The sequence below is a fragment of the Massilia jejuensis genome, assembly GCF_042656795.1.
Classification (GTDB): domain Bacteria; phylum Pseudomonadota; class Gammaproteobacteria; order Burkholderiales; family Burkholderiaceae_D; genus Telluria; species Telluria jejuensis.
This window is the reverse complement of the sequence record NZ_JBHSMS010000059.1, coordinates 1-81,687: the sequence shown is the minus strand read 5'-3', so window position 1 is coordinate 81,687 and position 81,687 is coordinate 1. Positions and strand designations below refer to the sequence as shown.

Sequence of the window (81,687 nt, the reverse complement as noted above, 5' to 3'; positions counted from 1 at the left end):
CAGCGCGGCACCGGCCGCGATTACCTGGCTTACGCCCATTGACTGCCTCCGATAGCCGCTCGGCAAAGCCGTAGCGCAAGTGGAAAATTGTCCAGCGGCTACGTTACCTCGGTGTCGCCAAAGCGAAATTGATGGCAGTCAATACGTTTCCCTGAGCCATGTCTACAGTTTTCCTGACTGCAGTTTTATCGAACCGCTTTGATAGGTGGACCTGACATGCCGAAAAACCTGAAACGACATGGGCCAGCGCACGCCGGAAGTGCCGGCCCGATCATGCTTGGCCGTCGTTCGTCGCGGAGGCCGGCGGACGATGTTATCGATGTCGCCCCGGCGCTGGACTGCAGCCGGGTGACGACCCTTTTCGGCCGACCGTATCCGGTCCAGTTCCGCAACCAGGGCGCGATCGACGCTTGGACGAGAGCGCTCGGGAGCACCGAGGTCTGGCGCCGCTGGCAAGATCCGGGCACGCTCTGCTGGAGCATCAGGCAGGAGCTATCGTGGCAGTTGGGGCACATGCATCCCATGTCTCTTGTGCCGAAGGAGGAGACCGAGAAAGTAGCAGCGAATCGCCGTATGCTCGCAATCGAAGTCAGCACGAACCTGAAATACCACTTGAATAAGGGGACGGTGATCGAGCCACGCCAGCGCTGGAAACACTGCTGACGAATTCGGACGTGGACCTCAGCCTGCCAATGAGCATCGTGGCGCCACCTTATCGAGCCCAGTATCTGCGCTTCGGCGAACCCCCTGTGCCAATATATCTTGAGACACCTACCCGATTAATTTAGAGTACAGCGGTAGGTTCCCAACATGCACAACCGAAAGCATCAAATTAGCAATCCTGTTGAACCCAGCAGTCCAGCCACGCCAGCGACCCGTCCCGATCCCGAGGTCGTTCCGACCGCCAAGCGGCGCACCTTTTCCAACGCCGAGAAGCTGCGCATTCTTGCCGCTGCCGACGCCTGCCAAGCCCGCGCCCACTGCGCGACCTTCTTCACCTGGTACAACCGGCAGCACCGCCATTCCGGCATCGGGATGACGACCCCGGAAAGCGTCCATACCGGCCGTGCCGCCGAGATCCGCAAGCTGCGCCAGGCAACGCTCGAAAGCGCCTACAAACGCACGCCGGGCCGCTTCAAGCACCGCGTACCGCGACAGGCCAAGCTGCCGACAGCAGCGTGGATCAATCCACCAGCCACAGAGAAAAAAGCAGTCTGAACAAGAGAGTTAGACTCTCATAATTCCACGAGGTGTTTCAAATTCATTGACACGTTCCGGAGTCTACTGCTTCTGTCGACTCGGCTGTGAACCTACATAGTGCCTACATGAAGTTCATAAAAGCAAAAAGCCCAACCAAAAGGTTGGGCTAAGTGCTTGATTTTACTGGTGCCGGCTGCCGGTTTCGAACTGGCCACCTGATGATTACAAATCAACTGCTCTACCAAATGAGCTAAGCCGGCGTAATCTGTACGGCAAGAATTATAACGCTATTTAATCCTGGTCAACGTCGGGCGACCGCCTTTTTTAGGCGGCTCATCGTCGCCGTCGGGCGAATGCGACACCGCCGGCGCCTGCGTCTCACCGGCCCGATCCGGCACGGCCGACAGGGTCGGGGCGCTTGCCGCCGGCTCTTCTGCCGTCGTGGGCAGCGCGGCTGCGGTGGTGCTGACGTCGAACGCCATGCCCTGGCCGTTTTCGTTGGCGTAGATCGCCAGCACGTTCTGCACCGGCACGTAAATCTCGCGCGAGACGCCGGCAAAACGGGCGCGGAAGTGGATCGCGTCGTTATCCATCTTGAGGCCCGACGTCGCGCCATAGGCAATGTTCAGGATGATCTCGCCCTTTTTGACGTATTCCATCGGCACTGTCGTAGCTGCATCGACCTTGACCGCGAGATAGGGCGTGAAACCGCTGTCGGTGCACCATTCGTAGAGGGCGCGCAGCAAATAGGGCTTGGTGGAGATGTCAGGCATGTGCAGATGAGTTAAACAGTAGTCCTTCAAGGGGCGGCGATCGGATACGCCACCGCAGCCACATGCATTGCCGCGGCGCGCTGGCCGGCGCACGCGCGTGGCAGATACGAACGCATGTAGCAGCTTACTGCGGTTTGTCAAACGACGTCGCAACACTGGCAAGTGAAACGGCAAACCGCAGGCAACAGGCGGGTGCGGGTGCCGCGCACGGCCGCACCCGCTGCCGGACGCGCTTTAGCGGCGCATCACCTTTTCCGACGGCGTCAGCGCTTCGATGTAGGCCGGGCGCGAGAAGATGCGCTCGGCGTACTTCATCAGCGGCGCCGCAGTCTTCGACAGTTCGATGCCGTAGTGGTCCAGGCGCCACAGCAGCGGCGCGATTGCCACGTCGAGCATCGAGAATTCGTCGCCGAGCATGTACTTGTTCTTCAGGAAGAGCGGAGCCAGCGTCGTCAGGCGATCGCGGATTTCAGCGCGTGCCTTGTCATGGGCCTTTTCGTTCGTCTTGTTGCGGTCGCTTTCCAGCACGTGCACGTGGACGAACAATTCTTTTTCAAAATTGAACAGCATCAGGCGGGCACGGGCGCGCATGAGCGGGTCGGCCGGCATCAGCTGCGGATGCGGGAAGCGCTCGTCGATATACTCGTTGATGATGTTCGATTCGTACAGGATCAGTTCGCGCTCGACCAGGATCGGGACCTGGCCGTAGGGATTCATCGTCGAGATGTCTTCCGGCTTGTTGAACAGGTCGACGTCGCGCACTTCGAAATCCATGCCCTTTTCGAACAGGACGAGGCGGCAGCGCTGCGAGAACGGGCACGTGGTGCCGGAGTAGAGAACCATCATGGTTGGCGTTCCTTAAGAAACAAAGGGGTGAAGCGCCGAGCGACTCACCCCGAAAAAATAATTGCCCGTATTATAGCCAAGCGGGCAATGAAAACGAATTACTTCAGATCTTTCCAGTAAGAGGCATTCAAGCGCCAAGCCAGGAAAGCGAATATTGACAGGAAAATCAACACGATAGCACCGAGTTTCTTGCGGGTTCCTTGCGCTGGCTCAGCCATCCAACTGAGATAGGCAACCAGGTCGGCCGTCGCGGTGTCGAAGTCCGCCGACGACATCGTGCCCGGTGCCACCTGCTCCCAACCGGCGAAGGCATGGATCTTCTTGCTGGCGTCGTGCGGATCGGCCTGCTCCACCATTTTCGGGATACGGACGCCCTGCATCTGCCACATCACATGCGGCATCGCCACGTTCGGCATGACCATGTTGTTCCAGCCGGTCGGACGGGTATCGTCCTTGTAGAAGGTGCGCAGATAGGTGTACAGGTAGTCGGCGCCACTGCCCGCCGACGACGACTTCGCGCGCGCGATGACCGACAGGTCCGGCGGCGCGGCGCCGAACCATGCCTTGGCGTCGTCCGCGCGCATCGACGTCTTCATCAGTTCGCCCACTTTGTCGGCCGAGAACAACAGGTTGTTCTTGATCTGCTCGTCGGAGAGGCCCAGATCGCGCAGGCGATTGTAGCGCATGGACGAGGCCGAATGGCAGTTGAGGCAATGGTTGACGAACAGCTTGGCGCCGTTTTGCAGCGAAGCCATGTCGCTGCGTTCCGGTGCGCGGTCGAGCGGAAAACCGCCTTCGCTGGCGAATACCAGTCCCGGCACCAGGGCCAGGACCGCAATCAGTTTCTTCGTGAAGTTCATGTTTGTCCTTGAGCTTGAGCCTGTGATCAATGCGGATGGAAGGTCACGCGCGTCGGCACCGGCTTGAACCGGCCGGCGGCGCTCCACCACGGCATCAGGAGGAAGAAGCTGAAGTACAACAGCGTGCACACCTGCGAAATGATCGTGTAGGCCGGCGTCGGCAGCTGGGTGCCGAGGTAGCCGAGGGCGATGAACGACAGGCCGAACAGCATGTAGACCCATTTGTGCCAGTCCGGACGGTAACGGATCGAACGCACCGGCGAGTGATCCAGCCAAGGCAGCAGGCCGATGATCACGACCGAGGAGCCGAACAGCACCACGCCCCAGAATTTCGCTTCCAGCACCTGCGGCAGCATGCCGATGATCAGGATCAGGGCAATGACGGCGACCGCCGCCTTGGCCTTGAACGACAGGCGCGATTTCATCCAGATGAACACGACATACAGGGCGATGGCGCCCATCAGCACGTACATGAAGTCGGCCGTGGTGGCGCGCAGCACCGAGTAGAAGGGCGTGAAGTACCAGGTCGGGGCGATGTGCGCCGGCGTCTTCATCGAATCGGCCGGGATGAAGTTGTTGTACTCGAGGAAATAGCCGCCCATTTCCGGCGCGAAGAAGACGACTGCCGAGAAAATCAGCAAGAACATCGAGACGCCGAACAAGTCTTTCGTCGAGTAGTACGGATGCGACGGAATCGCGTCGAGCGGGTGGCCGTCAGGGCCGATGTGGTCCTTGATTTCGATGCCGTCCGGGTTGTTCGAGCCGACTTCGTGGAGCGCGATCAGGTGCGCCGCGACCAAGCCGAGCAGCACCAGCGGCAGGGCGATCACGTGGAAGGCGAAGAAGCGGTTCAGGGTCGCGTCCGAGACCACGTAGTCGCCGCGGATCCACAGCGACAGGTCCGGGCCGATCACGGGAATCGCGCCGAACAGGTTGACGATCACCTGCGCGCCCCAGTACGACATCTGGCCCCATGGCAGCAGGTAGCCGAAGAACGCTTCGGCCATCAGGCACAGGAAGATGGCGAAACCGAAGACCCAGATCAATTCGCGCGGCTTGCGGTAGGAACCGTAGAGCAGGCCACGGGTCATATGCAGGTAGACGACGATGAAGAAGGCCGAGGCGCCGGTCGAGTGCATGTAGCGCACCAGCCAGCCCCACGGCACTTCACGCATGATGTATTCGACCGAGCCGAAGGCAAGATTCGCGTCCGGTTTGTAATGCATCGTCAGGAAGATGCCGGTAACGATCTGCAGCACCAGGATCAGCATCGCCAGCGAGCCGAACAGGTACCAGATATTGAAGTTTTTCGGGGCGTAGTACTTGCCCCATTGGTCGTTCCAGAGTTTCGACAGCGGGAAGCGGTCGTCGACCCAGGCCAGCGCCTTCTGGCCGGCCGGCGCGTCGGCCGGCAATTTCGTTTCCTTGAATGCGGCGCCCATGTTATGCCTCGCCTTTCTCGTCTTTGCCGATCACGATCTTGTTGTCGGACAGGTACATGTACGGCGGGATGTCCATGTTCGTTGGTGCCGGCTTGTTCTTGAACACACGGCCGGCCAGGTCGAAGGTCGAGCCATGGCAGGGGCACATGAAGCCGCCCTGCCAGTCATCCGGCAAGTTCGGCTGCGCGCCCGGCGACAGGCGCGAAGAGGGCGAGCACCCCAGGTGCGAGCAAATGCCGACGGTAACGAGCACTTCCTTGTGCTCGGGGCGCGCGCGGAATTCGTTCTTCGCGTACTCCGGCATGTCGAGCTGGAAGATTTTTTCGGACTTGGGGTCGGCAACGAGCGCGTCGTTCTTCGGCAGGCTGGCGAGCATTTCCGGCGTGCGGCGCAGGATCCATACCGGCTTGCCACGCCACTCCACCACTTTCATCTCTCCCGGCTTGACGTCCGAGATGTCCACTTCGACCGGAGCGCCGGCAGCCTTGGCCCGCTCGGACGGTTGGAAGGTACTGACCAGTGCACCTGCAGTGGCCACACCGACGACGCCGCCCGCTGCGCATGTCGCAACGAGCAAACCGCGCCGGCCTGAATCGACCTGCTTTTCATTACTCATACCCAACCCCACTCCGTGAAATTACGAATCTTGAGAATCAATTAAGAGCTTGCAGCAACACAAAATTATATGTGAATGGCAATCTTTATTGGAGAAAAAAATAGCGCGTGTGTATCGGTGGTAGCATGCGCGTCCCGCAAGGCGGCCGGTTTGGCCTGCCTGACGGGGCGTAGCGTGTCCATCGGCGGGCGAGGCCGGCGGGGTTCGCGGCATGCGATCGCGCCTCCCGGCCAGGCCAGTCTTGCCCTCCCGACCCGGAAAGCATGATGTGCGCCGACGAAAAGCGCTTGCGGTATCATCATCCTGGTTAATTCGATAACCCGAGGAGTGCACGATGTCGATGATGTATGAGTTCAGGCAATTTGCTCTGCGCGGCAATGTCGTCGACCTTGCGGTCGGGGTGATCATTGGCGGCGCATTCGGGCGCATTGTCGACTCACTGGTGCAAGACGTCATCATGCCGCCAATCGGCAAAATCTTCGGCGGCCTCGATTTCGCAAACTACTATATACCCTTGAATAACCAGGCGACAGGCCTGGCACTGGCCGAGGCAAAAAAAGCGGGCGCCGTCATTGCCTATGGCAATTTTCTGACGATCTTGCTGAATTTTATTATCCTTGCATTCATCATTTTCCAGATGGTGCGCCTGATGAACCGCCTGCGCGAGCGCGTCGTGCCGGCCCAGGCAGCGGCGGCGCCGGCTACCCCGGAAGACGTCCTGCTGCTGCGTGAAATCCGCGACGCCCTGCGCCACACACCGCCAAACTGAGCCGTGAAAGACGACCTCGTCACCCTCCGTCCGGCATCGCCGTTTCGCCGCCTGTGGCTGCTGTTTGCCCAGGTGGTGACGGTTGCGCTCGCCTTGTATTTCGTGGTGGCGGCACTGCGCCCGGACTGGCTGGGACGCCCGCCCGTGCAGGTGCCCGTCGGTCCCGGCGCGCGCGCGGTGCCGGTGCTGCAGGCGCCGCCCGGTCCGCCCACGGCGAGCTACCGCGAAGCTGCCGGACGCGCCATGCCGGCCGTGGTCAACATCCTCACCAGCAAGACTTCGCGCGAAGCGCATCCGATCCTGAAAGACCCGTTCTTCCGCCGTTTCTTCGGCGACCGCCTGCCGCCCGAAGAGCAGATGTCGAGCCTGGGGTCGGGCGTCATCGTCAGCGGCGAAGGCTATATCATCACCAACTTCCACGTTGTCGAAGGCGCCGACCGGATCGAGGTGGGCCTGGCCGATGGCAGAAAAGTCGCCGCGCGCATCGTCGGCACCGATCCGGAAACAGACCTCGCCGTGCTGCGCATCGGCGAACGCAACCTGCCGGTGATGGTACTGGGCCAGCCGGACAATGCGCGCGTGGGCGACGTCGTGCTGGCGATCGGCAACCCGTTCGGCGTCGGCCAAACCGTCACCATGGGCATCATTTCAGCGCTGGGACGGAATAACCTGCACATCAACCTCTACGAGAATTTCATCCAGACCGATGCCGCCATCAACTTCGGCAACTCGGGCGGGGCGCTGGTCGACATCCAAGGCAATTTGTTGGGAATCAATTCAGCGATCTATTCGCAGACCGGCGGTTCGATCGGCATCGGCTTTGCCATTCCCGTCTCGACCGCGCGCACGGTGCTCGAATCGATCATCAAGCATGGGCAGGTGGTGCGCGGCTGGATCGGCATCGAATCGCAAGAGATCACGCCGGAACTGGCCGACAGCTTCGGCCTCGGGCGCCAGAGCGGCGCCATCATTGCGGGCGTCGTGCGCAACGGCCCGGCCGACCGCGCCGGCGTGCGCCCGGGCGACATCCTGCTCGCTGTCGAAGGCCAGAACGTCAAGAATACCGGCGAGATGCTGAACCTGATCGCCCAACTGGCGCCCGGCACCAAGGCGCGCTTGAAGCTGTTGCGCCAGAACCGCGAGTCGAGCGTCGATGTGACCGTCGGCAAGCGGCCACGCCCTTCCCCGTAACCCCTCCCTGGACTTTCCATGCACCTGCGTGACTTGACGCAATTTCTTAGCGAGCTAAGCGAAAACAATACCCGTCCCTGGTTCATCATGAACAAACCGCGCTACGACATCCTGCGCGAAGAGTTCCTGGCCGTAGTGACCGAACTGATCCGGGAGCTGAGCAAGTTCGACCGCCTGGTCGCCGGCGTCGACCCGAAGAAGGCGATGTTCCGCATCAACCGCGATATCCGCTTTTCGAACGACAAGACCCCGTATAAAACACGCTTTTCGGCCGGCATCACGCCCAACAACAAGCGCCGTCCGAGCGAAGGCGGCGGCTCGACCTATTATTTCCAGATCGACGGCAAGGGCACGCTCGGCATCGGCGCCGGCGAATACCTGCCGCCAACGGCGCGCCTGAAAGCCATCCGCGAACACGTGGTCAACGATGCGACAGGTTTCGCAAAAATGTTAAAGAATAAACACTTACGCGCGACCTATGGCGACCTGCTGGACGAAGACAAGCTGCAGCGTCCGCCAAAAGGCTTCGATCCGGGACACCCGCATATCGAGCACATCAAGCTAAAAAGCTTTTTCGTGTGGACGGAACTGCCGCTCAAGGCAAACGATCCGGATGCGCTGGTGCCGCGGCTGGCGCGCGGATTCGAGGATGCCTTTGCGCTGGTCACTTGGCTGCGCGGGGTGCCGCACACGCATGAAGACATTGAATAAGGAGGCGACATGGCCTTGCAACACGCAGCATCGGGCGAACGGATCGCCTTGCGACGCGACGAAGACGACATTGCCAATTTCACGTCGATCGCGCTGGCGAAGACCGAGCACATGGAACTGATCCGGCTGATCGTCCCCAAGGACAAGCCAATGCCGGAACACCGGGTCGAAGGGGAGGTAACGCTGCTGTGCCTGGAGGGCGAAGTCGTCGTCGATGCCCATGGCCGCAGCGTCGTGCTGCGTCCGAACGAGATGCTGTTCCTGGCCGGCGGCGAGCCGCACGGGATCCGCGCCAACGACGATGGCGTGGTCCTGATGACGATCCTGCTGGGGCCGGTGCGCAGCGGAGGGCCGACGAATGCGGCGCGCGGTCAAGCCGCTTAAAGGGAAAAGGGTGGGCACGGCGTGCCCGCCGCTCACCGTCAAGCCAATTCGTTGCGCGGATCGCGCGCCAGCAACTGTTTCGCCATCTCGGCTGCGTCATAGCCGTCGAACAGCACCGCCGCGACCGCATTCGTGATCGGCATGTCGACGCCGAGCCGGGCCGCCAGGTCGCGCACCGCTTTCGAGCACGGCACGCCCTCGGCCACGTGGCCCAGTTCGGCGACGATGGTCTCCAGCGGTTTGCCTTGCGCCAGCGCCAGGCCCACGCGCCGGTTGCGCGACAGGTCTCCGGTGCAGGTGAGGATCAAATCGCCCATTCCCGTCAGCCCCATGAAGGTACTGGCCTGGCCGCCCAGCGCGAGCCCGAGACGGGTGATCTCGGCCAGGCCGCGCGTGATCAGGGCGGCACGTGCGTTCAGACCCAGTCCCAGGCCGTCGGCGGTACCGGTGGCGATCGCCAGCACGTTTTTCACGGCGCCGCCGACCTCCACGCCGATCACGTCGTCGCAGGCATAGACGCGCAGGTTGCCGCCGTGCACCGTGGCCACGACGCTGTCGCGCAAGGCCTTCGACGTGGACGCCACCGCCAGCGCGCAGGGCAGGCCGCGCGCAACTTCCTGCGCGAACGACGGGCCGGACAAGACCGCGGCCGGTATCGCATCGCCCAGCACTTCGCGCACCACCTGGTGCGGCAACAAGCCGGTGCCGTATTCGAACCCCTTGCAGAGCCAGACGACGTTCGGGATGTTGGTTCTCCCCTTGAGCTGCTCGAGCAAGGGGCGCAAGCCGGCGACCGGACAGGCCGCGATCAACAGCGGCGCCTCGTCTGCGCCGGCATGCTCGACATGGGCCAGGGCTTGCTCGAAATCGGCGCTCACGCGCAGGCTGTCGGGCAGGGGCTGGCCGGGCAGGTAAGTGGTGTTCTCGCGCGCGGCGGCGGTCGCGGCCATCTGCGCGGGATTGCGGCCCCAGAGCAGCACGTCGTGGCGGGCGGCGAGGGCGATGGCGACCGCCGTACCCCAGGCGCCGGCGCCGAGGACCGTAATCTTGTTCATTGTCTTGGTTTCTTGCATGTTGGATTCAGATGCCCCAAATCTCGGCAGCACGCACGAAGCCGGCAATGCCGTCCTGGTGGCGCACCCGTACCCACTCGCCCGCTTGCGGATCGCTCAGCTCGAGCAGCACGCCCTTGTCGGCCGTCATGAGGATGGCGGCATGGTCGTCGGGCGCGGCGCGCACCCTGGCCGAGAGCGCCTTGACGACGACATTGCGGCGTGCCGACAGGCCTTTCGATTCGGTCCAGGCCAGTTCGCCATCGGCGTCGCGCACCTTGACCCAGTCGCCGTAGCGGGCAACGATCTCGACCGGCATGCCGCGCGGCGCCACATAGCGCTTGGCGCCTTTGACCGAGGGCGCGTCGTACAGCACCACCGAGGGTGCGCCGACGGAGCGGAAATCGGCCGCGCCGGCGCTCGTCCATGCCAGCATCAGCAGCACGGTGGCGAAAAATCGGGAATTGGTCATGGCAGGGCCTCGGGCTGAAGTACGAGTACTTAGTCAAACCAGACGCCAATATGGCAGGAAGGGCATCCGCGCCGCGCGTTTCAAGATCAACAAGGCGCGGCAAGAATGCCCAGCACGACTCGCGCCAACCGGCATCGTGCCGACTGGCTGAGCTAAGGGTGGATTTAGTTTGACGGCGCGGCGGCGGCTTCGGTCATCGCCTGGCGACGCTGCTGGTAGAACACTTCGAAGTTGATCTCGGCCAGGTGCACTGGCGGGAAGCCGGCACGGGTGATCACGTCGGCGATGTTCGCGCGCAGGTAAGGGTAGACGATGTTCGGGCAACCGATGCCCAGCAATGGGTCCATCTGGTCGGCAGGAATGTTGCGCGCCTCGAAGATGCCGCCCTGCTTGCCTTCGACCAGGAAAGCAACCTTGTCCTTGACCTTGGCGGTCACGGTGATCGTCACGGTCGACTCGTAGATACCATCGGCGATCGCTTCAGCGCCAACATCCAGCGAGACCTCGATGGTCGGGGCTTCTTGCTCGAGGAAGATGGCTGGGGAGTTTGGTTGTTCCAGCGACATGTCTTTCAGGTAGACGCGTTGGATTTGGAAGACTGGTTGCAGGTTTTCGTCAGACATGGAACGCTTTCGTTGTGAAGTAAAAAGGGACGGCCAGGCGCCGCCCCCGATGGGCTTGGAGTCAAACGCAACGGCAATTGTATCAAAATCAATTTGGATGCAATAGCTCCGGCGAGGGGGACTCCGAAAGACCCGCCTCCCGCCCCGCGTGGCCTGCCAATGCGTGGTTTATTCGCCCTGGAGCAGGCGATCGAGGCGGCCCGCCTGGTCGAGTGCGTACAAGTCGTCGAAGCCGCCGACATGGGTTTCGCCCACATAGATTTGCGGCACCGTGCGGCGGCCGGTCTTTTGCATCATGATCTGGCGCTGTTCCGGGTCCAGGTCGACCCGGATGCGTTCGATGTCGGTGATGCCCTTGCCTTCGAGGAGGCGTTCGGCGCGCACGCAATAGGGGCAGCTGGCGGTGTGGTAGAGGACGACGTGAGCGGTCATAATGTTTCCTTCGTATCTAGATTTACTTGGTTACCGGCAAACCGGCAGCCGTCCAGGCGGTCATGCCGCCTTCCAGGCTGAGTGCATCCTCGAAGCCGGCCGCCTTGAGCTGGCGCACCGCCTTGTCGGCGCGGGCGCCGGTCTGGCAGACGATGACGAGGGTGCGGCCTTTCGACTTTTCCAGTTCGCCGATGCGATTGCGCAAGTCTGCCAGCGGAATGTTTTTCGCGTCGCGCATGTGCCCAGCGGCAAATTCGTCGGCGCTGCGCACGTCGAGCACGGTGGTCTTGCCGCGGTTGATGAGCTGGGTCACTTGCAGCGGGGAGGCGCGGCGGCCCTTGGGCGCCAGGGCTGGCCACAGCAGTGCGCCACCGGAAACGACGGCAATGGCGACGATGAAGATATTATCGAGGATGAATTTCACAAGGCTTCCAATGGTTGAACGCAATCCGCGCATTATAAAATAGAAGCCGGACTGAAATATTTTTGGGACCTGGGCAGCGTCGCGAGTCACCCTTTTGCAATTTTTTGATAGAAGAGCTTATGTACAAAATCGTATTCATGCGCCACGGCGAATCCACCTGGAACCTGGCCAACCGTTTTACCGGCTGGGTCGACGTCGACCTGACGGACAAGGGCATCGACGAAGCCAGGAACGCCGGCCGCGCGTTGCGCGACGCCGGTTTCGCCTTCGACCTGGCCTATACCTCGGTCCTGAAACGCGCGATCCGCACGCTCTGGCTGGCGCTCGATGAAATGGACCAGATGTACCTGCCGATCAAGAACGACTGGCGCTTGAACGAGCGCCACTACGGCGCCCTGCAAGGCCTGGACAAGGGAGAGACGGCCGCCAAGTACGGCGACGAGCAGGTGCTGGTCTGGCGCCGCAGCTACGACACGCCGCCGCCGGCCCTCGACGAACACGACCCGCGTGCCTCCTTCAGCGACCCGCGCTACGCCGGCTTGCCGAAGACGAGCATTCCGCTGACCGAATGCCTGAAGGACACCGTCGCGCGCGTGATGCCGGCCTGGGACGACGAGATCGCACCGGCCATTCGCGCCGGCAAGCAAATCCTGATTTCGGCCCACGGCAACAGCCTGCGCGCCCTGATCAAGATGCTCGACAACATCAGTGACGCCGACATCGTCGGCTTGAACATCCCCAACGGCCAGCCGCTGGTCTACGAGCTCGACGAAAACCTGAAGCCGATCCGCCACTACTACCTGGGCGACCAGGACGCGATCGCCGCGGCGGTGGCGGCCGTGGCGAACCAAGGGAAGGCAAAGTAAGTCTTGCGTTTTCCTATCGAGAAGTCGGCCGCCGGCATCTTGCTGTGCGGCTTGCTGGCCCTGTCGGTGGCAGGGTCGGCCGTGGCCGCCAAGCCAACCGAACGCAGCCGTCAAAAAGCGGCTGCCGAAGCCCAGCGCGCCGGTATCCAGCAAAAGCTCACGGCGCTGAAAAAAGAAATCAGCCGCACCGAGAGCGAAAAAGAGGACGTGGCCGACACCCTGGCCGAGTCGGAAGAAAAAATTTCGGACGCCAACCGTGCCCTGCGCGACCTGTCCCAGGAAACCCTGGAAACCAATGTGCGCCTGCAAGACCTGGCGACCGAGCAGGAGCGCCTGGCACAAACAATTGTTAGTCAAAAGAAACAATTGTCTGCCCTCTTGCGCGAGCACTATGTGGCCGGCAATGAAGACCGCATCAAACTGCTGCTGTCAGGCGATAACCCGAACCGGATCAACCGCGATTTGCAGATGATGGCCTATGTATCGCAGGCCCAGGCGAAACTGCTGGCCTCGCTGAATGCGAACCTGGCGCAAGTCGAGGACAACCGCGAGAAGGTCGAGAACGCCAAGGTCGAGCTCGAGGAAATCGCCCAGGAGCAGCGCGACCAGAAAAGCGTGCTCGAAAAAGAAAAGGCAAGGCGCGCCGCCTTGCTCGGCGAACTGTCGAGCAAGCTGGTGGTCCAACGCAAGCAGGCCGACAGCCTGCAGCGCGACGAGCAGCGCATGAGCGGCCTGGTCGATCAATTGACGCGCCTGATCCGCGAACAAGCCGAGGCCGAACGCAAGCGCCAGGAAGCGCTGGCCGCCGCCCGTGCCAAGGCCAGGCTCGAGGCCGAAGCGGCCGCGAAAGCGCGGGCACTGGCGCGCGCCGAGGCCAAGGCCGAGCGCGACCGGTTGGCGCGCGAAGCGGCCAAGGCCGGCAAGCCGGCGCCCAAACCGCTGCCGCCGGAACCGGAAGAACCGAAGGTGGCCGAGCAGGCCCAGCCGGTCGAGCGCACGCCCGACATTTCGCTGGCGCCCGCGGCCCCGGCCGGCGCGTTTGCCGCCATGAAGGGCCGCCTCGCTGCGCCGATCAGCGGCAGCATCGCGGCGCGTTTCGGCGCCAAGCGCGGCGGCGACGGTCCGAGCTGGAAAGGCATGTTCATCAAGGCGCCGGAAGGCACCGAAGTACGCTCGGTGGCCGTGGGCCGCGTGGTGCACTCGGGCTGGATGCGCGGCTTCGGCAACCTGATCATCATCGACCACGGGGGCAGCTACCTGTCGATCTATGCCAACAACCAGACCCTGCTGAAACGCCTGGGCGACGCGGTGCGGGCGGGCGAGCCGATTGCGAGCGCGGGCAACACCGGCGGTAACGAAGAATCGGGGCTATACTTTGAACTCAGGCATCTGGGTAAAGCCTTCGATCCGGCAAGCTGGGTCAAATTCTAGGGGCAGCGATGAGCAACACAGTGAAAAGCATGGGGCTGGTCGGTCTCGGCATGGTGGCCGGCGTGGCGCTGACGGTGCAGGTCTCGGCCTGGGCCCAGAAAGGTGAAGCGAGCCCGCTGCCGCTGGACGAACTGCGCCAGCTGGCCGATGTCTTCGGCCTGATCAAGAGCGATTACGTGGTGCCGGTCGAGGACAAGAAACTCTTGTCCGATGCCATCGGCGGCATGGTCGCCGCGCTCGACCCGCATTCGGTCTACCTCGACCAGAAGTCCTACCGCGAGATGCGCGAAAGCGTGCAAGGTAAATTCGTCGGCGTCGGCATCGAAGTGGCCGCCGAAGACGGCTACGTGAAAATCGTTTCCCCGATCGAGGATTCGCCGGCCTACCGTGCCGGCATCAAGGCCGGCGATCTCATCACCCGCATCGACAACGTGCCGGTCAAGGGCTTGTCGATCGACGAAGCCATCAAGAAAATGCGTGGCAAGCCCGGCAGCAAGGTGACGCTGACGATTGCCCGCCGTGGCGAAGACCGTCCCTGGGTGGTGCCGGTCACGCGCGAGGAAATCCGCGTGCTGAGCGTGAAGGCCAAGATGGTCGAACCCGGTTACGCCTGGGTGCGTATCAGCCAGTTCCAGGAAGCCACGCTCGACGAGCTCGCCACCAAGACGGCGGCCCTGTACGCCGAGAACCCGAACATCAAGGGCCTGGTGCTCGACCTGCGCAACGATCCGGGCGGTTTGCTGCCGGGCGCGATCGGCGTCTCGAGCGCCTTCCTGCCGAAGGAAGAATTGATCGTCTCGACCAAGGGACAGTTGCCCAGTTCGAACCAGCTCTTCTATGGCCGCCGTGAATTCTATGCGCCGCGCGGCGCCGATCCGCTGGCGACATTGCCGGCCGCCCTGAAAACCGTGCCGATGGTGGTGCTGGTCAATGGCGGCTCGGCCTCGGCATCGGAAATCGTCGCCGGTGCCTTGCAGGATTACAAGCGCGCCATCGTGATGGGCAGCCAGACTTTTGGCAAGGGCTCGGTGCAGACGCTGCGCCCGCTGTCGGCCGATACGGCCATCAAACTGACCACGGCGCGCTACTACACGCCCAAGGGCCGGCCGATCCAGGCCACCGGCATCGTGCCCGACGTAAAAGTCGAGGAAACGGCCGAAGGCGACGGCTTGAATGCCTTGCGCGTGCGCGAAGTCGACCTGCAGCGCCACCTGGCCGGAGAAAACGAAAAACCGGCCACGCCCGCCAAGGAAGCCCGCGACAGCGCCGAACAGAAGCAGCGCGCGCTGGCCCTGCTGAAAAACCGCAAACCGCTCGAACTGGGCGGCAAGGACGATTTCCAGTTGGCCCAGGCCTTGAACCATTTCAAGGGCTTGCCGGTGAAAGCCGCCAGTGCCGAAGCGGCCGACGCGACGCCGCCTGCGCCGAAGGAATTGCCGGGGAGCGAAATCAAACCACCGGAGCTGAAGGGCTCGAAGAAATAACCGGCACAGTGGGCGGCTTTAGCCGGGTACACGCTTGCCCGTGACCCGATGCCGTCCGCGCCCGCGACCACCACGTGAACGACACCCAGCTGCTGCGCTACTCGCGCCACATCCTGCTCGACGAGATCGGCATCGAAGGCCAGGCCCGCCTGCTGGCGGCGCATGCGCTCGTCATCGGCGCCGGCGGCCTCGGTTCGCCGGCGGCGATGTACCTGGCGGCCAGCGGCGTCGGCCACATCACGCTGGTCGACGACGACGCCGTCGACCTGACCAACCTGCAGCGCCAGGTCATGCACACGACCGAACGCATCGGCTTGCCGAAGGTCGAGTCCGGCCGCCGGGCTTTATCCGCGATCAACCCGGATGTCACGGTCAGCGCCCTGTGCGAACGCGCCGACGCAGGGCGCCTGCGCGAGCTGGTGCGCGGCGCCTCGGTCGTGCTCGATTGCAGCGACAATTTCGCTACCCGCCATGCCCTCAACCGCGCCTGCGTGGCGGCCCGCGTGCCGCTGGTGGCGGGCGCGGCGATCCGTTTTGACGGGCAACTGTCGGTGTTCGACATGCGCCATGCCGACTGTCCCTGCTATGCCTGCATCTTTCCCGAGGACAGTGGTTTCGAGGATGTCGCATGCAGCACGATGGGGGTCTTCGCGCCCCTGGTCGGCATCGTCGGCGCGGTCCAGGCGGCCGAGGCCTTGAAACTCATCCTTCAGCTCGGCACGCCGCTGGCCGGGCGTCTCTTGATGCTCGACGGGCGCGCCATGGCCTGGACCGAGTTCAAGGCGGCGCGCAATCCGGCGTGTCCTGTTTGCCGGGAAAGGCTCGCGCACGCCTGAAACTGCAGCAGGATTTGCTCTGCAATACAATGGCGCACCGCCGCGGGTAGTCGCTGCCGCCATTCGGCCTTATACTAAGGAGAGCGCCACGCGCGCTTGTTCCGATCCACCTTTCCAAGATTGACTATGCAGATCGTTTCGCACCGTGCAATTGGCCGGCGTCTCGCACGCGGCTTCACCCTCGTTGAAATCATGGTTGTCGTGGTCATCATCGGCATCCTGGGCGCGCTCGTCGTGCCGAAATTGCTGGGTCGTACAGGCGAGTCGCGCGTGGTCGCGGCCAGGACCGACATCGCCACCCTGATGCAAGCGTTGAAACTGTACAAGCTGGATAACCAGCGCTACCCGACCACCGAACAAGGCCTGGCGGCGCTGACGACGAAACCGACCTCGGGCCCGTCGGCCAATGGCTGGAAGGATGGCGGCTATGTCGAGAAGCTGCCCAAGGATCCTTGGGGCAATTCCTACCAATACCTGTCGCCCGGACTGCATGGCGAAGTCGACATCTTCTCGTTCGGCGCCGACGGCCAGGCTGGCGGCGAGGGCGAAGACGCCGACGTCGGCTCCTGGCAGGGATAAGATCGCATGGCTGGCGCCGCGCCGCCGCGCAGGGCCGACGGCTTCACGCTCGTGGAGATCCTGGTCGTGATGGTCATCATCGGCATCACGCTCGGCATGGCCTCGCTCAATGCCATCCCGAGCCCGCGCCAGGACCTCGAGAACGAGGCGAAACGCCTGACCCTGCTGCTGCAGCTGGCGCGCGACGAAGCCATCGTGCGCAACCGCCAGGTCGCCTTCGAAGCCACGCCCGAGCGCTACCGCTTCATGGTGCGCAACGACACCGGCTGGAATCCCGTCACCCAGGACGATTTGTTGCGCGAGCGGCCGTTCAAGAACGCGCCCGTGCGCCTGTTGCTCGACCCGCCCGCGGCCGGCATCGGCGGCGGCGAGACCATGCGCGTGACCTTCGGCCGCGAACCGGTCGACAAGCCCTTCGTGCTGACCCTGGCCAGCGGCGACAACAGCGTCGCCATCCGCGCCGACGGCGTCGGCCATTTCACGGTCGTCGAACCGGGAGCGCCGCAGTGAGCCGTCCACGTCCATCCTCCGGCTTCACCCTGCTCGAAGTGCTCGTGGCGCTCGTCATCGTCGGCACCGCGCTGGCTGCCGGCCTGCGCGCCGTCGGCAGCCTGGCCTCGAACGGGGCCGGCCTGCGCGCGGCCATGATGGCGACCTGGTCGGCCGAGAACCGCCTCGTGCAGATTCGCCTGAACCGCGAATTTCCCGAAGTCGGCAAGCGCAGCTATGCCTGCGGCCAGGCCGACCTGCGCCTGATGTGCCAGGAGGAAGTCCTGGTCAGCCCGAATCCCCAGCTGCGCCGCGTGGAAGTGTCGGTCTTCGACATGGACAATCCGGAACGGCGCATCCTGAAACTGATCCAACTCGTCCTGAGGCCGACCTGATGAAGCGCGCACGCGGGTTCACGCTGGTCGAACTGCTGGTGGCGATCGGCATCCTCGCCATGGTGGCCGTGCTCGGCTGGCGCGGCCTGGATGGCATCGTGCGCGCCCGGGTGGCGTTGACCGAGCAAATGGAAATGACGCGCGGCATGCAGCTCGCCTTTGCCCAGATGCAAAGCGACTGCGAGCATGCGGCCGATGCCACGCTGCTCGGAAGCCGTCCTTTCCTGCTGCAGGCCGACAACCGCCTGACCCTGGTGCGCACCGTGTTCAATGAAAACGAACCGGCGCGCCTGCAAGTGATCGCCTACCGCCTGGTCAATGGCCAGCTGATGCGGCGCGAATCGAACACGACCCGCGACCTGGTCGAGCTCGATGCGCTGTGGCAGGCCTCGATCAGCGATATCGATCCGACCCCGCCGGTGATCCTGCAGGGCGGCGTGCAGTCGATGGGTGTGCTCGTCTGGCAAAACAATGGCTGGCAACAGCAGCCGGTCGCCACCGTCCAGGGCGGCGTGCCCAGCGCCATCACCGGGCTGCAGGTGGTGCTGGCGGTGCGCAACTTCCCGCAGCCGCTTACGAAGTCGTTCCTGTTGGGGAGCATCTGATGCCGCTTCCACGCCACCTCGGCCGGTCCCGGCGGCGCCAGCGCGGCGTGGCCGTCATTACCGCCTTGCTGCTGACCACGCTGGCGATTTCGATCGTCGCCAGCCTGTTCTGGCAGCAGCAGGTGCAAGTGCGCTCGATGGAAAACCAGCGCTTGCACTTGCAGACGCGCTGGATCCTGCGCGGCGCGCTCGACTGGTCGACCCTGGTGCTGCGCCAGGACGCCTACACCAACCAGTACACGGCGCTGACCCAGGTCTGGGCCACGCCGCTGGCCGAAACCCGGCTCGACCAGTACATCGAGCGCGAGCGGGTCGAAGGCGAAGTGTTCGATGCCAGTCTTTCCGGCAACATCGTGGACGCCACCTCGCGTTACAATCTGCGCAATCTGGTCTTGAACAACCGCATCAACAAGGCGCATCTCGAGATTTTCCAGCGCCTGCTGAGCAATTTGCAGATCAACCCATCCCTGGCGCAAACGGCGGCCAACCTGGTTGCCGGCAGCGAACCGCTGATCCGGCCGGCCGGCGCGGTCGACCCGATCACGGGCCAGGATGTGGGCGGCCAGCAGAGCGATCCGAGCGACGGTGGCAACCCGGATGCGGGCGCGGCCGCGGATGGCGCCGGTGCGGCTGGCGACGGCGACGGCGCGGGCGGCGGCGCGCTCGACGCGGTCCCGACGCAGGCAGTCTCGCGCGCGGGCCTGGGCACGCCGATGAAATTCCTCGACGTGGAGGATTTGCTGGCGGTGCGCGGCATGACGCCGGAAATACTGGAAAAGCTGCGTCCGTATGTCATCGTGTTGCCCGTGCCCACGCCGGTCAACGTGAACACGGCGCCAGCCGAAGTACTGGCGGCGGTGATTCCGAAGTTTTCGCTGTCCGAGGCGAATGCCTTGCTGGCGCGCCGCCGCAACGTGCCGTGGGACGCGCTCGCCAAGTTCGAAAGCGAGATTGCCGGCCGCACTCCGGTGCCCGGGTCGTTGGACGTGAAAAGCAATTGGTTCCTCGTCAACAGCCGGATCCGACTGGACCGCGCGGCATTGAATGCGCAGTCGCTGATCCAGCGTACCGGCCAGATCGGTACCGGCGTCAAGGTCGTGTGGGTTCGTCAAAATTAAAAGAAAGCGAGACGGTTTGACTACACTTTATATCCGGCATCCGGCGCGCGCAGAGGGCGAAGGCGCGCCCTGCCGTTTTGCCGTCGTCGGTGACGGCGGCACCATCGAGCAGCAGGGCGAAAGCGTGCTGCGCAGCCTGACCGATGTCGTTGCCGCCAGCCGCCGCGTCGTGCTGCTGCTGGCCGGCACCGACGTCAACCTGCTGTCGCTGGCGATGCCGCCGCTGACCGGCGCGCGCCTGCGCGCCGCGCTGCCTGGCCTGGTCGAAGAACATATCCTGGGCGACCCCAACGATTGCGTGCTGGTGGCCGGCCCGCCCGCGGGCGACGGCACGCGGCCGGTGGCCGTGGTGGCGCGCGACTGGCTCGAGCCGCTGGTACGCACGCTGCTGGCCCAGGGCGCGCGCGCCGTTTCCGCCCTGCCGGGGCAGCTATGCCTGCCGCTCCAGCCGGGCGGCGTCGGCGCGGCCCTGAACGGCGGCGAACTGCTGCTGCGCCAGAGCCAATACAGCGGCCTCGGCCTGGCGCTCGACGCCAATCCGGCCAGCGCCCTGCAGACGGCGCGCGCACTCGCCGGCGACGCCCCATTGACCCTGTATGTGCCGCGCGAGCAACTCGGCGAATTCGGCGTGCTGCTGGCCGAGGCCGGCCCAGGCACGACCCTCGAAGCCGACGACTGGGCGCACTGGATCGCGGGCGCGAAGAGCAGCAGCTTCGACCTGGTGCCGGGCCTGGGCGCGGCCGGCGCCCGCCAGACCGACTGGCGCCGCTGGCGCGTGCCGATCGCGCTCGCCTTCCTGGGCGTGGTGGTGAACCTGGCCGGCATCAATATCGAATGGCTGCGCCTGCGCGGGGAGGCCGAGGCCGTGCGCAAGCAGATGGCGCAAACCTTCCAGTCGGTGTATCCGAACCAGCCGATGGTGGACCCGGTGGCACAGATGCGCCAGGGCATCGCGCGCGCCCAGTCCGGCAGCGGCCAGATCGGCGCCGACGAATTCATCTATCTTGCCGGCGCCCTGGGCGACGCAAGCCGGGAATTGCCGCGTCCGCCAGGAATTAGCTCAATCGAATACAAGGAACGCGCACTGCGGGTGCGGGTCAAACCTGAAACGGTCGACCCCGCCACAGTGCGCCAGCTGCAGGCGGCGCTATCGGCGCGCAGCCTGACGCTGGAAGCGGCCGCAGCCGATAACTGGGTGGTGCGCAGCACGGGAGCGAAGCCATGAGTCTGGTCAACATCTACGGCCGGGCGCGCGAACGCGCCACCGGGTACTGGATCGCACGCAGCGAGCAGGAGCGCCGCTACCTGGCCGCCGGTTTCGGCGTCGTCTTTCTGGCGCTGGCGTACACCGGCCTGGTCGAGCCCGCAGTCGAGGGCCGTGCGCGGTTGCAGCGCTCGCTTCCTGAGCTGCGTCAACAGGCGGCCCAGCTCGCCAGCATGGCCGACCAGGCGCGCGCGCTGGCCGGCCAGGCGCCGGTGCCGGTGACGCCGATGACGCGCGAGACGCTGCTGGCGAGCTTGAGCGCGCGCGGCATCACGCCCGGTTCGCTCACGCTGACCGGCGAATTCGCGCGCTTGCAGGTGACCGGGGTGTCGTTCGCCAACCTGGTCTCCTGGCTCGACGCCCAGCGCCGCGAGAACCGGATCGCCGTCCAGGAAGGCAGTTTTACCGCGCAAGATCCACTCGGGCAAGTCGACGCCAACCTGACGCTACGCCAGGACAACGGGACCGGCGCCCGATGAGGCGCGGCCTCGGGTTGCTGGTCGTGCTCGCCCTGGCGATCGCGCTGACGGTGGGCGTCTTCCTGCCGGCCAGCTGGCTCGGCACGATGGTGGAACGCCAGACCGGCGGCCGTTTGACTCTCGGGGATGCGCAAGGTACGCTCTGGCACGGCTCAGCCTTTGTGGGCGGGGCGCCGGGCGAGGGTGGTGCGGTCACGCCGTTGTTGCCAGGGCGCTTTAACTGGCGCCTGTCGCCACTGATCCTGTTCGGGCGCGTCGACATGGCCCTGGAAAACCCGCAGGCGCTGGTGCAGCCGGTGCGAATCAGCGGCAACTGGTCGCAGTGGCAAGTGAGCGAAGGACAATTGCTGTTGCCGGCCGAAGGCCTGGCCGGGCTGGGTGCACCGCTCAACACGCTGGTGCCCTCGGGCGTGATCCGGCTGTCATGGAACCGGCTCGACCTGGCGCGCCAGCCCGGCAGCGTGGCGGTGACCGGACGCACGACCCTGTCGATGAACGACATGGGCTCGCGCATGGCGCCGATCAAGCCGCTGGGCAGCTACGAGATGGTGATGGACTGGCGCGGCCAGCAAGCCGACCTGGTGCTGCGCACGGTGCGCGGCGCCTTGCTATTGTCGGGCAATGGAACGTTGCAGAATGGACGCCTGCGTTTTTCGGGTCAGGCGTCGGCCGCCGATGGCTATGAAGAGACTTTGGGAAATATGCTCAATCTCCTTGGCCAGCGCCGCATGGTGAACGGTAAAAACATAATCGCATTAGAGTTCAGATAATGAAAACAACTTCCCGCAGCACCCCCGCATTCCCGACCTTGCGCCCGGTCTTGCGTCGCCTTGCGGCCGGCGTCATGCTGTCCTGCGCGGTGGCCGCGGCCTTGCCGCCGGTCCCGGCCTTTGCCCAGGAAAATTCCGCCGCCCTCAGTTTCGTCAACGCCGACATCGAATCGGTGATCAAGGCCGTCGGCCACTACACGGGCATGACTTTCGTCGTCGACCCGCGCGTGAAAGGCACGCTGACCCTGGTGTCGGAAAAGTCGCTCACCAAGAGCCAGGCCTTCGGCTTGCTCACGTCGGCCCTGCGCCTGCAGGGCTTTGCCGTCGTCACCACCGGCGAAGGCTATGCCAAGGTGGTGCCGGAAGCGGAAGCGAAACTGCAATCCTCGCCGACCTATGTCGGCAAGCGCGGCACGCGCGTGCAGGGCGACCAGATCGCGACCCAGATTTTCCACCTGTCCTACGAATCGGCGGCCAACCTGACGGCCGTGCTGCGCCCGCTCATTTCGCCCAACAATTCGATCATGGCCAATCCGGGCAACAACAGCCTGGTCATCACCGACTACGCCGACAATTTGCGCCGCCTGTCGCGCATCATCGCCGCGCTCGACGCCCCGGTGGCGGCCGACCTCGACGTGGTGCCGATCCGCAACGGCATCGCCAGCGACATCGCGACCCTGGTCCAGCGCCTGATGGAGCCGGCCGCCGGCGGCGACTCCGGCCGCGTTACCATCCTCGCCGATGCGCGCACCAATTCGGTCGTCGTGCGGGCGCCCTCGCAGGCGCGCGCCAACCTGGCGAAATCGCTGATCGCCAAGCTCGACCAGGCAACGACGGAGAAGGGCAACATCCACGTCGTCTACCTGAAAAACGCCGACGCCAGCAAGGTCGCGCAAACGCTGCGCGCGGTCGTGTCGCAGGATGCGGCGGCGCTGTCCGTGCAGCAGCAGGGCACATCCGGCGGCACGATCCAGGCCGGCGCCCAGGGCGGCGCGGGTGGCGGCCTGGGCGGTCAGCAAGGCCAGCAAGGCGGCATGGGTGGCGGCGCCGCGGGCGGCACCTTCGGCCAGCAGGGCCAGGCGGGCGCCGGCGGCGCCGGCGGCAGCCAGGGGTCCGGCTTCATCCAGGCCGATGCCTCGACCAACAGCCTGATCATCACCGCGCCGGACGCGATCTACCGCAACCTGCGCGGCGTCATCGACCAGCTCGACGTGCGCCGTGCCCAGGTCTATATCGAAGCCCTGGTGGTGGAAATGAATTCGCAAAAGGCGTCCGAATTCGGCGTGCAATGGCTTGGTTTGTCGGGCACCGACGCCAGCAAGTACCGCATCGGCGGCATCCAGTCGTTCAATTCGAATGCCAGCAACAACCTCATCAATCTTGCCGCCGCCGCCCGTAGCGGTCTCGCCGGGGAGAGCTCGCTTCCTTCGCTGCCGGGCCTGACCCTGGGCATCTTCAAGCAGATCAACGGCGAGCTCGGCTTGGGCGCGGTGGCCAGTGCGCTTGAAAACGAAGGCGCCGCCAACATCTTGTCGACACCGAACATGATCACGCTCGATAACGAGCTGGCAACGATCAAGGTGGGCCAGAATATTCCGATCATCACCGGTTCGTTCACGACGGGCAGCAGCGGGGCGAACAATCCCTTCCAGACCGTCGACCGCAAGGACATCGGCCTGCTGATGAAGGTGCGTCCGCAAATTTCCGAAGGCGGCGTGATCAAGCTGTCGATCTACCACGAGAACTCGGGCATCGATAATTCGGTGATCCGTGCCGAGGGCATCGTGACCACGGTGCGCGCCATCGAAAGCAATGTGCTGGCCGACGATGGCCAGATCATCGTGCTGGGCGGCCTGATTTCCGACAACGAAGACCACGGCGAAGAAAAAGTGCGCGGCCTGGGCGACATCCCGGTGCTGGGCAACCTGTTCAAGTACCGCAACCGTACCCGCAACAAGACCAACCTGATGGTCTTCCTGCGCCCGGTGGTGGTGCGCAGCAAGGAGCAGAACAACAGCATTTCGCTCGACCGCTACGAATACATGCGTGCGCTCGGCGCCGAGACCCGTTCGCAAGACGATACGATCCTGATGCGCAACCTGGGTTCTCCGGCCTTGCCGCCGCTGACCAACGGCCAGCCGCCGATCGGCGGCACGATGGCGACGATGCCGCCGCCGGCGCCGATCACCGCCCGTCCGGGCGCGGCCACCGGCGCCGGCACCACCCAGCCGCGCGCGCCGCAATCGACCCAGCCCAGCCAGGCGCCCGTGCCTGAGTTCCGGCCGGTGACGCCGCCGAACCGGAAGTGATCCGATCATGACCAACCTGTTGCCTTACGCCTTCGCCCGCGACCACGGGGTGCTGGCGCGCACCGGCGACGATGCTGGGCAGGTCGCCGGGCAGAGCGTCGAAGTGCTGGTCTCCAGCGCGACGCCGCCGGCCGCCATCGCCGAGGTGTCGCGCCGTTTCGGCCGGATCGCGCTGCGCCGCCTCGAGCGCGGCGAGCTCGACGACGCCATCGCCGCCGCCTACGCCTCGGCCGGCGGCGACGCCAACCAGGTCGCCGACGAATTCGATGCCGACCTCGACCTCACGCGCCTGTTGCAGGACGTGCCGGCAATCGAAGACTTGCTCGAATCGTCCGACGACGCGCCCGTGATCCGCATGATCAACGCGCTGCTCACGCAATCGCTGCGCGAAGGCGCCTCCGACATTCACATCGAACCTTTCGAGCAAACGTCGGTCGTACGTTTTCGCATCGATGGCACCCTGCGTGACATCGTGCGTCCAAGGAAGGGTATCCACGCCTCGCTCATTTCGCGTATCAAGATCATGTCGCAGCTCGACATCGCCGAAAAACGCCTGCCGCAGGATGGCCGCATCACGCTGCGCATCGGCGGCAAGCCGGTCGACGTGCGCGTCTCGACCTTGCCGACCGGCCATGGCGAGCGCGCCGTGCTGCGCCTGCTCGACAAGGAAGCGGGACGGCTCGACCTGTCGCACCTGGGCATGAGCGCGGACCTGCTGCCGCAGTTCGACAAACTCATCAACCAGCCGCACGGCATCGTGCTCGTCACCGGCCCGACCGGTTCCGGCAAGACGACGACCCTGTACGCCGCCTTGTCGCGCCTGAACGCCTCGACCACCAACATCATGACGGTGGAAGACCCGATCGAGTACGACCTGAACGGCGTCGGCCAGACCCAGGTCAACGCGCGCATCGACATGACGTTTGCAAAAGCCCTGCGCGCGATCCTGCGCCAGGACCCGGACGTGATCATGATCGGCGAGATCCGCGACCTGGAAACGGCGCAAATTGCCGTGCAAGCCTCGCTCACCGGCCACCTGGTGCTGGCGACCCTGCACACCAACGATGCCGCCGCCGCCGTCACCCGCCTGTTGGACATGGGGATCGAGCCCTTCCTGCTGTCGTCCTCGCTGCTGGGCGTCATGGCGCAGCGCCTGGTGCGCAAGCTCTGCCCGCAATGCAAGAAGAGCGATGGCGTGCACTGGCATGCCGTCGGCTGCGAGCGCTGCGGCCACACCGGCTACCACGGCCGCGTCGGCGTCTACGAATTGCTCGAGACGACCGAGGCGATCCGCGCCCAGATCCACAACCAGGCCTCGGAAGCGGACATCCGCGCGGCGGCGCAGGCGAGCGGCATGCGCACCATGCGCGAAGACGGCGAACGCTGGCTGCATGAAGGCATTACCACGCAGGCCGAGTTGCTGCGCGTGACCAAGGACTGACGATGCCGGCATTCCGTTACGAAGCCGTCGATGCGGGCGGCGCCACGAAAAAAGGCGTGGTCAATGCCGACAGTCCGCGCGCGGCGCGCTCCGACCTGCGCGTGCAGGGATTGACGCCGCTGAACGTGGAAGCGATCACGGCCCAGGTCGACGCCGCCGGCGTGACGCGTTCGCGCGGCTTCGGCGAGCGCCTGTCGCAAGTCGAACTGGCGCTGTTTACGCGCCAGCTGGCCAGCCTGCTCGAAGCCGGGCTGCCGCTCGAACAGGCGTTCACGGCCCTGCTGGAACAGGCCGAAAAGCCCTACCTGCGCGACCTGATCGCCTCGATCCGTTCGGAAGTCATCGGCGGCATCGCCTTTTCCGACGCGCTGTCGCATCACCCGCGCGATTTCGATCCGATCTTCCGCGGCCTGGTCTCGTCGGGTGAACAGATCGGCCAACTGGCGCGCGTGCTCTCGCGCCTGGCCGACTATATCGAGCGCCGCAACGCGCTGGTGCAAAAGGTGCGCCTGGCATTCACCTATCCGGCCATCGTCACCGTGGTCGCGTTCGCCATCGTGATTTTCCTGCTCACCTATGTGGTGCCGCAGATCGTCTCGGTGTTCGCCAATACCAAGCAAAAGCTGCCTTTACTGACGGTCATGATGCTGGGCGTGTCGAATTTCATGCGCGACTGGGGCATCGTGATGGGCATCGCGCTCGTGGCGGCCTGGTTCGCCTGGCGCCGGGCGCTGCTGAACCCGGCCCTGAAACTGCGCTGGCATACCTGGCTGCTGACCGCGCCCGTGTACGGCAAATTCGAGCGTAGCCTGAACACGGCGCGTTTCGCCAGCACGCTGGCCATTACCACCGGCTCGGGCGTGCCGATCCTGCGCGCGCTCGACACCAGCCGCGACACCTTGTCGAACGTCGCCATGCGCGACCTGGTCGAACAGGCAACGGCCAGCGTGCGCGAGGGCGTCAGCCTGGCACGTGCGCTATCGGTGCAAAAACATTTTCCACCGATGCTGGTGCACATGATCCGCGCCGGAGAAATTACCGGTGAATTACCGGCGATGCTGGAGCGGGCGGCCAATTCGCAGCAGGCCGACCTCGAACGCCGCACGCTGACCATTGCCGGCCTGCTCGAACCGGTGCTGATCCTGGCGATGGGCCTGGTGGTGCTCCTGATCGTGCTGGCGGTCTTGATGCCGATCATTGAAATCAACCAGCTGGTGCGCTAACAAGGAATCCGATGAAGCGTCTGCCTCTCCTTTTCACCCTGCTTGCCCTGGTCTTCCTGGCAGTTTCCGCCACCTATTGGGGGATGCAGCTGTACAAGCCGCAGCAACGGCCGATCGCCGCGGCGGCGCCGGCCAGCCTGCCCGAGCCTGCGCCCGATGCCGCCGCCACGCTTTTCGGCGGGCAGCCGGTGGCGAACGTCGCCACCAACTACCAGCTGACCGGCATCATCGCCGCCGGACGCGACAGTGCCGCCATCATCGTGGCCGACGGCCAGCCGCCCAAAGCGCTGAAAGTGGGGCGCGAACTGGCACCGGGCGTGCGCATCAGCGAAGTGCATCCGCGCTACGTCATGCTCTCCGAAGGCGGCGTCGTGAAACGCATCGACCTGGCGGTCGACACCAAGCCCGCCATCGCCCTGTCCGGCAGCCCCGTGCCGCCGATGGCCTCGCCGCAGCCGGCCAGCCCGGCCGTCGCGCCGGCCGGCGCCATGCCGGCGGGCGAACCGCAGACGGCGCCCGGCGCCGTGCAAAACCCGCCGCCGCCGGGCGAAGTCAACCCGGTCGTGCCGCAAGGGCAGGAACCGCCGCAGGAAGGTCCGCCGGCCGACGTCGCGCCGCCGCCGAACCAAGTGCAAATGCCGCCCCCGACCCGCTCGATGGGCAGCCCCGTCAGCGGCGACGCGCCGCCCGTGCGCTGAACCGAAGCGCCCGCGCGGCCGGTCTCGCCCCGGCTCAGCGCCGCAAGGCCGTGAATGCCTTGAACTCCCACGAGCGCAATCCCACCAGCAAGGTCATTCCCTCCCGCTCGTCCGCCGGCAGGCGCCGGTCCTTGCGGTGCAGCCGCGTCAACTCGCCCGCCAACTGGTGAATCTTGTGCGCCAGCTCGGCCGCGCTGCCCGGCGACAGCCGTGCCGGCAAGCACATCAGCGTCTCGCCGGGGCCGTCGAAACGGCCCGCAAAATAATCGGGTACGATCTGTTCGCGGAAATAATGCTGCACCGGACCGTCCGGCAACCAGTGGAAGGCGTTCGAGACCCGCAGCGTGTAGCGGTTCAGCGGCCTTAGGTCGATGATGCCCAGCCGGTCGAGTTCGGCCAGGCAGCCAACGCATTCGGCCGGGGTCAGCCGGTAGGTGTCGACGATCTGTTCCATGCTCCAGTAGCCGAGGCAGCAGATGGCCACCAGCAGCAGGCGCGGCTTGGCGACGAGCGAGGTTTCCTGGGGCAAGGTCAAGGCGTCGGGCCGCGGCCGCGCGTCGGCCGCCTGGCGCAGTACATCCTCCAGCGCAATCCCGGCCGCCTGGCAAATTTGCGCCAGGCGCGACAGCGGCATGTCCTTCTGGCCGAACATGCGCTTGACGCTCGACTCGCTCATGTCGATGCGCTCGGCCAGGGTTTTATAGGTGAGATTGGCCGCGCGCAGCTCGGCACGCAGCACGTCGACGATCAGCTCGGGAGAACTCATGGCATTCCTGTACTCGGCAATGGGCGGCAGTCAATGTACAGGCGAATGGTCGAGTGGGCAAGAAACCGGGCGCGGCAGGCCTGCGGCTGTCGAGGCGTCGCGTCAGGATCGGGCCGATCCGCCTTGCATCGCGACTTGACGAAACCGCACTCGGGATCGAAACACATCCATTAAATTCATCAGGTTGGGTCCTGGCGGCCCGATGCGCCCCGGGCGCCGCTGCGCGGGCCGGGCGCACCCATCACCCGCAGCGTCGAATGGAGATCGTCATGTCAACTAACGCTTTTCGTACACCCGAAATGATTGCCACGGCAGAGGCCAGACAGGACGAAGTCCCGTTCGCGGAGGCGCGGCAATCGGCGCTGCGGCCGCTGCCGGGCGCGGACGCGCTCCAGCCCGCGCCGGCCGGGGCCGGCATTACCTATCGCCATGACTGGGGCCTGCGCCGCGGCCAATGGATGCTCCAGCTGGACTGGGCCGAAGTCGATCCGCGCTCGCAGGTGTTCGTCGCGGTCGGCGAGGGCGCCGCGGGCGGGCCGGATGCCGGCAAGCTGGTCGGGGCGGCGCGCTGCACGGTGCATAGCGTGGCCCCGCGCGCCGGGGGCGTCGACATCTGGGTAAATATCGAATGGGACTCGGCTATTTCGCTGTACGCCGATTACCTGGTGATGAACCCTGCCGGCGTGACGGGGCGCAAGGTGCAGGTCACGGTGCAGCGCCACGACACCGTTCCCTTGAGCGACGCCGACGCCGACCGCATTCTGGGCGACATGGGCGCCACGCTCCAGAGCGCGGATTCGGCCTCGGACATCGCGACCCGGGTCCAGTTCGTGCGCAACGGACCGGTCCAGGTATTGCCGCCCACCGTGCCCAGGACGATCCAGACCGAGGCCGACCTGGTCGCCCTGCTCGATGCGGGCAGCGGCATCAAGCTCGTCCAGGCGATCCGCTGGTGCGGCGGTCCCGGCGGATCGATCATCGGCTGCGCCCCGCTCGGCAGCCCATCGGTCAACGTGGCGGCCGTGCGCTTCACGCCCGACCAGGAAGGCATACTCTGGGTGCACGAATATGGCCACAACGCCGGCCTGGGCCACCGCACCGACGACAGGCGCGCCATCATGTATCCCAGCATCGCCAGCGATCACAACGTCGTCAACGCCGCCGAGTCCGAGCGTTTCCTGGCCGGCCCGGCCGCCGTCAGCGGCGCCGTGCCGCCGTCGAGCTGCTCGCCGGGCGTGGCGGTCCCGCCGCCCCAGGATGTGCGCGCATTCGTTTCCCAGCACTGGATCCAGGGCGTGCCCTACCAGGCGGCATCGCACTATACCGAGGAAGACGCCAAGCAGCTGCTGGCATGGCTGGTCGACGAGCCGGAGCAGCACGAAGAGTTCCTGCCCGAGATCGTGACCACGCTCTGCTTCATCGGCAGCGAAGTGGCGGTCGCGCCGCTGATCGAGTTCATGCACACGGTGCGTGCCAGCCAGGCAAGGTTCAATGCGAAGAACGCGGTCCTGATCCACCTGGGCGACCTGGTCAACAAGTCGGGCAGCCAGGCCGCCCTGGCCTTCCTCGTGAAGGTCGCGACCGACATGGAAACGGCGCGCACGCTGGCGGTGCCGCGCGCGGCGATCGCGGCGGCCGAAGCGGCGGTCGCAGGCGTCGCCGCGCCCACCACCGAGGCGCTGGCGGCCGAATTGGCCGTCTCCGCGACCTTCGGCCTGGCGCTGGCGGGCCGGCCGGACGCGGAACAGACCATCCTGCAGCTGCAGGGCGGTGCCAGTGCCTTCAGCGCCGTCAATGCGGCGGCGGCGGAGGCGGCCAAGCTGTCGCAGACGGTGCGCGCCATGGGACAGGAAGCGTATTACCGGATGCGGTGCGAAGGCGGACATCGCCCGTGACGCGTCGATGCCTGCGCCCGGGCGTGCGGGCGGGGCAGGCCGATCGCGATGATCGACTTGCCCCACGGCCGGCAAGCCGGCAGGCGGGTTGCCGGCTGGTCAGTCGTCTTCGGTTGCCAGCGGCGCCTTTTTCAGCTGCTGCTTGGCCGCCTGGCGTTCGGTCGACAGCGGCTTGGCATGGGCGCCGGCCGCGCGCGCCTTGGCCAGGGCCGCGACCGGGTTGCGCGGTTTGGCCGATTGCTGCACCGGTTGAACCCGCAACATCATCTTTTGCCGCGTCGCGAGTGCCTTGTTCGCCATGTTCCTCTCTCCTCTAAATCCTAGAGCACGTAGCGCGACAGGTCTTCGTTGGCCGACAGCAGGTCGAGCCGCTCGTTGACATAGGCCGCGTCGATCGCGATCTGTTTATCCTGCGTGTCGCTGGCATGGAACGAGATTTCCTCGAGCAGCTTTTCCATGACCGTGTACAGGCGCCGCGCGCCGATGTTCTCGGTGCGTTCGTTGACGGCAAAGGCGATCTCGGCCAGGCGGTGGATGCCGTCCTCGGAGAAGCTCAATTGCACGCCCTCGGTGCCGAGCAGCGCTTCGTATTGCGTCGTCAGGCAGGCGTCGGTGCTGGTAAGAATGCGCTTGAAATCGTCGATCGAGAGCGATTCGAGTTCGACCCGGATCGGGAAGCGCCCTTGCAGCTCGGGAATCAGATCCGACGGTTTGGCCAGGTGGAACGCGCCCGAGGCGATGAACAGGATGTGGTCGGTCTTGATCATGCCGTACTTGGTATTGACCGTCGTGCCTTCGACCAGCGGCAGCAGGTCGCGCTGCACGCCGGCGCGCGAGACGTCGGCGCCACCGTGTTCGGAGCGCGTGGCGATCTTGTCGATCTCGTCGAGAAAGACAATGCCGTTGTTCTCGACATTGTGGATCGCCTTCTGCTTCATCTCGTCTTCGTTGATCAGGCGCGCCGCTTCTTCCTCGGCCAGCACCTTCATCGCGTCCTTGATCTTCATCTTGCGCGCCTTCTTGCGCGCCGCGCCGACGCCGGCGAACATCGACTTGATCTGTTCCGTCATTTCTTCCATGCCGGGCGGGGCCATGATTTCCATTTGCGGCGCCGCGTCGGCCACCTCGATCTCGACCTCGCGGTCGTCGAGCGCACCCTCGCGCAAGCGCTTGCGGAACGTCTGGCGCGTGCTGTCGCCTTCCTTCGCCTCGGCCGCGGCGCTGACGTTGAAACCGAAGTCGCGCGCCGGCGGCACCAGGATGTCGATGATGCGGTCTTCGGCCGCGTCTTCGGCGCGCTGGCGCACCTTCTTCATTTCGCTGGCGCGGGTCTGCTTGATGCCGATGTCGATCAGGTCGCGGATGATGGTGTCGACGTCGCGGCCGACATACCCCACCTCGGTGAATTTCGTCGCTTCGATCTTGATGAAGGGCGCGTCGGCGAGCTTGGCCAGGCGGCGCGCGATCTCGGTCTTGCCGACGCCGGTCGGGCCGATCATGAGGATGTTCTTCGGGGTGATCTCGTGGCGCAGCGGTTCCACCACTTGCTGGCGACGCCAGCGGTTGCGCAGGGCGATGGCGACGGCCTTCTTGGCCTTGCCCTGGCCGACGACGTGCTTGTCCAGTTCCGAAACGATTTCGAGGGGGGTCATGTTCATGGTGTGCGCGCCGGTCAGTCCAGCGTTTCGATGGTGTGGGACAGGTTGGTGTAGATGCACAGCTCGCCGGCAATGGTCAGCGCCTTTTTCACGACGTCGGCGGGCGGCAGCTCGGTATTTTCCTGCAAGGCCTTGGCGGCCGACTGGGCATAGATGCCGCCGGAACCGATGGCGCCGATGCCGTCTTCGGGCTCGAGCACGTCGCCGTTGCCGGTGATGATCAGGGTCGTCTCGCGGTCGGCGACCAGCAGCATGGCTTCGAGCTGGCGCAGCATGCGGTCGGTGCGCCAGTCCTTGGCCAGTTCGACCGAGGAGCGCAGCAGGTTGCCCTGGTGCTTTTCCAGTTTCGCCTCGAAGCGGTCGAGCAGCGTAAACGCGTCGGCGGTGGCGCCGGCGAAGCCGCACAGGACCTTGCCTTGATAGAGCTTGCGCACCTTGCGCGCCGAGCCTTTCATGACGACGTTGCCCAGCGTAACCTGGCCGTCGCCACCAAGGGCGACCTGGGCGCCGCGGCGTACGCTCACAATGGTGGTGCCGTGAAATTGTTCCATATCTACCTCATGATTAACTCGCCCTCCGCAAGTGGGGGTGTTGCACAAAATTGCAAGATAATTTGAGGCAGGTAACGCGGCAGTTCGTCAGTAGGTGTAGGCGTAGAGCCGCGCGCAGTCGCCATAGTTCAGCAGGCGCAGCAGCGCTGCCACCAGATGGTTCAGCTCGCGCAACTCGATGCGGCGCCCATCGAGAGCCAGCCGGCGCAGGCAGGCGTGCAGGTCGGTGGCGGCGGCGAAATCGATGCGCACCAGCCGCGTGCAGTCGAGCACGACCGGTCCGGCCGGGTCGATGGCGGCATACGTTTCGATCGCCGCGAGCAGCTCCCTGACCTCGCCGCCGACGACGGCCGGCAGCATGAAGCGCTGGCCGGCCGCCATCCCGGCCTTGCCCGCCGTGCGGGCGCTGCCTGCCTCGGGCAAGGCTTCGAAGGAGGGCGGCGAGACCTCGAAAGTGACGCAGTAATCCATCGCCGTTTCCTCGAAATCCTTTTCGCGGTCGAGCAGTTGCAGCAGTTCGAGCAGCAGCAGCCAGGGCGCTGGCCCGCTTTCCCGCTCGCCGATCGCGAGCATCGGCCGCAGCACCGCCAGCAAGGTGTCGGCGCCGGCCAGCACGATGCCGCGGCGCGATGCGCGCAATGCCTGCAGGGCGGCCAGCAGGGCGGCGCAGCCATCGGGCGTCGCGCCGGTGATGCCGGCGAAATCGAGCCGCAGCGGCGAACCGGTGCGCGACGACAGCCCCTCCAGGCGGCCGGCAAGGTCCGGATCGAGCATGCCCGCCAGGTGCGCAACCGGTGCCACGCCGGCGCCGGGCGGCGCCGCGCCGGCCAGCGGCCGGCGGTCGGCATAGGCCGGCGGCGAGGTTTCGAAATGGCTCGCGTAGTCGATCGCGATACTGTCGAAATCCTGTTCGCGTCCTTCGGCCTGCACCAGGTCGAACAGCATCCACCAGGGTTGGCGTTCGCTGCGTCCCAGGTCGCGCAGGCTGTCGCGCAGCATCTGCTCGGCCAGCGCAGCCTGGCCGTTGGCGTACAGGATCGCGCTTTCCTCGACCACGGGCGCGGCGGCCGGCGCGGCGGCGGCGTCGGGCTGTTCGATCAGGCTGAGGATTTCGGTCTCGCCGGGGGGGGCGGCGATGGCGGCGGCGGCAGCCGGCGCGCGCCGCGTGCTGCCCCAGCGCGCCTCGGCATCGTCGAAAAAGCCGGTCGTCATCGCCAGTTCGATGGCGTCGATCTTGGCAGCGGTGGCGCGCGCGATGTCGCGCTGGCGATCGCGGTCGCGCTCGGCGTCAGGCGCGACGCGGGCCGGCGCCTCGGCGCGTGCGGGCATTGCCGGCGTCGCGGCCGGTTCCGGTTTTTTCTTTAAGAAGGAAAATATGCCCACGTCATCCATTCGATCAAGAGGCGCAGCGGGGTGCGCAGCGCTCATCCATGACGGTAGCATGGACGCGTCCGCGGCATCCTGCGCGCACGTACGTCCGCGCGAAGCCCGCCCCGGCACCGGCTAGTGTATCTCATGGGAAAGTTTTTGATCGCGCGCACGCGCAGGATCCAGGCGTAAAAACGAGAAAGCATGCGGCGGGCGCATGCTTTTCTGGGGGAAAGCGGACTGGAATCAGTCGCCGTACAGCTTTTGCTTCAGCTCACGGCGCTGCTGGGCTTCCAGCGACAGCGTGGCCGTGGGACGGGCGATCAGGCGCGGGATGCCGATCGGCTCGCCCGTTTCTTCGCACCAGCCATAGTCGCCGCTATCGATCGAGGCCAGCGACTGCTGCACTTTCTTGAGCAGCTTGCGCTCGCGGTCGCGGGTACGCAATTCGAGGGCGTGCTCTTCCTCGATGGTAGCGCGGTCGGCCGGATCTGGAACCAGCACGGTCTCACGCAGGTGCTCGGTGGTCTCGCCGGCGTTTTTCAGCAGTTCTTTCTCGAGCTGCTGCAGGCGGTCCCTGAAAAACGCGAGCTGGGCCGGGTTCATGTAGTCCTCTTCGCCCATCGCCCGAATTTCATCTTCCGTCAAGAGTCGGTTTTCGGACTGAGCGGCATTCGGTTTCGTTGTTTTAGTCATGACTTCACTTACCTTCGATACGACAGAGGTTTTCATTTTATCAGCTAGCTCAGCCGTAGCACCCTGAACTCAAGGGTGCGCGCCCTTGCTGCTGCCATGACGGCCCGTACGCCGTCTTCGCTGCCCGCGAGAGCAACGGTCCAACATCGGTACGCCTCGTCTCTTCTTGGGAAGCGACCCGTACCGCTAAACCGGGATAGTTTATACCAAACACTGTTTTAATCCGCGGATAAATACGTCTTTTGGTAAATTTTTACCAATAAAGACCATTTTGCTGCCACGGGCCTCGTCCGGCCCCCACTTGGCGCCCAGGTCGCTTCCCATGATTTGATGCACGCCCTGGAAGACGACCTTGCGCTCGGCGCCGGCCATCGACAGCACGCCCTTGTAGCGCAACATGCTCGGTCCGAAGACTTGCACCATGCTGCCGAGGAACTGGTCGAGCCGTTCCGGATCGAAAGGGCGCTCGCTCTTGAAGACGAAAGCGGCGATATCGTCGCTGTGATGGGGGTGGTGGTGGTCGTGCGCACAGGCCTCGGTATGCACGTGGCCGGGCTCGTCGTGGTCGTGCTCCTCGGCGCGCAGGAAATCCGGATCGAGTTCCAGCTTGTCGTTCAAGTTGAACCCGCGCAGGTCGAGCACCTCGGCGATCGGCGCGCGGCCGAAGTCGGAAGTCGAGATCGGCGCGCGCGGGTTGATGCGCTTCAAACGCATCGTCAGCGTCTCGCGCGCATCGGCATCGACCAGGTCCAATTTTGACAGCAAGATCTTGTCGGCAAAACCAACCTGGCGCCGGGCTTCCTCGTGGCGGTCGAGCTGCTCCATCGCGTGGCGTGCGTCGACAACGGTCACGACCGCGTCGAGCATGTAGTGGGCGCCCACTTCCTCGTCGACGAAGAACGTTTGCGCCACCGGCCCCGGATTGGCCAGGCCCGTCGTTTCGATGACGACGCGCTCGAAACTGATCTCGCCGGCTTCCCGTTTTTGCGCCAGGTCCGTCAGCGCGACGACCAGGTCGCCGCGGATGGTGCAGCAGATGCAGCCATTGTTCATCTCGACGATCTGTTCGCCGCTGTCCTGGACCAGGATGGCGTTGTCGATGTTTTCTTCGCCAAACTCGTTTTCGATGACGGCAATGCGCAGGCCATGCTCCTCGCGCAGGATGCGGTTGAGGAGGGTGGTCTTGCCGGCGCCAAGGAAGCCGGTGAGGATGGTGGTCGGGATCGGTGACATGTTGTTCGCGGTTCGGGCGGCTGAAAAGGCGTGGGGGAGCCGAAGATTATGCCGTAATTTGCAATTTGCCACCATCAACCACGCCGCTCTTTGCGCCAGCTCAGGCGAACCTTTGTCTACTTCGCTTTCGCTCGCGGATGAGCTCGGTCATACACGGCGGCAAGATGCTGGAAGTCGAGGGCGGTGTAGACCTGGGTCGAGGTAATGCTGGCGTGGCCCAGCAACTCTTGCACGGCACGCAAGTCGCCCGAGGATTGCAGCAAGTGCGAGGCGAACGAGTGGCGCAGCACATGCGGGTGCACATGCACCGGGGAGCCGGCCTGGATCGCATGGGTTTTCAGCCGTTGCTGGACTACGCGCGGCGTGACGCGCGTGCCCCGGCTCGACAGGAACAGGGCGGCGCTGCCGTCGGCGGCGGGCGGGCGCACCGCCAGCCAGGCGGCCAGGGCCGCGCGCGCGGGGCCGCCGACCGGCACCCGCCGCATCTTGCCGCCCTTGCCGGTGACCACGACTTCGGCGGCCGGCGCATCGTACCAGCCGAGCGAGGCGGCGCCATCGGCTTTCGTGTACGCCAGGTCGAGTCCAGTCAATTCCGACACCCGCAACCCGCTCGAATACAGCAGCTCGAACATTGCGCGGTTACACAGCTCGCCCGGCTCGGGATGGCCGTGGCGGTTTGCTTCCAACAACTGGACGGCGGCATCGACGGCCAGGGCTTTCGGCAGGGTCTTGGGACGGCGCGGGGCGCGCACGCCGTCGACCGGATTGGCCGGCAAGCCGACCTGGCGCGACAGCCACCCATAAAAGCCGCGCCAGCCCGACAGCTTGCGGGCGATCGAGCGCGGCTCCTGGCCGCCGGCGTGCAGGCGCGCGGCGAAGCGGCGCATGTCGGCGTGGGTCAGCGCCGGCCAGTCGTCGTGCCCGGCGAGCGTGGCCAGTTCGAGCAGGTCGCGGCGGTAGGCGGCGATCGTGTGGCCGGACAACTGGCGCTGGGTGGCCAGTTCGTTCAGGTAACGCCCGGTCCAGTCCACGCGTGCCGCGTCCATCGTGTCAGGCGCGCAACGGGGCCAGCGCGGCGCTGGCGGACTGGCCCAGCTGGACCAGGAAATCGGTCGCCATCACCGGGCTGAAGCGCTCGGCGTCCGGCGAACCCATGACCAGGAGGCCAAAGGTGGTGCCATCGGCCGTCAGCGGCAGCAGCACGGTCGAGCGCACGCCGTCGGCCGCGTCGAGCCAGCGCACGGCTTCGAAATCCTTGTTCGGACCGCAATACGGCGCGCGCAGGCTGGACGCGAACAGGCGCGCATCCTCGGCCACGTCGCCGGCGAACCAGGCGCCGGCGTGCTCGGCGTCCACATCCCACAGGCGCAGCGTCGCTTGCGGCACGCCGAAATGCTCGACCAGGCCATCGACGAGGTCGCGCGCGATGGCCGCGCCGCCCTTCGACTTCAACAGCGCCACATGCCAGGCGTGAAAGCGGTTGAGGATGACGGTATTGTCGGCCGCCGTACGCATCAGCTGGGCCATGCGCAGCTCGAGCGCGTTGTACTTGGCGCGCATGACTTCCATCTGGCGTTCCTGCAGCGACACGGTCTTTCCGGTCAACGGGCTCGACAGTTTAACTTCGCCCAGCAGGCCGGCATGTTCTTCGAAAAAGCGCGGGTGAGCGGCCAGGTAATTGGCGACGGCGGCGGAGTCCAGGGTGACGGTCATCTCGATCTTGCAATAAATAAGGGGTGCGCAATTCTACCGCAGCGGGGAAGGGGCGACGCGACAAAAAAGGCGCCCGCAGGCGCCCTTGGTCAGGCCGGCGGCGCTGGATCAGAAGCGGTGACGCACGCCGATCTGGAACGCGCGTCCGTCTTCGCCCGGCGTACGGGTGAAGCCGCCCGGCGAACCGGCGGTGCCTGGGGAGTACTGTGCCGCATTGTCGTTCTTGATCAAGGAACCGGCGACATACACGTCGGTGCGCTTCGACAGGAAGTGGTCGTAGGCGAGCGCGAACATGTCGGCATCGCTGTTGGACACGGTACGGTCGTTTTGATGGGCAAACGACGCCATGATCCGGCCGCTGCCGATCTTGTAATGGGCGCCGAGCTGGTAGCTGTTCGCGTCCTGCAAGGTATTGGCGCGCATGATGCCTTCGAAGGTGTCGCGGGCGGCGGTGCGAACCGCGACCGGCGCGGCGTTCAGTGCCGGCGCGATGCGCTGGTCCCAGGCGCCGAGGTAGTCGGCGATCAAGACCGAATTCTTGTTGCGCTGGCTGTGGAAACCGGCGAAGAACTTGAACGCATCCATCGTGTACGAGCCGCCGACCGTCAGCGTGCGCAAGCTCGGACGGTTCTGCTGGTCGTAACCATGGTTGTAGCCGAGGCCAAGGTCGAAGCCGTTGGCCTTGTAGGTGATGGCGCCGCCGCGGAACTTGTTGTAACGGCCGAGGTAACCCGAACCGCGGGCGCCGTACATGAGCGAGCCGCCGAAGCCCGACGGGTGGGCGATGCGGTACTGGATCGATTCCTGGGAACGGATGTCCGCGCCCAGTGCGGTGAAGCCGGCGGTGCCGCCGGTGACGTGGCCCCAGTTGCCGACCATGCCCGATTCGAAGGCATCGGCGGCGGCGAACACTTCATAGCCCGGGGTGTACATGCGGCCCAGCAGCACGGCGCCCACCGGCGTGACCAGGCCGACCATCGCGGTACGGTCGAAGAGCGCACGCTCCTGGTTGACGGCGGGCGCGCCCGGCTGGTACAGGGCTGCGCGCAAGCCCGGGGCGATCGCCGGGCTGAACCGGTCGAGTGCGTTCAGGCCACGCTCCAGGTACAGGCCGCGGTTATCGTTGATCAGGGTAGGCTGCTGGGTGCCGGTGTCGAGTTCGATGCGCGCTTCCAGGTTGAAGATCGCCTTGTAGCCATTGCCGATTTCCTCAGTGCCCTTGAAGCCGATGCGCGAGCCGTCGGCGCCGCCGCTGACGATCTTGGTCGGGCCGCCTTTTTGCCAGAGGACGCCGGCATCGGCAATACCGTAGATCTGGACGCTGGTCTGGGCCAGGGCCGGGAGGGCGAAGCACGAGCCGATCAGGCCGGCGATCAAACATTTGTTCATTGAATCTCCACTATTGTTTATTTTCGGAGGCTTGAAAATTTTGCCTTGCAAATATGCCATCCGCGCGCCGCACTGTATACGTAACTGCCCAGGCGCGATAAGGGCAGTGGTATAAATACAACAAGGCGCATGCGAGCCGGGTGCAGGCAGATGCGGAAAAAATGGGCAAGGCGAGCAAGCGTAAAAAAGGCAGGACCGTTGCCGGGCCTGCCTCTTGCGTCAAGCGTGGGGACTTGCGTCCGTTTCAGCTTAGAACGAGTGGTTCACACCAATGGTGTAGAAGTTGATTTTTGCGTCGACGTTACGCGTGGCCTGGGTCTGTGGACCATCCTTGCGCGATGCGTCGGCGTACACGTAGGTGCGCTTCGACAGGCTGTACTCGTAACCCAGCGACATCTGCTTGGTCTCAAACGAGTTGTCCGGCTCCTTGCGGCCATAACCGGCCAGGATCTTGCCTGGGCCCATCGTGTAGTTGGCGCCCAGCACCCATGCCTTGGTGCGTGGGCCCGAACCGGCTGGCAGCGTGAAGCGAATGTTGTCCTGCTTGTGGCGGGTAGCCAGGGCCAACAGTTTCAGTTCCGGGGTCACGTTGAACGTGGCGCCGATCGACATGACTTTCGACTCGACCGCATTACGCTCGTAACCCAGCATGACTGCTGCCGGACCGTTGTTATAGGTGGCCGTTGCCGAGAACGGGTTGGCCGATGCCTGGGCGCCGACCGGGTACTGGGTACCAATAGCAGGGCCGCCATTGTTTTCTTTGGTAGCAATCGCGGTGTTGACCTGGAAGCCGTTCACGACCGGGCTGTTGTACCAGAAGGCGTTGGCCCAACGGTTGTTCGAGTTGACCGATGGATCCAGTGGTGCCGAGGTGTAGCCTGCGACGGCCAGGTCGGTGTAGAAACCAGCCTGGTGCGGCAGCGCATGGAACGGCTCGAAGGCGCCGACGGTTTCCTGGTACGGGGTCAGGCCACGGCCGATGCGGACCATACCGAAATCACCCTGCAGGCCGACGCGGCTCTGGCCCTGGAACAGCGGACGGCCGCCGCTTTCGTTGGTGCCGGTGTCCGGCTCATAACGAATTTCAAGTTGGAACAATGCCTTCAGGCCGTTGCCCAGATCTTCAGTGCCCTTGAAACCCAGGGTGTTCGATGCACGCTTGCCGATGCTCAGGGTCTGGTTCGAGCGCTTTTGCAGGCCAGCGTCGATGGTGCCGTAGATTTGCACGGCGGTCTGTGCATGAGCAACACCAGCGAAGGCGCCGACGAGTGCAACTGCCATCAGAGATTTTTTCATTTATTCGTTTCCTTAGAAGATTGAATCGGAATCCAGAGAGCGTTGAGACTTTATTTGCTGAACACTCGGACGAGTGAACCTTAAATGCTTAACGCGTCAAGAAAACCAGATTTGTTAATTATGGCGGTTCAAGTTGGTGGAAAGCCAATTTAACCAATCGTGCTGTTGTATTTATGAAACGCTCGGGAGCGGTTCGGGCTCGCTTTTTGTGCTTGATGCACTGCAAGATAATGGAGTTCCACAGGGTTGCGATGCGCTTGTTCGGTATCAATCTTCGAGCGGTTCGGGACGTTCGGCCCCCCCTGCTGGCTTAGACTTTTCCTTGAACCGATGGGGTGTGGGCGCCATCCGCGAAATTATTGTACATTGGCAACTTTGCCTGCGACAGCCTTCCCGTCGTGGCTTTCCGCCGAGTCCGCCTGCACCACGCCCTCCTATCATTTGACGAAGACGACCGATGGCTAATCGTGAAGAACTGGCGATCATTCGTAGCGCCCGCAGCGGCCGCCCCGAGGCGCAACTCGCGCTAGGCAAGCGCTACCTGTTCGGCAGCGCCGGCCTGCCGCGCAGCCTGCCCACGGCCCTGCACTGGCTCGACCGCGCGGCGCACCAGGGGTGCGCCGAGTCATGCGAACTGATCGGCAGTCATGTCCCGCTCGACCTGGCCCGCGCGCATGCAACGCCGCTGGCGCCATGGTACGAGCGCGCGTATGACAACGGCAACGTGCGCGCCGGCCTGGTGCTGGCCCAGCTGCTCTTCGAGGGGGGCGCGGCCGCCTCCGATGCCCTGCGCGCCAAGGCCTTGCGCGCGCTGGAAGAAGCCGCGCGCACCGGTTTCGCGGAAGCCCAGTGGCTGCTGGCACGGCGCCCGGAAATTGCCTCGAGTATCACTTGCGCAACCATTAGCACGCCTGCTGCGACGCAGCAGGGCAGGGTCCCCGGTGCCGAGCGCACAGGCCAGGCGGGCGAGCGGCGTGCGCTTGCGCGTCCAGGCGAGCCCACGGCGCTGGCACCGGCGGCGCCCGCCCAACCCTGGCTGCGCCGGGCTGCCGACAATGGCTTGGCCGAGGCCCAGTTTGCCCTGCTCGAACAGAGCTGGACAGCAGGAGCATGGCAGGATTACCTGGCCCGTTCGCTGCCGCTGGCGCGGACGCTCGTCGCCGGCGGCCGCGTCAGGCAGTCCCGGCGCCTTGCACCGGGCGAAGTCACCTTGTTGTCGCGGACCGCACGTTTGTTGTCTGATGGAAGCGTCAGCGCCGATGCCGCCGAGGAGGAGGTCCATGCCTTCTGGGAAATGGCGGCGTCCGAACACGACCGTCACGCCCAGCTCGCGATTGGCCTCTGGTATGCGCGCATGCACGTCGACGGCACCCGGGTACAAGGCGGCAGCGGGGCCGCCAACTTCAAAAAGGCGATCCGCTGGCTGTTGCTGGCGGGCGAGCAGGGCCTGGCCCAAGCCTGGTATGCATTGTCGCGCATCTACCTGAAGCCCGAGTTCTCGCAACGTAACGTGGCCGATGCCCAGCGCTACCTGGAACGGGCGGCGGAAATGGGGTACGAGGCGGCCCAGCTCGAGTGCGGCAACCATGCCTGGCGCGCGCGGCGCGAGAACGAAAGCAATGATGTACGGGCCGTGTTCTGGTTGCAGCAGGCTGCGGCCCAGGGCAATGCCGAGGCTGCTGCGGCGCTGCGCAAGATCGCCCCGCGTCCGGACGACACCGCGCATACCGAGACCGGGGCATTGTTGCGCTGTACCGGCGACCTGTCCGCGCATCCGCTGCTGGCGGCCCGGCTCGAACTGGCGGCGCTGTTCGGCCTGACGCGTGCCGAAACCCTGCTGCTCGACGTGGCCGGCGCGGACCAGGGACACTGCCTGGTCATCGATATCCGCGCCAGCTACGGGCGCAGCAAGCGCCGCCTGGTCATGGTCGAGACGGCCGAGGAACGCCAGTCGCTAGACCGCCTCGTACGCCTGTTCGAGGATGTCGACTGCGGTCCGGGCGGTCCGGAAGGAAATTACCGCCAGCGCCTGTACCGGCTGCGTACCCTGATGGCCGATGCCGCCATGTCCGGCAGGATCCTCGACGACGCGGACAGCCCGCCCGGTCCACCGCTCGCACCGGAGCGCGGCGATGCTTCGTATGGCATGGCTGCCTGAAGCGTGAACAAGCGGCTAGGTGGCCATCCGCCCTTTACAGGGTAATCTCGCCTTCGAATACGGTGACGGCCGGACCGCTCAGGTAGACCGGTTCGCCTTCGCCAGCCCAAGCGATCGACAATTCCCCGCCGCGCGCCGACACCCGTACCGGCGAATCGAGCAGCGCACGCCGGATGCCGGCCACGACCGCCGCGCAAGCGCCGGTGCCGCACGCCAGGGTTTCGCCCGCGCCGCGCTCGAAGACGCGCAGCTTGATGTGGTGGCGGCCGACGATCTGCATGAAGCCGGCATTCACGCGCTTTGGAAAGCGGGGGTGGCATTCCAGCTGCGGCCCCAGCGCGGCCACCGGGGCCGTGTCGGCGTCCAGCACCGTCTGCACCGCATGCGGATTGCCCATCGACACCACCGACACCGCCACCTGCACCGGCGCGCCATCCAATTGCAGGGTCAGCGGCCACAGCGTGTCGCGTCCTTCCGGCATGCCGTCCAGCGCCGCGCTGTCGAAAGGTACCTGGGCGGGCTCCAGCACGGGGGCGCCCATGTCGACCGTCACGCTGCCATCGTCTTCCAGGCGCGGCGCGATGATGCCGGACATGGTTTGCACGCGGATGCTGCGCTCCCCGCTCAAGCCCTGGTCGCTGACGAAACGGGCGAAGGCGCGCGCACCGTTGCCGCATTGCTCGACCTCGCCGCCATCGCTGTTGAAAATGCGGTAGCGGAAATCGGCGTCGGGGACGGTCGGACGCTCCACGATCAGGATCTGGTCGGCGCCGACGCCGAAACGGCGGTCGGCCAGGCGTTGCCATTGTGCGGTGCTGAAATCGATCTGCTGAGAGATGGCGTCGATGACGACGAAATCGTTGCCGGCGCCTTGCATCTTGGTGAACTTGAGTTTCATGGGATCAATCGTACAGCGAGGGTTCGCCCGGTGGGCGGGTTTTAAAACGCTTATGCGTCCAGAAATATTCGGCCGGCGCTTCGCGCACCCGCTCTTCGATGAAGGCATTCATGCGGCGGGTCGCCTCGATCATGTCGTCGCCCGGATAATTTTCCCAGGCGGGATAGAAGCGCACGCGCCAGCCCTGGTAGTTCGGCAGGAAACTGGCCACCACGGGAATGACCTTGGCGCCGGTACTGCCGGCAAGCCGGCCCAGCGCCGTCAGGGTGGCCGCGGGCACGCCGAAGAAAGGCACGAAGGCGGCATCTTTTTCGCCGAAATCCATGTCCGGGAGCATGAAGTAAGGCAAGCCGTCGCGCAAGGCGCGCAGGATCGGCTTGATGCCTTCCTTGCGCGTGACCAGCCGCACCGGGCCGTAGCGCTCGCGGCCATGACGCAGCAGCCTGTCGAAGGCGGCATTTTTTTGCGGCACGTACATGCTGCAGACCGGAATCACCCGGGCGGCAACACCGGCCACGTCCAGGCACACGAAATGCGGGCACAGCAGAATGGTCGGGCCGGCTTCCATCGCGGCCTGCGGCACGGCGGGCTCGACCTGGATCAGTTTGCGTACGCGCGCTTCCGGCGCCCACCACAGGATCGAGCGTTCGAAGATGCTGCGCGAATAGCTGCGAAAGTGTTCACGCGCAATCGCCCGCCGGGCTTCTTCAGACAGTTCCGGCATGCACAGGCGCAGGTTGGTCAGCGCGATGTGGCGACGCTTGCCCAGTAGCAGGAACAGCAGGCTGCCGATCGCTTCGCCGAAACGCCCGAGCACCGGCAGTGGCAGCCAGTGCAGCAGCCACAGCAATCCAATCAAGACCCTCATGCCACGGCCTCGGCCTGTGGCGCGGCCACGCCCTCGGGTTGCTTGTAGCGGTTATAGCTCCAGAAATACTGGGCGGGGCAGCGCGCGATCAGCGCTTCCATCGCCCGGTTGATGCTGGCGGCCTGGTCGGCGGCAGTACCCGACAAGTCGCCCTCGAAGGCGACGAAGCGCACGACGTAGCCGCGGCCCCTGGGCAGGCGTTCGGCATAGACCAGCAGGATGTCGGCGCGTCCCAGCTGGGCCAGTTTCGCCGGCAGCGTCATCGTGTAGGCCGGACGGCCGAAGAAGGGCGCCCAGACGCCTTCGCCTTCCTGCGGTACCTGGTCCGGCAAGACGCCGATCGGCTGGCCGCTTTTCAGGGTCTTGGCGAGGATGCGCACGCCCGCCAGGGTGGCCGGCGCCAGGTGCAGGTTGTGGCGCGCGCGCGCGCCTTCGACCAGGGGTTTCAAGGCGCTTTTGCGCGGCGGGCGGTACATGACGGTGAGCGCCGTGCGCAGGGCGATCTGCTGGGCGGTCATTTCGAAGCAGCCCAGGTGGGGCGTCAGGAACACGATGCCGCGCCCGGCGTCGAGCACGCGCTGGACCATGTCCCAGTTCTCGACCGTGGCACGGCGTGCGACGCGCTCCGGTTTGCCGCACCAGACAAAGGCCAGTTCGACGATCGCCTTGCCCGCTTCGGCGACGGCGCCGCGGCGATGGGCGCCATAGCCGGCCTGGGCCAGGTTGGCGTCGAGACGGCGGCGATACGAGGGAGACGACAGGTAGACCAGCCAGCCGAGCCCCGCGCCGAGGGCGTGGAGCATGCGCAGTGGAAAAATGGACAACACTCTGAATAAAATAACTAGCATGCGCTTGAGCGGCGTTCAGGACGAAGCAGGCCCCTCTGCCAAAAATTTCTTAAAGGAGCGTAAAATACCACTTTACGCAGGATCCGCCGAGTTAATAGACAACTTGCGAAGCGGAATATAAATGTCGCTAAAGCGTCGCAGGCACAGGTTGCTGCGGCAGTTTTTGATCAGTAACTGGAGCCTTCATGTCTAACGACTACCTCTTTACTTCCGAATCCGTTTCGGAAGGCCACCCCGATAAGGTCGCCGACCAGATCTCGGACGCGATTCTCGATGCCATCCTCGAGCAAGACCCGCGCGCGCGCGTAGCCGCTGAAACGCTGTGCAACACCGGTCTCGTGGTGCTGGCCGGCGAGATCACCACGCACGCCAACGTCGATTATATCGGCGTGGCGCGCAACACCATCAAGCGCATCGGTTACGACAATACCGATTTCGGCATCGACTACAAGGGTTGCGCCGTCATGGTCTGCTACGACAAGCAGTCGCCGGACATCGCACAGGGCGTCGACGAAGGCGCCGGCCTCGACCTCGACCAGGGTGCGGGCGACCAGGGCTTGATGTTCGGCTATGCCTGCGACGAAACGCCGGAACTGATGCCGGCCGCGATTTATTACGCGCACCGCCTGGTCGAGCGCCAGTCGCAGTTGCGCAAGGATGGGCGTCTGCCATGGCTGCGTCCGGACGCCAAGTCGCAGGTCACCCTGCGCTACGTCGACGGCCGCCCGGTGTCGGTCGACACCGTCGTGCTGTCGACCCAGCACCACCCGGACGTGTCGCACGCGCAGATCGAAGAAGCGGTCATCGAGGAAATCATCAAGCCGACCCTGCCGCGCGAATGGCTGGAAGCGACCAAATACCTGGTCAATCCGACCGGCCGCTTCGTCATTGGCGGTCCGCAGGGCGATTGCGGCCTGACCGGCCGCAAGATCATCGTCGACACCTATGGCGGCGCGGCCCCGCACGGCGGCGGCGCCTTCTCCGGCAAGGATCCCACCAAGGTCGACCGTTCGGCCGCCTACGCTGCGCGCTATGTCGCCAAGAACGTCGTGGCCGCCGGCCTGGCGCGCCAGTGCCAGGTGCAGGTCAGCTACGCCATCGGCGTGGCCCGTCCGATCAACATCACGGTCTATACCGAAGGTACCGGCGTCATCCCCGACGACAGGATCGCCCAGCTCGTGATGGAACACTTCGACCTGCGCCCGAAAGGCATCGTGCAGATGCTCGACCTGCTGCGTCCGATCTACACCAAGACCGCCGCCTACGGCCACTTCGGCCGCGAAGAGCCGGAATTCACCTGGGAGCGCACCGACAAGGCGGCGCTGCTGCGCGCCGAAGCCGGCCTGGCGTAAGCATCCTTGCCACCCGGTGCGGCACCTGTCCGCACCGTGGGGCACTGCTCGGCCGCTCCGTATGGTTCCTCCTCCGCGCGGCTGAAGTACTCACCCGGAAACAAGCATTCACTTGTTTTTGCGACAGCTTCTTAATCCCCGCCGCGCCGATGCGGCGTGCGGCGCGGCAGCTTCACCACGAACCGCACGCCTTCGGCTTCGCTCGACGTCACCGATACGCTGCCCTGGTGCGCCTTCACGATCTCCTTCACCACATACAGCCCCAGGCCGAGATTGGCGGTGCCGGCCTCGCCACGCTCGTGGGCTGAACCGATGGCGAAGCGTTTGACCGGATCGAAGAAGGTGCGCAGCTTTGCCGGTGGAATCACGTCGGCATCATTCTGTACCTGGAACACGAGTTCCCCGGCGCCGCCCTCGATCGATATCCGCACCGGGCTGTCGGGACGGCCGTGTTCGATGGCATTCGAGATCAGGTTGGAACAGGCTTGCGCCATGCGCGCGCTGTCCCAGCAGCCGGTCAATGCGCCCTCGGTGGTGAGGATCAGTTCGCGATCCGGGTGATAGGCCCGGGCTTCCTCTACCACGATGGCGTACAGTGCCGAGGTCGACGTTGTGCGGATCGATCGGGAGGCCGTCGCCCAGGTGGGTCGTAGAAAAATCGAGCAGGTCGCGAATGATCTCGTCCATCCGCCTTGCGCTATTCAGGATGCGGACGCCGACCTTGAGCGCCTTGGCCGGCAGGGCGGGGTCGTGCAGCAGCACCTGCGCACCCATGCTGATCGCGCCGAGCGGGGTGCGCACGTCGTGGCCGAGGATGGCCAGAAACAGGTTCTGCGCCTCGCGCAACATCTGGGTATAGCGCGCCATCGATTCGCTCTGGGCCTGGTCGAGCGCCTCGTTGAAGCGCACCATGTCCTCGATCTCGGCGGCGCTCGTCAAGGCCCGGTCGCGCGCCCGCAAGCGCAGCACGCTCGAACGCAAGGCGCGAAACTCGGCCATTACCTGTTCCCCCGTGAACCCCGACGACACCCGGTGCGCCGCATGGATCTCGGCAGCCGTATCCTGGTTCGCCTGCGGCCCGTGTCCCTGCGACTTGTCGATGCTCTGCTGCTCGGCCTGGTGCGTCGCGAGGTCGAGCGCGATGACTTTCAGGAGCGAAGCGGCATGATCGCGCAACTCGACCTCGCCGGCGCCCTCGAGCGGGCTGAGCGTGGCGGCAAAATCCTCCCATTCCTGCAGGATGGCTTCCATGTGGGTATGGATGAATGCGGAAAGTGTCATCGGCTGTGCCGGTGGTGGAAGCGTCGTGCGCGAAACGCCATGGCGCAGGCTGTCGGATTCCAGCAACGACAGGACATGGCCCCGCCAAGGCGACAATGGATGGGGCGAGTATGCACTACCTGGCCGGCAGGCGCCGTCCGGGCCGGCGACGAACGAGGGCAATACGGCAACGAACGCTCAGCAATGTCAGCAAAGTCATTGTTAATAGCGCATAATCGGCCTTGATCATTTCAGTCAAGCACGAGAACTTTCTTGTTCCGCGCATCCAGCTTGCGGACGGCAGCGCCGGTCCGACCCTTCGTGCCGCGCTTGCGTGCCGGCGAGCACCGTTTCACCTTGAAAGGGCACCATGTCTCAGCCCATCCTGACTATCGCGGTTGCTTGCGAGATGGATGTCATTGCTTCACGCCAGCGCGCGCGCCAGATCGCGGCCCGCTGCGGCTTCGGCGCGCACGACCAGGCGCGCATCGCGACGGCCGTGTCCGAACTTGCGCGCAACGTGTTCAGCTATGCGGGTGAAGGCAAGGTCAGCTTTGCACTGAGTGGCGCGGCAGGGCGTTCCACGCTCGAGGTGGTCATCGAGGACGAGGGTCCGGGCATCGCCGGCCTCGACCAGCTGCTGGCGCGCGAGGCGCTGGCCCTGCGCCCGAGCGGCAGCGGCTTGCTGGCGGCGCGCCGCTTCATGGATGCGTGCGATATCGCCACCGGCAAGGGCGGCACCCGCATCGTGCTCGCCAAGCAGCTGCCGGCAGGCGCACGCGCGATCTCGGCGGCCGAGATCGCCCAGGCCCTGGCCGGCGTATCGCTGCCGAGCAATGTGGCCTTGTCGGAAGCGCATCAGCAAAACCGCGAGCTGACCGACGCGCTGGCGGCGCTGCAGGAGCGCCAGGACGAACTGGTCGAAGTGTCGCGCCGCCTCGAGCACACCAACGAACGGGTCGAGGAACTCAACCGCCTGCTCAACGACAAGGCGGCATCGCTGATGTCGGCCGACCGCCAGAAGAACGAATTCCTGTCGATGCTGAGCCACGAGCTGCGCGGCCCGCTGTCGGCGGCGGCGATGGCGGCGCACTTGTTGAAGAAAAACCCCGGCGCGACGCCCCAGACCGTCAGCCTGGGCGACCTCATCAACCGGCAGGTCAGCCACATGAACCGCCTGGTCGAGGATTTGCTCGACGTCTCGCGCATCAGCCGCGGCCTCATTTCGATCGTCAAGACCGAGATCGACCTGCGCGACGCGGTCAATGCCGCCGTCGAACAGATCATGCCGGCGGCCGAGCGCAAGAACCAGCGCGTCGACGTGATGCTGCCGCTGGCGCCGTGCGCGGTCGAGGGCGATGCGACCCGCTTGATCCAGGTCATCGGCAACTTGCTCGGCAACGCCACGCGCTACACGAAAGCCGGCGGGCACATCCAGTTGACGCTGGAAGCGCGGGCCGGCGCCGCGGTCCTGTGCGTGAGCGACAACGGCCAGGGCATCGACGCCGCCCTCTTGCCCCATCTGTTCGACCTCTATGTGCAGGCCGAAGCATCCTCGGAGCGCCAGCATGGCGGCCTCGGCCTCGGGCTGGCGCTGGTGAAAAGTTTGGTCGAACTGCATGGCGGGACGGTCATGGCCAGCAGCCCCGGCCTCGGCCAGGGCAGCAGCTTCGACATTCGCCTGCCGCTGGCGCAGGCCTGCGCGGCGGCAGGCACGGTGGTGCCGGCGACCGGCGCCGTGGCGTAACGACGCGTCCGCTGTTTTTTGGGCGGCCGCACCCGTCCCCTGGAGCAAGCGTCGCCGTGCCAGCGCGGCCCGGACGTGCTAAACTATTCCGTTCCGAGGAGCGTTGCGACGAAAAGACTCCTTTTCGCCAGGCTCGGATATCAACACTGCGCTCACGTTACTTTTTTCTAACTGAAAGGAGGGCGTGATGAGCGCCGTTTTGAAACCTATCCAAGACTTCCACATTGCCGACATCTCCCTGGCCGCCTGGGGCGAAAAGGAAATCCGCATCGCCGAAACGGAGATGCCGGGCCTGATGGCGATTCAGGAAGAATTTGCCGCTGCACAGCCACTGAAAGGCGCGCGCATCACCGGCTCGCTGCACATGACGATCCAGACCGCCGTGCTGATCCGCACGCTGGAAGCGCTCGGCGCGCAAGTGCGCTGGGCCTCGTGCAACATCTATTCGACCCAGGACCATGCCGCCGCCGCGATTGCCGCCGTCGGCACGCCGGTGTTCGCCGTCAAGGGCGAGACCCTGGACGAATACTGGGAATACACGCACCGCATCTTCGAGTGGCCGAACGACGCCGCCGGCAATGCCGTGTACTCGAACATGATCCTCGACGACGGCGGCGACGCCACGCTGCTGCTGCACCTGGGCGCGCGCGCCGAGACCGACATCTCGGTGCTCGACAAGCCGGGCTCGGAAGAAGAGATCTGCCTGTTCAAGGCCATTAAAGGCCGCCTGGCGCAGGATGCGCGCTGGTATTCGAAGCGCCTGCCGCACATCCTGGGCGTGACCGAAGAAACCACGACCGGCGTGCACCGCCTGTACCAGATGCACCAGGAAGGCAAGCTCGCCTTCCCAGCAATCAACGTCAACGATTCGGTCACCAAGTCGAAATTCGACAACCTGTACGGTTGCCGCGAGTCGCTGGTCGACGGCATCAAGCGCGCCACCGACGTGATGATCGCCGGCAAAGTCGCGGTGATCGCCGGTTACGGCGACGTCGGTAAAGGGTCGGCCCAGGCCATGCGTGCCCTGTCGGCGCAAGTGTGGGTCACCGAGATCGATCCGATCTGCGCCCTGCAGGCGGCGATGGAAGGCTACCGCGTCGTGACGATGGATTACGCGGCGGAGCATGGCGACATTTTCGTCACCTGCACCGGCAACTACCACATCCTCACCGAAGCCCACATGCTGCGCATGAAGGACCAGGCGATCGTCTGCAACATCGGTCACTTCGACAACGAAATCGATGTCGCCGCGCTCAAGAAGTATGAGTGGGAAAACATCAAGCCGCAGGTCGACCACGTCATCTTCCCCGATGGCAAGCGCATCATCCTGCTGGCCGAAGGCCGCCTGGTGAACCTGGGCTGCGGCACCGGTCACCCGTCGTACGTGATGAGCTCGTCGTTCGCGAACCAGACCATCGCCCAGATCGAGTTGTTCGCCAACACGGACCAGTACCCGGTCGGCGTCTACACGCTGCCGAAACATCTCGACGAGAAGGTCGCGCGCCTGCAGCTGAAAAAGCTCAACGCCCAGCTCACCGAACTGACCGACGAGCAGGCTGCCTATATCTCGGTGAAGAAAGAAGGTCCGTACAAGCCGGACCACTACCGTTATTGATCGATAGCGCTGCCGCCTACCTGCGGACGCAGGCGCGTCCGCAGGTCCCATAACAAGAAAACGCACCACGAAAGCTGAACATGCGCCTGCTCCTGACCTGGCTGATCAATGCCGCCGCCTTGTTGGCCCTGCCTTACCTCATGCATTCCGTGTCCGTCAGCAATGTCGGAACCGCCCTGATCGCCGCCCTCGTGCTTGGCCTGGTCAATACGCTGATCCGCCCTGTGCTGGTGCTGCTGACCTTGCCCGTCACCTTGTTGTCGATGGGGCTGTTTATCCTGGTCATCAATGCCATCCTGTTCTGGCTGGTGTCGCAATGGGTGGAGGGGTTCGAGGTGGCGGGATTCTGGTCGGCTTTCCTGGCAGCCATCCTGTACAGCGTGATCTCGTGGGCGCTTTCCACTTTGCTCTTGAGAGACGATGGAAACTCATAATTTCAGCATCGAATTTTTCCCGCCCAAGACGCCCGAGGGTGCGGAAAAGCTGCGCGTGACGCGCCGCACCCTGGCCGAACTGGCGCCGAAGTATTTTTCGGTCACGTTCGGCGCCGGCGGCTCGACCCAGCAGGGTACGCTCGACACCGTGCTCGACATCATGGCCGACGGCCACCTGGCCGCGCCCCATTTGTCGTGCATCGGCGCCACGCGCGACTCGATCCGCGCCATCCTCCGGCAATTCCAGGAAAAGGGCATCCGGCGCGTGGTCGCGCTGCGCGGCGATTTGCCAAGCGGCTATGGCGGCGCGGGCGAACTGCGCTATGCGAACGAACTCGTCGAGTTCATCCGTGCCGAGACGGGCGACTGGTTCCATATCGAAGTGGCGGCCTATCCGGAAGTCCATCCCCAGGCGCGCTCGCCGCAAGACGATCTGTTGAACTTCGAGCGCAAGATGAAGGCCGGGGCCGATGCCGCGATCACCCAGTATTTCTACAATGCCGACGCCTATTTCCAGTTCGTCGACAACGCGCACAAGCTGGGCATCGACGCGCCGATCGTGGCCGGCATCATGCCGATCACGAACTACACGCAGCTGATGCGCTTTTCGGACATGTGCGGCGCCGAAATCCCGCGCTGGGTGCGCCTGAAACTGGCCAGCTTCGGCGACGACAGCGCCTCCATCAAGGCCTTCGGCACCGACGTCGTCACCGGCCTGTGCGAACGCCTGCTGGCCGGCGGTGCGCCCGGGCTGCATTTCTACAGCATGAACCAGGCGGCGGCGACCACGGCTGTCTGGCAGCGGCTCGTGAAAGGATAAGCGGCGCCCGGCGCCCCTGAAATCCCGGCGGCGCGCAGGCGCGGCCGGGATTTTTTTTGCCGGCCGCCGCGGCAGATCGACCTAGTCCACGTCCGTCGCTTCGGTGACGATCAGATCGAGCGGCACGTCGTGGCTGTCCACCGCGAAGACGGTTGCCTGGCAGGCATAGGCAATGCCGAGCGTGGCCGGGCGGATGCCGGCGGCCAGCGTGCGGTCGTAGAACCCGCCGCCATACCCGAGCCGGTAACCCTGTTCGTTGAAACCGAGGCAGGGCACCAGCAGCGCCGGCGGCCGTTCGACCGTGCGCAGCGTGGCCGGCACCGCCACCCCCATCGGATCGAGCTCCATCGCCTCGCCCGGCGTCCAGGCCGCGAAAGCCAGCGGCGCGTGGCGCCGGACCACGACCGGCAGCGCCAGCATGGCGCCCTCGCGCGCCAGCTGCGCATAGGTTGCGCTCAGGTCCGGCTCGCCCGCCAGCGGCCAGTAGACCGCCAGCAGGGGCGGGCGGGTGCGGCGCCACCAGGCCAGTACCTGGGCGCCGATGCGGGCGTCATGCTCGCGCTTGCCGGGACCGTCGAGGCTGGCGCGCAGGGCCTTCAAGTGGCGCCGCAGCGCCGCCTTGGCCGCCTGCGCAAGCGCGGCCGGATCGCCCGGAACGGGTGCGCACGCCGCAATTTGTTGTTTCTGCGCATCTTTGTCCAAGGCCGCCGCGGTGGGCGTGGAGGCCGCGGCGGCGGCCGCTTCATCACTCGCGCACGGAGCCTGGACGCGGGCCGGATCGGCCGCGTCCTGCGCCGTTTCGCTGGCTTGCCGCGCTGGTCGCGCGATGGATGCGCGTGGTATTCTTGAAGTGCCGGTCATGGTTCGATGAAGGGTCCAAACGCTGTGTTTTTGTTTCCGAAGAATTTCTTAGCCGGCGCCGTCCTGGCCGCAGCCAGCGCCTGCGCGCTGGCCGAAGCGCCTGCGGTGACCGTGCCGCCGGTGCCGGGCGCCGCCACGGTTCCCGCCGCTCCCGGCGCCGCCCCGGTCAACGAGGCGGCGCGCGCCGAGGACGACACTTTCCTGCTGCTGCGCGAGGCGGCGCGCCAGAACGACAGCGCGCGCGCCAACGCGCTGGCCTCGCGCCTGCCCAACTACGTGCTGGCGCCGTATGTCGACTATTATCGTCTGAAACCGCGCCTGCGCGAGGCGGGCGCCGATGAAATCCGCGCCGTCCTGCAACGCCACCAGGGCACGGCCGTCGCCGACCGCCTGCGCAACGACTGGCTGCTCGAACTCGGCCGCATGCGCGACTGGACCAGTTTCGACCGCGAACTGGGACAGGCGGCGCGCAGCGACGACCTGCAAGTGCGCTGCTATGGCTTGCTGGCGCGTGCCGCGCGCGGCACGCGGGTGATCGACGAAGCGCGCGCGCTGCTGGTCAATCCGCCCGCCTATGGCGAAGCGTGCGCGGCCCTGATGGCGCAGCTGGCGCAGACCGGCCAGCTGGGGACCGAGGAATTGCTGGCGCAACTGCGCCTGGCCGGCGAGATGGGCGCCACCGGCCCCGCGCGCCGCATCGCGCTGCTGCTGGGCGCCTCCGATACGCGCGCCGCGCAGGCGGTCGACGTGCCGGCGGTGGCCATGGCGCGCGGCATCGGCACCACCCGCGCCGAACGCGAAATCTATCTGGTGGCGCTGGGCCGCATGGCGCGCACCAGCCTGAAACTGGCCACCGTCGCCCTCGACAAGAACAGCGACAAGCTCGAGCCCGACGAGCGCGCGATCGGCTGGGCCAACGTGGCGCTGGCCGCCTCGATCGTACTGGCGCCGGAAGCGTCGGACTACTGGCGCCGGGCCGAAGGCGCGCCGCTGACCAATTTTCAGCGCGAATGGAAAGCCCGCATCGCCCTGCGCCGCGGCGACTGGCGCCAGGTGGCCGCCACCATCGACGCCATGCCCTCGCCGCTGCGCGACGAATCGGGCTGGGTCTACTGGCTCGGCCGTGCGTATGCGAACGGGGGCCGGCGCGAAGATGCCGACGCCCTGTACCGCCGGATCGCGACCCAAAACAATTTCTATGGCCAGCTTGCGATGGAGGAACTCGGCCAACTGGTGACGATTCCGCCGAGCGCGCTGCCGGTCACGCCCGATGAAATCGACCAGGTGGCGCAGTTGCCGGCGCTGCGCCAGGCCATGAAATTCTACGCACTGCGCCTGCGTGCCGAGGGCAACCGCGAATGGAATTGGGCGACGCGTTCGATGAGCGAGCGCCAGTTGCTGGCCGCGGCCGAATACGCGCGCCGCCACGACCTGCTCGACCGCATGGTCGAGACTTCGCTGCGCACCCGCACCGAACTCGACTTCAACCAGCGCTTCCCGGCGCCGCACAACGAGATCCTGCAGCCGACCGCACGCAGCCTCGCGCTCGACACGGCCTGGGTGTATGGCCTGATCCGCCAGGAATCACGCTTCATCACCGACGCCCGTTCCGGCGTCGGCGCCTCGGGCCTGATGCAGGTGATGCCGGCCACCGGCAAGTGGGTCGCGGCGAAAATCGGCCTGACCGATTTCGTCCATGGCATGCTGACCGACCTGCGCACCAACATCACGCTCGGCGCCAACTACATGAACATGGTGCTCGAGAACAATGGCGGCTCGCAAGTGCTGGCCACTGCCGCCTACAACGCCGGCCCGGCCCGCTCGCGCACCTGGCGCGGCGTGCTCGAGACGCCGATGGAAGGGGCGGTCTTCGTGGAGACGATTCCGTTTTCCGAGACCCGAACCTATGTGCGCAATGTGATGTCGAACGCTACCAACTACGCGGCCCTGTTCGAGAAGCGTCCACAGTCGCTCAAGGCGCGCCTCGGGACCATCACGCCGCGCACGGGAGGGGCGGGGCTGCCGTGAAACAAGACCTGTCAAGCCGCGCGTGCGGGTTTATCATGGTGGCTGACTTTATTCTTGTGAGGACCCCATGCGCGAGCCCAACGTGGTGGTATTCGGCGGTTCCGGTTTCATCGGCAGCCACCTGCTGGCCCTGCTGGCCCAGGATGGCATTCCCGCCCTGGTGCCGACCCGCCACGCCGACCGGGGGCGCCACCTGACGACCCTGCCGGGTGTGGACGTGGTCGAAGCAAACATCCACGACGACCTCACCCTGCGCAAGCTTCTGGAAGGGCGCACGGCCGCGATCAACCTGGTCGGCATCCTGCACGGCAGCCGCGCCCATCCCTACGGTCCGGAATTTCGCCACGCCCACGTCGACCTGCCGCGCCGCATCGTCGAGGCTTGCCAGCTGGCCGGCGTGCCGCGCTATCTGCACATGAGCGCGCTCGGCGCCAGCGTCGACGGCCCGTCGATGTACAGCCGCTCGAAGGCCGACGGCGAACTGGCCGCGCGCAGCCGCCCCGAGGTGGCCGCGACCATCTTCCGTCCCTCGGTCGTGTTCGGCCCGGGCGACCATTTCCTGACCATGTTCGCCAAGCTCCAGCGCCGCCTGCCGGTGGTGCCGCTGGCCGGCGCCTCGGTCGCCTTCCAGCCCGTGTACGTGGGCGACGTCGCCACCGCCTTCCTGCACGCGCTGCGCGATCCGCATTCGGCGCACCAGGTCTACGAGCTGGGCGGGCCGAACATCTATACGCTGGCCGAGCTGGTCAGGCTCGCCGGACGCTATGCCGGCTGCGAGCGTCCCATCATCGAGCTGCCGCCCGCGCTGGCGCGGCTGCAGGCGCGTATCTTCGAGCTGCTGCCGGGCGAACCGATCCTCACGCGCGACAACCTCGATTCGATGAAGGTCGATAACGTGCTCGATCCGGCGGTCCAGGACTTGACAGCGGCCTCGCTCGGAATCAAGCTCACCCCGCTCGAAACGGTCGCGCCGCATTACCTGGCGCCCAGCGAGCCGCTCGACCGCCTGCGCGCCCGCGCCGGACGCTAACTCTTCACCAGGAACGCCATGCAGACCACGGAACTCGACCCGACCCTCTCGACCACGCTCGACAATGCACGCAAGCCCGGCCTGACGCTGGTCATCGGCAACAAGAACATTTCGTCGTGGTCGATGCGGCCGTGGGTGGCGGCGGCCGCGTTCAACATTCCGTTTACCGAAGTGCGCCTGCTGCTCGACCAGCCCGACACCGCCGCGAAAATCGCCGCCTATTCGCACGCCGGACGGGTGCCGGTCCTGCTGGCGGGCGAAATGACGATCTGGGACAGCCTGGCCATCTGCGAATACCTGGCCGAGCAGTTCCCCGACAAGCACCTGTGGCCGCAGGACGTCGCCGCGCGCGCCATGGCGCGCTCGATCACCGCCGAGATGCATTCGGGCTTCGGCGCGCTGCGCAACGACATGTCGATGAACATCCAGGCCAGGCTGCCGGGACGCGGGCGCACGCCGGGTGCGCAAGCCGACATCGGCCGCATCTGCGAGATCTGGGAAGAGTGCCTGTCGCGCTTCGGCCACCGCGGCTTCCTGTTCGGCGAGTTCTCGATCGCCGACGCCTTCTACGCACCCGTCGTGATGCGGTTCACCACCTATGGCGTGGCGCTGGCGCCGGCGCTGCAGGGCTATTGCGAGCGCATGCTGGCCCATCCTGCCGTGGCGCGCTGGGTGCGCGAAGCCATGGCGGAAACCGAGGCGACCCCGCTGCACGACGCCGACCTGCCGCGCGCATGACGATGAAGAGCTATGTCGTCGGCGGCGCCGTGCGCGACGCCCTGCTCGGCTTGCCCGTGCAGGACCGCGACCATGTCGTCGTCGGCGCCACGCCCGAAGCCATGCTGGCGGCCGGGTTTCGTCCGGTCGGCAAGGATTTTCCGGTGTTCCTGCATCCGGATACCCAGGAAGAATATGCGCTCGCGCGCACCGAGCGCAAGACCGCCCCCGGCTACCACGGCTTCGTGTTCCACACCGCGCCCGACGTCACGCTGGAAGACGATTTGATCCGGCGCGATCTCACCATCAACGCCATGGCCCAGGGCGAGGACGGCAGCATCGTCGACCCCTACGGCGGCCGGCGCGACCTGGACGCGCGCATCTTCCGCCACGTGTCGGGCGCCTTCGCCGAAGACCCGGTGCGCATCCTGCGCCTGGCCCGCTTCGCCGCCCGCTTTCCGGCATTTACGGTCGCCCCCGAGACGGCAAGCCTCATGCGCACCATGGTCGCCGAGGGCGAAGTCGACGCCCTCGTGCCCGAACGCGTCTGGCAGGAGCTCGCGCGCGGCCTGATGGAGGCGCATCCCTCGCGCATGCTGGCGGTGCTGCGCGACTGCGGCGCGCTGGCGCGCATCATGCCCGAACTCGACGCATTCTGGGGCGCGGCGCAAGCGGACAAGAGTGTCCACATCCTGCGCGTGATCGATACCGCGGCCGCGGCCAGCCACACGCTGGCGGTGCGCTTCGCCGCGCTCGTGCAGGGCCTCGCGAGTCAGGCCATCGGCGCCGTCTGCCGGCGCTTGAAGGTGCCCAACGATTGCCGCGACCTGGCCCTGATGACGGCGCGCGAGCAGGCCACGCTCGCCCGGGCGCTGGCGCTGGGGCCCGACGACCTGGTGACCCTGTGCGAGCGCTGCGACGGCTTTCGCAAGCCGGAGCGCTTCCTCGACATGCTGCTGGCCGCCGAGTGCGACGCGCGCGCGCGCGGGGCCGCCGCGTATCCGCAGCGGCCTTACCTGGCGGGCGCGCTGGCCGTGGCGCGCGCCGTGAATGCCGGCGAGGTGGCGGCCGCCTGCGGCGCGGACAAGGAGCAGATCCCCGCGGCGATCCGGCGCGCGCGCGTGGCCGCCGTGTCGGCATGGATGGAGGGCGCCGGCTGACCCGACAGCCGATGGAGCGAAGCGGCGTTGCGTCTTTCCGGCCGGTGCTGCCCTTGTCCGTAATTGTTACAAGACGTACCATGTGCGGGGGTGGGTGTAACAGTTTTGCTATGCTGCTTCAACCATGAGCAGATTCCTACAACAGACGGACCGGGTCTTTGCGGTGCTGATGCGCCGCCTCGAGGCGATGGATCCGCGTCGACGCATGCGCTATGGCGCCACGGCCGCGCTGGCGCTGGTCGCCCTGCTGGCTTTTCTCTACACGCGCACCACCGGCGTCGACGTCGACACCCAGAACCGGGTGATGTTCGACCTGCACGAACTGCAGCAGATCGACGCCGAATGGGACACCAACCTGCTGCGCGCCCACATCGGCAGCAATGTCGGCGATGTCCGCCTGGCCGCGCCGCTGCCGCGGATGAACGAGCTGACCGCGCGCCTGGCCGAGGCGCTGCCGATGGCGCGCGGACGCGGCGCGCAGCAGGCGCATGCCGAACTGGTGGCCTCGCTGCGCACCAAGGCCGAGCTGGTGGCCCAGTTCCGCACGCTCAATCCCCCGCTGCGCGCGGCCCTGCTGTCGCTGCCGCCGGCGCTGGCCGACCTGAAGACGGAGCTGGGCGGCATTGAAGGGGCGCTGGCGCCCGGCCGCGTCGTGGTGCGCCTCGATGCCCTGCTCAATGACCTGTTGGCCGACACGCTGCGCTACAACCTGGCGCCGAGCCCCGCGCTGGCGCGCCGCATCGCCGGCAACCTGGCCCAGATCGAGGCCCAGAAAGGGCGCTTTTCGCTGGCCGTCAGCGAGCAGATCGACGCCCTGGCGCGCGATACCCGTATCATCCTGAGCAACCGCCCGCGCGAAAACGAGATCGAGGCCCGCATCGCCGCCCTCGAGACCGGCGAGGTCATGGCGCGCCTCGGCCGCGAACTCGACCGCTCCTTCCAGGCCGAGGTGCTCGAGCGCCAGCGCTACCGCGGCTTCCTGTTCGCCTATTCCATCCTGCTGCTGGCCTTGCTGGCCTATGCCGGCTGGCGCCTGCGCCGCAGCTACCGCATCATCAACGACGTCAACCGCCGCCTTTCGGCCGCCAACGACACCCTCGAGCACCGCGTCGCCGAGCGTACCGCCGAGCTGGAAGAACAGTCGGCCAAGCTGGCGCGCCTGGCCCAGCATGACAGCCTGACCGGCTTGATCAACTATGGCCAGCTGACGCGCCTGCTGGAGCTGGCGCTGGTGCGCGCGGCGCGGCGCGACAGCGTGGTGGTGGCGATGTTCATCGACCTCGACGGTTTCAAGGCCGTCAACGATACCTGGGGCCACGCCACCGGCGACCTGGTGCTGCAGCTGGTCGCGCGCCGCGTGCAGAAAGTGCTGCGCGCCGAAGACGTGCTGGCGCGCCTGGGCGGCGACGAATTCGTCGTCATGCTCGAAGGCGTCGGCTCGCCCGAGGGCGCGCTGCGCGTCGCGCGCCTGGTGCTCGACCAGATCGAAGGCATCAGGGAGGCCGACGGCAATCCGGTGTCGATTTCGGCCAGCATCGGCATTGCCAGCGCGCGCGGGCGTGCCGGCGCCGAATGGGGCGCGGCGGCACTGCTGGCCGACGCCGACCAGGCCATGTATGCCGCCAAGCAAGCCGGCAAGGGCACCTTCGTCATCAGCCCGAACGCGCATTGGGGCGGCGAAGCCGTGCCCGAGGGGGCGCCCGCGCCCTGAAGCGCGCTACCGGACTACGCGCTATCGCCATTCCGCTACAATGGTATGGATGGTGCAGTGCACAAAAAAACGGATGGCGACATGGGTGACAATTCGATAAGCAACTGGTTTGCCAGCCTCGCCGGCAGGGGCGAGCGTCCCGCCGTATGGGTCAAGGCGCTCGGAAAGCGCGATCGCCGCCGCATGCTCAAGCATTTCCTGGCGCTCGACGAGGCCGACCGCCTGCTGCGGTTCGGCACCGTGCTGCCGGACGAGCAGATCCACGCCTATGTCGCCGGGATCGATTTTTCGCGCGATATCGTGTTCGGCGTCGTCAGCCGCGTATTCCAGCTGGTCGGGGTAGGCCACCTGGCTTTCGCGCCGCCGGAACCGGGCCGGCCCGGGGCCACCGGCAAGGCGCGCGTGGCCGAATTCGGCGTGTCGGTATCGAAATCGGCGCGCGGGCAGGGCGTCGGCTCGCGCCTGTTCGAACGCGCGGCCATGCACTGCCGGAATGTCGATATCGACACCCTGTACATGCAGTGCTTGTCGAGCAACCGCACGATGATGCACATCGCCACGAAAGCCGGCATGGAGATCAAGCGCGAGTATGGCGAGGCCGACGCCTATTTGCACCTGCCGCCGCCGAGTCCCGGCAGCGTGATGCGCGAAGCGATCGAAGAGCAGTGCGCGGCGATCGATTACACGGTCAAGGCCAATGCCCGCGCCGCCGTCAAATGGTTCACGCCGCGCAAGCGCGAATAGGCTTCAGAACCTGTCCCGGTAGGCAGTGGGTCGTTGCTTCGCGCGCCACGCGGCCTGCTCGCGCCTTGCTCGCGCTTGGCCATGCGTCGTCATCGACTTTTTCCTGCCTGCTGAGACAGGTTCCTAGCGTGGGGATAGCTTCCTAGCGTGCCGCTTCCCCGATCGGCAGCGCCGTCGTCTCTTTTATTCTCTGCAAGGCAAAACTCGATTTCACGTCCAGCACCGACGGGTGGCGCAGCAAGGTCGCCATCATGAAGCGCGAGAAATGGTCCATGTCTTCGACATGGACACGCAGCAGGAAATCCATGTCCCCCGTCATCGCATAGCACGCCACCACTTCCGGCCAGGCGGCCACCGCCTGCGCGAACTCGAAGCGCGGCGAGGTGGCCGGCACGCGCGAGTTGGCCGGACCCTCGCTGTGCTTTTCCAGGCGCACGTTCACGTAGGCCAGCAGGCCAAGGCCGATCTTGTCCGGGTCGACCAGCGCCACGTACTGGCGGATGACGCCGGCTTCCTCGAGACGCTTGATGCGGCGCAGGCAGGGCGAGGGCGACAGGTTGACGCGCTCGGCCACATCCTGGTTCGACAGGCGGCCGTCGGCCTGCAGGATCTCGAGGATCTTGCGGTCGGTCTTGTCCAATTCGATCTTTGACATATATTTCCCGGGTACGGTCCAGACCCGCAATTTTATTGCGCAACTGGCGAGTTGGGGGGAATTGATTGGTATTTAATGCTTGGGTCACAAGACTATACTGACGCAGATTACGGAGGAGACAACTCCGTCGCAGCGCGAATAACAACAAGCAGCGCGCATCCACCCCAACGGAGACAAGCCAATGAACGCACCCCTCGACCGCTCCCAGCTGCAACCATCCCTGCCAGAGCACGAGATCACGCTCGACGACAAGTGGACACTCGAGCGCGGACGCGCTTTCATGACCGGTACCCAGGCCCTGATTCGCCTGCCGATGCTGCAGCGCGAACGCGACCTCAAGGCAGGCTTGAACACGGCCGGCTACATCACCGGCTACCGTGGCTCGCCCGTCACCGCCGTCGACCAGACCGCCGTCAAGGCAAAAAAACACCTCGACGCCCACCACGTCAAGTTTCACCCGGGTATGAACGAAGACCTGGCGGCGACCGCCGTCTGGGGCACCCAGCAAACGAATCTGTACAAGGATGCCAACTACGATGGCGTGTTCGCCATGTGGTATGGCAAGGGCCCGGGGGTCGACCGCTGCGGCGACGTCTTTAAACATGGCAACAACGCCGGTTCCGCCAAGCACGGCGGCGTGCTGGTGCTGGCCGGCGACGACCACGCGGCCAAATCCTCGTCCACCGCGCACCAGTCCGACCACATCCTGACCCACTGCGGCATTCCCGTGCTGTATCCCTCGTCGGTCCAGGAATACATCGATTTCGGCTTGCACGCCTGGGCCATGAGCCGCTACACGGGCCTGTGGGTGTCGATGAAATGCGTGACCGACATCATCGAATCGGGCGCCGTGGTCGACCTCGACCCGGACCGCGTGCAGATCACCCTGCCGACCGATTTCGAACTGCCCGAGGGCGGCCTGAACATCCGCTGGCCGGACGCCGTGCTGGACCAGGAAGTGCGGATGAGCAACTACAAGTGGTATGCGGCGCTGGCCTATGCCCGCGCGAATAAACTCAACAAGATCATCTGGGACAGCCCGCGGCCGAAGATCGGCATCATCACGGCCGGCAAGAGCTATGTCGATACGCGCCAGGCGCTGGCCGACCTCGGCATCGACGAGCAGGCGGCGCGCGAGATCGGCCTGCGCCTGTACAAGGTCGGCATGACCTGGCCGCTCGAGTCCGAAGGCGTGCACGCGTTCGCGCGCGGCCTCGACGAGATCCTGGTGGTCGAGGAAAAGCGCCAGGTGATGGAATACGCGCTGAAGGAAGAGCTGTACAACCTGCCCGATAGCGAGCGGCCGCGCGTGGTGGGTAAATTCGACGACACCGGCGAATGGCACAACAAGAACCGCACCGGTCACGGCGACTGGCTGCTGCCGGCGACCTACGAGCTCAACCCGGCCCAGATCGCCCGCGCCATCGCTTCGCGCGTCTCGCACTACTGCTCCGGCTCCTCGGTCGACCAGCGCATCATCGCGAAAATAAGGGAACGCATCGCCTTCCTGGAAAACAAGGAGCTGGTGCTGAAGAACATTCCGGCCAAGGCCAATCCGGAAACCGACCGCATCCCGTATTTCTGCTCGGGCTGCCCGCACAACAGTTCGACGAAAGTGCCGGAAGGCTCGCGCGCCATGGCCGGCATCGGCTGCCATTACATGGTGCTGTGGATGGACCGCGAAACCTCGACGTTTACCCACATGGGCGCCGAAGGCACGACCTGGATCGGCCAATCCCCGTTCACCAGCGAAAAGCATGTCTTCGTGAACCTGGGCGACGGCACCTATTTCCACTCGGGCATCCTGGCGATCCGCGCGGCGGTGGCTGCCAAGGTCAACATCACCTATAAAATCCTGTACAACGACGCGGTCGCCATGACCGGCGGCCAGAACGTCGATGGCCCCCTGGACCCGGGCATGATCAGCCGCCAGATCGCGGCCGAAGGGGTCGGTCCGATCATCGTCGTCACCGACGAGCCGGGAAAATACCCGCGCGATTACGCCTGGGCGCCGGGCGTGACCGTGCGCCACCGCTCCGAGCTGATGGACGTGCAAAAGACGCTGCGCGAACTGCCGGGCGTGACCGCCGTCATCTACGACCAGACCTGTGCGTCGGAAAAGCGCCGCCGCCGCAAGAAAGGCGAATTCCCCGACCCGGCCAAGCGCGCCGTCATCAACGAGGCCGTCTGCGAAGGCTGCGGCGACTGCTCGGTGCAGTCGAATTGCCTGTCGGTCGAGCCGCTCGAGACGGAACTGGGCCGCAAGCGCCAGATCAACCAGTCGTCCTGCAACAAGGATTTTTCCTGCGTTTCCGGCTTCTGCCCATCGTTCGTGACGGTGGAAGGGGGCAGCTTGAAGAAGCCGAAGAAGGCCGCCGCCGCGGCAACGGACAAGGCGCCGCCGAGCCTGCCTGAGCCGGTCGTGCCGCGCATCGAGGCGCCGTTCGGCATCCTGGTCGCCGGCGTCGGCGGCACCGGGGTCGTCACGGTCGGCCAGATCCTGGCCGTCGCCGCCCACGTCGAGGGCAAGGGCGCCATCGTGCTCGACCAGAGCGGCCTGGCCCAGAAGGGCGGCCCGGTGATGTCGCACGTGCGCCTGGCGCAACACCAGTCGGACCTGCACTCGACCCGCGTCGGTACCGGCAGCGCCGACCTCGTGATCGGCTGCGACCAGATCGTCGCCGCCAGCCGCGATGCGCTCTCCCGCATGGGCGAAGGCCGCACCTGGGCCGCCGTCAACAGCACCGGCTCGACCACCGCGGCGTTCGTGAAGAACCCGGAATGGCAATTCCCGGCCGAAGGCTCGCGCGCCGCCATCGAACTGGCTTGCGGACAGGGGAACGTGGACTTCGTCGATGCCGGCCAGATGGCGACGGCGCTGATGGGCGACTCGATCGCGACCAACATGTTCATGCTCGGCTACGCCTTCCAGAAGGGCCGCGTGCCCTTGGCGCAGGCCTCGCTGATGAAGGCAATCGAACTCAATGGCGTGTCGGTCCCGTTCAACAAGGCCGCCTTCAACTGGGGCCGCACCGCCGCGCACGACCTGGCCTCGGTGAAGAAGGCGACGACGCCGGCCAGGGTGGTCGAGTTCAAGCGCGCCCAGACCCTGGACGAACTGGTCAACCGCCGCATCGAACTGCTGACCGCTTACCAGAACGCCGGCTACGCCGCCCAGTACCAGGCCTTCGTCGACCAGGTGCGCGCCGAGGAAGCGAAGCTGGGCAAGGGCACGCGCCTGACCGAAGCGGTGGCCCGCTACTTCTACAAGCTGATGGCCTACAAGGACGAGTACGAGGTGGCGCGCCTGCATACCGACCCGGCCTTCAGGGACAAGATCGCCGACATGTTCGAAGGCGACTACACCGTCAAGTACCACCTGGCGCCGCCGCTGCTGGCCAGGCACGACAAGGAAGGCCGTGCGGTCAAACAGGAATTCGGCGCCTGGATGCTGAAGGCCTTCGGCGTGCTGGCCAAACTGAAAGGCCTGCGCGGCACGCCGTTCGACGTGTTCGGCCATACCGCCGAGCGCAAGACCGAGCGCGCCCTGATCGCGCAGTACCGCGAGACGGTCGCCAGCCTGCTGCCGAAGCTCTCGAACGAAAACCTGGCGCACGCCGTGGCGATCGCCAGCATTCCGGAAGACATCCGCGGCTACGGCCACGTGAAGGAGCGCCACCTGGCGGCCGCCAGGGCCAAGCAGGCGCAGCTGGTGGCCGCCTTCCACCAGCCGGCCGGGATCATCCACGCGGCCTGAGCATCCATCGTGCCGTGAAACAACGCCAGGCCCGGCTGCCAGCCGGTCCTGGCGTTGTTGTTTTACGGCACCGACAGTTTATTTTCAAAAAAAACGACAAGGCGGCGCGTGCAGCCTTCTCAAAGGGCCGGGCTTGTCTTACTCTCCCTAGTTGACCTTGCCCCGAATCTATTGCTTATGAAATCGACGCCCTGCTTGACCTTCACGCTTCGCCTGATCGGGACCGGCCTTGCCGCCGCGCTGACGCTCGCCGCCTGCGGCGGCGGCGGCGGCGACCCCGGCGCCATCGGCGCCGATATGCCGATGGGCACGACGCCGGCATTGAACAACCCGACCGGCCCGGCCAACCCGAGCGCGCCCGATCCCGACCTCGCGACCCTGGGCGACGCCTTCGGCACCTACTGGAATTACTGCGCCAAGCCGCGCACCGGCACCGATCCGTACACCGGCAAGCCCTATCCGGACAAGCAGGGCACCCTGCGCGACGAACTGACCTTCCTGCGCGCCTGGACCCACCAGAACTACCTCTGGTACAAGGAAGTGCCGACCGACTTCAAGATGGCCGACTTCACCAACCCGGTCGATTACTTCAACAAGCTCAAGACGCCGGCCTTGACCGCTTCGGGCACGCCGAAGGACCAGTTCCACTTCGTCTACGAGTCGGCCGAATGGGACAAGCTGACCAATTCCGGCATCGAAATGGGCTATGGCATCACCTGGAGCAGCGGCGGCGCGACCGCGCCGCGCATCTGGAACGTCGCCGTGGTCGAACCGGGTTCGCCGGCGGCCGCCGCCGGCCTGCGCCGCGGCGACCAGCTGACCGTGATCGATGGCGTCGACTTCGTCAATGCCACCGACCGCCCCCTGGTCGACAAGATCAATGCCGGCCTGTTCCCGAAAACGGCAGGCGAAACGCACAGCTTCACGCTCAAGCGCGGTACCGAGAGCGTCGCGGTGACCATGCAGGCCCGGGACGTGACGGCGCTGTCGGTGAAATACACCAGGGTGATCGACACGGCGGGCGGCAAGGTCGGCTACCTGAGTTTCGAAAACCATAACGCCGTGGCCGAGCGCCAGCTGATCGATTCGTTCACGACCCTGAAAAACGCCGGCGTGAATGGCCTGGTGCTCGACATGCGCTACAACGGCGGCGGCCTGCTCCACATCGCGGCCGAACTGGGCTACATGATTGCCGGCCCGGTATCGACCGGCCAGGTGTTCGAGCGCTTGCAGTACAACGACAAGACCCCGGTCAAGGCGTCCGACACCATCCGCTTCCCGGACACGGCGATCGGCTTCGCGGCCGGGGCGGGCACGGTCGGCAAGGGCACGCCGCTGCCGACCCTGGGCCTGAACCGCGTCACCATTCTCACCACCGACGGCACCTGCTCGGCCAGCGAAGCGGTGATCAATGCGCTGCGCGGCATCGACGTCCAGGTCGACGTGATCGGCGCCCCGACCTGCGGCAAGCCCTACGGCTTCACCCCGGTGCCGAACTGCGGCACGACCTATTTTTCGATCGAGTTCCAGGGCGTCAATGCCAAGGGCTTCGGCGACTTCGGCGACGGCTTCGCGCCGACCTGCGCGGTGGCCGACGACCTCACGCGCGAGCTGGGCGACCCGAGCGAAGCGCTGCTCGCGACCGCACTGAGCTACCGCAGCAGCGGCGTGTGCCCGGTCCAGAACCGGACCTCGGCGCAGGCGATGGCGATCACGGCGCGCACCACGGTGCGGCCGAAGGTGTCGCAGATCGCGATCCATACCAGGGCGCGCTAGGTACGCGACCGCAGGTCCGCTTCCGGGACGACGCAGCGCCACCCGCGGGTGGCGCTGCGTTTTTGCGCGCTCGTCCGCAGGGTACGAACCCGACTATAATTTTCCGCCTTACCTTTTCCTTTGCCGGAGTTTCCCCGATGATGCGTTCTGCCTTACTGCTTGCCCTGCTGGCCGCCGTGCCCCTGTCCGCCCTTGCCAAGGCGGCCGTTCCCGACCTGAGCACCGTGTCCGAGCGTTCCGGCTTCAAGGCCACGGGCCGCTACGACGAAGTCGTCAGGCTGTGCGCCGCTTTCGCGCAAGCCTGGCCGAAGCAGGTCAAATGCATCGAATTCGGACGCACCCCGGAAGGGCGCCCGATGCTGGCGCTGGTGGCCAGCAACAGCGGCGCCTTCACCCCGCGGGCGGCGGCCAAGAAGGGTTTGCCGGTGACCCTGGTCCAGGGCGGCATCCACGCCGGCGAGATCGACGGCAAGGATGCGGGTTTCCTGGCGCTGCGCGAAGTGCTGGCGGGCCGCCTGGCCAGGGGCGCCCTCGACAAGCAGGTGCTGCTCTTCGTCCCCGTGTTCAACGTCGATGGCCACGAGCGCTTCCAGCCCTGGAACCGCCCGAACCAGCGCGGCCCGGCCGAAATGGGTTGGCGCACGACGGCCCAGAACTTCAACCTGAACCGCGATTACGTGAAAGCCGACGCGCCCGAGATGCAGGCCATGCTGGCCCTGGTGAACGCCTGGGATCCGCTGACCTATGTCGACTTACACGTGACTAACGGCGCCAAGTTCCAGCACGACGTCTCGATCCAGGTCGAGCCCGTGTATTCGGCCGATGCGGACATGCGCAAGGCCGGCCTGGCCCTGCGCACGAACGTCATCGCCGACCTCGCCAGGCTCGGCTCGACCCCGCAGTCCTACTACATGTCGTTCGCCAAGACGGACGAGCCCCAATCGGGCTTCGTCGACGGCGTCTCCGACCCGCGCTTCTCGACCGGCTACTTCCCGCTGCGCAACCGGATGGCGGTGCTGGTCGAGACCCACGCCTGGAAGGATTACCCGACGCGCGTGCGCATCACCCACAACAGCGTGATCTCGGTGCTCGAACAGGTGGCCAGGAACGGCAAGACCTGGCAGCTTGCCGCGGCCGGCGCCGATGCGCGCGCCGCGCGCCTGGCCGGCACACCGGTGGCGCTGACCTACAAGACCCTGGAGCAGCCGACCATGGTCGACTTCAATGGCTACGAATACACGCGTACCGAGTCGGACGTGTCTGGCATCCTGATGACGCGCTACGACGAAACCAGGCCGCAGGTGTGGCGCGTGCCGCTGCGCGACACGGTCGTGCCCGACCTGGAAGTGGCCGCGCCGGGCGCCGGCTATATCGTCCCCAGCGCGCATGCGGCGCTGGTGGCGGCGAAACTGCGCCAGCACGGCATCGCCTTCCGCACGCTCGACAAGCCATTGGCGCGCTTCGCCGGCGAAACCTTCCGCGCCGACAAGGCGACCTTTGCCACGGGCTCGTTCGAATCGCGCCAGCGCTTGACGGTGGAGGGCAGCTGGAAGAGCGAGACGCGCGACGTCGGCCGCGGCGCGCTGTACGTGCCGGTCGCCCAGCCGAAGGCGCGCCTGGTGATGGCGATGCTCGAGCCGCGGGCGCCGGACTCGCTGCTGGCCTGGGGCATGTTCAACAACGCCTTCGAACGCAAGGAATACCTGGAAGAGTATGTCGCCGAAGACGTCGCGCGCGAGCAGATGGCAGCCGACCCGGCGCTGGCCGCCGAATTCAGGCGCCGCGTCGAGACCGATCCGGCGTTCGCGAAAAACGCGCATGCGCGCCTGGAGTTCTTTGCACGGCGCCACTCGTCGTGGGACGAGCGGCTGAATCTGTATCCGGTGCTGCGCGCGCACGTCGCACCGTAAGACGATGCGGGCGGCAAGCATGTCGTCGCCCCCGCCTACGGCGCCGTGCCGCTCGCCGGCAGGGACGTCAACAGCACCGTGGTGACCGTCGCGTCCCGGCCGGGAATGATCTGGTACAGGCGGTCGTATTCGTTGTCGGCGATGTCCGTCCCCGGCTCGCCGCCGAACAGGCGCACCAGTTCGGACAGGGTGTTGGAGTGGCCGACCACGAGCACCGGGCGGCTCAGCGTTTTTACTTGCGCCACCAGTGCCTGCGGCGTCTTCGGGTCATACAGCTGCACGGTCGAACCAGTGGCCTGCGCCAGCGGCTGCGCGCTCTGGCGCGTGCGCTTGGTCGGCGTGCTGAAGACATGGGCGATGCCGGTCCTGGCGAGCATCGCCGCGATGTTTTGCGCGCGCTGCCGGCCCTGCGGCGTCAGGTCGGGGTCCTTGCCTTCGGCCGCCTTTTCGGCGTGGCGCACCAGGTAGATGGCCGATGGCTCGGCCAGCGCGGCGCACGGCGCCAGCAGGACGAGGAGGAGGGCGCAAGCGCCGGACAGGCGCGGGAACAGGGGCATGGGTTTTCTTCCTTGGCGTGAAGGGCCGAATGTGCGCTAAGGAGCGGAACTTACCATACCCGGCCGCCTGCCCGTAGCCTGTCCCCGCCCTTGGTGCTATTCTTCCTGGCAACAAACCGACCCCCGAAGGAAGCGTCATGATCGTCCTGCAGACCGAACGCCTGCGCCTGCGCCACATGACCGATGACGACGCCGCCTTCATGCTCGCGCTGCTGAACGATCCTGCTTACCACCGTTTCATCGGCGACCGCGGCGTGCGCACGGTCGAGGCCGCGCGCGATTACATGCGCAACGGGGCGATGGCCATGGTCGCCCGGCTCGGCTTCGGCTTCTACATCGTCGAGCGCAAGGAGGATGGCCGCCCGATCGGCGTGTCCGGCCTGGCCAAGCGCGATTTCCTCGACGACGTCGACATCGGCTATGCCTTCCTGCCCGAGTATGGCCGCCAGGGCTATGCGATCGAGGCGGCCGTGGGCGTGCTGGCGCATGCCAGGGCGCTGGGCTTGAAGCGCCTCGTCGCCAGCGTCCGGCCCGACAACAGCGCCTCGATCCGCGTGCTCGAAAAACTCGGCCTGCGCTTCGAGCGCAGTTTTCAAGCGCCGCAGACGGCGTGCGAACTGCACCTGTTCGCGATGGAGATCGCCTGAACGGCAGACATCGAAAACGGCCGTCCGGTTTACAGCTGCGTCAGCGAAATCGTCTTGCTGGCGGGCGTAGAACACGGCTCTTCGTCGAAGGCGATATCGCCCAGCGGATTGGCCAGGCCATCGGTCTTCAAATCGACAAAGCCGAACAGGTTGCGGTCCTGCAGGTGCGAGGGCACCACGGTCGACAGCGACGCATAAATATTGTCGACGCGTCCCGGATGCGTCTTTTCCCAACCGCGCAGCATGGCCTTGATTTGCTTTCTCTGCAGGTTTTCCTGCGAGCCGCACAGGTCGCACGGGATGATCGGGAAGCCCTTGACCTGCGCATAGCGCTCGGTGTCGGCTTCTTTCACATAAGCGAGCGGGCGGATCACCATGTGCTTGCCGTCGTCCGACACCAGTTTCGCCGGCATGCCTTTTAGTTTTCCGCCGAAGAACATGTTCAGGAAGAAGGTCTCGAGGATGTCGTCCCGGTGGTGGCCGAGGGCGATCTTGTTGCAGCCCAGTTCATCGGCCACCCGGTACAGGATGCCGCGCCGCAGGCGCGAGCACAGCGAGCAGGTGGTCTTCCCTTCCGGGATCAGGCGCTTGACGATGCTGTAGGTGTCCTGGTTTTCGATATGGTAGGGCACGCCCAGTTTATCCAGGTAGGCCGGCAGGATGTCGGCCGGGAAGTTCGGCTGCTTCTGGTCGAGATTCACGGCGACGATATCGAAATGGATCGGCGCGCGTTCGCGCAGCGCCAGCAGGATGTCGAGCAGGGCGTAGCTGTCCTTGCCGCCGGACAGGCAAACCATGACCTTGTCGCCGTCCTCGATCATGTTGAAGTCGCCGATGGCCTGGCCGACCAGGCGGCACAGGCGCTTGTGCAGCTTGTTGTTCTCGTACGCGATCTTTTCCAGCTTTTTACTGTCCACGCCGTCCGCGCCGACGTCATTGAGTACTGCACTCATGCTTCTTCCTTCATTTGAAACACTTCCACGCCGACGCCTTCGCAGTCGGGATACACGTCCGGCTTCATGGTCGACACGCGCGCCGCGCGCACGCGCGGGTGGGCCAGCATGGCGCGCACGACGTCGTCGCACAGCGTTTCCTGCAAGTGCACGTGGCCCTGCGCCATGCGCTGGGCGATGGTCTCGCGCATGAAATCGTAGTCGACGACCTCGTCGAGCTGATCGGCCTTGGGTGTCGATGCGGCCAGCGGGATGTACAGGTCGACATTGATCAGCACGCGCTGCTCGCCCTTTTTCTCGAAGTCGTGGACCCCGATGTTGATCATCACTTCGTAATTGCGCAGGAACAGCCGGCGGCAATCGCGCAAGCTCGGGTGGGTCAGGACGGACAGCATAAAAGGCCTTGTTAAGTTATTTGGTAAGGAACATCACGTCGCGCGCCAGCGGCACCAGGTGCTGGCCGCCGTCGACCACCAGCGTGGTGCCGGTCAGGGCGCGCGCCGAGGCCGCGTAGACGACGGCGTCGGCAATATCCTGCGGCGTCGAGGAGCGCCCCAGCGGCGTCGCCGTGTGGGCCTGGGCGAAACCTGCTTCGCTCTGGTCGCCCGACACCAGCGTGATGCCGGGCGCGACCCCGACGATGCGCACCGTCGGCGCCAGCGCCTGGGCCAGCATCTTCGTTGCCGCTTCCAGCGCCGCTTTCGACAGCGTGTACGATAAAAAATCCGGGTTGAGATTGTACAGTTTCTGGTCGAGCAGGTTGATGACCACGGCCTGGCTGTGTTCCGGCGTGGCCGCGTGCAAGGCCTGCGCCAGCAAGAGCGGCGCGGCCAGGTTGGTGCTCATATGCGCGCCGAGCAGGCCGGGCGAAAACGTGGTGGCGCTGTCGTATTCGAACAACGACGCGTTGTTGACGATGCAAGTGACCCGGCCCAGCGCCTGGGCGGCGCGGCCGGGCAGGGCGCGCACGGCCGCTTCGTCGCCCAGGTCGCAGGCGAGCAGGGCGGCGCGCCGGCCGAGGGCGCGGATATGCTCGGCCGTCTCGTTCGCTTCGCGCCCGGAATGGCGGTAGTGGACCGCGATGTCCCAGCCGGCCGCGGCCAGGCCCAGGGCGATCGCGCGCCCGAGGCGGCGGCCGGCGCCGGTGACGAGCGCCACCCCGGGCGCGGCCTGGGTGGGGCCGCTGCCGGCTGAAGGCATGATGTGCGTCATAGTCTTGGCAAGTGGCTGAAATTGTTGATCCGGGCCGATCTGGCTACAATGCCGGGATGTCCTTACCCCTTCCCGACAGCGACGCGCTGGCCGCGTCCCATGCTTTACAAAAGGAAATTGCCGCCGTTATCGCACAGGCGGGCGGCGCCATTCCCTTCTCGCGCTTCATGGAGCTGGCGCTGTATGCGCCCCGGCTCGGCTACTACAGCGGCGGCGCGGCCAAGCTCGGGGCCAGCGGCGACTTTACGACCGCGCCCGAGATCACGCCCCTGTTCGGACAAGCGCTGGCGCGCGCGGCAGCCGCTATTATCGCCCAAAGCGCGCCCAACATCATCGAATTCGGCGCCGGCACCGGCAAGCTGGCGCGCGACGTGCTCACCGCGCTGCGCGAAGAGGGCGTGCAGGTCGCACGTTACACGATCATCGAACTGTCGGGCGAGCTGCGCGCGCGCCAGCAGGAAGCCTTGCAGGACTTCCCCCAGGTCGAGTGGCGCGACGGTTTTCCCGGCACCTTCGATGGCGTGGTGCTGGCCAACGAGGTGCTCGACGCCATGCCGGTCGAGCTGGTGCTGAAAACGGCCGCCGGCTGGCGGCGCCAGATGGTGACGGTCGAGGACGGCCGTTTCGCGTATGTGCAGGCGGAACTCGATGCCGCGCTGTCGGCACAACTGGCGCGCCAGATTCCCGACGCGGAGACGTTCCAGGAAGGCTATCTGACCGAGCTGCACCCGGTCGCTTGCGGCTTCATGGGTTCGCTGGCCGGCATGTTCGCCGGCGGCAAGGGCGCGGCCATCCTGCTCGACTACGGCTTCCCGGCCCACGAATTCTATGTGGACCAGCGCGTCGGCGGCACCTTGATGTGTCATTACCGCCACCATTCGCATCCGGACCCGTTTTATTTGCCGGGTTTGCAGGACATCACGGCCCATGTCGATTTCACGGCCATGGCGCTCGCCGCCCAGGATGCCGGGCTGCCGGTGCTGGGCTACATGAACCAGTCCGGTTTCCTGCTCGGCTGCGGCATTGCCGACCTGCTGCTGCGCACCGATCCCGAGGACGCGGTACGTTATCTGCCGCAGTCGAAAGCCGTCCATCGCCTCGTGGCGCCGAGCGAAATGGGAGAATTGTTCAAGGTGCTGATCGTCGGTAACGGCATCGACCTGCCCGACGCTATCGTGCGGGCCGATCGCAGCCGCCGCTTGTAGAATTGATAACTTGCGCTTGGGATACAAACCCGGCTATGCTGTACCGGTTGGGTTGCCCACCAGCCTCCTGCGATAGCGGGCACACCGACCAACTCCGCACACCATGGCCAAGATCCACACCCATTACGACAACTTGAAGGTGGCGCGCGGCGCGCCGCAGGAAGTCGTGCGTGCGGCCTACAAGGCGCTCAGCCAGAAATACCATCCCGACAAGAACCAGGGCGACGAAAAAGCCGCCCGCATCATGGCGATCGTCAACACCGCCTACAATATCCTGTCCGATCCGGTGCGCCGCAAGGAGCACGACGAGTGGATCGCGTCCGAGGAATGGGAAGTCGAGTGGCTCGAGAGCAGCGGCGAAGACAATCCCCGTCCGCGCGGCGAGAATTGGCAGGCGCCGTCGCCTGCGCGCCAGCGCCGGCGCTGGCTGCGCGAACCGCGCTGGTGGCTCGGCATGCTCGGCGGCGTGGCGCTGGGTGGCGCCTGTGCCTTGCTGCTGGTCAAGCAACCGCGTCTATTGCCAAGCGCGCTCGCCTTCACCCCCAAGCAGGAAACGGTGCCCGCGCTCACCTCGGTGCCCGGTCCCGATCCGGATGCCTGGGCCATGCCGAGCGGTGCGAAAACCCCGCCGGCACCTGTCAAGGCGCTGGCCGTGACCCAGCTGGTGGTGCCGGCGCGCCAGCCCGAATGCGACACCGACTTGACGACCCCGGCCGCGCCCAACGGCGAACCCTGGCCCGAGCAGTCCGGCTATATTTCCGGCTACCCCTTGGGCAACAGCGGACGCGAAATGACGGTCGTGGTCGACAACAGCGCCAACCCCAACCCGGTCTTCGTCAAGATCCACGACCTCGACCGCGGCTCGAATGTGCGCCATGCCTATGTGCTGGGCAGCGGCATGCTGACCATCGATGGCCTGGCCGCCGGCAAGTACGAGGTGCGCTACCAGAACGTGGTCGGCAGTGCGTTGCGCGCCGAGTGCAAGACCAAGGCCGCGCGCCAGGCCGACGCGGGATTTTAGCGGGACAGGCGCGCCGCCGGCGGCCAGGCCCTCCGCACGCGCCAACTGTTGCTTTTTCTCATCAGCAATCCGCTTTTCCGCAATGCATGGTTTGATTTAGCTAATACCTTCCTCTGCCGTAATATACTCATCCGGCAGCGGCCAGCGTAGCCGCAACTCGACGCCGGCCCAACGGAACACGCCATGAACGAATTAGACGGCCTTACCGCCCTCCTCATCGAGCCTCACTCGGGCATGCGGGCCAATATCCACAGCATGCTCAACATGTGTGGCCTGACCCGCATCGAGCATGCCAGCAGCGCCAACCAGGCCGTCAAGCAACTGACCCTGCGTAGCTTCGACCTCGTGCTGTGCGAATACGACCTCGAAGGCGGCCAGGACGGCCAGCAACTGCTCGAAGACCTGCGCCACCACAAGCTGGTGTCGCTGGCGACCATGTTCTTCATGGTCACCGCCGAAGGCGATTACGGCAAGGTCGTCAGCGCCGCCGAACTGGCGCCCACCGACTACATCCTGAAACCGTTTACGGCCGACCGCCTGCTCGAGCGCATCGGGCGCGCCCTCGACAAGCGCAATGTCTTCCTGCCGGTGTACCGTTTGATGGAAGCGGGCGCCCAGCACGAGGCGATCGAAGCCTGCGCCGCGGGCGAGGCCGCGCACCCGCGCCATGCGGTCGACTTCCTGCGCCTGCGCGCCGAACTGCACCTGTTCCTGGGCGAAGCCGACCAGGCCGAGCCGATCTACCGCAAGCTGGCCGAGAGCCGCGCCATTGCCTGGGCGCGGCTCGGGTTGGCGAAAACCCTGTACCTGCGAGAGCAGTACGAGGAAGCCGGCAGCGTCTTGACCGAACTGGTGCAAACCAACGCGCATTTCGTCGACGCCTACGACTGGCTGGCGCGTACCCATACGGCCATGGGCGAGATCGAGAAGTCGCAGGCCGTGCTGGGGCGCGCGGTTGCCGTCTCGCCGCATGCCGTGCGGCGCCTGCGCACCCTGGGCGAGGTCGCGTTCGAGGCCGGCGACGACGAGACGGCCGAAAAGATGCTGAAACAGGTCGTGGCGAAAGCCAAATATTCGGAATTTCGCGATCCCGAAGACCACGTGAAACTGGTGCGCACCCTGGTGCGCAAGGGCGATCCGGTGGCGGCCGCTTCGGTCATCCGCGACCTCGACCGCTCGATGGGCGGCAAGAACCACGCCGACGCCTGCAGCGCGATCTCGTCGGCGCTCTTGCACGAATTCACCGGCAACGAGGAACGGCTGCTCGCATCGCTGAATGCGGCGGTGGCCGCCAGCTGCGACCTGCCCGCCATGTCGCCCGACTTGAAGCTGGAACTGGCGCGCAGCTGCCTTGCGCACGACATGGCCGAAGGCGCCACGGCGATCGTGCGCGACGTCATGCGCAATGCCAGTGACGCCAGCGCCATGGACCGCGCGATGCACGTCATGACCCAGGCCGGGCATGCGGAACTGGGCGCCAGCCTGGCCCAGGAAACGCGCCAGCACGTGGTCGACCTCGTTGCCGGCGGCGCCGAGCGCGCCAGAAGCGGCGACTACGCCGGCGCCGTGGCCCTGATGCAGGAAGCGGCCCAGCGCATGCCGGGCAACCCGCAGGTGGCCTTCAATGCCGCGCTGGCGCTGCTGCGCTGCCTGGAGCACACCGGCTGGGACGACAGGCTGGGCCAGCAGGCCCTGGCCCAGATGGCGGCGGTGCGCCGGCTCGATCCGCGCAATCCGAAACTGGCCGCGCTCACGGCGCTGCACCAGACCGTGTTAAAGAAATACAAGAAGACCAATCATTAATCGGCGCACGCCAGGAAAACCGCTCGTTCCCCCATGGTAGACACAGCAATCCAGCCGCCCGACGAGGGCGCTACCCGCCGCGTGCGCGCGGCATTGATGCAAAAAATAAGCGGCGACGAAGAGATGTTCGCGCTCGGCGGCTCGATCGCCCGGGTGATCGAACTGGCCGACGCCGACGAACCCGGCCCGCACGACCTGGCCTATTTCGTTCTCGCCGACGTCGCCCTGACCCAGCGCATCCTGCGCCTGTCGAACACGGTCCGCTACCGCACGGTGTCCGGCACCGCGGTGACCACCGTCTCGCGCGCCATCGCGCTGCTCGGTTTCGACAACGTCAAGACCACCGCGCTGGCGATGCTGCTGGTCGACACGCTCGACAACGGCGCCCATGCCGGCAGCGTGCGCGTCGAACTGGAAGCGTCCCTGTGCGCCAGCCTGGTCGGGCGCGAGATGGCGCGCCTGTCGTTCTACCAGGGCGCCGAGGAAGCGGCGATCGGCGCGCTGTTCAAGAACCTGGGCGCCTTGCTGGTCGCCTCGCACCAGCACGAGCGCTACCGCGAGATCCGGCAGCTCGCCGCCGGCGGCAGGCACACCCTGGCGCAAGCCTCGCAGATGATCCTCGGCTGCAGCTACGACACCCTGTCGGCCGCCGTGCTGGCCGAGTGGAAGATTCCCGACGTGATCGTGCGCGCCCAGGCCGCGCTGCCGCCCAGCCCCTTGAAAGTGGCGGCCAGCCGCGCCGAATGGATGCGCCAGGTGGCCTCGTTCAGCATGGATGTGGCCGGTCTGCTGGGGCGGCACGGCGACCCGGCCGGCACCCCGCAAGCGCGCGCGCTGCTGGCGCGCTACGGCGCCGCCTTCGAACTCGACGCGGCGGGCCTGGAACGCCTGTTCACGCACGTGGCCGAAGGCATGCAGGGCTTGCTGGAGAGCATGAACCTGCAGCCGCTGCCGAAACCCGAAGCGCCTGCGAGCGACGGCTTGCCCGACGTGCTGATGCTTGCCACGCTCGACGCCGGCGAGGATGAGGAGGGCGCCTGGCCGAGCGGCAAGCCGAAGAACGCGCGCGCGCTGCTGCTGGCCGGGGTGCAGGACGTGACCCAGTTGCGCGCCGGCGGCAAGGCGCGCGTCAACGACGTCATCCTGGCCGTGCTCGAGACGCTGTACCGGGCGCTCGGCTTTCGCTTCGCCACGGTGTGCCTGAAGGACGCGCGCCAGGGCCAGTACCGGGCGCGCGTCTCGTTCGGGGCGGAGCAGGCGCGGGTACAGGCCGGCTTCGTGTTTCCGGCGCCGGCCGGCGGCGAGCGCGACCTGTTCCTGCTGGCGATGGACAACGACGCCGACCTGATGATCTCGGATGCGGCCAGCCCGAAGATCCGCGAACTGCTGCCGTCCTGGCACCGCGCCCTGCTGCCGGACGCGCAGAGTTTCATCGTGCTGCCCCTGAGCGTGGGCAAGGCGCAGCTGGGTTTCTTTTATGCCGACCGCGCCGCCAGCGCGCCGGAAGGCGTGCCGCCCGACGAGACGGCGCTGATCCGTGCCCTCAAGCGTCAGGTACTGGCTGCGCTTGCAGCCGGATGAACTCGCGGAACTCGCCAGCCGGCATCGGCCGCGCGAACAGGTAGCCCTGCGCCTCGTCGCCGCGCTTGTCGCGTAAAAAACCCCACTGGGCCTGGGTCTCGACCCCTTCGGCCACCACCGTCAGCCCCAGCGAATGGGCCAGGCCGATGGTGGCGGCGACGATCACCGCATCGTTCGGGTTGTGCTCGATGTCCTTGACGAAGCCGCGGTCGATCTTGATGCGGTCGATCGCGAACAGTTTCAGGTACGCGAGCGAGGAATAGCCGGTGCCGAAGTCGTCGATCGCCAGCTTGAAGCCGCGCGTGCGCAACTGGCGCAGCAGCAAGCGCGTCGCTTCCGGGTCGCGCATCGCCGCCGTTTCCGTGATCTCCAGTTCCATCAGCGAGGGATCGATTGCGTACTGCGCCACCAGTTCATCGAGCCGCGCCAGCAAGGGCGCGCCCGAGAACTGGCGCGCCGACAGGTTCACCGCCAGGCGCAGCTCGTCGAGTCCTTCGCGCTGCCACTGGGCCAGCAGCTTCATGGTCTGGCCCAGCACCCAGTCGCCGAGCGGCACGATCATCCCGCTCTCCTCGGCCACCGGAATGAAGCGGCTCGGCTCGACGCTGCCCAGTTCCTGGTCGTTCCAGCGCAGCAGCACTTCGGCGCCGATCACGCGCCCGGTCTCGAGTTCCACCTGCGCCTGCAGGTAGAGCTCGAAGCCTTCCGTGTTGAGCGCCCCCCACATCCGGTTTTCCAGCAGCAGGTGTTCGTGGGTGGCGGCGTTCATCTCGGGCGAGAAGAATTGAAAATTGCCGCGTCCCTCGCGCTTGGCCGCGTACATCGCCATGTCGGCATGGCGGATCAGGGTCGCGGCGTCCTCGCCATCGTTCGGAAACAGCGCCACGCCGACGCTGCAGCCGCTATGGGCGGTCGCGCCGCCGAGCTGGTAGGGCTGCGACAGCGACTCGACCACGCGCACCGCGACGCTGGTGACGCTGTCGGGCGTGAGCGGGCCGGCCAGCACGATGATGAACTCGTCGCCGCCCAGGCGCGCCAGGGTGTCGACCTTGCGCAGCAAATCCTTCATGCGTTCGGCCGCGCCCACCAGCAGCTTGTCGCCGGCGGCGTGCCCGAGCGAGTCGTTGATTTTCTTGAAGTGGTCGAGGTCGACGAAGAGGACGGCGGCCGGCTCGTTGTGGCGGCGCGCCATGGCCAGCTGCTGCTCGAGGCGCACGTTCAAGGCAAACCGGTTTTCCAGGCCGGTGAGGGCGTCGTGGTGGGCCAGCCGGTAGATGCGTTCCTGCGAGCGCTGCTGCTCGGTCAGGTCGCGCAGGATGCAGACGAAAAACGCCTCGCGGCCCATCAGCACCGGCGCCACCGAGATCGACAGCGGCACGCCGACGCCTTCGGCGTTGCGGCCCTCGAGCACGCAATCCTCGGGCGGCGCCGTCGCCAGGCGCGCCAGTTCGGCGCCGGCGTCCTTGGCGTCGTTCGGCACCAGCGAATCGAAGGACAGGCCGATCAGGTGCTGGGGCGGATAGCCGAACAGGCGCGCGGTGGCCGCGTTGGCCGACACCAGGATGCCCATGGCGTCGACCGTGATGATGGCGTCGGCCGCGTTGTCGAGGATCGCCTCCAGGCGCGCCTCGCGGTCGCGCAGGCGCGCCGTGCGGTCGGCCACCTGTTCCTCGATGACGGCGCGCTCGCCGCTGATGAGCAGCATCAGGGCGCCCAGCATCCCCGTCATCAGGAGGCCCGCCGAGAGCACCATCCAGCTGCCGGCGCCGGTCTCGGCTTCCGTGTAGGCCACGGTGGGCCGGAAGCTGAGCTGGTAGCTGCGTCCGGCAAACGAGAGGCCGACCCGGTAGTCGTCGCGCTGCGGCTGGCCCAGGCTGCCCGCCACCGGCAGCGCCGCGCCATCGGTGACGTCGACCATGGCGGCCTGGAAGCCGGCGAAGCCGGAGCGCGCCATCGCCTGCTCGAGCAGGCGTTCGGCGTTGAGCACGAAAACGAGCACGCCGGCCGGCGCGCCGGGGCCTTCGCCCACCGCGCGCAGCAGGCTGATGCCCAGCGCCGGCGTGGACAGCAGCGGAAACGGTTCGGACGCCACCGGCGCGCGCGCGGCCATGGCCTGCGCCGCCACGGTGGCGCGTCCGGGCGCGGCCAGGAAGTCGACACCGCGGATCAGGTTGTCGGCCGTCGGCCAGATGTAGAGCACGGGCAGGTAGCGCTCGCGCTCGCCGGCGGGCACCAGGCGGCGCTGCTCGTCCATGTCGAGGATGCTGGTGAAGCCGGGGTCGACCGTGCGCCGGACCCAGCCCTCGAAGCCGGCGCGCTCGGCATGCGTCACCGGGATCGCCCAGCCCACGCCCTGGATTTCCGGGCGGCCGTCCGCATAGCCGGCGGCGATGCGCAGGAACTTGTCGCGCGCGAGGATATGTTCGGTATCGTCCAGGGTGCGCGCGAAGGTGCCGACGAAGCGCACGTGCTCGTTGAATTCCGCCTGCAGCATGTCGGCCGTCTGCTGGGCCTTGAGGCGGTAGGGCTGCAAGTGCTGCTCGTGCTCCCAGCCCAGCGACAGGCGATAGATCGTCACCACCGCGCCGCTGGCGATCAGCAGCGGCAGGGCGACCAGCGCGGCGCGCCGGCGCCACAGGCGGCGCGGCGAGCCGCAGATGATCCAGCACAGCGGAGCGGCCAGCAGCACGCCGAGCGTGTCGCCGGCCCACCAGGCGAACCAGAAGCGCAGCTGCGCGACTTCGTCGAAGGCGCCCAGCGCATACAGGACCGGCACCGAGACGGTGGCGCTGGTGAGGCAGACGACGGGAGTGAGCAGGAGGAAGACCATCACGTCGCGCCCGGAATCGATGGCGGGGCGCATGTTGCGGCGGAACTGGCGCGCGCCCAGCCAGGCCTGCAGCAGGGCGCCGGCGCCGACGACCAGGGTGGCGACCCAGGCGGCCGATCCGGACAGCGCGAAATCGTCGTGATACGTCGGGAAGGCGGACAGGACCGCCCCGATGAACACGGCCGGCAGCACGCGCATGCCGCCCGCGGTGGCCAGGGCCAGGCCGACTCCGGCCGGCGGAAACAGGGGCAAGGCGTAGCCGGCCGGCAGGGCCAGCCAGTTGTTGACCAGGCGCATGCTCAGGTAAACCGCGACGATCGACAAGGCGGCAACGAGGATCTGCGGCCAGCTCCAACGGGGGTAGTGGGGCGCCTTGCTGTCCATGTGCGGAGGGAGTGACATGCCTGCTATCTACAGTACCGCAGTACGCGACAGTGCGGCGCGCCGATCGCATAAAAAAGAACCTTGCGGATTCGACCCCCCTACGGTTACAATCACGCCCCGAAGCAACGCTGCTATTTGATCCTGGCTAGTCGAGACGGCAAAAATAGTTGACAGCATGTTGAGCTTGCTTCATACTCTGCGGTTCTTCGCGGTGGGGTGGCCGAGTGGTTAAAGGCAGCAGACTGTAAATCTGCCCTCTCTGAGTACGCTGGTTCGAATCCAGCCCCCACCACCAAAATGAAGAAATCGTGAAGACGAATTGAAGTTGTGCCTCGCGGGTGTAGCTCAATGGTAGAGCAGAAGCCTTCCAAGCTTACGACGAGGGTTCGATTCCCTTCACCCGCTCCAGTAAATTGTGCCGCAAGCTGTGCGGTGCAAACATCAGCCCTTTTAGCTCAGTGGTAGAGCACTCCCTTGGTAAGGGAGAGGCCACGTGTTCAATCCACGTAAAGGGCACCAGAATTTCAAGCGGCAGTGCGCTGTACTCGTCCGTCAGGTGTGCCTGGTAATTCTCAAAAATCGTTAGGAGTCTCAAATGGCAAAAGGTAAATTCGAACGGACCAAGCCGCACGTCAACGTCGGCACCATCGGTCACGTTGATCACGGCAAAACCACCCTGACGGCTGCAATCGCAACCGTTCTGTCGAAGAAATTCGGCGGCGAAGCAAAAGCATACGACCAGATCGATGCGGCTCCGGAAGAAAAAGCACGCGGCATCACCATCAACACCGCGCACGT

Annotated in this window: 77 protein-coding genes, 4 tRNA genes and 1 riboswitch; of the genes, 47 read left to right on the top strand and 34 right to left on the bottom strand. The window is 65.8% G+C overall.

Translation table 11 applies throughout. The features are described from left to right. Positions 1-216: 216 nt before the first annotated feature. Both ACFPOU_RS18735 and ACFPOU_RS18730 read left to right on the top strand, forming a co-directional pair. Positions 217-663, top strand: coding sequence for a hypothetical protein (locus ACFPOU_RS18735; RefSeq protein ID WP_379724731.1), 447 nt, complete (start codon positions 217-219; stop codon positions 661-663). Positions 664-810: 147 nt separating this feature from the next. Next, complete coding sequence (locus ACFPOU_RS18730; protein ID WP_379724728.1) at positions 811-1,218, top strand: integrase core domain-containing protein; 408 nt, start codon at positions 811-813, stop codon at positions 1,216-1,218. Positions 1,219-1,384: 166 nt separating this feature from the next. Here ACFPOU_RS18730 and ACFPOU_RS18725 read toward each other — a convergent pair. The 6 genes from ACFPOU_RS18725 to petA form a co-directional block, all read right to left on the bottom strand. Continuing rightward, positions 1,385-1,460, bottom strand: a tRNA-Thr gene (locus ACFPOU_RS18725). Between the two features lie 27 nt (positions 1,461-1,487). Next, on the bottom strand, positions 1,488-1,973 hold the full coding sequence (locus ACFPOU_RS18720) for a ClpXP protease specificity-enhancing factor (protein ID WP_379724725.1): 486 nt from the start codon (positions 1,971-1,973) through the stop codon (positions 1,488-1,490). A gap of 234 nt (positions 1,974-2,207) precedes the next feature. After that, complete coding sequence (locus ACFPOU_RS18715) at positions 2,208-2,819, bottom strand: glutathione S-transferase N-terminal domain-containing protein (protein ID WP_056342583.1); 612 nt, start codon at positions 2,817-2,819, stop codon at positions 2,208-2,210. Positions 2,820-2,917: 98 nt separating this feature from the next. Next, entirely contained in the window at positions 2,918-3,679 is a 762-nt protein-coding gene (locus ACFPOU_RS18710) for a cytochrome c1 (protein WP_379724721.1), read from the bottom strand. Positions 3,680-3,705: 26 nt separating this feature from the next. Continuing rightward, a complete protein-coding gene (locus ACFPOU_RS18705; RefSeq protein WP_379724718.1) occupies positions 3,706-5,121 on the bottom strand; it encodes a cytochrome b in 1,416 nt (471 codons plus the stop codon). Position 5,122: 1 nt separating this feature from the next. Then, positions 5,123-5,737 carry a ubiquinol-cytochrome c reductase iron-sulfur subunit gene (petA, locus tag ACFPOU_RS18700; protein ID WP_379724715.1) on the bottom strand — a complete coding sequence of 205 codons (615 nt, stop codon included), beginning with the start codon at positions 5,735-5,737 and terminating at the stop codon, positions 5,123-5,125. A gap of 334 nt (positions 5,738-6,071) precedes the next feature. Here petA and mscL point away from each other — a divergent pair, with 334 nt between their 5' ends. From mscL to ACFPOU_RS18680, 4 genes are read left to right on the top strand one after another with little or no spacing between them, the layout of a single operon-like run. Beyond that, complete coding sequence (mscL, locus tag ACFPOU_RS18695) at positions 6,072-6,506, top strand: large conductance mechanosensitive channel protein MscL (RefSeq protein ID WP_379724712.1); 435 nt, start codon at positions 6,072-6,074, stop codon at positions 6,504-6,506. A gap of 3 nt (positions 6,507-6,509) precedes the next feature. Beyond that, the gene (locus ACFPOU_RS18690; RefSeq protein ID WP_379724707.1) at positions 6,510-7,697 is read left to right on the top strand and encodes a Do family serine endopeptidase; all 1,188 of its coding nucleotides are present in this window, start codon (positions 6,510-6,512) and stop codon (positions 7,695-7,697) included. 18 nt (positions 7,698-7,715) lie between these two features. Further along, a complete protein-coding gene (locus tag ACFPOU_RS18685; protein ID WP_379724704.1) occupies positions 7,716-8,408 on the top strand; it encodes a DUF2461 domain-containing protein in 693 nt (230 codons plus the stop codon). A 9-nt stretch (positions 8,409-8,417) separates the two neighbouring features. Next, positions 8,418-8,792 (top strand): cupin domain-containing protein, encoded by a 375-nt coding sequence (locus tag ACFPOU_RS18680; protein WP_379724701.1) that lies wholly within the window; start codon positions 8,418-8,420, stop codon positions 8,790-8,792. 38 nt (positions 8,793-8,830) lie between these two features. On the opposite strand, the gene ACFPOU_RS18675 is transcribed toward ACFPOU_RS18680, so the two are convergent. From ACFPOU_RS18675 to ACFPOU_RS18655, 5 genes are all read right to left on the bottom strand, one after another. Further along, positions 8,831-9,847, bottom strand: a complete 1,017-nt coding sequence (locus ACFPOU_RS18675) for an NAD(P)H-dependent glycerol-3-phosphate dehydrogenase (RefSeq protein WP_379724698.1) — start codon at positions 9,845-9,847, stop codon at positions 8,831-8,833. A gap of 25 nt (positions 9,848-9,872) precedes the next feature. Then, positions 9,873-10,316, bottom strand: a complete 444-nt coding sequence (locus ACFPOU_RS18670; RefSeq protein WP_379724695.1) for an SH3 domain-containing protein — start codon at positions 10,314-10,316, stop codon at positions 9,873-9,875. 164 nt (positions 10,317-10,480) lie between these two features. Continuing rightward, positions 10,481-10,939 carry a protein-export chaperone SecB gene (gene secB, locus ACFPOU_RS18665; protein WP_379724692.1) on the bottom strand — a complete coding sequence of 153 codons (459 nt, stop codon included), beginning with the start codon at positions 10,937-10,939 and terminating at the stop codon, positions 10,481-10,483. 168 nt (positions 10,940-11,107) lie between these two features. Continuing rightward, positions 11,108-11,371, bottom strand: coding sequence for a glutaredoxin 3 (grxC, locus tag ACFPOU_RS18660; RefSeq protein WP_379724689.1), 264 nt, complete (start codon positions 11,369-11,371; stop codon positions 11,108-11,110). A gap of 22 nt (positions 11,372-11,393) precedes the next feature. Beyond that, positions 11,394-11,795: a rhodanese-like domain-containing protein gene (locus ACFPOU_RS18655; RefSeq protein ID WP_379724686.1), complete on the bottom strand. Its 402-nt coding sequence runs from the start codon at positions 11,793-11,795 to the stop codon at positions 11,394-11,396. A gap of 119 nt (positions 11,796-11,914) precedes the next feature. Between ACFPOU_RS18655 and gpmA the strand changes: the two genes are divergently transcribed. From gpmA to ACFPOU_RS18575, 16 genes are all read left to right on the top strand, one after another. Then, positions 11,915-12,661, top strand: a complete 747-nt coding sequence (gene gpmA, locus ACFPOU_RS18650; RefSeq protein ID WP_379724683.1) for a 2,3-diphosphoglycerate-dependent phosphoglycerate mutase — start codon at positions 11,915-11,917, stop codon at positions 12,659-12,661. A gap of 3 nt (positions 12,662-12,664) precedes the next feature. Beyond that, complete coding sequence (locus ACFPOU_RS18645; protein ID WP_379724680.1) at positions 12,665-14,092, top strand: murein hydrolase activator EnvC family protein; 1,428 nt, start codon at positions 12,665-12,667, stop codon at positions 14,090-14,092. An 8-nt stretch (positions 14,093-14,100) separates the two neighbouring features. Continuing rightward, complete coding sequence (locus tag ACFPOU_RS18640) at positions 14,101-15,576, top strand: S41 family peptidase (RefSeq protein WP_379724677.1); 1,476 nt, start codon at positions 14,101-14,103, stop codon at positions 15,574-15,576. A 74-nt stretch (positions 15,577-15,650) separates the two neighbouring features. After that, positions 15,651-16,412 carry a HesA/MoeB/ThiF family protein gene (locus tag ACFPOU_RS18635; protein ID WP_379724674.1) on the top strand — a complete coding sequence of 254 codons (762 nt, stop codon included), beginning with the start codon at positions 15,651-15,653 and terminating at the stop codon, positions 16,410-16,412. Positions 16,413-16,538: 126 nt separating this feature from the next. Further along, complete coding sequence (gspG, locus tag ACFPOU_RS18630) at positions 16,539-16,991, top strand: type II secretion system major pseudopilin GspG (RefSeq protein ID WP_379724671.1); 453 nt, start codon at positions 16,539-16,541, stop codon at positions 16,989-16,991. Positions 16,992-16,997: 6 nt separating this feature from the next. Further along, complete coding sequence (locus ACFPOU_RS18625) at positions 16,998-17,501, top strand: GspH/FimT family pseudopilin (protein WP_379724668.1); 504 nt, start codon at positions 16,998-17,000, stop codon at positions 17,499-17,501. Continuing rightward, positions 17,498-17,875, top strand: coding sequence for a type II secretion system minor pseudopilin GspI (gspI, locus tag ACFPOU_RS18620; protein WP_379724665.1), 378 nt, complete (start codon positions 17,498-17,500; stop codon positions 17,873-17,875). The genes ACFPOU_RS18625 and gspI overlap by 4 nt, the downstream gene beginning before the upstream one ends. Continuing rightward, positions 17,875-18,480, top strand: a complete 606-nt coding sequence (locus ACFPOU_RS18615) for a PulJ/GspJ family protein (RefSeq protein ID WP_379724662.1) — start codon at positions 17,875-17,877, stop codon at positions 18,478-18,480. The genes gspI and ACFPOU_RS18615 overlap by 1 nt, the downstream gene beginning before the upstream one ends. Continuing rightward, a complete protein-coding gene (gene gspK / locus ACFPOU_RS18610; protein ID WP_379724659.1) occupies positions 18,480-19,598 on the top strand; it encodes a type II secretion system minor pseudopilin GspK in 1,119 nt (372 codons plus the stop codon). Before ACFPOU_RS18615 ends, gspK begins: the two co-directional genes overlap by 1 nt. 16 nt (positions 19,599-19,614) lie before the next feature. Next, positions 19,615-20,823: a type II secretion system protein GspL gene (gene gspL / locus ACFPOU_RS18605; RefSeq protein ID WP_379724656.1), complete on the top strand. Its 1,209-nt coding sequence runs from the start codon at positions 19,615-19,617 to the stop codon at positions 20,821-20,823. After that, a complete protein-coding gene (gspM, locus tag ACFPOU_RS18600; protein ID WP_379724653.1) occupies positions 20,820-21,341 on the top strand; it encodes a type II secretion system protein GspM in 522 nt (173 codons plus the stop codon). The genes gspL and gspM overlap by 4 nt, the downstream gene beginning before the upstream one ends. Continuing rightward, positions 21,338-22,111, top strand: a complete 774-nt coding sequence (locus tag ACFPOU_RS18595) for a type II secretion system protein N (RefSeq protein ID WP_379724650.1) — start codon at positions 21,338-21,340, stop codon at positions 22,109-22,111. The genes gspM and ACFPOU_RS18595 overlap by 4 nt, the downstream gene beginning before the upstream one ends. After that, positions 22,111-24,420 (top strand): type II secretion system secretin GspD, encoded by a 2,310-nt coding sequence (gspD, locus tag ACFPOU_RS18590; RefSeq protein WP_379724647.1) that lies wholly within the window; start codon positions 22,111-22,113, stop codon positions 24,418-24,420. The genes ACFPOU_RS18595 and gspD overlap by 1 nt, the downstream gene beginning before the upstream one ends. A gap of 7 nt (positions 24,421-24,427) precedes the next feature. Further along, positions 24,428-25,861: a type II secretion system ATPase GspE gene (gspE, locus tag ACFPOU_RS18585; RefSeq protein WP_379724644.1), complete on the top strand. Its 1,434-nt coding sequence runs from the start codon at positions 24,428-24,430 to the stop codon at positions 25,859-25,861. Positions 25,862-25,863: 2 nt separating this feature from the next. Continuing rightward, the gene (gspF, locus tag ACFPOU_RS18580; RefSeq protein ID WP_379724642.1) at positions 25,864-27,084 is read left to right on the top strand and encodes a type II secretion system inner membrane protein GspF; all 1,221 of its coding nucleotides are present in this window, start codon (positions 25,864-25,866) and stop codon (positions 27,082-27,084) included. Between the two features lie 11 nt (positions 27,085-27,095). Then, positions 27,096-27,782, top strand: a complete 687-nt coding sequence (locus tag ACFPOU_RS18575; RefSeq protein WP_379724639.1) for a type II secretion system protein N — start codon at positions 27,096-27,098, stop codon at positions 27,780-27,782. 34 nt (positions 27,783-27,816) lie between these two features. Here the strand turns inward: ACFPOU_RS18575 and ACFPOU_RS18570 are convergent, their stop codons facing one another. Then, positions 27,817-28,548: a helix-turn-helix domain-containing protein gene (locus ACFPOU_RS18570; RefSeq protein ID WP_379724636.1), complete on the bottom strand. Its 732-nt coding sequence runs from the start codon at positions 28,546-28,548 to the stop codon at positions 27,817-27,819. 269 nt (positions 28,549-28,817) lie between these two features. On the opposite strand from ACFPOU_RS18570, the gene ACFPOU_RS18565 reads away from it, so the two are divergent. Further along, a complete protein-coding gene (locus ACFPOU_RS18565; protein WP_379724633.1) occupies positions 28,818-30,443 on the top strand; it encodes a hypothetical protein in 1,626 nt (541 codons plus the stop codon). A gap of 99 nt (positions 30,444-30,542) precedes the next feature. On the opposite strand, the gene ACFPOU_RS18560 is transcribed toward ACFPOU_RS18565, so the two are convergent. The 10 genes from ACFPOU_RS18560 to ACFPOU_RS18515 all read right to left on the bottom strand — a co-directional run bounded on the left by ACFPOU_RS18560 (position 30,543) and on the right by ACFPOU_RS18515 (position 40,347). Continuing rightward, positions 30,543-30,743, bottom strand: a complete 201-nt coding sequence (locus tag ACFPOU_RS18560; protein WP_379724630.1) for a hypothetical protein — start codon at positions 30,741-30,743, stop codon at positions 30,543-30,545. A 20-nt stretch (positions 30,744-30,763) separates the two neighbouring features. Further along, complete coding sequence (gene hslU, locus ACFPOU_RS18555) at positions 30,764-32,101, bottom strand: ATP-dependent protease ATPase subunit HslU (protein ID WP_379724627.1); 1,338 nt, start codon at positions 32,099-32,101, stop codon at positions 30,764-30,766. 14 nt (positions 32,102-32,115) lie between these two features. Beyond that, the gene (gene hslV, locus ACFPOU_RS18550; protein ID WP_379724624.1) at positions 32,116-32,652 is read right to left on the bottom strand and encodes an ATP-dependent protease subunit HslV; all 537 of its coding nucleotides are present in this window, start codon (positions 32,650-32,652) and stop codon (positions 32,116-32,118) included. 87 nt (positions 32,653-32,739) lie between these two features. Next, entirely contained in the window at positions 32,740-33,981 is a 1,242-nt protein-coding gene (locus tag ACFPOU_RS18545; RefSeq protein ID WP_379724621.1) for an STAS domain-containing protein, read from the bottom strand. A gap of 285 nt (positions 33,982-34,266) precedes the next feature. Continuing rightward, entirely contained in the window at positions 34,267-34,716 is a 450-nt protein-coding gene (gene dksA / locus ACFPOU_RS18540) for an RNA polymerase-binding protein DksA (RefSeq protein WP_379724617.1), read from the bottom strand. Positions 34,717-34,917: 201 nt separating this feature from the next. After that, positions 34,918-35,949, bottom strand: coding sequence for a CobW family GTP-binding protein (locus tag ACFPOU_RS18535; RefSeq protein WP_379724614.1), 1,032 nt, complete (start codon positions 35,947-35,949; stop codon positions 34,918-34,920). 116 nt (positions 35,950-36,065) lie between these two features. After that, a complete protein-coding gene (locus ACFPOU_RS18530) occupies positions 36,066-36,995 on the bottom strand; it encodes a tyrosine recombinase XerC (protein ID WP_379724611.1) in 930 nt (309 codons plus the stop codon). A 4-nt stretch (positions 36,996-36,999) separates the two neighbouring features. Continuing rightward, positions 37,000-37,662, bottom strand: a complete 663-nt coding sequence (locus ACFPOU_RS18525) for a DUF484 family protein (protein ID WP_379724608.1) — start codon at positions 37,660-37,662, stop codon at positions 37,000-37,002. Between the two features lie 108 nt (positions 37,663-37,770). After that, a complete protein-coding gene (locus ACFPOU_RS18520) occupies positions 37,771-39,051 on the bottom strand; it encodes a porin (protein WP_379724605.1) in 1,281 nt (426 codons plus the stop codon). Positions 39,052-39,300: 249 nt separating this feature from the next. Continuing rightward, a complete protein-coding gene (locus tag ACFPOU_RS18515) occupies positions 39,301-40,347 on the bottom strand; it encodes a porin (protein ID WP_379724602.1) in 1,047 nt (348 codons plus the stop codon). Between the two features lie 457 nt (positions 40,348-40,804). On the opposite strand from ACFPOU_RS18515, the gene ACFPOU_RS18510 reads away from it, so the two are divergent. Next, complete coding sequence (locus tag ACFPOU_RS18510; protein WP_379724599.1) at positions 40,805-42,505, top strand: tetratricopeptide repeat protein; 1,701 nt, start codon at positions 40,805-40,807, stop codon at positions 42,503-42,505. A 34-nt stretch (positions 42,506-42,539) separates the two neighbouring features. Here the strand turns inward: ACFPOU_RS18510 and dapF are convergent, their stop codons facing one another. From dapF to ACFPOU_RS18495, 3 genes are read right to left on the bottom strand one after another with little or no spacing between them, the layout of a single operon-like run. Beyond that, positions 42,540-43,403, bottom strand: coding sequence for a diaminopimelate epimerase (dapF, locus tag ACFPOU_RS18505; RefSeq protein ID WP_379724596.1), 864 nt, complete (start codon positions 43,401-43,403; stop codon positions 42,540-42,542). A 4-nt stretch (positions 43,404-43,407) separates the two neighbouring features. Then, positions 43,408-44,271 (bottom strand): LpxL/LpxP family acyltransferase, encoded by an 864-nt coding sequence (locus ACFPOU_RS18500; RefSeq protein ID WP_379724593.1) that lies wholly within the window; start codon positions 44,269-44,271, stop codon positions 43,408-43,410. Beyond that, complete coding sequence (locus ACFPOU_RS18495) at positions 44,268-45,119, bottom strand: lysophospholipid acyltransferase family protein (protein WP_379724590.1); 852 nt, start codon at positions 45,117-45,119, stop codon at positions 44,268-44,270. Before ACFPOU_RS18495 ends, ACFPOU_RS18500 begins: the two co-directional genes overlap by 4 nt. 185 nt (positions 45,120-45,304) lie before the next feature. On the opposite strand from ACFPOU_RS18495, the gene metK reads away from it, so the two are divergent. Further along, positions 45,305-46,471, top strand: coding sequence for a methionine adenosyltransferase (gene metK / locus ACFPOU_RS18490; protein WP_379724587.1), 1,167 nt, complete (start codon positions 45,305-45,307; stop codon positions 46,469-46,471). A 131-nt stretch (positions 46,472-46,602) separates the two neighbouring features. Here the strand turns inward: metK and ACFPOU_RS18485 are convergent, their stop codons facing one another. Further along, complete coding sequence (locus ACFPOU_RS18485; RefSeq protein WP_379724584.1) at positions 46,603-46,965, bottom strand: sensor histidine kinase; 363 nt, start codon at positions 46,963-46,965, stop codon at positions 46,603-46,605. Beyond that, positions 46,847-47,818, bottom strand: coding sequence for a histidine kinase dimerization/phospho-acceptor domain-containing protein (locus tag ACFPOU_RS18480; RefSeq protein WP_379724581.1), 972 nt, complete (start codon positions 47,816-47,818; stop codon positions 46,847-46,849). Before ACFPOU_RS18480 ends, ACFPOU_RS18485 begins: the two co-directional genes overlap by 119 nt. A gap of 283 nt (positions 47,819-48,101) precedes the next feature. Here ACFPOU_RS18480 and ACFPOU_RS18475 point away from each other — a divergent pair, with 283 nt between their 5' ends. The 4 genes from ACFPOU_RS18475 to metF all read left to right on the top strand — a co-directional run bounded on the left by ACFPOU_RS18475 (position 48,102) and on the right by metF (position 52,347). After that, entirely contained in the window at positions 48,102-49,478 is a 1,377-nt protein-coding gene (locus ACFPOU_RS18475; protein ID WP_379724578.1) for an ATP-binding protein, read from the top strand. 89 nt (positions 49,479-49,567) lie between these two features. Continuing rightward, positions 49,568-49,639: riboswitch (S-adenosyl-L-homocysteine riboswitch) on the top strand. Between the two features lie 26 nt (positions 49,640-49,665). Beyond that, on the top strand, positions 49,666-51,093 hold the full coding sequence (gene ahcY, locus ACFPOU_RS18470) for an adenosylhomocysteinase (protein ID WP_379724575.1): 1,428 nt from the start codon (positions 49,666-49,668) through the stop codon (positions 51,091-51,093). Positions 51,094-51,173: 80 nt separating this feature from the next. After that, on the top strand, positions 51,174-51,527 hold the full coding sequence (locus ACFPOU_RS18465) for a phage holin family protein (protein WP_379724572.1): 354 nt from the start codon (positions 51,174-51,176) through the stop codon (positions 51,525-51,527). Further along, complete coding sequence (metF, locus tag ACFPOU_RS18460) at positions 51,514-52,347, top strand: methylenetetrahydrofolate reductase [NAD(P)H] (RefSeq protein ID WP_379724569.1); 834 nt, start codon at positions 51,514-51,516, stop codon at positions 52,345-52,347. The genes ACFPOU_RS18465 and metF overlap by 14 nt, the downstream gene beginning before the upstream one ends. Positions 52,348-52,428: 81 nt before the next feature. On the opposite strand, the gene ACFPOU_RS18455 is transcribed toward metF, so the two are convergent. Then, positions 52,429-53,049, bottom strand: a complete 621-nt coding sequence (locus ACFPOU_RS18455) for a 5-formyltetrahydrofolate cyclo-ligase (protein WP_379724566.1) — start codon at positions 53,047-53,049, stop codon at positions 52,429-52,431. Positions 53,050-53,214: 165 nt separating this feature from the next. Between ACFPOU_RS18455 and ACFPOU_RS18450 the strand changes: the two genes are divergently transcribed. The 6 genes from ACFPOU_RS18450 to ACFPOU_RS18425 all read left to right on the top strand — a co-directional run bounded on the left by ACFPOU_RS18450 (position 53,215) and on the right by ACFPOU_RS18425 (position 60,598). Continuing rightward, entirely contained in the window at positions 53,215-55,236 is a 2,022-nt protein-coding gene (locus ACFPOU_RS18450) for a lytic transglycosylase domain-containing protein (protein ID WP_379724563.1), read from the top strand. A 67-nt stretch (positions 55,237-55,303) separates the two neighbouring features. Then, positions 55,304-56,266: a complex I NDUFA9 subunit family protein gene (locus tag ACFPOU_RS18445; RefSeq protein WP_379724560.1), complete on the top strand. Its 963-nt coding sequence runs from the start codon at positions 55,304-55,306 to the stop codon at positions 56,264-56,266. Between the two features lie 18 nt (positions 56,267-56,284). Then, on the top strand, positions 56,285-57,004 hold the full coding sequence (locus ACFPOU_RS18440; protein WP_379724557.1) for a glutathione S-transferase family protein: 720 nt from the start codon (positions 56,285-56,287) through the stop codon (positions 57,002-57,004). 2 nt (positions 57,005-57,006) lie between these two features. Continuing rightward, on the top strand, positions 57,007-58,143 hold the full coding sequence (locus ACFPOU_RS18435) for a multifunctional CCA tRNA nucleotidyl transferase/2'3'-cyclic phosphodiesterase/2'nucleotidase/phosphatase (RefSeq protein ID WP_379724734.1): 1,137 nt from the start codon (positions 57,007-57,009) through the stop codon (positions 58,141-58,143). Between the two features lie 124 nt (positions 58,144-58,267). Next, the gene (locus tag ACFPOU_RS18430) at positions 58,268-59,854 is read left to right on the top strand and encodes a DAHL domain-containing protein (RefSeq protein ID WP_379724554.1); all 1,587 of its coding nucleotides are present in this window, start codon (positions 58,268-58,270) and stop codon (positions 59,852-59,854) included. A gap of 81 nt (positions 59,855-59,935) precedes the next feature. Next, on the top strand, positions 59,936-60,598 hold the full coding sequence (locus ACFPOU_RS18425; protein ID WP_379724551.1) for a GNAT family N-acetyltransferase: 663 nt from the start codon (positions 59,936-59,938) through the stop codon (positions 60,596-60,598). A 142-nt stretch (positions 60,599-60,740) separates the two neighbouring features. Here the strand turns inward: ACFPOU_RS18425 and ACFPOU_RS18420 are convergent, their stop codons facing one another. Next, the gene (locus tag ACFPOU_RS18420; protein ID WP_379724547.1) at positions 60,741-61,253 is read right to left on the bottom strand and encodes an Lrp/AsnC family transcriptional regulator; all 513 of its coding nucleotides are present in this window, start codon (positions 61,251-61,253) and stop codon (positions 60,741-60,743) included. 181 nt (positions 61,254-61,434) lie between these two features. Between ACFPOU_RS18420 and ACFPOU_RS18415 the strand changes: the two genes are divergently transcribed. From ACFPOU_RS18415 to ACFPOU_RS18405, 3 genes are all read left to right on the top strand, one after another. Beyond that, on the top strand, positions 61,435-65,010 hold the full coding sequence (locus ACFPOU_RS18415; RefSeq protein ID WP_379724544.1) for an indolepyruvate ferredoxin oxidoreductase family protein: 3,576 nt from the start codon (positions 61,435-61,437) through the stop codon (positions 65,008-65,010). Between the two features lie 195 nt (positions 65,011-65,205). Further along, a complete protein-coding gene (locus tag ACFPOU_RS18410) occupies positions 65,206-66,786 on the top strand; it encodes a S41 family peptidase (RefSeq protein ID WP_379724541.1) in 1,581 nt (526 codons plus the stop codon). 137 nt (positions 66,787-66,923) lie between these two features. Further along, positions 66,924-68,696: a M14 family metallopeptidase gene (locus tag ACFPOU_RS18405; protein WP_379724538.1), complete on the top strand. Its 1,773-nt coding sequence runs from the start codon at positions 66,924-66,926 to the stop codon at positions 68,694-68,696. A 35-nt stretch (positions 68,697-68,731) separates the two neighbouring features. Here ACFPOU_RS18405 and ACFPOU_RS18400 read toward each other — a convergent pair whose 3' ends face one another. After that, entirely contained in the window at positions 68,732-69,253 is a 522-nt protein-coding gene (locus ACFPOU_RS18400; protein ID WP_379724535.1) for a SixA phosphatase family protein, read from the bottom strand. A 137-nt stretch (positions 69,254-69,390) separates the two neighbouring features. On the opposite strand from ACFPOU_RS18400, the gene ACFPOU_RS18395 reads away from it, so the two are divergent. Next, positions 69,391-69,900, top strand: coding sequence for a GNAT family N-acetyltransferase (locus ACFPOU_RS18395; protein WP_379724532.1), 510 nt, complete (start codon positions 69,391-69,393; stop codon positions 69,898-69,900). Between the two features lie 29 nt (positions 69,901-69,929). On the opposite strand, the gene ttcA is transcribed toward ACFPOU_RS18395, so the two are convergent. Genes ttcA through ACFPOU_RS18380 form a run of 3 tightly spaced genes read right to left on the bottom strand, consistent with a single transcriptional unit; the run spans position 69,930 to position 72,053 of the window. After that, positions 69,930-70,853: a tRNA 2-thiocytidine(32) synthetase TtcA gene (ttcA, locus tag ACFPOU_RS18390; protein ID WP_379724529.1), complete on the bottom strand. Its 924-nt coding sequence runs from the start codon at positions 70,851-70,853 to the stop codon at positions 69,930-69,932. After that, positions 70,850-71,248, bottom strand: a complete 399-nt coding sequence (locus ACFPOU_RS18385) for a dihydroneopterin aldolase (RefSeq protein WP_379724526.1) — start codon at positions 71,246-71,248, stop codon at positions 70,850-70,852. The genes ttcA and ACFPOU_RS18385 overlap by 4 nt, the downstream gene beginning before the upstream one ends. 16 nt (positions 71,249-71,264) lie before the next feature. Further along, a complete protein-coding gene (locus ACFPOU_RS18380) occupies positions 71,265-72,053 on the bottom strand; it encodes an SDR family oxidoreductase (RefSeq protein ID WP_379724523.1) in 789 nt (262 codons plus the stop codon). Between the two features lie 68 nt (positions 72,054-72,121). Between ACFPOU_RS18380 and ACFPOU_RS18375 the strand changes: the two genes are divergently transcribed. From ACFPOU_RS18375 to ACFPOU_RS18360, 4 genes are all read left to right on the top strand, one after another. Continuing rightward, the gene (locus ACFPOU_RS18375) at positions 72,122-73,270 is read left to right on the top strand and encodes a class I SAM-dependent methyltransferase (protein ID WP_379724521.1); all 1,149 of its coding nucleotides are present in this window, start codon (positions 72,122-72,124) and stop codon (positions 73,268-73,270) included. A gap of 103 nt (positions 73,271-73,373) precedes the next feature. After that, positions 73,374-74,291: a J domain-containing protein gene (locus ACFPOU_RS18370; protein WP_379724518.1), complete on the top strand. Its 918-nt coding sequence runs from the start codon at positions 73,374-73,376 to the stop codon at positions 74,289-74,291. A gap of 183 nt (positions 74,292-74,474) precedes the next feature. Next, the gene (locus ACFPOU_RS18365) at positions 74,475-76,094 is read left to right on the top strand and encodes a response regulator (RefSeq protein WP_379724516.1); all 1,620 of its coding nucleotides are present in this window, start codon (positions 74,475-74,477) and stop codon (positions 76,092-76,094) included. A 33-nt stretch (positions 76,095-76,127) separates the two neighbouring features. Continuing rightward, positions 76,128-77,675: an HDOD domain-containing protein gene (locus tag ACFPOU_RS18360; protein ID WP_379724513.1), complete on the top strand. Its 1,548-nt coding sequence runs from the start codon at positions 76,128-76,130 to the stop codon at positions 77,673-77,675. On the opposite strand, the gene ACFPOU_RS18355 is transcribed toward ACFPOU_RS18360, so the two are convergent. After that, positions 77,638-80,907, bottom strand: a complete 3,270-nt coding sequence (locus ACFPOU_RS18355) for an EAL domain-containing protein (RefSeq protein WP_379724510.1) — start codon at positions 80,905-80,907, stop codon at positions 77,638-77,640. The genes ACFPOU_RS18360 and ACFPOU_RS18355 overlap by 38 nt on opposite strands. A gap of 192 nt (positions 80,908-81,099) precedes the next feature. Here ACFPOU_RS18355 and ACFPOU_RS18350 point away from each other — a divergent pair. The 4 genes from ACFPOU_RS18350 to ACFPOU_RS18335 all read left to right on the top strand — a co-directional run. Next, positions 81,100-81,184: transfer RNA gene (locus tag ACFPOU_RS18350), tRNA-Tyr, on the top strand. A gap of 39 nt (positions 81,185-81,223) precedes the next feature. Beyond that, a tRNA-Gly gene (locus ACFPOU_RS18345) sits at positions 81,224-81,297 on the top strand. A 36-nt stretch (positions 81,298-81,333) separates the two neighbouring features. After that, positions 81,334-81,408, top strand: a tRNA-Thr gene (locus ACFPOU_RS18340). Between the two features lie 76 nt (positions 81,409-81,484). Continuing rightward, positions 81,485-81,687 (top strand): GTP-binding protein (locus tag ACFPOU_RS18335; protein WP_379724507.1); only part of this gene is annotated, 203 nt, incomplete at its 3' end.

What these genes read in the sequence shown, in the direction of transcription:
- ACFPOU_RS18355 (WP_379724510.1), bottom strand. Translation starts at nt 80,907, where the DNA reads ATGTCACTCCCTCCGCACATGGACAGCAAGGCGCCCCACTACCCCCGT.
- ACFPOU_RS18545 (WP_379724621.1), bottom strand. Translation starts at nt 33,981, where the DNA reads ATGCCCGCACGCGCCGAGGCGCCGGCCCGCGTCGCGCCTGACGCCGAG.
- ACFPOU_RS18475 (WP_379724578.1), top strand. Translation starts at nt 48,102, where the DNA reads ATGTCTCAGCCCATCCTGACTATCGCGGTTGCTTGCGAGATGGATGTC.
- metK (WP_379724587.1), top strand. Translation starts at nt 45,305, where the DNA reads ATGTCTAACGACTACCTCTTTACTTCCGAATCCGTTTCGGAAGGCCAC.
- ACFPOU_RS18370 (WP_379724518.1), top strand. Translation starts at nt 73,374, where the DNA reads ATGGCCAAGATCCACACCCATTACGACAACTTGAAGGTGGCGCGCGGC.
- hslU (WP_379724627.1), bottom strand. Translation starts at nt 32,101, where the DNA reads ATGAACATGACCCCCCTCGAAATCGTTTCGGAACTGGACAAGCACGTC.
- ACFPOU_RS18485 (WP_379724584.1), bottom strand. Translation starts at nt 46,965, where the DNA reads ATGGCGCAAGCCTGTTCCAACCTGATCTCGAATGCCATCGAACACGGC.
- ACFPOU_RS18720 (WP_379724725.1), bottom strand. Translation starts at nt 1,973, where the DNA reads ATGCCTGACATCTCCACCAAGCCCTATTTGCTGCGCGCCCTCTACGAA.
- ACFPOU_RS18385 (WP_379724526.1), bottom strand. Translation starts at nt 71,248, where the DNA reads ATGCTGTCCGTCCTGACCCACCCGAGCTTGCGCGATTGCCGCCGGCTG.
- ACFPOU_RS18560 (WP_379724630.1), bottom strand. Translation starts at nt 30,743, where the DNA reads ATGGCGAACAAGGCACTCGCGACGCGGCAAAAGATGATGTTGCGGGTT.
- grxC (WP_379724689.1), bottom strand. Translation starts at nt 11,371, where the DNA reads ATGACCGCTCACGTCGTCCTCTACCACACCGCCAGCTGCCCCTATTGC.
- ACFPOU_RS18570 (WP_379724636.1), bottom strand. Translation starts at nt 28,548, where the DNA reads ATGAGTTCTCCCGAGCTGATCGTCGACGTGCTGCGTGCCGAGCTGCGC.
- ACFPOU_RS18640 (WP_379724677.1), top strand. Translation starts at nt 14,101, where the DNA reads ATGAGCAACACAGTGAAAAGCATGGGGCTGGTCGGTCTCGGCATGGTG.
- ACFPOU_RS18530 (WP_379724611.1), bottom strand. Translation starts at nt 36,995, where the DNA reads ATGGACGCGGCACGCGTGGACTGGACCGGGCGTTACCTGAACGAACTG.
- ACFPOU_RS18685 (WP_379724704.1), top strand. Translation starts at nt 7,716, where the DNA reads ATGCACCTGCGTGACTTGACGCAATTTCTTAGCGAGCTAAGCGAAAAC.
- ACFPOU_RS18435 (WP_379724734.1), top strand. Translation starts at nt 57,007, where the DNA reads ATGAAGAGCTATGTCGTCGGCGGCGCCGTGCGCGACGCCCTGCTCGGC.
- ACFPOU_RS18575 (WP_379724639.1), top strand. Translation starts at nt 27,096, where the DNA reads ATGAAGCGTCTGCCTCTCCTTTTCACCCTGCTTGCCCTGGTCTTCCTG.
- ACFPOU_RS18515 (WP_379724602.1), bottom strand. Translation starts at nt 40,347, where the DNA reads ATGAAAAAATCTCTGATGGCAGTTGCACTCGTCGGCGCCTTCGCTGGT.
- ACFPOU_RS18440 (WP_379724557.1), top strand. Translation starts at nt 56,285, where the DNA reads ATGCAGACCACGGAACTCGACCCGACCCTCTCGACCACGCTCGACAAT.
- gspD (WP_379724647.1), top strand. Translation starts at nt 22,111, where the DNA reads ATGAAAACAACTTCCCGCAGCACCCCCGCATTCCCGACCTTGCGCCCG.
- ACFPOU_RS18715 (WP_056342583.1), bottom strand. Translation starts at nt 2,819, where the DNA reads ATGATGGTTCTCTACTCCGGCACCACGTGCCCGTTCTCGCAGCGCTGC.
- ahcY (WP_379724575.1), top strand. Translation starts at nt 49,666, where the DNA reads ATGAGCGCCGTTTTGAAACCTATCCAAGACTTCCACATTGCCGACATC.
- ACFPOU_RS18615 (WP_379724662.1), top strand. Translation starts at nt 17,875, where the DNA reads ATGAAGCGCGCACGCGGGTTCACGCTGGTCGAACTGCTGGTGGCGATC.
- metF (WP_379724569.1), top strand. Translation starts at nt 51,514, where the DNA reads ATGGAAACTCATAATTTCAGCATCGAATTTTTCCCGCCCAAGACGCCC.
- ACFPOU_RS18625 (WP_379724668.1), top strand. Translation starts at nt 16,998, where the DNA reads ATGGCTGGCGCCGCGCCGCCGCGCAGGGCCGACGGCTTCACGCTCGTG.
- ACFPOU_RS18365 (WP_379724516.1), top strand. Translation starts at nt 74,475, where the DNA reads ATGAACGAATTAGACGGCCTTACCGCCCTCCTCATCGAGCCTCACTCG.
- ACFPOU_RS18415 (WP_379724544.1), top strand. Translation starts at nt 61,435, where the DNA reads ATGAACGCACCCCTCGACCGCTCCCAGCTGCAACCATCCCTGCCAGAG.
- ACFPOU_RS18425 (WP_379724551.1), top strand. Translation starts at nt 59,936, where the DNA reads ATGGGTGACAATTCGATAAGCAACTGGTTTGCCAGCCTCGCCGGCAGG.
- petA (WP_379724715.1), bottom strand. Translation starts at nt 5,737, where the DNA reads ATGAGTAATGAAAAGCAGGTCGATTCAGGCCGGCGCGGTTTGCTCGTT.
- ACFPOU_RS18730 (WP_379724728.1), top strand. Translation starts at nt 811, where the DNA reads ATGCACAACCGAAAGCATCAAATTAGCAATCCTGTTGAACCCAGCAGT.
- hslV (WP_379724624.1), bottom strand. Translation starts at nt 32,652, where the DNA reads ATGGAACAATTTCACGGCACCACCATTGTGAGCGTACGCCGCGGCGCC.
- gspE (WP_379724644.1), top strand. Translation starts at nt 24,428, where the DNA reads ATGACCAACCTGTTGCCTTACGCCTTCGCCCGCGACCACGGGGTGCTG.
- ACFPOU_RS18680 (WP_379724701.1), top strand. Translation starts at nt 8,418, where the DNA reads ATGGCCTTGCAACACGCAGCATCGGGCGAACGGATCGCCTTGCGACGC.
- ACFPOU_RS18495 (WP_379724590.1), bottom strand. Translation starts at nt 45,119, where the DNA reads ATGCTAGTTATTTTATTCAGAGTGTTGTCCATTTTTCCACTGCGCATG.
- gspF (WP_379724642.1), top strand. Translation starts at nt 25,864, where the DNA reads ATGCCGGCATTCCGTTACGAAGCCGTCGATGCGGGCGGCGCCACGAAA.
- ACFPOU_RS18465 (WP_379724572.1), top strand. Translation starts at nt 51,174, where the DNA reads ATGCGCCTGCTCCTGACCTGGCTGATCAATGCCGCCGCCTTGTTGGCC.
- ACFPOU_RS18400 (WP_379724535.1), bottom strand. Translation starts at nt 69,253, where the DNA reads ATGCCCCTGTTCCCGCGCCTGTCCGGCGCTTGCGCCCTCCTCCTCGTC.
- dksA (WP_379724617.1), bottom strand. Translation starts at nt 34,716, where the DNA reads ATGACTAAAACAACGAAACCGAATGCCGCTCAGTCCGAAAACCGACTC.
- gspG (WP_379724671.1), top strand. Translation starts at nt 16,539, where the DNA reads ATGCAGATCGTTTCGCACCGTGCAATTGGCCGGCGTCTCGCACGCGGC.
- ACFPOU_RS18595 (WP_379724650.1), top strand. Translation starts at nt 21,338, where the DNA reads ATGAGGCGCGGCCTCGGGTTGCTGGTCGTGCTCGCCCTGGCGATCGCG.
- ACFPOU_RS18520 (WP_379724605.1), bottom strand. Translation starts at nt 39,051, where the DNA reads ATGAACAAATGTTTGATCGCCGGCCTGATCGGCTCGTGCTTCGCCCTC.
- ACFPOU_RS18735 (WP_379724731.1), top strand. Translation starts at nt 217, where the DNA reads ATGCCGAAAAACCTGAAACGACATGGGCCAGCGCACGCCGGAAGTGCC.
- ACFPOU_RS18500 (WP_379724593.1), bottom strand. Translation starts at nt 44,271, where the DNA reads ATGAGGGTCTTGATTGGATTGCTGTGGCTGCTGCACTGGCTGCCACTG.
- ACFPOU_RS18565 (WP_379724633.1), top strand. Translation starts at nt 28,818, where the DNA reads ATGTCAACTAACGCTTTTCGTACACCCGAAATGATTGCCACGGCAGAG.
- gspK (WP_379724659.1), top strand. Translation starts at nt 18,480, where the DNA reads ATGCCGCTTCCACGCCACCTCGGCCGGTCCCGGCGGCGCCAGCGCGGC.
- ttcA (WP_379724529.1), bottom strand. Translation starts at nt 70,853, where the DNA reads ATGAGTGCAGTACTCAATGACGTCGGCGCGGACGGCGTGGACAGTAAA.
- gspM (WP_379724653.1), top strand. Translation starts at nt 20,820, where the DNA reads ATGAGTCTGGTCAACATCTACGGCCGGGCGCGCGAACGCGCCACCGGG.
- ACFPOU_RS18450 (WP_379724563.1), top strand. Translation starts at nt 53,215, where the DNA reads ATGAAGGGTCCAAACGCTGTGTTTTTGTTTCCGAAGAATTTCTTAGCC.
- ACFPOU_RS18380 (WP_379724523.1), bottom strand. Translation starts at nt 72,053, where the DNA reads ATGCCTTCAGCCGGCAGCGGCCCCACCCAGGCCGCGCCCGGGGTGGCG.
- ACFPOU_RS18675 (WP_379724698.1), bottom strand. Translation starts at nt 9,847, where the DNA reads ATGAACAAGATTACGGTCCTCGGCGCCGGCGCCTGGGGTACGGCGGTC.
- ACFPOU_RS18535 (WP_379724614.1), bottom strand. Translation starts at nt 35,949, where the DNA reads ATGTCACCGATCCCGACCACCATCCTCACCGGCTTCCTTGGCGCCGGC.
- secB (WP_379724692.1), bottom strand. Translation starts at nt 10,939, where the DNA reads ATGTCTGACGAAAACCTGCAACCAGTCTTCCAAATCCAACGCGTCTAC.
- ACFPOU_RS18430 (WP_379724554.1), top strand. Translation starts at nt 58,268, where the DNA reads ATGAGCAGATTCCTACAACAGACGGACCGGGTCTTTGCGGTGCTGATG.
- mscL (WP_379724712.1), top strand. Translation starts at nt 6,072, where the DNA reads ATGTCGATGATGTATGAGTTCAGGCAATTTGCTCTGCGCGGCAATGTC.
- dapF (WP_379724596.1), bottom strand. Translation starts at nt 43,403, where the DNA reads ATGAAACTCAAGTTCACCAAGATGCAAGGCGCCGGCAACGATTTCGTC.
- ACFPOU_RS18525 (WP_379724608.1), bottom strand. Translation starts at nt 37,662, where the DNA reads ATGACCGTCACCCTGGACTCCGCCGCCGTCGCCAATTACCTGGCCGCT.
- ACFPOU_RS18445 (WP_379724560.1), top strand. Translation starts at nt 55,304, where the DNA reads ATGCGCGAGCCCAACGTGGTGGTATTCGGCGGTTCCGGTTTCATCGGC.
- ACFPOU_RS18360 (WP_379724513.1), top strand. Translation starts at nt 76,128, where the DNA reads ATGGTAGACACAGCAATCCAGCCGCCCGACGAGGGCGCTACCCGCCGC.
- ACFPOU_RS18670 (WP_379724695.1), bottom strand. Translation starts at nt 10,316, where the DNA reads ATGACCAATTCCCGATTTTTCGCCACCGTGCTGCTGATGCTGGCATGG.
- ACFPOU_RS18405 (WP_379724538.1), top strand. Translation starts at nt 66,924, where the DNA reads ATGATGCGTTCTGCCTTACTGCTTGCCCTGCTGGCCGCCGTGCCCCTG.
- ACFPOU_RS18420 (WP_379724547.1), bottom strand. Translation starts at nt 61,253, where the DNA reads ATGTCAAAGATCGAATTGGACAAGACCGACCGCAAGATCCTCGAGATC.
- ACFPOU_RS18705 (WP_379724718.1), bottom strand. Translation starts at nt 5,121, where the DNA reads ATGGGCGCCGCATTCAAGGAAACGAAATTGCCGGCCGACGCGCCGGCC.
- gpmA (WP_379724683.1), top strand. Translation starts at nt 11,915, where the DNA reads ATGTACAAAATCGTATTCATGCGCCACGGCGAATCCACCTGGAACCTG.
- ACFPOU_RS18395 (WP_379724532.1), top strand. Translation starts at nt 69,391, where the DNA reads ATGATCGTCCTGCAGACCGAACGCCTGCGCCTGCGCCACATGACCGAT.
- ACFPOU_RS18510 (WP_379724599.1), top strand. Translation starts at nt 40,805, where the DNA reads ATGGCTAATCGTGAAGAACTGGCGATCATTCGTAGCGCCCGCAGCGGC.
- ACFPOU_RS18375 (WP_379724521.1), top strand. Translation starts at nt 72,122, where the DNA reads ATGTCCTTACCCCTTCCCGACAGCGACGCGCTGGCCGCGTCCCATGCT.
- ACFPOU_RS18710 (WP_379724721.1), bottom strand. Translation starts at nt 3,679, where the DNA reads ATGAACTTCACGAAGAAACTGATTGCGGTCCTGGCCCTGGTGCCGGGA.